Source organism: Streptomyces sp. NPDC058373 (assembly GCF_042723275.1).
Taxonomy (GTDB): Bacteria; Actinomycetota; Actinomycetes; order Streptomycetales; family Streptomycetaceae; genus Streptomyces.
In genome coordinates, this window is sequence record NZ_JBHXJE010000026.1 from 1 (window position 1) to 89055 (window position 89055).

The following is an 89055-nucleotide window of genomic DNA, read 5'->3' on the forward strand; positions in this document are numbered from 1 at the left end:
GTGGGCGGGGCCGGTTTTCGGGGACGGCGGAGCGCGTGGCGCCCGGCCTTCCCCGGCGAGCGCGCGCCCGAAGTGACGCCCCGTCGGCACCCTCGACCCGCGATGACGACCCGCCGCTGTGCGGAGCCACCGTCCGTTGACGTTCTCGTCAAACGTCCGTGGAGGCCCCGCTGGAAGACTCCAGCGGGGCCTCCATATTTCAATTCCTATCACCCTCGAAGGTGGGTTGGCTACTCCGGTGAGATTCGCTGAATAACCGGGTTTTCCGACAATCCAGGAATCTCCGCGACCAACCGCGAATGCGCTTCCCGAAGGAAACTAAGCACTTCACCCACGAGCTCTTCACGTTCCACGGCTCCGCGCATTGGATGCTTCGATGAACTCACCGCAACCAGATCGCCATCTTGGCACAGATGAATCACCTCTTCGCTTTCAGTGAAACCGAATGCGGCATCTTCACCTGACGAAATGCGCTTCACCGCACCAGAGAGAGACAAGGCCAGGTCGACGAGAGTCACAAATCTCTTCTTTGAGACGATCTCAACGTCGCCAACCATCAGTTCGAAAGTCACCCCAAAGCACTTGTAGCGGAGGTCCATTTCGCTGATTGCGGCCGGATCGCCCCGCTTGGCAGCGTCCCAGGTCTTGGTCCAGGCTGAACCCGACTCCGGGAGACAGAAGGAGAGTTGAATCACGCTTTTCCTCGCTTGCTAATCACTAGTACGGAAATGCCGTCACGACTTTTCCTTCGTTAACGATTACGCGGACACCCGTTAGCTCTCCTCCACCATTCGCCGGGCCCGCCCTCCCGACAGTATTGCCGAAATCCCACTCATAGATTTGACCAGGCCGCGCCTCGCCTGTAACAGGGTCCGGCGTATTAGGCTTCGGCGTTCCCCGGTTAATAGTGTCGGCTATTCGCTGGCGAACGTGCTTCGCCTTACCGGTGAAGATCCCAGCGGCATCGTCCACCAGTGCACCTCCAGGCCGGTGACGGTCCACGATGTGCTGCCAGTCCCCGTTTTCCAGCGCCGCGGTTCCACACAGGCCATCCGAATTGTGCACCAGGACCGGCGTCTCGCCCGCCAGCACATAGTACGTGTGGATGCCCTCAATAGTGAGGTTGTAGGTCGTCGCATTCTCGGTGTAGTGGCGCGTGCCGACCACGGATACGACGTCTCCGCTGTCCGTCCGCAGTTCCATGCCATGCTGGAGCTCGCCCGCTTCAATCCATTTTTTCTCTGTTTCCACCCAGAAGGGGTGTTCATGTGTTGCCGTGATCTCCTCTTCACCCTTGTGCGTGGAGAGGGTAATGGCAACGAAATGCTTATCATCCTCGGTGATGATAGTGGCGGTAACTTCGCGCGGTGAGCTCTCCCCCGTGAGCGGATCGGTTGCTAGTACCTTGTCACCGGTTTGCACATCCTCGATGGCCTTGGACGACCCGCCCGCCATCAGGATTAGAGTCCCCGCAAGGAAGCACTTTCTACATCTGGAGAATACTTCCTGGAGTTTCCCGAGTACCTTCTCCAGCGCCTTAGACGTACCCTTCGCCGTCTTGGCGCCGGGAAGATCGGCGAGGGCCCAACCGCACGAGGATAGCTTCTCTCCGTTCCAACATTCCTCCCAGGATTGACTATCCGGCATAGTGAACTCGTGGATTACCCCTTTACCTTGGTCAAGGAACCCCATGGTGTCTCGCTGGCAAGTGCCACCTACTGTGCAGAATTCCCTATCGGCAGCCGGCGTGAAGAACCATTTGACGAACCCTAGGATCTTGTCGCCGATACTTGGGATGTTTGACCCGACGGGTGAAGGGGGCGGGGCGGAGTCTTCCTTGGGCTTGGGCTTGGGCTTGGGCTTGGGCTTGCTTCCGCCGACGGGGTACCGGATGTTGCAGGCTTCGTCCGCGCACTGCTCCAGGAGACCTGAGGGGTCGGAGAAGGTGGTGGGATTGTTGCTGCTGTAGCTGTAGCCATTTATCTGTTGGGGGCTGGAGAGATCCATGATCGGGTCAGCGGAGATGAACCGGCCGATCGTCGGGTCGTATTCTCGGGCGCCTAGGTGGACAAGACCTGTGGTGTCGGTGTTGTCGGTGCCGCCGACGTAGCCCTTCGTTCCTGGCCAGGTGCCGGTCGCGTTGCCTCGAGGGCCGCCGAAGGGCAGGGTGCGACGCTCGGAGAGTTCCAAGGTGTCGGCGGTGATGGCCAGTTGGCCGGTGCCGAGGTGGTCGGCGACGGTGAAGGAGATCTTTCCGTTGTCGGTCTGGACGGCTTGGCTTCCATTGCCGAGGTCGAGGTATCGGGTGGCTGTCGGCTGACTGCCGTTCTTGGGCAGGACGAGCTCGGTGTTGCCGACGGTGAGCGTGGTGCGGTCCGGTCCGCGTTCGATCAGTCGGTTGCCTTCGGCGTCGTAGAGGTACTCGGTGATGTCGTCGGGTTTTCCTTCGACGGGTTGCGCGATCTTGCTCAGGTGTCCCTCGGGGTCCCAGGTCAGCTTCTGGCGATCGCCTCGTATGAGCCGCTCGGTGGTGTTTCCGTTGGCGTCGTAGGCGTAGCTGGTCCGGGATGTGCCGTGTGGGCCGGCCTCGTTGACTTCGGTGAGGGTGTGGGGCTGAGAGATGCCGGCCTGGGGGTAGGTGTAAACGCGCTTGGTGTCCTTGGTGCTTTCACCGCTCAGATCGTGCAGGGTCTCGGAGGTGCGGTTGCCGGTCTTGTCGTAGGCGTAGGAGTGCCAGTAGGGAGCGACACCACCAGTCACTTCCTGAGAGGCCTGGTCGGCACAGGTGGTGTCGGCCTCTGTCCATGCTTCACTCAAACGCCTCAGGTGGTCGTAGGTGAAGCATTGAGTGTCGGTGCCGGCTCGCGAGGTGCCGGCTACGGAGAGGACGTTGCCGGCTTGGTCGTAGCTGTAGGTGTTGCTGCGGTCGACCCCGACAGCGTTCTCGCGGTCGACGCGTGAGCTGGCCAGGCGTTGAGTCCCGCGCTCGTAGCTGTTGGTGATTTGGGCCTTTTGGGAGCCGGCGGCGGTGGAGGAGTAGGTGCTGATGAGCGGTTTGCCGAGGTGGCTGTAGGTGGTGTTGGTGCGGAAGCCATCACCTAGTAGGGCAATGGGCCGTTGCACCTCGTCGTAGGTGTAGGCGTAGGAACCGCCGGGCAGGGAGCCGGCGGCCGAGTAGGAAACGCCAGCGATGGCGCCGTTGGGCTTGTACTGCGTGCTGGCCGAGTAGGTCCCTTGAAGGGCTTTCTCGGATGCGGGAATGACGATGGCGGTGCGAAGCGGACGGTAGAGCGGGTCGTACTGCGTGATACGGCTGGTGTACGCGTTGCCGTCGACGTACCGAGTCGAGGAAGTGAGCTGGCCCTTGGCTCCGGCGATGGTGTCGTAGAGCCAGGAGACACGCAGGTTGCCGGTGGCGTCGCCGTCGCGCAGCTCGGTTTGTCGGCCGAGCTGGTCGTATACCCGGTAAAGGGTGTCCCCGTTGGCGTCCTTGGTGGTGAGCAGACGGTCGCGCGCGTCATAGGTGGAGGTGGTGGTTCCGGTGTCTGGGTCAGTTTTCTTCGTCTGGTTGCCGCGGAGGTCGTAGGTGTAGGTCCACTGATTGCCTGCGGGGTCGGTTACCTTGCTCAGTTCACCGGAGGGGGTGTGGGTGTAGGTGGTGGTGTCGTATTCGCCTGCGCTGGTGTTGCGGCTGTGGTGCTGGCGCAGTTCGGTGGTGCGGCCGCGTGCATCGGTGAGGGTGGTGGCGGCGTTTGCGCCGATCGGAGGGATGACCGTGGTGCGATCGCCTCCGTGGATGGTCTCGATGGTGCCGAGGACTTTGCCGGGTTCCGCGTTGCCGGCGATGTGGCGCGATTCGGTCTCGCGGTTGAGCCCGTCGTAGGTGTGGTGCATCTGCGATTCGACACTGCGAGCTTCGTCGGGCTTGAAGAGCTCACCATCGCTAGCTTCGACGGTGTAGTAGGGCTCGAATGTCGCTCTCTTCAGGCCGCGTTCGTCGTAGAAGGTGTCGCTCAGCAGGCGGCCGCCGTCGGGGCCGGGGGCCTGGGTCTGACGGGGGCGGAGCAGTCCGTCGTAGAGCTCATAGGTGGCAGCTTGTTTGCCGTCGGTGTCCAGGGTGCTGGTGCGGACGGTTGCGATCTTTCCCTCTTCGATCCGGTAGTCGAAGTCGTAGTGGGGGGCCTGTCCGGTCTTTCGGTCGGGCAGCCAGATCTTGTCGGCGCGGCCGAGGGCGTCATAGGTGAAGTTCTTGGTCTTGCCGTTGGTGTCCTTCTGGCTGGTCGGCTCGCCGCGTAGCGGGTCGAACGTGGTGGTGGTGGTCTGGGCGGAAGCTGCGTCTCCGGCGCGGGCAGGTGGGGTGGTGGTGGTGACTGTGGTGGCTATGCCGGTTGCGGGGGTGTAAAAGGTGGTCTTGGTCAGTCCGTCCTTGCGGATGGTGCGTGTGGGGGTGCCGCTCTCGGTGACAGCTACGTCCGCGCTGATGTCAGTGGCGGTGAGCTGGCGTCCGTGGGAGTCGTAGGTCGTTGCCGCCTCTTGGTAGGTGGCCGTGGTCCCGTTATGTCCGGCGATGGAGGCAACCGTCGTGGGGTCGCCCTTGGTAGGTGCTGCGCCGTAGCCGAGGCCGTCGTAGGCGGTTCGCGTGTCGGCCATGACGTGCTTGCTGCGGTCAGGAGTGGTTCCGCAGGCAACGGCGACGGTCTCCACGCGCGAGGGAAGCGTGAGGATGTTGCTCTCGGTGTTGGTGGCGTACGTTGTGCGGGTGCACTGGTCGTCGCTGGTGGTGGCGGTGTCGCCCTGGTCGTCGATCTTGGTGACGCGGCCGGCGACCGTGTCGTAGGTGGTGGCGGTCACCGTGGTGCGCCACTTCTGGCCGGCCCCGTTGTCGAGGGAGGTCCAGGACTTGGTGTGGGAGGTGCCGGTGAAGTTGGCGGTGATGGTTCCCCAGTCGCGCTTCTTCTTCGCCGTCTCGTGGTGCCAGGGTCGGTCCACCGTCTTGTGAAGGATCTTGCCGCCGGGGCCCGAGAAGGTCACGGTCTTGTAGGCGTGCCCGGCTGCCGACTCGTGGTCGGTGATGGGGTCTCCCTCGCCTTCGCCGAGGGAGACGGTCACTTTCTTGGTGTCGGTGCTCTCCTTGTCCTTACTGGTGCGGTCACCGTCCATGCCGCGCAGGAAGTAGGTGTCCTCCTGGGTCTTCACCGCGGAGGCGCCGCCCTCGCCGCCGGTCTTGGTGCGGACGTGGCCGTAGCCGCGCCACTGGGCCCAGGTCTTGTACTTCTCCTTGGTCAGGCCCTCGTCGTCGTCGAAGTGCCAGGCGGCGTCGCCGAGGTACTCGTAGGCGGTGACGGCGTCAGGGGCGCCGCCGGTGCGGTCGCGAGCGGTGACAGAGGTGACGACGTACTTGTTGAACCAGTGGGTTTCGACGGGTTCGGTGTCGGAGCCGCCGAGCATCTGGGGAAAGCAGCGGGTGGTGTTGGTCTGGGGCTTGGGGGTGGAGGTGTGCGAGCAGACGGGGGCGGAGTAACCGACGTCTGTCTGTCCGCCGTACTCGTCCGCGATGGTCGACAGGCGTGCCTTGACGTAAGGGGCGTAGCCATCGCCGGTCTTGTCGAGACGGTTTTCGAGCTGGGTGTAGGCGAAGGTGGTCTTCGGCAGGGTGACCGGGGTGTCGGCGGTATGGCCGGTGCGCTGGATGGAGTCCAGGAGGAGCTGGTAATCGATGTCGGCCTGGCCCCAGCGATGACCGAGCTTCCAGGAGTCGACCTTCTCGTAGCCGCTGCCGTTGAGGACCTGAGTCGTGACCTCGGTGAGGCGCTTCCGGGTCCAGAAGGTGGGTGCGAGGCGTCCCTTGTCACAGTCGCTCGCCTCCGGGCAGTTCATGTCCCAGGGCGTGTCGTACCAGTAGAAGGAGTCCTCCGATATGGAGGAGCAGTCGGTGCTGCTGTTCGGGATGCAGCGCTCGGAGCTGGTGAAGTCGACCTTGGCCAGCGCCTTGGTGCCGTATATCGAGTCGGACTTGAGGCCGTACTCGATGCGGTCGAGGTAGCCGCCGCGGACGTAGCGGGTGTTGTCCTTGGGCTCAAGGTTGCGGCCGTAGGAGTTCTTCTCCTGGTCGTAGTAGTAGGCGATGGCGTTGCCGTGGGTGTCGACGGCGTAATCGAGGTTCCAGCGCCAAGCTTGCTGGCACCAGGAGTCCTTGAACGTGGACTTGTGACATTCCTCGCCAGCGTCGTCGCCGTAGACGGGGACGGTCCAGGTCGAGTCGGTGGTTTCTTTGCCGTCGGCCCAGCCGGGGAGGCGGTTGTAGCCGAAGTAGAAGCGGTTGCCCGTCGGGTCGGTGACGCGCCAGTACTCGCCGTCGTTGTCGCCGTTGCCGCGGTTGGTGGACCGCAGTCGGGTGACGAGGGTGCCGTCGTCGTCCTGGAGTTTGAACTCGTCCTTGGTGCCTGTGGGGACGAGTTCGCCGCCCTTGCCGTTGAAGGTGATGAAGGCGTTGTCGTAGCCCCAGCACAGGTCGCCGGGCTTGTTGACGCCGTCGTCGGCTTTCTGGCCGTCGTCGGCGCACGCCTTGTAGCGGCGTTCGATGGAGCCGGGCCAGTATTCGAAGCCGTCGCCGGCCCAGGAGGACTGGTTGTTGCTGTTGCCTGTGCGGCCGTCGATCGTGCCTGAGGAGTAGGAGAGTCCCACCTGGGGGGTCATGTCGCCGGGGACCGAGGGCACAGGGAAGCCGTAGGACCAGCTGAAGTCACCGGTGTTGAGGTTGGTGCTCCAGGTGGAGGAGGCGGCCAGCGGGGTGGCCTTGTAATCGCCTGTCTCTCCCTCGTCGTCGGCGACAGCGGCGAGGATGGTGGGCGATCCCGCTCGGACGGTGACGGCTGGTGCGGTGAGGGTGCGTGTCTCGGTGTCGTTCTGCGTGCTAACGGGAGTCGGGTCCGGGCAGTCACTCTTGCCGGGTGCTTCCAGGACACAGGCGGGAAGCTCCACCAGGGTCAGGCGAGCCCCGTATCCACCGCCGTATCCCTCGGCGAACGAGGAGTAGTCCAGGGAGGCGCCGACGGTGCCGTCGCTCTTGGCGTCGGAGGCCTCGACGGTGAACAGGACACCGTCGACGCCGGCCTTTTCCGCGGCGGACCGGGAGAGCACCCGGGCTTCGAAGGAGCCTCCGGTGGCGGTCTTACTTGTCTGCTCGCTGGCCGTGTTCAGGCGCAGGGGCAAGCCCTTTGCCTTGACCGGTGCGCCGGCACTTTTGCTGGGCTGCTGGAGAGTGACCACTGCGGCGCCGGCCTGTGGCCATTCGGCTGCCGGAGCCTCGAAAGGTGTCTTGGGCCCCTTTTCGACCGTTCGGGCGAGGACCTTCTTGGCCGAGGTGCCGTCGACGGGCTTGTCCGGCTCCACCGCGCCGGGCAGTTTCTGGCCGGCCTCGGCCGGGGCGGCCACGATGGCTTGAAGGAGGGTCGCGGTCATGACCGCGGAGGTCACCAAGGCGACTCTTCGCCGCAGAGCTGATACGCGCCGTGAGCGCGTTCGGGCATGCATAAGACCTTCTCGATTCTCATCGGATGGTGAGCCGCGGAGAGGCGGACACCGGAAAGGGGCAGCAGATGCGGAAAGGTGACTGCCTTCCCCCTGTGCGACCGGATGGGTACCGGCCGCACAGGGGAAGCGGGTCAGGTGTTAGTCGCCGGGCACGACGGTCGGGATGTCGTAGATGCTGGCGGCGAGCTTGGCGACCTGGTCCTCGTCCAGTACTCCCTGGAAGAGCCAGGTGTCGTCGACCAGACCGGGGAAGCGGCCGGCGTCCGAGCCGTCGTGGGCGGAGCGTCCGATCTGGAGCGATGTCGCCTTGAAGGTGAGGGCGTTCTCCGCCCACGGCACCAGGTCCTCGCAGGAAGCGTTGTCCCCGTCGCCGTCCCCGTCGGCGTCCGCACAGGCGATCTCGGTCAGCAGGCCGTTGACGTACAGGCGGGCCTCACGCTTGAACCCGTCGTAGGTCAGGGTCAGGTGATTCCAGAGGCCGACGTCATAGAACTCACCCGCCTGCACCCTCACCACGGTCGCCTGGGTGGTGTCCTCCTCGCCGATCTTCAGTTCCCAGTGACCGGGACCGTTGTCGGGCGAGACGGGGTCAGGCACGTAGCCAACGGTGAAGGCTCCACGCTTGGTGCCGTCGGCGCTGGCCAGGGTGACGGGCTTCTCCGGCGTCGCCGAGGCCTGTGCCCAGGTAGCGAAGGTGAAGCTGCCTGTGGTGTCGACAGGGACGGCGTTGAGCGACGCGTAACCGCTCGTCCCGTCCAGGACCAGTGCCCCCAGCTCGCCGAGCGTCTCGGTCGCTCCCGCGAACTCGTCGAGACTCGCTCCTCCGTTGAGCGTCAGAGCGGCACCCTTGGCAACCTCGTTGGGCGTGGTGGCCGGGCTGGTGCTCGTGGCGGTGTCGTACTTCCAGCGGGCCTTGACCAGGGGCCGCTGCTTGTAGACCTGCTGCACTTCCTCCGCGGAGACGGTGCGGTCGAAGAGCCGGACGTCGTCGATGGTGCCCGGGAAGTGGTTGTCGACCGCGCCGCTGTACTGCCCGGCGCCGATGAACATCGACTGGTCGGCGTAGAAGGCCCCGTCGAGCGGAGTGCTGCCGGCCTTCGTGCCGTTGACGTAGAGCGTCAGCGTGTTGGCGACGACGTCGTGCACGCCGGCGAGATGCACCCAGGTGTCGTCCCGGTACTCGTACTCGTCGGGCTGCATGGCGCGGATGACCTTGGCATCGGCGGAGTCGGAAGAGTACTGGTTGAACGCCCAGCGCTTGTGGGCCTCGGAGTAGTAGAGCTCGAAACCGGGCCGCTCCCGCCCGGCCTGGGCTGCGATGATCGCCGCCTTGGTCGGCTTCTTGTCGAGTTTGGCCCAGGTCATCACCGCGAAGCTGCGGGAGGTGTTGACGTGGGGGCCGCTGGTCTTGCCGATGCGGCCGTACCCGTTTGTGCCGTTGAAGCGGGCGGCTGTACCGGCCACGCCCTCCACTCCCGTAGTCACGCCGCCGTGGAAGTCGGCCGGCAGCACCCCGCCCTGGCCCCGTAGGCCCTTGGCCAGAGCAGTGGACTCGACGGTGTCGTCCATCTCGAAGACAGCGGTGGCAGGACGTCCGGGATCACCGACCCGCTCGTGGCGGCCGAGCTTGCCCACCTCGTTGGCAGTGATCCGCTTGTCGAAGATCTGTACCTGGTCGATGGCGCCGGGGAAGAAACTGCCGGCCTTGCCGCCATGGGAGGCGGCCCCCAACACCAGGCCGCGACGCGCGTTCCAGGCCGAAGGGAGATCCGCCTGCCCGACCTGCTGTCCGTCGACGTACAGCTCGATGAAGCGCTCCGAGCCGTTGTAGGAGCCGACCAGGTGCTGCCATTCTCCCACCTTGACCCCGCCGGGCTGCGGAGCCATGGCACGAACGATCTTGGCATCCGGGGTGTCCGACTCGTACTGGTTGAAGATCCAGCGTTCGTAGGCGGACGAATAGTAGAGCTCGAAGCCCGGCCGGTTGTTGCCGGGTTGCATCGCCACCGTCGCGGTGCTGGTGGGCATCTTGGAGAGCTTCACCCATGCGGAGACGGTGAAGCCCCGGTCGGTGTCCACCACCGAGATGTCCGACTGCGCGTAATCGTCCACGCCGTCGAATTCGATCGCGGAGCCCTTGGCGCCCTGAAGGCCGTACTGCGGCTCACCCTGCACTTCCAGCACACGGTCGGGGGTCGACCCCTGTGCAGCCTGGACTCCCGCGCCTTCGTCCAGTTGCCAGGTTGCTCGCTCAGGCTGGCCGGCCTTCACCCGGAACAGGTAGGTGTATGTCTCGCTGGCGCGGCCGGAGGCGTCGATGGCCTTGGCGGTGAGTATGTTCGTGCCCGGGTCGGAAGGCAGCATCTTCACCACCTGGGCGGCGCCCTTCGACGTCGTCACGCTGTTCTTCGAGGAGGGATCGGCGTTGATGCCGTACCAGTACTTCACCACGTCGGTGTCGGCGCCCTTGATGGTGAAGTTCCCGTACTGGCCCACTCCGTCGAAGGGCGTGTCCAGAGGGTCCTGCGGATCGGAGGGCGGGTACTCGGGGGAGGTGATGGTGGGAGCCTTCGGCTCCTTGGTGTCGTGGACGAAGTAGCATCCCGTGGCATCTCCGGCGTGTGACCACGGTGAGTACTGCGCTCCGTCGTAGGCTCGCGCGTACCAGTGGATCTGCTTGTTCTCGGGGATGCTCTTGGGGAGGCCGATCGTGAAACTCGACCCTGACTTCGCCGACGACGTACGTGCGGGTGACCAGCGAGCGATCAGGCCTTTGCCGTCTCCCGCGTCCCACTTGGCCTGAAACTGCACGGAGACTGGGTCGCCGTCAGGGTCGGTAACGTTGTTGGCCCTAATGGTCCCCAGGGTGCGAACCCGGGCCGCGCTGGCCGGCTTCTTGCAGGTACCGCCGTACTCCATCACCAGCTGCGACATCTTCACCTGCGGCGGCGGGCGGTTGTACGTCACCCGCAGGTGGGCCTTGTCGGAGAACCGCTTCCAGGCATACGCGTCACTCTCGCTGGCCGCGCGCAGCCCGAACGTCATGGTTGAGTCCTTGCTGTTGGCCGCCGACTGAACGGCCGACTTCACATTGAACTCCGCGTCCTTGGCGCCACAGCCGCTGTAGCCGTAGGCGAACGACTCCGTGGCGAGCTTCTTGATCCAGAAACCTGATGCCTTCTGGGTGTTCCACGTCGTCGAGGAAGAGATGCCCTTCGTCTCCCACAGCTCGACGGCCTTCTTCGTGCAGGACGCCGAGTGCGTGTTACGCACGACGAACTCGGCCGAGAGGATCGACTTGCCGGCGAACTTCGAGACCGGCACGCGGTAGAAGAGCCGCTTCGTGTCTCCCGGATTGCAGGTCATCCAGTTGCAGTAGCCCATCCCGGCGTCGGAGGCTCCGTTGAACTTCCACTGCGGGCTGCTCGCCCAGTAGTCCGAGGCCATCGTCCAAGCGGTGGCCTGCGGCGAGGACCACTGCGGGTCGATGAAGACCGGATATGCGGTGTCCTCGCCCTTGAGGACGTCCTCGTCCGGCGTCAGCACAAGCTCGTCCTGATCCGCCCCGACCTCAACCGCCACCGGAGCCAGCTTGCCGGATTCTCCCGCGCCCGGCTCCTGCGAGGACGCCTCCGACGCTCTCGTCCTGGCGGCTCCCTCGAGGGGCGTACCGGGGCTGGAGTCCCACATCATCGGCTTCGGGGCTTCGAAGACCGCTCCCCCCGACCCCCGGTCGACGGCCGTGAGGCCGCCTTCCGCGGACTTCCTGAGCTCCAGTCCCTCCCCCGCCAGCTTCATCCTCAGCTCTTCCAGGGCTGGGCTATGCGCCGCCTCGGCTGACTTCACCACGAGCAACTGTGTGAAGCCGTCTTCCTGAGCCGTCATGCGCAGATCCACATCAGGCAGCACCGACGGATACGTCGCCACCGCACCGGAGAGAACAGGCTTGGGCAACGTTGTCGGCCACGACAGACTCATCGACCGCCCCGACCGCGTCATCCGCACCAACGGCGCCTCTTCGCCACCACCGGAGAAGACAAGCCCCACCGTCGACGCCTTCGGTGCCACACCACCGTCAGTAGTCCGCAGGCCGGTGTCCACGGCCTCCCAGCCTCCGTTGAGGCGAGTCCAGACCGGCCGCAGGTACTCGCGCGCCTCCAGATCCCCATCTGGAGTGACATACACCTCGCTGCTCTCACTGCGCAGCGCGACTACCTCCACCGGTTCACCGGAGGCCTTCGCGCGAGCGCGGGCCTCCTCTTCGGTAACCGGTGCTGCGCCGGACGCCGCCGCGGGCGCGGGCTCGCCCGACGGCGCGTCGGCAAGCGCCAGACCAGTGGTGGCAGGACTCAACCCCGCAACCAGCGAAACCCCCAGAGACAGGACGACCGCTCTCGCCCTCGCGGTCCGCCCCCACCTTCCACCCATGCTTCCCCCACAAGATGTTCATATTCTTCTCATGTAATGAACATCCCAAGGAGTTGCCAAGTCAACGATCACGAAACGGACCTCTCCCCCACAGCAGCCAAGATCCCGCTGTGACAATGGCCACCCAACGTCATCGTTGCCAACTCTAGGTTCTTTGCGATCCATCACCTCATCGATACCTTGCGCAAACGCGCGACCACCATCGCGCTTCTGCTCATACCGAGCGGCATGATCGGTGCTGTCGCCGCTCGGAACCGATCGTCCCGGGCATCGAGCTCGGGAGTGTGGCCCGAGAATGTGGTGCAGACCAGCCCCACCTCGCCACAGCTGTTAGGTCCTCTCGCTCTGCGAGCAGTGTCGGATCGCCGGTGGTGAGGCGGGCGCCGTGATGCTGAGCGTGTGCTGGAACCGCCGCTCTGTCCGATGGCCGCCGAAGCTCGTGCCACTCTGCCGCCCGAGGGCTGGCCCGGCTCGATGTTCTGGCAGCAGAAGCTGGACGGATACCGGGTCATCGTCTACGTCAGGCGCGGGAGGCTGTACCTCCAGTCCCGGAGCGGAGCGGACCTGACGTCCCACTTCCCCGAACTTCAGGCCGCTGCCGCCGACATCGGCGAGGACTTGGTCCTGGACGGTGAGCTGGTGGTGCTGTACGAAGGCCGCCTCGACTTCGCTGCCCTGCAGCAGCGTGCCCGGCTCGGCGGCTTCCGGGCACGCTCCGTCGCCCGGGTCCGGCCGGCGCACGTCGTGACGTTCGACCTGCTGGAGGCCGACGGCGAGGAACTGCTCGCGATGCCGTACCGGGATCGGTGGGCCCGCTTGGAGACCCTCTTCACCGGGCGAAAGCTGGCGGGCCGGTGGGCGCTGGCGGGCTCGACGCTCCACCGCCAGGAGGCGCTGGCCTGGATGGACCCGGCCTGGGGCCGTGTCGGTATCGAGGGCGTGGTCGCGAAACCGGCCGCCGGCCGCTACCGGCCCGGCAAAGGGGGCTGGTGGAAGGTCCGGTCCCGGCAGACGGCCGAAGCCATCGTCGGCGCCGCCACGGGGAAGGTGGCGGCGCCCGACACTCTGCTGCTGGGGCGGTACGACGCGGAGGGACAGCTGCGGATGGTCGCCCGCACGAAGCCGCTCTCGGCGACCGTCCGGCGGGAACTCGGCGAGCTCCTCGCCCCGGCAGGGCCCGACCACCCCTGGACCGGCGTCCAGTTCAGCTCAGCATGGGGAGCGAGGGCTCCGTTGGTACACGCCCCGGTCGAGCCGGTCTTCGTCGCGGAGTTCGCCGGCGACACCTCCGTGGACGATGCGGGCCGGTACCGGCATCCCGTCGACTACGTACGGCTGCGCGGGGACCTCGCCCCGGGTACGGTGCCGCCTCTGGCCTGACCGTCAACGGCCAAGCCGGTACCGGAGCACCCGGGAACGGGCCTGCTGGGCCGGAAGCCCCAGCCCCGCAGCGACGGCCTCGTCCTCCAGGCCGTCGGCCTGCAGGTTGTGGGCGGCAGCACGAGCGGTGCGGGCGGTGAGCCACTCCAGCGCGGCCACAGCCCGCAGAGCGGTAAGCGGTTCGGAATCGGTGAGGTCCGCGAGTCCCGCGCCGAACTGCTCGATCATCCCCAACAGCTCCGGGGGAACAACGGCAGCCGCAGCGTCGACCTCATCGATGTGCTGCTCCCAGTCCTCCAGCGGGCGGGACTCGTCCGTCAGCGCGGCCCCGTCGACCGCGACCTGGCCCCAGTCGATGGGGTGCACCCCGACCGCACGCCAGCCACACGAGCAGTACGCCCGCATCCCCTCCGCGAGCGGCCGCCGGCCCTTCCCGTCGTACGCCCACCACTCCCGTGTTGACGGCACGTGGCCGCTGGAGCCCGTGTCGAAGTACTGGGGCTTCGGCTCCGCCCCGCCGGGCAGCGCGGCTCCGGCGTACCCCTCGTGTGCGTCCCCGTACTGCTCGCTCTGCCATCCCATGCTGCTCCTCCGACCGCGATCGTGCCTATGAAAGGAGGATGGCCGCTCCAGAAGTACTACCCGGACGAATCAGTGAAAGATTGCCCGGATCAGGGACGGGTGACCGCTCCCGCTCACGGCCAACCTCCACGACCGGCTGCGGTACGTGCGGGACGTGGAAGGGCACGGCTGGCACATCGAACGCCTCGCGCCGTGAGCCGCGAGCGGGCGTCACCCGGCGCTGGGGCCGAAGGCGGCCCACGCTCCGAGCGCGAAACCTCCGCCCGCCCGGCGCACCTCCAGCGCGCCCGGGCCGCCGAAGTGCCCCGGGACGAGCAGTGCGCGTTCGTCGGCGGCGCGGGCGAGGACTCGGCGGCGGCTGCGGGCCGCCTGCCCGGGGTCCAGGCAGGAATTGCTGTGATGGCAAGGGGCGACGATCTGCACGGGGCTGTGCACCAGGTCCCCGACGAAGACGGCCCGGTCACCGCCGGACACCAGCCGCGCCACCGACGAGCCCGGCGTGTGCCCCGGAGCCGACTCCAGCGTGAGGAAGTCGTTGACGCGGTGGGTGCCCTCCCAGAGCAGGGACTGCCCGGCGCGGTGAACGGGCGCGATGCTGTCCTCGTAGACCAGGCGGTCGGCCGGCTGCCGACCGTGACCGTAACCCTGGTCGGGGCCGTAGTGGGCGTCGTTGGCGGCCGGGATGAGGTAGGTGGCGTGGGGGAAACTGGGCACCCACGTACCGCCCGCGTCGACCGTGTTCCAGCCCACGTGATCCACGTGCAGATGCGTGTTGACCACGAAATCGACACTGTCCGGAGGCACCCCCGCCTCGCCGAGCAGGGCGAGCAGCCTGCTGCTGCCCCGGTGGAACGGCCCCATGCCGGGTCGGTCACGGTCGTGACCCACCCCCGTGTCGATCACGATCGTCTGCCCGCCGCCCCGCAGCACCCAGGACTGCAACGCGACCACGGTCCGGTCCTCTCCCCGCCGCCAGTGATCGGGCACCAGCCACTCGGCGTGCTCCTCCCACAACCCGGCGGGAGCCGTGGGGAACATCTCGGCGGGCGGCAGGTACGCGCCCTGCCACTCCACCACCCGGATGACCTCGACCTCACCGAGCCGGATGCGCTCGATCCTCGTCGCTCATGCGGCCGACCCTACTGACGACACGGGGAGCGCCCCGCAGCAGGCCCACGCGGAACCCCGCCGCACGAGAAGGTCCGGGTGGGCTCCGACGGCGACATCCTCGCCCCGCCGCCATCTGGGCTGCGCCCGGTCACGCCGACGGCACAGATCCGGTCGCCGTGAGCGAGAGCGGGCCAGCGGCTTTCCAGGTCGACGAGCCGTGGCAGCGGGTCGGCGCCGGCAACGAACTCACGGCGCTGCCGCTCCGGCCGGACGACCTCCGGTTCTACTGCGACAACTGGGAGAACTACCACGATGCCGTCGCCGCCCTCCGCCCATGAGCGCCCCACCCTGTCCGCAGACACCCAGGCCCTCTTGGAGAGCCCGTTCCAAGGGCCCGGGGCGCAGGCCACCCTGATCTGGCCCGAGCAGCGTGTGCGCCGGGTGGTGCTCGCTCTGCCCGTCGAGAAGGGCGGCGGGCGCAAGTACGGCCACAGCCTCGCCGAGATCGGGCGGCTCCCGGCTCACCTGCGTGACGGGACCCTCTTCGCCGCACCGACGTTCAGCGAGTCGCCCTGGCTGGTCAACCACGCGACCCGGGCCGACTGCCAGCAGGACGACCACCTCGTCCGGGTGGTCGTGCCGACCGTCCTGGCCATGCTCGGCACGCAGGCGCGGCCTCCGGTGCACCTGCTGGGATTCAGCAAGGGCGGCTTCGCCGCTCTCAACCCTGCTGACCCGGCATCCCGGCCTCTTCGCCGTCGCGAGCGTCTGGGATGCCTCACTGCTCAGCGACCGGCCGCCGCACCCGCAACTCGTGGAGGTCACCGGCAGCCCGGCGCGGCTCGACGAGTACGACGTACGGCAGAACCTGCGCCGCCACGCCCGAGCCCTCCAAGGGGCCCGCCGCGTCGCGCTCGGCGGCATCGGCACCCTGGAGGCCGACTGGACCGCCGGCCGCCGGCTCCTCGAAGCGCTCGGTATCCCCCACGACGCCTATCGGGACGCCCCGGCAGACCACCGGTGGGACACGGCGTGGCTCGCTCCCGCCCTCCAGCATCTGCTCGCCCTCGAAGCTGGCTTCCTCCCGGAGCCCAGCGCCCGGGAGGAGTGAAGGCGGGAAGGACAGATCAGTCCTTCCACAGCCCGTCGCGTACCGGAATCCAGTCCAGGGCGGAGCGGATGCCGTCCTCCAGGGACAGCTTCGGCGTCCACCCCAGCAGCTCGGCCGCCCGCTGGCTCTTGGTGTAGCCGCCGGCCACGTCACCGGGCCGCGGGGCGGCGTCGATGGTGGCCAGGGGGGTGCTGACGACGTTGTTGAACGCGGCGCACAGCTCCCGGACCGTGGTGCCGGAGCCGGTGCCCAGGTTGATCGCGATCGAGCGCTTCGACCCCGTGAGGACGGAGTCGAAGCGCTCGATCGCCGCGATGTGGGCCGCGGCGAGGTCCCAGACGTGCACGTAGTCCCGGATACCGCTGCCGTCCCGGGTCGGGTAGTTCGTCCCCGTGATCGGGAACGGACGGCCTTCCTGGTGTGCCTGGATGAGCATGCCCAGGGCGTGGCTGGGCCGCTTGAGCTGGAGACCGGTACGCAGCTTCGGGTCGGCCCCGACCGGGTTGAAGTAGCGCAGGGACAGCACGAGCGGCCCCGCCGCGGCGATGTCCGCGAACATCTCCTCGCACACGGCCTTGGTCCGCGCGTAGGGGCTCTGCGGCGCCAGCGGCGAGTCCTCGTTGACGGGCGAGCCGTCCTCGGCCTGGTAGATGGAGGCCGAGCTGCTGAAGATGATGCGGTCGCAGCCGTTGCGGTGCAGGTGGCTGACGAAGGCCAGGCTCTTGGCCACGTTCGCCTCGTAGTAGCCGATCGGGTCCGCGACGGACTCGGGCACCACGATCAGAGCCCCGCAGTGCACCACGGCGGAGATGTCCGGGTGCTCCGAGAAGATCCGGTCGACCAGTGCGCCGTCCGCGATGTCGCCCTCGTAGAAGGTGTGGCCCTCGGTGAACTCGCGGCGGCCCCGGACGAGGTTGTCGAGGATCACGGGGGTGATGCCCGCGTCCAGGCAGGCCGAGGCGACGGTGCTGCCGATGTAACCGGCTCCCCCGGCGATAAGGACCTTCACCACGATGTCTCTCCCGGCTTCGTTCCAGCCCCAGTAGGCGACCGGGCAAGGTTATCGGACAAACCAGGCGGGCAAGGGCAACCTCTCGGCTGCCCGGCCGGTCCCGGTTTCACGGACGCGGGCGGCACCGGCGTCCCGTCCGGGCGCCCTTCTACCAGCTCGGGTCACCGTGCCGCGGCCGTTCCCGGATTTCCGCGCCCGGTGTACTGCGGCGCCTTCACCGCTCAGCCCGACACGTGATCACGGGGGTGTGCGGAAGGGGTCGAACAGTGGGGCGGGATCTGGGTCTGGACGGGGTGATGGACCACTTCACCCTGAACAGCGACGAGGCGGGCGCCCAGCCACCTGCGGGCTTCGCTCCCGAGGTGCGCCAGGTCCTGCTCGCCGCGCTGCTGTTCCAGCGGCAGCGGGAGATCACCGACACCCTGGTGGAGCTGCTGAACTCCACCGTGCACCGCATCAACGTGCGGGCGGAGAAGAAGGTGTTCGAGGCGTTCGTCGCCGAGTTCACCAAGGTCCGCGGCAAGTCCGGGCTGGGCACGTTGCAATCCTCGGTCGCCACGGCCGCCGTCGAGGAGGACCGGACCCAGATCAGGTGGCGATCCTCGGCCGCCCCCGGAGGGCGACCGCCACTCGACGCGCGCCTCGTGTCGCTCGTTCGCGTCCCTGTTGCGTTCCTCGGCCGCCTCGGAGGGCGACCGCCACGCTGCCCTCGTCCGGCGTCCAGAATCGACACGTGACGGTTGCGATCCTCGGCCGCCCCGGAGGGCGACCGCCACGCCGGGACGCGATCTCATCGGCCCGCAGGGCTCCGACGTTGCGATCCTCGGCCGCTCCGGAGGGCGACCGCCACGGCGCAGGGGTCGAGGGCGCCGGTGTGGGGGTCGGCGTTGCGATCCTCGGCCGCCCCGCAGGACGACCGCCACCGATCCTGCGGCTGACCACGAGGTTCCAGACCAGCGTGTTGTGATCCTCGGTCGCCCCGGAGGGCGACCGCCACCCGGCCGTGCCCGGCGGAGGGACGCTCAGCAGGTGGTTGCGATCCTCGGCTGCCCCGGAGGGCGACCGCCACAGCCGTTCAGCAGCTCTCGTCGTTCTTGACCGCGTAGTTGCGATCCTCGGCCGCCCCGGAGGGCGACCGCCACCCCGTCCGCCCGGCCCGGCCCCGAAAGGACCGATCGTGTTGCGATCCTCGGCCGCCCCGGAAGGCGACCGCCACGTCACCTCCTACAAGGCCCGTGCGCTCCTCGCGGCGTTGCGATCCTGGGCCGCCCCGGAAGGCGACCGCCACACGGTGACCGCGGGTGGCACGTCGGCTGGCTCCAGCGGTTGCGATCCTCGGCCGCCCCGGAAGGCGACCGCCACCCGGCCAGATCGACGGCTACGGCCTCGAGTCCCAGGAGTTGCGATCCTCGGCCGCCCCGGAAGGCGACCGCCACGCCCGTCACCGAGGACGTGAGCGACGAGGGTGTCGACGTTGCGATCCTCGGCCGCCCCGGAAGGCGACCGCCACCACCATGCCGACCCACCGCACAAGCCCGCCGAGTGGGTTGCGATCCTTGGCCGCCCCGGAGGGCGACCGCCACCCTGGTTGGCCAGGGGTTTGTCTGTCTGAGTGCTCTCGACCAGCAGTTAAGCGAGGCCCGATTGCGAGCAAATCTGACATTTTCCTTGGGTGTGATTGGCGTGTCGTGTGTGTGCTTCAGGTTCCGAAGCGGTCTGTCTGGTCGCTTCGGGGTGGTCTGGGTTGGTGGTGTCGGTGGTCCACTCTACGGTGGCTGCGTTCGGTGGGTGGTCGATCGGTGAGGGGGCCGGGATGTCGGGTCGTGAGTTGTTCGCGCACAGCCAGAATCCGTGGGGTGTGCGGCATCTGCTGGTGGATCACCTGCGGGGTTCGGCTGCTCTGGCGCGGGGGTTCGGTGAGGTGTTCGGGGCGGGGGAGGCGGCGGAGTTTCTGGGGTTGGTGCATGACGTGGGGAAGGGGTGTTGTGCCTGGCAGGAGCGGTTGGGGGTGGTTGAGGGGTCGGGTGGCAGGGTGGGGGTGCCGCACAAGGAGGCGGGGACGGTGCTGGCGGCTCGGGTGGCGGGCCGTCAGTTGGCCGCGGTGGTGCAGGGGCATCACGGGGGTCTGCCGGATCAGGTGAAGGTCAAGGATGTGGTGGCGGAGCTTCGGGGGAGCTCGGTGGTGGCTGAGCAGGCGCGGGAGGCGACGGCGGCTGTGGCGCGGTTGGTGCAGGAGGCGGTGAGGGCGGAGCGGATTGCCCCGCCGTCGTGGTTGGCGGGGATCGACTCGGCGGAGCGTCGGGCTGAGGCGTTGGATCTGTATACGCGGATGGTGTTCAGCTGTGTGGTGGACGCCGATTACCTGGATACGGCGGCGCACTTCGCCGGCGGGTTGCCGGGGGTGGCCGGGCCGGTGGACATGGGGGCGTTGTGGGAGCGGTTTCGGGCGCGGCGGGAGGGGGTGCTGGCGGCGCGGAGGGTGTCGCCGGTGGATGGGGTGCGGGGGCGGGTGTTCGAGGAGGCGGTGGCTTCGGGTGAGGGAGAGCGGGGGTGGCACGTGCTGCATGTGCCGACGGGTGGGGCGAAGACGATGGCGGGGGCGGGGTTCGCATTGCGGCACGCGGTGCGGCACGGGTTGCGGCGGGTGGTGGTGGCTGTTCCGTTCATCAGCGTGACCGAGCAGACGGCTCAGGTGTACCGGGACCTTCTCGACCCGGAGGAGGGGCCGGGGGTGGTGCTGGAGCATCACAGTGCGGTGCAGCTGGAGGGCGAGGGAGCCGAGGGGGCGTGGGGTCGGCTGGCGGCGGAGAACTGGGATGCGCCGGTGGTGGTGACGACGACGGTGCAGTTGTTCCAGTCGCTGTTCGGCCGGAAGCCGTCGGCGATGCGGAAGCTGCACCGGCTGGCGGGGTCGGTGATCGTGCTGGATGAGGTGCAGGCGCTGCCGGACCGGTTGCTGGTGCCGATCTTGAGTGTGTTGCGGGAGCTGGTGGAGCACTTCGGGGTGTCGGTGGTGCTGGCGTCGGCGACGCAGCCGGCGTTCTGGTCGTTGTCGCAGTTGGAGGGGGTGCCCCGGCGGATGGTGGTGGGGGATGTGTCGGGGTTGTTCGAGGAGCTGCGGCGGGTCGGGTACGAGTGGCGGATGGGGGAGGGGGTGGCGTGGGAGTCCGTGGCCCGCGAGATCGCGGAGGAGGGCGGGGAGCAGGTTCTGGCGGTGGTGAACACGACGCGGGATTCGGCGCGGCTGCACCGGTTGCTGACGGGTGAGGAGCCGGGCGTGGTGGGGGTGGGGGTGCCGGTGTGGCATCTGTCGACGCGGATGACGTCCGGGCACCGTCGTGAGGTGATCGAGCATGTGCGTGGGGAGCTGAAGGCGGGGCGGCCGGTTCATGTGGTGTCGACGTCGTTGATCGAGGCGGGGGTCGACGTGGACTTTCCGCGGGTGTACCGGGCGTGGGCTCCGGCGGAGTCGTTGCAGCAGGCGGCGGGCCGCTGCAACCGCGACGGCCGGCTAGGCGAGGGGCGTGTGGTGGTGTTCCGTCCGGCCGGCGGCGGCATGCCGAAGGATCTGTCCTACCGGGCGGCGATGGATGCCACCGCCGAGTTCTTCGGCCCAGGCCTGAAGTTCCCGGACGACCTGGAGGCGTTGGGGGCCTACTACCGGAAGCGGTGGGCTTTGCAGGGGGCCGGCAGCAGGGCGATGGGGGAGGAGATTCAGGAGATGCGGCGGCGGTGGGACTTCCCGGCGGTGGCGGACGCGTTCCAGATGATCGACAACGCGTACGCGGAGTCGGTCGTCGTGGTCCGCCCGGGCAGTCCGGAGGTCGAGGAGGCTGTCGAGGCGGACATCGCTGCGTTGCGGTCGCCGTTTCCGTGTGGGCCGGAGCCGTTGCGGCGGCTGCAGCCGCACATGGCGACGTTGCCGCGCCATGAGGTTGCCCGGGTGTTGGAGGCGGGTCTGGTCGAGCCGGTCGTGGGTGACCTGGTGGTGTGGCGGGGGTTCTACGACCCGGTGCGGGGCCTGGATGCGGACCGTCCGGAGGACCGTGGCGGCTTCGTGCTCTGAGCCGCCGCGGGAGCCTGTTCCAGGTGGCGGGGACCGGAGTTGGGGGTTCCGGGGGCTGATTGTCAGTGCCCCTGCCTACAGTGCGGGATCAGTAGGGGACAGTCGGTGACGACGTGTCTCGTGGTTCCGTGCTGCCTCGTGCGGGGGCCCGTCCTCGGGCGGCCCTGCGCGAGGTGGTGCTCGGCAGAGAGCGGTTGTGATGAGGGCGACGGTGCCGGCGAGGCGTAGAGCGGCTCGGGGCAATGAGGGGTGGGTGTTTCCGGATCGGGTGGTGGAGGTGTGGGGGGATGCTGCCTGCTTCACGCGGCCGGAGCTGAAGACGGAGCGGGTGAGTTATCCGTTGATGACGCCGTCGGCGGCTGGTGGGGTGCTGGAGGCGATCTTCTGGAAGCCGCAGTTCCACTATGTGGTGCGGAAGATCGAGGTGCTGCGTCCGGTGAGCTGGATGCGGGTGCGCCGCAACGAGGTGAAGTCGGTCATCAGCGCCCAGGAGGTGAAGAAGCTCCAGGCTGACCGGCGGCACCGGTACGACGTGGAGGCGGACCGGGATCAGCGCAGCACGCTGGCGTTGAGGGATGTCCGCTACCGGATTCACGCGCAGATCGTGGTGTCGCCCGAGGCGCTGGCGGGGTCGGCGAAGTTTCCGCCGGCATCGGAGGAGAAGTACCGCGAGCAGTTGCGGCGCCGGGTCGAGCGCGGGGCGTGTTTCTCGGAGCCGTTCCTGGGGTGCCGGGAGTTCTCCGCGTCGTTCGGGAAGCCTGACCCCGGGCGGCGGGCGGTGGACTTCAGCGACGAGCTCGGGGTGATGCTGCACTCCATCGAGTACGGGCCCGGCGGGGAGCGGTACCGGTGGTTCCGCGCCTCGGTCACCGACGGGGTGATGGACATTCCCCTGGAGCCGTTGCCCGAGGGGTCGGTCGCGATCGTCTCGCCCGGGTGGCGTGCGGACGGGGCGGAGGGCTGAGGTGCTGCTGCAACGGCTGACGGAGTACGGGGAGCGGATCGCCGGCAAGCTGCCGGCGGAGTTCTACCGGGAGAAGCAGATCCACTGGGTGCTGGACATCGGCGAGGACGGCCAGGGGGGAAGGCTCCTGCACCGCAAGGTGGCGGGCCGTCAGCGCGACCAGGTGGTGAGCAAGCCCGTCCCCTACGTGCAGCGTTCGGGGACGAAGGTGCAGCCCTTTCTGTTGGTGGACACGGCCGAGTTCGTCCTCGGTATCGCGAAGGCGGACAAGGACGGCGAGGTCACGGACAAGGCGAAGGACGAGGCGGAACGCCGTCACGAGGCGTACCGGGAACTCGTCCTGCGCTGGGCCGGCACCTCGGACGAGCCCGCAGCCGCGGCTGCGCAGCGGTTCTTCTCGGCCGGGCCGGTGACGTTCTCCTTGCCGGAGGGCGTCGAGGCCACGCAGGTCGAGGCGAAGGACACGGTCGCGGTCATGGCCGGCACGTGCTGGCTGCACGAGCTGGACTCGGCGCAGCGGCTGTGGGCCCAGGAGGTCCGCGCCCGTAAGGGAGGTGCCGAGGAGCGGTCCGGACTGTGCCTGGTGTGCGGCGAGCACCGTGCGCTGCTGGCGACGATCCCGGAGCCGGTCAAGAAGGGGGCCGTCCCGACAGCGGGCGGCAGCAACGAGGGCCAGCTCATCAGCATCAACGCCCCGGCCCAGGGCCGCGACGGCGCCACGCAGCTGGTGAACACCCCGGTGTGTCACCAGTGCGGCGGACGGTCCATGGCGGTCCTCAACCACCTGCTCGCCTCGGACCGGCACCGGCGCCGCTTCCGCGACGACGGCGTCCTGCTGTGGTGGACCCGCCACGGCCAGGACGACTCCGCGCTCGCCATGTTTTTCGACGACCAGCCCGACCCCGCCGAGGTCGAGCGCCTCCTCGACTCCGTCCACACACGCCCCGCGCCCACCGCCGGCGGCGGGCTGGACACGGACGCCTTCTACGCGCTGTCCCTGGGCCTGAACAACGCCCGCCTGGTCGTACGGGACTGGATCGACGTCCCCCTGCCGGCCGCCCGCCGGAACCTGGCGGCCTGGTACGAGGACCACGGCGTCTGGGACGGCTGGGAGGGCCGGACCCGCTACGTCCCGCTGTGGCAGATGGCCCTGTCCTGCGGCCGCTGGCTGGGCGAGCGCTACGCACCCAAAAGCGCCCCCCACGGCCTGGAGCCGGAGCTGCTCCGCAGCGCCCTGCACCAGATCCGGCCACCCGCCCGCGCCCTGCCTCTGCTGCTGCAGCGCGTCCACGCCGACCGCCGCATCGACCTGCCCCGCCTCGCCCTGCTGAGGCTGCTCCTCAACCGTTCCCCCAACCCCCAGGACCACCTGATGCCCCAGCTCGACAAGGACAGCACCGACCCCGCCTACCGCTGGGGCCGGCTCTTCGCCGTCCTGGAATCCGTGCAGCACGCGGCGCTTCCCGACATCAACACCACCCTGCGCGACAAGTTCTTCAGCGCCGCCTCCACCGCGCCCGCCAGCACCATGCCCCGGCTCTACAGGGACGCCGGAGCCCACCTCAAGCGGCTGCGCCGGGACAAGCCCGCCGCCGCCAACGCCCTGGAAGCCCGCCTGGACGAGATCTACGAGAAGGTCTGCGACGACCTTCCCGGCCACCTCGACGACGTCCGGCAGGGCCGCTTCGTCATCGGCTACTCCCACCAGCGCGCCGAGGACCGTGCCCGACGCCGGGCCGCCCAGGAAGCCAAGGAGGCCAAGGAGAAGGCCCAGCGGGAGACGAAGACGGCCGACGTGCCTGCCCAGGCCGACGCCCCGCAGCTGTCCGCCAGCTGACGCACCACACCCACAGACCGCGACATCACAACGGAAGCCACTTCATCATGACCATGAGCGACGCTCACCTGGACCCCACCCGCAAGCACGACTTCGTCTTCCTCATCGAGGCCATCGACTCCAACCCCAACGGCGACCCCGACAACGCCGGCATGCCCCGCACCGACCTGGTCAGCGGCCAGGGCCTGATCACCGACGTCGCCATCAAGCGCAAGATCCGCAACACCGTCGCCCTCATCAACACCCTCGAACCGCGCGAAGGCCGCGAGATCTACGTCGAAGCCGGCACCGCCCTCAACAGCCAGCACGAACGCGCCTACACCGACAGCAAGGTCACGGACCAGAAGTCCGCCCAGGAATGGATGTGCCGCAACTTCTTCGACGTGCGGATGTTCGGTGCCGTCATGACCACCGGCAAGCGCACCAAGCAGGCCGGCCGCGTCCAGGGCCCCGTCCAGATCGGCTTCTCCCGCACCATCGACCCCATCACCCCCCTCGACATCGGCATCACCCGCGTCACCCCCACCAAAGAAGAAGACGCCAAGGCATGGCGCGAACGCAGCGAAGCCGACGACAGCGACGCCAAGGGCAAAGAGACCGAGATGGGCTCCAAGTACGTCGTCCCCTACGCCCTCTACCGCGGCACCGGACACTTCAGCGCCCCCCTCGCCCACCGCACCGGCGTCACCAGCGACGACCTCGCCCTCTTCTGGCGCGCCTTCGAGATCATGCTCGAACACGACCGCGCCGCCGCCCGCGCCAACCTCGCCCTGCGCGGCCTGTACGTCTTCACCCACGACGACGCCTTCGGCCGCGCCCCCTCCCACGAACTCTTCGACCGCATCACCGTCAAAGCCCGCGGCGACGTCAACGCCCGAACCTTCACCGACTACGGAACCGTCGAAATCCGCGACACGGACCTCCCGCCCGGCATCACCCTTACCACCCTTCTCCCGCGCACCACCGGATGACCACCCTGCACACCAGCCCAGGCGGAGAGCGCGAACTCCCCCAGATCACGCTCTCCGCCCTGGAGCACCACGCCTACTGCCCACGCCAGTGCGGTCTCATCCTGTTCGAAGACGCCTTCACCGACGACGCCACCACGATCCGCGGCACCCACCTGCACCAACGCGTCGACACCCCAGGCAACAAAGGACGCGGCACCATCCGCATTTCCAAGTCAAGAAACCGGTGGCGGTCGTCCTGTAGGGCGGCCAAGGATCGCAACCAGTGCGGCAGGGCCACGACCGGGAGCGGGAGTCCGAGTGGCGGTCGCCCTTCGGGGCGGCCGAGGATCACAACCCGAAGCCGTGGAGCCAGCCGTCGATGAGGTCGCCGGTGGCGGTCGCCCTCCGGAGCGGCCGAGGATCGCAACCCCGCTGACGTGGCGTCGGCGGTGCTGCGGGACGGGGTGGCGGTCGCCCTTCGGGGCGGCCGAGGATCGCAACTTCGACGCCGTGATGCGCGCCATCGACAGCGTCCTGGTGGCGGTCGTCCTCCGGGGGCGGCCGAGGATCGCAACCTGCGGCAGGCCGGCCTGCCCGACGGCGAGAAGCTGCGTGGCGGTCGTCCTTCTCCGGGGCGGCCGAGAATCGTAACCAGGAGCTGGGCCACGTCGAGGACGGGCTCGGCGGCGTGGCGGTCGTCCTCCGGGGCGGCCGAGGATCGCAACGGCACGGGAAGCAGATGGGCCTCAGCGGGGCAGAGGTGGCGGTCGTCCTCCGGGGCGGCCGAGGATCGCAACTCCCACCGCAACCGCCGACCACCCACCGACCCCGTCAACGCCCTGCTCTCCTACACCTACGGACTACTCCGAGGACTCGTCCACGGAGCTGCCGAACAAGTCGGCCTTGACCCCTACATCGGCTTCCTTCACGGGATCCGCCCTGCCAAACCGGCTCTCGCCCTGGACCTCATGGAAGAGTTCCGCCCCGCACTCGCCGACCGATTCGCCCTGACCCTGCTTAGAAGTCATCTCATTTGGCTGCCGATGGCGGGGAATACTGCTGGTAGGAGCTTCTCGATCGCTGTTGAATGCCACGATGAACGACTACTGGACACCAACTCACCACGCGGTCGAGCACGAGGATGCGGAAACCCTGGCCCGACTGCTCGCCAACGGCGCCGACCCTGATGAGGTCTTCAGCAACATGACGCTGCTGACGCACGCGATCGACACCGAGGGGGATGGCGCCCTGCAGAGCGGCCAGCCGTTGACGGTGCACACCACAGCCGTGCTGCTGGCGTTCGGCGCGGATCCTGAACTAGCGGATCCAGACGGTCACACTCCCCTGGAGCTGGCCACCTCCTATGATCACGACCTGGCCATACAGCTGCTGCGTACCCACATCAGCAAGCGAGCCGGCGATAGCAGACGAGGACGCAGGCGATGGTGGTGAAGGCGAGGAAGTGCTCGGCCTTGCGTTCGTAGCGTCGATGGAGCCGGCGACAGCCGGCGAGCCAGGCCATGGTGCGTTCGATGGTCCAGCGATGGCGACCCAGTCGCTGCGATGACTCGACGCCCCTGCGGGCGATGCGGTGGGTGATACCTCGCTCGCGTAACCATCGCCGCAGGTGAGAGTAGTCGTAACCCTTGTCGCCGTGAAGCTTGCCGGGCTTTCGCCGCCGAGGGCCGCGGCGGGACCGGATCGGCGGTATGCCCTTGACCAATGGGATCAGGGCCTGACTGTCGTGCAGGTTGGCTGCCGAGATCCCGACAGAGATGGGCAGACCAGTGCGCTCGGTGATCAGATGGATCTTCGAGCCGTACTTGCCCCGGTCGACAGGATTCGGACCTGTCAGGTCCCCCTTTTCATCGCCCGCATGTTCACCGAGTCGATCGCGCAGCGGGACCAGTCCAGCTCGCCTCGCGAGCCGAGATCGTCGAGGACCAGGCGGTAGAGCTTGGCCCACACGCGGGCCTTCGTCCATTCCGAGAAACGCCGGTGGGCTGTAGCTCCCGACGGCCCGAAGGACGCGGACGGCAACTGCTGCCAGGTGCAGCCCGACGTGGCCACGAACACGATCGCGGCCAGCACCTCCCGGTCACCATGCCGACGCCGGCCACCGCCCTGGGGTCGCGATGGAGCCTCCGGAACCACTCGCTGGAACAGTTCCCACAACTCGTCGGGCACCAGCCGCTCAACAATCCCCACCACGAGCCCGCACCCTACCGGCTAGCCAAATGAGATGACCTCTTAGTCGGCCCAGACCGAAGGCCTCGCCCGGGTCGACCACGCAGGCCGCCGCCGTCTCCTCGGTCACCGCGAGCAGCCGCCGCGCCTCCAGGCCCCGGCCGCCCACCGCTTCGGTGATCCGCCCGGCGATCCGCTCCATCTCCCCGGCGTCCTTCAGCCACCGCTGCCCGCTGTCGAGCCGGGATGCGTCCCGGCCGTCGATCGGCACCAGCGAACGGGCGGAGTCCAGGATGTCGGCGACCTCGCCCTGATGCGGGTCGGCATACCGCACGGCGTTGCTCAGTACGGCCTCCACCTGCTGTTCGACGGCGAAGCCCGCCATCCGTGCGGCAAGGCGCAACGACCCCGGACCCGTGCCGGTCCGCCCGTGCCACGACACCTCAAGGCGCAACGACCGGCCGAACCGCTCACGCCACGGATCCAGCAGGGCAGTGGCCCGGTCGGGACGCCCCGACGCCAGCGCCTGCCCCACCTCGGAATCGGCTCCGAGCAGTACGAACACCTCGTCGTCCGGACAGGCCAGCTCCTCCCAGGTGACGCCCTGATCGGACGCCGTCGACACGAGACGGCACAGCTCGGCCCAGCCGCGCGCGGTCCGGGCCAGGAACACCGCGCGCAGTGGCGCCTCCGTCACGAACGCACCGCCCCTGGCGGGGGTCCGCTGCCGCGCCGCCGACGCCGCCCCGGACGGGGACGCACCAGGCACAGCCAGATCAACGCCGAAAAGGGGCCGGATCCCGGCTCCCGCGCATGCCTTGGCGAAGCGCACCGCGCCCGCGAGTGAGTCCCGGTCGGTCAGCGCCAGGGCATCGAGTCCCCGCTCTGCAGCCCGCTCTGCCAGTGCCCGCGGGTGGCTGGCCCCGTAACGCAGCGAATAGCCGCTCGCTGCACGGAGATGCGTAAACGACATACACACCTCCTGTTGCTCATAACCCCCCTTTGTGTCATCTGTTCCAGTCGACCGTGTGGGTCGCCCTAACTCCATCTTCGCACATTCGTTCGAAAAATGGAGTGGGTGATCATGCCTGCGGTCGGCACCGGCGATGAGAGGCGATCTGGCTGCCAGGCGGCCATTCGTCCCGATAGTCATCGGCGAACACGGTCAGTCGCTAAAGGTCGACGGACACCTCCGCATGCTGCATCAGCAACACCGATAAGGGGCACCGTGAGCCGCGCCCGCCGGCCAGCGCTCCATCTTCGATCGGGGGCGTTATGTGGTGTGGGCCGGATGCAAAACGAGCGGGCAGGTCCGTCGGATCTGGTGCGTAAATCACTCGTATCGGATCAAAGTGTCAGTGTTGTGCGCAGGGGGCGGACGGTAGGGTGAGAGCTATTCTGTAGCGGATTCCGCGGCGCCGCAGTGCAGGTAGGGAGGGTCGGCGTGGCTCTGGAGCCGAGCGTGCTCGAAAGCCGGTTCACGGCCCTGGCTGTCGCGTCAGCCAATTTCGGATTCCTGCTTCCCCACGAACCGCTTCTTGTTCTTCACGGCGCATCCTGTGAGGCCCGCGCGGCTACCGCGCCCGCCGAAGCACTGGCGGCGGCACGCCAGTTCGGTGAGGTTCTCGCCGCTGAGCTGGGCCGCCGGGCTGGGGTGCGCCTGCCCGCGGGCGATCAGCTGGCCCGTCTGGACCTCCTGTCCCGCGCCGGGATGCTTCCCGGGCCGGTTCTGGACGCGTTCAACGACCTTCACCGCTTCGACGGCGGTGCGCATGATGAGCGGGAGGTGGCGGCGCATCTGGTCGGGCGCTGCTTCGCGCTGGCCGTCTGGCTCTTCCGTGCCCTGACCGGCGACCCGGAGCCGATGGCCTTCGTCCACGCCTCAGCATCCGATCTGAGCGTTCTGGCGCAGCGGGTCGCTGTGCTGGAAGAGGACCTGCCCCGGCTGCGCCGCGCATTCGACCGGCGCGTCTCTCCGGCGCCCCCGGCGGTCGCCGAGCGTGAACAGCTGATCGTCAGCGCGCGCGATGCCGCCTATGAGCCGCTGCGCGAAGCCAACATTGCCGCGGAAGTGCAGCGCAGGCTCGCCAAGGCGGGATGGGACGTTCTGGGCGTCGGCGAGGAGACTCAGTTCAACCGGTCCCTGGGCTGCGTCCTGGTGCAGCCCCGCCTGGCCACAGGACTCCGCGTGGACATGCTGCTGACGGTCGGCGGACAGGTGGTCGGGATCGTCGAATGCAAGCGGGACGGCATCGATCTCGACGAGGCCATGGAGCAGGCGGGCACACTGGCGAAGGCCCCGGCGGGCTCCCTGCCGTGGCCTGTGTGGCGCTCACCGCTGCCGTACCGGTACGTGAGCGACGGCCTGCGCCTGCTGTTCTGCGACACCAATGACCCCGAATCCCACGCGCGCCTGATCAGCGGCTTCCATCAGCCCCGCACGCTGGCCCGCTGGCAGCGCGAGGCGGAGGCGGACGGTGCGGCGCCGACCTATCGGGCCCGCCAGGCCGCCTACCTGCAGCGGCAGGACGAGGGGTTCGACCAGCTGCGCCAGGCCCAGCGCAGGGCGGTGCGGGCCATCGAGCAGGCCCTCGCTGCCGGCCAGCGGCGCGCGCTGGTGCAGATGGCCACCGGCTCCGGGGCGAGCTTCACCGGGGTGTTCACCGCCTACCGACAGCTCCACTACGCGCGCGCGGGCCGGATCCTGTTCGTGACCGACCGCAAGGTCGCCGTGCATCAACTGATCCACCAGCTGCGCCAGTTCAGCATGCCGAACGCAGGGCGCCCTCTCGATGACGTGTACCCCGTCCATGAGCTGACCGCGCACGGGCTGGCCCCGTCGGCTTCCGTGGCCGTGGCCACGGTGCAACGTCTGTCGGCCATGCTCTCCGGCACGCAGGCACCCGAGGACGGATCCGAGAGCGTGTCGGCGTACGAGACCGCCGAACAGCAGGCGCATCCCGATGCCACCCCCCTGGAAGTGACCTACTGCGAGGCGCTGCCGCCCGACGCGTTCGATCTCGTCATCGTCGACGACTGCCACCGCGCGCTGTACGGACAGCGGCGTGCCCTTCTTGAATACTTCGATGCTCCCATCGTCGGCTTCAGCGCGACGCCGACCGCCACCGTGCTGGGATTCTTCAAGGGCAACCTGGTCAACTCCTACAGCTATGTACAGGCCGTCGCCGACGGCGTCGCTGTGGACTGCTCCGTCTACGAGATCCGGGTCGCCGGCGAGCGGCAGCCAGCGTCCGCCACCCCCGTCGGCGCGGTCGGTGTGCGAGACCGCAGCTCGCGCCGCGTCCGCTACGAGGACCTGGACGAAGAGCTGACCTCCACCACAGGGCAGGGTCCGGCCAGGGCTGTCCCGACCGAGCACCTGGCGGCGGTGGTGACGGCTTTCCGTGATGCGCTGCCGACCCTGTTCCCCGACCGGATGCTGCAGGGCGGCGGGCCCGGCGTGGTCCCCAAGACCGTGGTGCTGGCGCAGGACGGACAGCATGCGGACGAGGTCGTGGAGCGCATCCGCGACGTGTTCGGCGCCGGGGACGACTTCTGCCGGCGGATCATGCACCGCGACGCTCATGCGGAGCACCTGCTGCGGGATTTCCGCACGACACCACAGATCCGGATCGCGGTCGTGACGGATCTGATCTCCGGGATCAGTGACATGCGGGCGATCGAGTGCGTGCTGATCTTGCGCGAGGTGCACTCTGCCGCCTACTACGAGCAACTGCTGGCCATGGGAACGCAGACCATCTCGTCGGCGGCGCTACGCGCCGTCACCCCGGGGGCGACTGCCAAGACGCAGCTCGTGGTCGTCGACGCGGTGGGCGCCTCGCGTCACCTCCAGCAGCTGGTGAATGTGACGGATGCATCCGGGCAGGAAGGGAGGGCCGCCTTGGAGCGCCTGCTGGACCGTGCCGCCAGTGGGCTGGTGACGGCGCAGGAGACGGCCGAACTCGCCTTCAGGCTCGCCCGGCTCATCCCCATGCTCAGTGACGCCGACGGCGCCGAGATCCGTGAGCTGGCGGGCCAGTCTCTGCAGGAGCTGGTGACCCGTCTCCTAGGCTCGGTCGACTCGGATCACCTGGTATCTGTTCGCCGGGCAGGCGGCAAGAGAGCCGTCGATAAGGAGCGGCGCACGGCCCTTTACCCGCTCACCCAGGAGCCCGAACTCCAAGAGGCGCTGCTGAGCCTGTACGACGGGCCAGCCTCCGCGCGGGAAACGGCATCCGGCAGTCGGCGTCGTCGCCAAGCGGAGGCAGTGCGCCGGCGTCTGGCCGTATTCGTTGAGCGGTCCGGACCCTTTACCCCGGCCCAGTTGTGGTGGCTCGAGAAGATCGCGGACGTGGTGGCCGCCGAGACCCACTTCGCCCCCGTGTATCTCGACAGTCTCCCTCTCTCGGCGCGCGGCGGCACGGACGGCTTCCTCGACGCCTTCGGGCCTGACGCCGCGATCGATCTCCTGGACGAACTGAGCAGGGCCCTGGCGTGACGAATGAGGTGCCTGCCAGCTGGAGGATCGTCCGGCTGTCCGACGTGCTGAGCGAACCGCTGGTCAACGGCCGGTCCCCGCGCCCCGGCGAGGGCGGATTGCCCGTACTGCGCATGCCGGCGCTGCGAGCAGTCACCGTGGACTTCACCCAGTCCAAGAGCAGCGACCGCAGTGGCGACGGTCACGCGATACTCCTGGCCGAACACGGGGATGTGCTGGTCGGCCGGGTCAACGGCTCACACTCCCTGGTCGGCGAAGGCGCTCTGGTAGACGGCCCCCCGGCCCCGACGGCCATTCCCGACAGCATGATCCGCGTGCGCGTGCGCCCCGACGTCCTCGATTCGCGCTACCTCGCACACCTGTGGAAGTCGCCGATCATGCGGCGCCAGATCGGGGCACGCGCCCGCCAGGGTGGCGCAGCGATCTGGCGGATCAACCAACGCGATCTTGCCGACGTCCTGCTGCCGCTGCCCCCTATGGCGGAACAGCGCAGGATCGTCGGCCTGTTGGAGGACCACCTCGCCCGCATCGACGCCACCACGACCCGCACCTACAACGCCCTCGACCAGGCCGATGCCCTTAGCCGCGCCCTGACCGCGCGGGCAGGGCGCGGCGCTCTCGCCGGCACAACTCGGGTGCCCGCGGACCTGCCCCGGGCGGCGGGTGTAGAGGACGGGAGGCTGCCCGGCCTTCCCGAACGCTGGCGGTGGACCCGCTTGCACGATGTCGCGGAGGTCTCCCGCGGCATCACCCCGCCCGGCACGCAGGAGTGGAGTGCCTCCGACACGGACGTCTCCTGCCTGCGGGTCGCCAACGTGCAGCGCGGCCGCCTGGATCTGGACGACGTCCGCACGATCCGGCTGCCCCCATCACAGGCCGAGGCGGCCCGGCTGAGGGCGGGCGATGTGCTGCTGACCGGCGGCGGATCGATCGACAGCCTGGGCCGCGGCTGGCTCTGGGAGGAGCAGCTGCTCCACTGCGTTCCCCACAGCCACCTCTTCCGTGTCCGGATCACCGCCCATCAGCTCCACCCCGTACTGCTGGCCTGGCACGCCAACGGCTTCGGCCGTACGTGGTGCCACCGCAACGCCACCCACAGCGTGGGGCCGGCGTCCATCAGCCTGGCCAGGCTCCGGCTCATGCCGGTGCCGGTGGCGCCCGTAGACGAGCAGCACTATCTTGTCGCGGTCCTCCAGGCACACACCGCGTCCCTGAACGGGGCCTGCGCGGTCGCTGAACGTGCTCTCGAGCTGGCTGGGAGGCTGCGGCGTAACCTCCTGGAACGCGCCTTCACCGGCCACCTGTCCCCTCCGCTTTCCCCGTCTGGGCAACAGGAGTCTGTGCTGTGAACCCCACCGTCTCCTCCCGCCCCGGATACGACCAGGCCCTGGTGGCCCGGCTGTGGAACTACGCCAACGTGCTGCGCGACAACGGCACCTCGGGCCTGGAGTTCATCGAGCAGCTCGCCAGCCTGATCGTCCTCAAGCGCGCCCACGAACAACGCCAACGCCCCCTCAACGGGCAGGACGTCCTCGGGTTCGACGCCTGGACACAGCTCACCCGGACCGAGCGCGACCGCCTGATCCCGGCGTACCAGCAGATCCTGGATCTGCTCGCCGTCCGGCCCGGGACACTCGGGCTGCTCTTCCGGCGGGCACAAAACCGCATCCCGGACCCCGCCCTCCTGCACCGCTTGATCGTCGACGTGGTGGACCGCTACCAGTGGTCCGGCGGCGACACCGGCGCCGTTTTCGAGGCGCTGCTGGCCCGCATGAGCACGGACACCAAGACCGGTGCCGGCCAGTACTACACACCCCGGCCGCTGATCGAGGCGATCGTGCAGTGCATGCAGCCCGGCATCGACGACACCGTCATTGACCCGGCCTGCGGCACCGGCGGTTTCCTGATCAAAGCCTCCGACTACCTGGTCGACCACTTTCCTTCAGATGCCACCGCGGCCCAGCGCAAGCGGCTCGCCCAGGGGGCCTTCTTCGGCACCGATCTCGTCGACGTCACCGCGCGGCTGGCCACGACGAACCTCGTCCTGCACGGCGTCACCCGGGCCGACGAGACCAACCCGTGCATCACCGTCGGGGACGCGCTGGCCCGACCACCGGTCAGGCGGGCGACACTGGTGCTCACCAACCCTCCCTTCGGGCGCAGCTCCACCAGCGAGGAGACCTACCGGGAGGATTTCTGGACCCTCACCACCAGCCGGCAGCTCAACTTCCTCCAGCACATCCACAGCCTGCTGGAGACCGACGGCCGCGCCGCCGTCGTGGTGCCCGACAGCGTGCTGTTCGAAGGCGGGCCGGGTGAGCTGATCCGGCGGCGCCTGCTGTCCGCGTGCGACGTACACACCCTGCTGCGGCTTCCCGCCGGCATCTTCTATGCCGGCGGCCTCAAGGCCAGCGTGCTGTTCTTCGATAAGCCCGAACCGCGCCCCGACGGCAGCCCGTCCACGACCCGGCTGTGGGTGTACGACCTGCGCTCCCCGGACACGCCGACGGCCAAGCCCATGACACTGGCCGGCCCCGACTACAGCGACTTCGTGTCCGCCTACCGGCCCGGTCGGCCCCGCAGCGAACGAGTCGCAACCCCTCGCTTCCGGTCCTTCACCGTCGACGACCTACTCGCCCGCAGCGGTGTCGATCTGGACCTTCAGGTCGCCGAACCCCCGCCCGGGCCCTTCGCGTTGGAAGAGCCCGAGGCCGACCTGCACCGCATGGCGCAGGAGATCACCGCTGAACTGGGCGCCGCCCTGGCCGAGTTCGCGTCCCTGACCGAAGCGCTGCGCCCCTACGGCGTACACGCGGACGGCCCGGATCGTGAGGCGGAGCGGTGACGGCGATCAGAGGCACTATGACCGGGGGGATGCCGTGCGGCTGCTGCGCCTGAGCCTTTCCTCCTACCGGGGCCTGCGCCACTTCGAGCTGGACCTCACCGGCGCCCTCGACGGCGGTCATGCCATCGCCACTCTGATCGGCCCCAACGGCGGCGGCAAGTCCCGGGCCCTGCACGCGCTCGCTGAGATCTTCGGCGCCCTGTACCGGCCCGGGCGCCGTGCGGCCTTCGCCTTCGAACTCGACTACGAGGTCCGCGACCGGACGGTTCGGGTCGTTCAGACCTCCCCCGACACCTCGCCCGAGCTGACCGTGGACACCGCAACGGGCTGGCCGATCTCCGTGGCCCGTGCACTGTGGGCGCAGCATCTGCCCGATCACGTCTTCGGCTACCAGGCGCACGCCCAGGCCCCCTGGACCAGCGAGTTCGACCAGCACCGTCGCTTCGCCGCCCGCCGCGTCGGCGAATGGCGCCGGCAGTGGATGACGGACTTCGACCAGTGGCGCGCGCACCAGCCACCGGGCCAAGGGGAGCTGTGGACCGAGCGGTTCACGCTGCCCATCAGCTGCCCCCTATACACGCCGGTGTTCCTGTGTACGCCCGCGCACCTGCCGCTGCTGCTCCTCGCGCAGACCACCCACTGGTCCGACTCGTTCGGCACCTATCTGCGCAGCCACTCCTACCTGCAGCGGGTGACCTCCGCGGTCCTGCGGATCCGCGCGCCACGCGCGGCACGCGCCCCGCACCTGGCCGCCCTCCCGTACTGGGGCCTGGGCGGACCTGCCCGCACCCTGTTCGCGGCCGCCTCCGAATCGGGTCGGTTTGGTCTCATCCCCGACGCCGACCCAGTGGACGGAGCCGGCAGCCCCGCCGACGGGTTCCAGATCGACCTGGGCGCCGCGGAAGATGTCCGCGCCTTCCGTAACCTCTTCGACAGCGACCTGTCGATGTTCGGCCTGCTCGCCACCTTGCTGGACGCCGGCTACCTCACCGTCGACATCCGCCTGGACAAGTCCGGCGCGCTCACTGTCGGCCTGAACGACCTGAGCTCAGGGGAGCAGCAACTCCTCACGATTTTGGGTCTGCTGAGACTCCAGCGCGCACATGAGTCGCTGTTCCTGCTGGACGAACCCGACTCCCACTTCCACCCCGAGTGGAGCCGGCGCTGGTACTCCTCCGTACGCAGCGTGCTGGGACCGCATCAGCACTCGCAGTTCCTCACCGCCACCCACGAACCGCTCCTGGTATCCAACATGACCCGCGAGCAGATCCGCGTCGTCACCACCAACGTGGAGGGCCAGGCCACCGCGGTGATACCGCGGGCCAACCCGCGCGGACAAGGCGCCGGCGGCCTGCTGACCACTGACCTGTTCGGCCTACCCACCCAACTCGACGAGCACACCCAGGAACTGATCGACCGCCAGTACACGCTGCTCCCCGAGGCGGCCGGCGACCCGGTCAAACAGGCCGCGCTGCGCGACGTCACCGCCCAGCTGGAGACCATGGACTTTCCCAACTCCGACCGTGATCCGCTCGTGGCGGCCTTCCTCGCCGAGCTCCATCGCAGACGCCTCGCGCTCCTCGAGGCCGCCCACGGCCCCAACCCGCCCTCGCCCGAACGACTGCAGGCCCTGGTCGCCGAGCTGTTCCACGAGCGCTTCTCCTCGGTGATCTGACGCCGATGAGACACGTCAACATGCAAGGGCTCACCGCCCCGCTAGCCTGGGCAGCCAAGGCCAAACGCACCCTCGACGCGGTCAGGGCCGCCGTCGCCGCCGGCACCGAGCGAGAATTCAATTCGCACTGGACCGAGGACGCCGTACGCGACCTGCTCCTCGGCCTCGCCGGCGTCAAGTGCTGGTACTGCGAGACCCTCATCGTGCGCGCGGACATCACCGTCGACCACTACCGGCCGAAATCCGAAGTATTCGACGTGCCCGGCCACCCGGGCTACTGGTGGCTGGCCTACGAGGTGTCGAACTACCGCATCGCCTGCAAGCACTGCAACAGCGGCGGAGCCCGCTACAACGGTGTCCGGGAAGGCCGCGCCAAGGGCAGCCAGTTCCCACTCATAGGCGGAACCCGCGCGAGCACCTCAGCCGACGACCTGAACAGCGAACAGCCGCTGCTCCTGGACCCGGCCCACCCCAGCGACCCCGACCTGCTCGGCTTCGACTCCGGCGGCTACGCCCGGCGCAGCAACACCCCCTACTCGCCAGCCGAAACGAACCGCGGCCTGTGCCGCGCCGACGAAACCATACGGATCCTGGCGCTCAACGACTCCCACCTCGTCCCGCTCCGCGCCCGCCTCATACGGGAGGTCACCGTACTCGCCCGCCACGGGGACAAGACCGACATCCAGCAGCTGATCGACGACAAGGTGGGACCCGAGGCACCCTACAGTGCGGCAGCCGCCATGGCCCTGGCCTTGCATCGAGCCGTCGCTCAGCCGGCCGCCGCGCCCGCCCCGGTCGCAACGACGCCCACACCTGCCGTCGACCCGGCGCGCTCCCGAGTCGACCTGCACGACCTGCTGCAGCACCTGGACCCCGACGCCCTGAAGGCCGGCATCATCCTCACTGGCCGGCACGAGAAGAAGGTCTACGGGGCAGTTCTGAAACCCGAGGGCCACATCGAAGTCTGGGGCCGCCCCTGGGGTACCCCGACCACCGCCGCCCGAGCTGCCACTGGCAGCAACAAGATCGACGGCTGGGACTTCTGGTGTCTGACCATCGCCGGTGTGGAGCAGACCCTCGCCAAGTTCCGCGCCACGCACTTCCCGCCCAGCACACCGATGTAAGACAAGAGTACGAGCGGCACCTTCGTCCCCGGCTATGTTAACGGCCAGAGGCCTTCGACCTCGACCTGCGGCGATGTGGTCTGCGAAGGTCTGCGGCGAAGTGAACGCGGGGCGCCGCTCGGCAGGTTCTTGGAGGACGAACCCGAATCTGTGGTCTGCAGCCTGGGACGAATCGGCATCGCATAGATCCCCCTCCAATCGCATCAGCACTTACCTGATCTCCAGCGAATCACTCAGAGTCTCGTCAGCGGTCGTTAAGGTCGTCAGTGATCGCGCGGTCGATGTTGCGCTGTGCGCTGTCCGCGAGTGCCTTGTAGAAGAGGTCGACGGCAGAGCCGCGCGGCAGGTCGGCGCGGATGTGCTGGGCACGTTCGCTGATGTCGAGGTCTTCCGGGTATGGCTGGCCAGGAGTTCCGAACCGGAAACCGGAGAGGACTGCGGAGTGCAGGCTTCCCCCGGTACGACGGAACAAGTCTTCCGACAGTCGGGACGCTGTCTTCAACAACACGGTCACGAAGTCCACCTGGTCCCACACGATGTTCTTGGGCATCTTGCTCAGGAGCGGGGCGGCGGCATGCGCGAGATCGCTGTCCCCTTCCTGGTAAGGCTCAAGGAGGAGGCTGAGGACCAATTCGTCTGCAGGGCCGGCGATGGTCCAGAAAAGTTCCGGCGCGTGGAGTTCACGGCGCCATGCGTTCTCGCGGGGCTGTGCCAGCCAGTTCCGCACCGATCGCATCAGATCAAGCCGTGCAGGACTGTCAGACAAGGGGAGCGGAACACTCCACTGGTAAGGCAAAGGATCGAAGGACTTTCTGGTGGGGTCCTCCTCCCAGCGCTCGATCCGGGCGAGTAGGAGCCCGACTGCGGCTTGCGAGTCGGCCTTGGCGAGGTGAGCCACGAACTGCTGCACCGTGTGATCACTCAGTGTCGGAAGAGCGGTCAACTGGGCCAGGAAAAAAGCGCGTTGGGTTTCCGTGAGCTGTTCCCAGGACAAGACGCCGTCCATCGTGAATGCCCACCAGAGGCGATAGGGTACCGACCCCGTCTCGCCGAACGGCACAGACGTGAGCAGTTCCAGAGCCGTGTCCTTCGAGGTGTGCAGCATGGACACGGCCATGCCGAGGACTCCAGCGCGCACTACGGGGTCGGTGTGGTTGCTCAGAGCGCGGGCGAGTGCCAGTGCACCGGCCTCCTGCACCGAGGGGTCCGGGATGTGCTTTTGGAGAGCTTGGGCGACGGCCCGGACCCCCACGGCCCCACCGTCGGCAACGAGGCGCCGACATGTGTCCAGTGCGCGGGGCACGTTCTGTTCGAACGATGCGTGCAGCACTGAGGGCAGCATGACACGGGCGGCTTCGTTCTCAGCGCGGGCCAGTCGGTCGAGAAGAGCGGGGATGAGGTCAGGGAATCCCTCCAGAGTGTCTTCGAGTACTGCGGGAACTCCCTCTGAGTGAGTGGCCACGGCCCTTTGGCCTGCTTCCACCAGCGATACGAGTAGCTCGGCCACTTGGCCGGCGGGCTGCTTCCTCAACTCGTCGGCGGTCTCGTGGCGTAGTGCCGCCCAGTGGTCTTGGACGTTCTCCAGCCGTTTGGTGTCTTCGGAGCGGGGGACCAGGGATTCGTCGTAGGTCCCTGTGTGGAGGAGGAGCGCCAGATGGTGTTCCGTGTTGTCCGGCAATGCATCGAGCACTGTCTGCGCCGTTTCACGCATCTGAGCGGTGCCGTGCTTTGCGGCCCAGCTCAGCGAGCGCCGGGTCGCGAGCGACACCAGAGGACGTGGCTGCCTCGCGGCAACCCGGGTGGCCAGTTCACGGAGGAACTCGATAGCTTGCGGCTCGAATTCTTCGCACAGCCGCTGGTCCACGACGATCCGGTCGAGGAACGCGGTGTCGGGGCGGCCCAGCGCACGCCAGTATCGCAGCAGTGCCCAGTCGACGATGGAGAAGTACGAGGCGAAGTAGAGCAACCCCGCCCCGTTCAGATCCCGGGAGGGCTCCACCGCGTACTCGACCCGCTGTTCCTCGCCGAGCGGCACGAAGCCGTCCGGCTTGTCCGGTTCGAAGGAGCCCCGGGTGCGGGCCGTGTGACAGGCCAGCCGGGGCGAGTACGCCTCCGGCAGCGAGGGAAGGTGGACGTGCCGGAAGTCCGGTGGGGAGGAGCGCACGAGATTCTCGTTGCTCCGGGCGTCGCTGCGGGTGACCCAGCGGTTGAAGTTCTCCACGTACAGCGTTCCGTCGTCGTCGAACGCGTAGAACTCGTCCGGGTCGACGGGGGCCGCGTCCGGCGCGGCGGCGCCGAGCGCTGCCTCGCCGACCGGGGTCCGGGTGATGCGGTGCAGGGTCAGCACCGACTCGCTGCCGAAGCCGAAGACCCGCGACGCGATGTGCAGGCGGTCCCCGAACCCGGGTGTGCGCGGGTGGAACCGGCGGCTGCCGCGCAAGCGGTAGTAGTAGAAGGACAGATAGGTCGGCGCCCCCGAGGGGTCCCTCGCGCCCAGGACGTCGGTGTCGCACACCGTGGCGACGGCGTCCCAGGTCCAGTCGCCGATCTGGCCGACGAACAGCGAGTTGTGCCCGCACATCCCGGGCCTGACGAGCTCGGTGCGGTACAGCCCGCTGTCGCCGAGCCGTTGCGGACCGGACTGCGGGGCGGGGTGCCTGGGCATGGCGGCGGCCCGGGTCACCGTGCGGCCCCGCCGTGTTCGGCCCTGCTGTGTTCGTCCCCGCCGCGTTCGTCCCCGCCATGTTCGTCCAGGAACGCGAGGAACAGCGAGTGGACCTCCGCGGGCGAGGTGAGCCCCGGGAAGTGGCCCGCGTCGGGGATCTCCGCGTAGCGCGCGTCGGGTATGGCGCCGTGCAGCAGATGGGCGGTCTTGAGCGGGATGACCGTGTCATGGCTGCCCTGCACGATCAGTGTCGGCACGGCGATGTCCGGCAGCCGTTCCAGGAGCGTGGCCTGGGAGGCGAACACATCGAGGTAGCGCAGCCCGGTCTGGGCGTCCATGCTCTCGCACCGCAGCAGCAGCTTCTCCAGGTCCGCGCGCTCCCGCCGGATCCGCTCGGATCCGGCGTACCGCTCCAGCCGGTCGAAGTCCTCGGCCGCCACCGTGGCCAGCCGGTTCACCTCGCCGTTGCGGTTGCCCACCTTGTACGAGCTGCCGAGCAGCGTCAGCGAGCGGGTGCGCTCCGGATGCGCCAGCGCGAAGGTCTGGGCGACCAGACCGCCGAAGGAGGCCCCGACCAGATGCACCGGGCCGCCGACGCCCATCCGGTCCAGGACGGCCGTGTACCGGTCCGCGATGGCGTCCAGGGTGAGCTCGGAGCCGGTACTGGCGCCGACTCCCGGATGGTGCACGCTGATCAGCCGGAAGCGCCCGGGCAGCTCGGCGAACTGCCGGGCGAACACCCCGGCGCCGATGTTGAACGGGGGCATCAGCAGCACGACCGGGCCGGCACCGGCGCTGAACACCTCGGCGCGGCCGTCCGGCAGTTCCAGTACGGCGTGCTCGATCGCGGGGTTGGCCTCCAGCAGCACTTTGACGTTGCCGTCCTCGGGCACGTGGTGCTCGCGCATCGCCCGGCGCACGTCCTCCGGCACGCCCGCCGCCGGGTGGTACCGGCCGAGCGCGGCACGCACGGTGGCGTCGCCGCTGCCCACTCGGCCGGCCTGCCCCGCGTCCACGGCGAGCAGTTCGGGCACCTCACTCGGGGCGCGGAACAGCGCGACCAGCCGGGCCGCGGCCTCCTCGGCCTCGGCGACGGTGAACCCGCAGGGAACGGCCAGCCGGATCAGCGAGCCGGTTCCGTCCGGCCCGCCGGACTCCGCGAGGTGGGGGCCGCCGCGGATCCCCGTACGGTGGAAGATCCAGGCGAGACAGGACGCCACGGCGTGCTCGAACCCGTCGAACCACGGCATGCGCGCCACGTCGAGCAGGACGCAGTGGCCAGCCGCGGCCTCCCCGGCGACGGGCGCCCCGCCGTCGCGCAGGCCCTGCCACAGCGCGCGTACGGCCGCCATCCGCTCGGCCGTGCGTGCGGCGACGCCGTCCGTGTCGTGCAGGGCGGCGTCCACCAGCTTGCGCTGGGACAGGCCGAGTTCACGTCCGCGCAGGGCGACCTGCTCGCGCAGGTGCGCGCCGAGCGCGGCGTCCCGGGTGACCGCGAGCCCGCCGAAGTCCAGCCCGAAGTCCTTCGAGAGACTGAAGGTCGCGCTGTCCGCCAGTGACAGCAGGTCCCGCACCACCTCCCACAGCCCGCGGCCTTGTTCCGTGTCCTCGTGGGCGGCGACGAACGCGGCGTTCTCGACGATCCGCGTGGCGTCCAGCACCAGCGGGACGCCGTGCGCGGCCGTGGCCTCCCGGACCCGGCGCAGGTTGGCCAGCGACACCGGGTGGCCGCCGCCGGCGTTGCCGCTCAGCTCGACGCAGACGAACGAGACCCGGTCCCCCTTCTCGCGCAGTCGGCCGCGCAGCGCGGCCAGGTCCAGGTCGCCCGCGAACGAGGGGTGCCCGCCGCTGCCGCGCGTCGGGACGACAGCCGGGGTGAAGCCGTTGTCCAGCAGGCTGAAGAGCCAGGTCGGGAACAGCCCGTTGTGCGGTACGACACCGCGGCGGCCCGCCCAGGAGCGGCACAGCATCGCCTCGGCGGAACGGCCCGAGGAGGCCGTGACGACATGGTCGAACGGCAGCCAGGGCGGCGCCGTCTGCTCCGGAGCGTCACGGCGGGCGGCGGTGCCTTGGCGCGCCGCCGCGACGGCGGCGGTGACCGCGGGTGTCTCCAGTTCCGCCCAGGAGTCGGTGATCAGGTCGATGTCGACCTCGGCGTGCGGCAGGTTCACCGGATTGTGCCCGTGCGCGGCCAGCAGCGCGGCGCGGCGGGACAGGGCGTCGGGCGAGGCCGTCGAGATGGGTGAGGTGGGGGAGTCGGGCGCGGCGGGGGATTGGGGTGCGGGCCCGGTCCGCTGTGCGGGGGCGGGAGCCGGCGGCTGGGCGCGGACCGGTACGGGGGTCGCTGTCGCCGCCCGGTCGAGCTGTCCGGGGGCGTCGGCCGAGACGTCCGGGTCGGCGATCATCAGGATCACGTCGGAGACGCCGGCTTGCTCGACGTCCGCGGGCTGGCACAGATAGATCGGCCGGTTGGTGGGCCGGAACTTGTTCTTGAACCGGAAGTTGCCCTCGCCGAAGATGCCCGCTGAGCGCAGCTCCTCGAGTCCCGCCTCGATGGCCGGGTCGGCGTTGGGGGAGTCGCCCACCTTCACGCCGAAGCTCGCGCCGAAGCTGAACAGCTCCGAACCCTCCGCGGCCAGCGTGGTGATGATCTCGACGATCGCGAACTCCAGCCCGCCCAGCGGCATGTCCGCCGGGTAGAACTCCAGGTCGAGCAGATACCCGTTCTCTGAGGGGATCCTGGTGACGATGACCACGCTCGCCAGCTCGCCGTCCAGCCAGGTCAGGAACATGCGGTGCCGCTCGGCGAGCACGCCGGCCCGCAACTCCTCCCGGACGATCGCCACATACGGGTTGACCATCTGTTTCTGGTCGCCCCATCGGCTGATCATCCCGGCGATCCGCTCGTCGACGGCAGGATCGGAGCCGGAGCGGTACTCCTCGGTACGGCACTCCCCGGCCTTCTTGAACCGCTGCACCATGTAGCGCAGACGGGACATCCTGCCGCCGGACAGGGAGAAGTCCGCCAGGCTCTCCAGCCGCTGGACGGCACCGAACGGCGTGGCCGTGAACGCAATGCCGGACACCTCCGTCACCCGCAGCAGCGAGAGGAAGGTGACCCGCAGGCCGTGGCGGCGGCCGTACTCGGCGTAGGCGCGTACGAGGGTCGGGAAGTACTCCTCGGAGCCGACGTAGCTCCACGCGAAGACGTCGCTGTCACGCCGGGAGAAGTTGAAGTACCCCTCGCGCTCGGCACCGATGAAGGCGAGGGGGGCGATGTCCCGGCCCGCGAGGCCCCCCTCCTTGGCATGGGCGGCGTCCAGCCGGTCCAGCAGCGCGCGTACCTCGGGCAGTCCGTCGAGGTTCTTCTTGCGCACGATCAGCGGCTCGGTGCCCGGTGCGGCGCCGGTGGAGGCGGGTGCGGACGCCGGGGCGGGAGTCGCGGCGCCGTCCGCGAGGCGCACCGGGCCGTCCGGCCGGGCGCGTTCGTCCTCAGCCGGCTCCGCGCCGAGCGCCTCGGTCACCCGCTCGGCCCCGTGCACCTCGGTGAGGTGGGCGGCGAGCTCCGTGACCGTAGGCCGGTCGAACAGCAGCGTCTTGCGCAGACCGCCGAAGCGGCGCTCCAGGCAGCTGACGGACCGCAGCATGTCGAACGAGGTCAGACCGTTGTCGACGAAGGTCAGTTTCGGGTCGATCGGCCGGTCCAAGGTGTACTCGAGCAGCCGGGCGAGCAGCCGGGCGGTGTCGTCCCCGGTGTCCTGTGCCGCGGCATGCGGGCTCGTGGCCGTGGACGAGAGCGTGTCGTGCACGAAGGAGCTCAGCAGGGTGACCGTGTCCTGGTCGTAGATCTCGGCGATCTGGAGGGCGAGGCCGTAGCGGGCGTTGACCGCCCGGATGAGGTCCATGCGGAAGATCGAGTCCAGACCAAGTTCCGCGAAGGACTGGTCCGGGCCGATCTCCTCGGGCGCCATGGCTAGGATCTCCGCGACCTGCTCGCGTATCAGCGCGGCGATCTCCGTCACCGGGACGGGTTCATGGGGGGCGGGATCGGGGGCGGTGGGGGCGAAGGGTGCGGGTTCGGGGGTGGGTGCGGTTCCGGTGGACGGGCGTGGTGGCTGTGTGCTCGCCGTCAGGCCGGGCGGGGAGAGCCTCACCTTGGGGCCGCGCCGCCGGGCCGGGACAGAACTCAGGAGTTCTGGTGCTTCGGGCTGTTGTGACAAGGCGTTCTCCACGTCGGGTTCGGCGGTGACCTCGCGCTCGGTGGTGCGCGCGTCGAACCAGTGCGCGCGCCGGGAGAAGGGGGCACCGGGGAGAGGGAGACGGCGCGGACGCCCGTCCGGCCACAGCGGGCTCCAGTCGACGTCGTCGCCGCTGGCCCACCGGCCAGCCGACGTGCGGGACAAGGAGTCCCCGGTGCCGTCGATCTGCTCGGCGCTCAGCACCCCCGCCGCGCCGCGCTCGCCCGCGGCGGCCGCCCTGAGCAGCTCCACTGCCTGCTCGTGGCTTGCGGCGAGGACACAGAGCCGCTGGGCGAGAGGGGCGCGGCCGAACTGGAGGGTCGCGCTGATCCGGGCTGGTTCCAGGTCCGGGTGCGCGGCCAGGTGGGCGGCCAGCCGGTGCGCGTAGCCGCACAGCGCGGCCTCGTCCGGTGCGGACAGCGGCAGCAGGTACGGCTCACTCGTGGGGGCTGGGGTCGCGGTGACCGGCGGGGTGTACGACTCCACGACCACATGGGCGTTCGTCCCGCCGAAGCCGAACGAACTGACGCCCGCCCGGAGCAGCGGGCGCCCGTCCGGACCCGGCACGCCGTCCCACGTCCGGCGTCGGTCATTGATCCGGAACGGCGTGCCGTCCAGTCGCAGGTACGGGTTGACCTCGCGGAAGTGGATGGTCGGCGGCAGCTCGCCGTGGCGTAGGGACAGCAGGATCTTCAGCAGGCCCGCGATGCCCGAGGCGGCCTCCAGATGGCCGATGTTGGTCTTCACCGAGCCGATCGCGATGTGCGGTTCCTCCGGGGCGGCTAGGCCCCAGTCCTCGTACAGCCGCCGGAATGCCTTCTTCATTCCCTCGATCTCGATGGGATCGCCGAGCCGGGTGCCGGTGCCGTGCGCCTCGATGGCGGTGACGGTGTCGGGCGGGAACCCCGCCTCGCGATGGGCCTTCACCAGGACCTGGGCCTGGGCCTCGGGGTTGGGCGCGGTGAGGGACGGGGAACGCCCTCCGTGGTTGACGGCCGTGCCCCGGATCACGGCGTGGATGTGATCGCCGTCCGCCTCGGCCGCGGCGAGCGGCTTGAGGAGCACCGCGCCGACGCCCTCGCCCCGGACATAGCCGTCGGCGTCCTTGTCGAAGGTCTTGCAGGCGGCGTCCGGGCTGAGCATCCCGGACTTGGTGAACGCGGTGAACAGCCCGGGGCTCAGCAGGGCGTTCACGCCGCCGACGACGGCCGCCGTGCAGTCACCGGCGGCGATCGCCCGCACCGCCCGGTGCAGTGCGACCAGCGCGCTGGAGCAGGCGGTGTCCACGGCCTCGCTCGGTCCGCGCAGGTCCAGCACGTGCGAGACACGGTTGGCCAGGATAGAGTGCGCCACCCCGCTTGCCGTGTGGGCCTGGACCTCGGTGTCGGCGCCGCTGAGCAGATCGCCGTAGTCGGTCGTCGAGACACCGGCGAACAGTCCGGTGTCGGTGCCCGCCAGGTCCGAGGGCCGGTACCCGGCGTCCTCGACGGCCCGCCACACGGCCTGGAGGATGAGCCGTTGCTGCGGGTCCATCAGCGCCGCCTCCTTCGGGGAGATGGCGAACAGCCCGGTGTCGAAGGCGCCGATCTCCTCGACGAAGCCGCCGCACACGGAGGCGGTGTCGGGGTGCGCGTGCAGCTCGGCCCGGTCCGCGGGCGCGGGCCCGACGAGATCGGCGCCGGCCGCCAGGTGCTCCCAGAACGCGTCCAGGTCCGGGGAGCCGGGCAGCACGCCCGCCATGCCGATGACGGCGACGGCGGTCCGCCCGGGGGCCGTGTCGGGTTCGGGCTCCGTAAGTCCGACAGGCGAGGGTTCGACCGGTGAGGGTTCGGCCTCCGTCGGCCCCACCGTCGCGGACTCGGCGTCCACCGTCGCGGACTCTGCGCCCGCCGACCCGGCCTCCGCTGCTGGTGCCACACTGCCCGCGAGGTCGGCCGGGTGGTTCTCGACGAGGTAGTCGGCGAAGGCCAGCAGGTCGGGACACTCGAAGAGGACCGTGGGCAGCAGGTCCAGCGCGTACCGGGAGTTCACCTCATTGATCAGCTCGGTGAGCGAGATCGAGTCGAAGCCCAGCTCCATCAGGTCGGCGTCGAGCTCCACTTCCTCCTCGTCGACGAGGAGGAAGCCCGCGGCCATCGCCCGCAGGTCCGCCACGGCCCGCTCACGCAGGTGCTCCGCCGACAGGCCCATGTCCAGGCCCTGCTCCTGCTCCCGGCCCTGGTCCTGGCTCTCGGGCACGACCTCGCGGTCGCCGCCCGTCACATGGACGACGACGAAGCTGCTCTCGGCACCCGCGAGTCCCCGGTGGAAGGCCCGCAGACCCGCGTCCGTGGGCATCGGGGTCATACCCCACTTGTGGGCGAACAGCTCCCGCACGGGGCCGTCCACGGTCATGCCACCCGCCTCCCACAGTGGCCACCCGATGGCGACCGTACGGCCCCACCGCTCACCGCGTGCGCACCGGGCGGCGCGCTCCTCGGCGAACGTGTGCAGATACGCGTTGGCGGCGGCGTAGTCGCACTGGCCGGGATTTCCGGTCTCCGCGACGACGGAGGAGAAGAGCACGAAGAAGTCGAGGGCGTCGCCCGCGGTCGCCTCGTCGAGGTGCAGCGCGCCGAACACCTTGGGCGCCAGCACGGCGTCCAGCGCCGCCCCGTCCTTGTGCACGGCCCGCGCGTCACGGGTGACGCCGGCTGTGTGGAGCACGCCGTGCAGGGCGCCGTGGCGCTCGCGCACGGCCGCGCACAGCCGCTCGACGTCCGCGGGGTCGGAGACGTCCGCCTGGACGTACGAGGCCGAGCAGCCGGCCGCGTTGAGCTCGTCCAGTGCCTCGCCCAGGGTGGCCGAGGGCGCCGAACGCCCGGCGAGGACCAGGTTCACCGGGCCGTGCTCCGCCAGGTGCCGGGCGAAGACGAGACCCAGCGCGCCGGCACCGCCGGTGATCAGATAGGTGCCGTCCGGCCGGACGCCCACCGGGGCATCACCGGCGGGCGTCGGCGTGTAGTCCTCCAGCACCTTGACGAGGCGCACCCCGTCGCGGTGTCGCACCTCCGCGTCCCCGGCCGCTCCGAGCTCCACCTCGGCGAACAGCCGCTCGGCCCGATTGGCGGCGGACGACTGGGCCCCGGTGCCTTCGAAGGCCACCCGGGAGCCGGAGAACCAGCTGTGCTCCAGGTCGAGCGTGCGTAGGAGTCCGGCGACGGCCGCGTGCGAGGGCTGCGGGCCGCCGGACGGGGAGGTGTGGGTGTGCACGAGGCGCAGCGGACCCCCGCCGGTGTCGGAGAGGAGCGCGGTGGACAGCCGGAAGCAGGAGTGCAGTGCCCGTTCCAGCCGGTCGGCAGGGCGGTCGTCGGCGGTGTCCATGGGCGCGTGGACGACCGCGTCCGGCCGCAGGCCCCGGGCGGTCAGGCGCTCGGCCAGCAGCCGGTGGTGCCGGGGCACCCGGTGGTCGAAGGTGTATGAGGCCTCGTCCACCTGCGCGAACTCGCATCCGAATCCGGCGATCACGAGCCGCGTGTCCGTACCGGCGAGCTGCGCGGCGAAGGCTTCCCGCAGCTCCGGGTCCTCGCTGACGAGAAGCAGGACACCGGGCGGCGCGGAGGAGATGACGGCGGGCGGCGACTCCACCCAGACGGGCCGGCGGTACACACACCCCGCGTCGGCGTCCTCGGCGGGGACGGCCCCCGCGCCCGGGGCGCGCTCCACGGTCGTGTCCCGGGTCAGCCAGTAGCGCCTGCGCTCGAAGGGGTACGTGGGGAAAGCCGCGCGCCTGCGCGCCCGACCGGGGTGCAGCCACCGCCAGTCCACCCGCGCGCCCGCCGTCCACAGCCGGGCGGCCTCGGGCATCCGCCCGTCGCGCAGGAGGGCACCGATGTGTTCCTGGTCCACGTCCTGCCGGGCCGGGCCCGCCCGGCCCGTGAACACTCCGTCGCCGACGGCGTGCTCAGCGAACGACCGCAGCCGGTACGCCAGTTGGTCGTGGCCCTCCGCGAGTACGGCAAGTCGCTCGCGCATCTCGCGGCGGCCGGTGCGCGCGGTGGCGCACAGCTCGGCCAGCGTCCACTCCCGGGCGCCCGGGGTGGTCAGATAGTCGGCCACCTTGCGGGCGTACGCGGCGAGTTGGTCCTCGGTCCGCGCCGAGAGGACGAACAGGTCCTCGCCCGGTTTCTCGGCCGTCCCCAGCGGGGCGGGAGAGGTGTTCGTCATCCCTCGTACTCCTCGACGATCAGATGGACGTTGGCGCCACCGGCGCCGAAGGAACTGATCCCGGCGCGGCGCGGTCCGCCGCCCTCGGGAGCCGGCCACGGCGTCAGGCCCCGTGGTACGTACAGCGAGCCGCCCCCGAAGTCGATCTTCGGGTTGAGGGTCTCCAGGTTCGCGTTCGGCGCGATCCGCAGGTGCCGAAGTTGGAGCAGTACCTTGGTGAGCGCCGCTATGCCTGCGGCGCCTTCGAGGTGACCGATGTTGGACTTGACCGAGCCCACCGCACACGGCGCCGAGCCGCTGCCCGCCGTCCGCCCCAAAGCCCGGGCCAGGGCCGCCACCTCGATGGGGTCCCCCAGCTCCGTACCGGTGCCGTGCGCCTCGACGTAGCCGATGGTCCCGGGCTCGACGCCCGCGCGGCGCACCGCCTCGGATATCAGCGCGGCCTGCGCGTTCGGGTTGGGCACCGTGTAGCCGCCTGTCTTGCCGCCCGCACCGGCCAGGCTCGACCTGATGACGCCCAGGATCCGGTCGCCGTCGGCCTCCGCCCGGCCGAGCGGCTTGAGCAGGACCGCGGCCACGCCCTCGCCGGGGACGAAACCGTCGGCCCGCTCGTCGAAGACCTTGCAGCGTCCGTCGGCGGCCAGCATGTTCCTGGAGCTCAACGCCACGAAGTGGGCCGGGTGCAGGATGAGGTTGACGCCGCCGGCGATCGCCGTCCGGCACTCGCCGCGGCGGATGCTCTCGCACGCCAGGTGCACGGCCGTCAGCGAGGACGAACAGGCGGAGTCCACCGCGAAGCTCGGACCGTACAGGTCCAGGAAGTACGACACCCGGTTGGCCAGCGACCAGTACGCCGAGTGCGCCCCGGCCAGCCTGCCCTTCGGCCACCCTTCAGCGGCGGCGAGCTGCCCGTACGAGCCGTACATGGAGCCCACGAAGACACCAGTCTGCGGCTCCCGGGTGTGCTCGCCCAGGTGGCCGGTCTCCTCCAGCAGGTTCCAGGCGGTCTCCAGGAAGAGCCGCTCCTGCGGGTCGATGTTCTCCGCGTCCCTCGGCAGAACGCCGAAGAAGCCCGCGTCGAACCGGTCGATGTCCTCCAGGAAGCCGCCCCAGCGGCTGTTGGTGCGCTGCGGGATGCCGCGCCGGGTGTCGAAGTGCTCCCGCCAGTCCCAGCGGCCCGCAGGTACCTCTGTCACCCCGCTGCCCCCGGCCGAGAGCAGTTCCCAGAAGGAGTCGACGTCCGGGGCACCGGGAAAACGGCCGCTGACGCCGACGATGGCGATGTCGTCCGGCCTCCTCCGGTCCGCGCCGCCGACGCCCGCCGGATCGGGGCCGGTGGCGCGGAGTTCCTCTGGCGTCTCCGGCCGCTCCCGCGGTGTCTCGGACGCGAGTACAGCGGCCAGCGCGGCACCGCGTTCGGCGGTCAGGTACTCGGCGAGCCGGGCGATCGTCAACTGCTCGAACAGCAGGGTTGCCGGGAGGTCGCCGAGGTCCTCCTCGAACCGGCTGATGATGGTGAGGCTGACGAGCGAGTCGACGCCGTAGTTCTCGAAGGTGACCTCGTCCTCCAGATCCTCGGGAGGGAACCGCAGTACGTCGGCGAAGACACCGCGCACGTAGTGGCGTACGCGTGCCGGGTCGAGCGAGGGAGCCCCGTGCAGGGCCGGGGCCGCCGACCCGGTGGGAGCCTCGGCCACGAACAGGCACTGCTCCAGCTCCGTCACCGGCGTCCCGGGCAGGCCGAGCGTGCGCACCGCGCCGAATCCGGCGGCGCCCAGGGCCCGGTGCCAGCGCGCCGGATCGAGCAGTGGAGCATTCGGCAGCCGCAGCCCTGGGTCCTCGTACGCCCACCAGCCCGCCGTCAGGCCGAAGGTGAGGGTCAGGAAGTCGGAGCCGCGGGTCGCCTCGTTCACCAGGGCGACACCGCCCGGCCTGAGCAGCGTGCGCACATGGCCCAGGGCGCGAGCCAGGTCACGGGTGGCGTGCAGGACGTTGGTGGCGAGCACGACGTCGTAGGTGTGCGGCTCGAACCCCTGCTTTGTCGGGTCCCGTTCGATGTCCAGGGCCGCGAAGGTCGGATACGGCCGGGTCGCACCGAAGACCTTCTCACCGTGCCGGAGGAAGGCCGCCGAGATGTCCGTGTAGCAGTACTCGACGTCGAGGCCGTGTGCGGAGTCCGGGCCGGCGAGCTCGTCCAGGGCCGCCAGCACGAACGCGGTGCCCGCGCCGGTGCCCGCGCCGATCTCCAGCACCCGGACGGGACGCCGGTCCGATGCCACGCCGGCGCGGGTCACGACGTCGGCCGTCTCCCGGGCGGTGAGCCGGTGGTAGTGGTCGGACGCGGCCTGACCCCGGTAGACCCGCTCCACCAACTCCATGGACCCCTTGGGGAACAGCACCTCCATCGGATTGCGGCTGCCGTCCAGCACCTGCGGCAGGGCTTCCGTGCAGCGCCGGAGCAGGTCGGCGTGGGGGGACATGTCGGGGAAGCGGCCGACCAGCGCGGCCACGGCCACTTCCGGGTCCGCCGTGGCCGGGGCGCCGTACGGGGTCGGCGCGGACCGGTGGAGGATCTCGAGCAGTGCCGTCAGCAGCCGCTCCCCGGCGGGGCAGCAGCCGAGGCGTTCGCGCAGTTCGTCGAAGGACGGTACCGGGCCGTCCAGGGACAGGGCCCCGTGCCGGACGAGGGCGGCGCGCAGCAGTGCGCCGGCCGTCCGCTCCAGTTCCGCGAAGGCCGCACGGGACGCGCCGAAGTTTTCGCCCTGCGTGCTGACCATCCCGTGGGGCGCGCAGACCGTCCCGTCGGTTGTCTCATCGGCTATCTCCGTGGGCGTCTTGTCGGGTGCGTCGGAGACCGGTGTCCGCACCCCGAGCCTGGCCAGCCCCTCCGGCGTGGCCTTGATGACGAGGGACTGCGCGACCCCGCCGGCGAGCACCGCCTCCAGCGCCGCGATACCCTCCGCGGGTTCGAGGGAGCCGACGCCGAGCGCCGCAAACCGCTCGATGTGGGACTGCCCGGCGACTGCTCCCACGCTGCCCCAGAAACCCCAGTTCACGACGGAGACCGGGAAGGGCATCCGCCGGTCGAGATACGCGGCGCAGGCGTCCTCGAAGGTGCTGGCCGCCGCGTAGTTGGCCTGCCCGGGCGCGTCCGTGAACGAGATCGCCGAGGAGAAGTAGGCGAGGAAGTCGAGGGGTTCCTCGCGCAGCGCCTCCGCGAGCGCGAGCGCCCCGGCCGTCTTGGGCGCCAGCACGTCGAGGAACATCTCCTGGTCCATCTTGGCCAGGGTGCGGTCCCGCAGCACCAGAGCGCCATGGAAGGCGCCGTGGAGCGGTCCGAACCGGGCCCGGGCCGCCGCGACCGCCCGGCGCACCGCCGGACCGTCCGTGACGTCGGCCCGGAAGTACGCCGACGAACCGCCCAGCGCTTCGAGCTCCGCCAGCAGTGCCCGTATGCCGTCGTCCTCGGCACGCCGACCGACGAGCGCGACCTTGGCACGGTGGGTCTCCGCCAGATGCCGGGCGAGGACCCGGCCGATGCCGCCGGTGCCACCCACGAGCAGATAGCAGCCGCCCTCGCGGAAGGGCGTCGCACCGGCGGGAAGCGGGGGCGCCGGCTCCAAGACCTGGACCAGTCGGCGCTCGCCGCGCAGGACGACCACCTGCTCGGCGCACGGCTCCGCGAGGAGCCGCTCGGCGAGCACGTCCGCTTCGGAGGCATCCCGCACCGTACCCGGATCCGGCCCCGGATCGACGCAGCCGACCCGCCAGCGCGGGTACTCCGCCGCGACGGACCTGGCCAGCCCGATCAGACCAGCGGCGTGCGGCCGTACCTCCGTGCCGGGCCCGGTGCCGACGGAGCCGGGCACGATCACCTTCAGGGTGAGCTCACGGCGGCCCGCGCCCCGGGCGACCAGTTCCTTGACCAGCCGGAACAGTCCCGCCGCGGCACGGTCGTGCGCGGCGCCGGACGGCGGCCCGTCCCCCGACTCGCCGAACCAGTACACGGCGTCGGGGAGCGGTTCGAGCGTGATGGCGGGATCGGCGTCCGGCGGGACGGCCGTGACCCGGCCGCCGGAGCGCCGGACGGCCGCGGTCACGGCGTCCGCCACGGCACGCGCGCCCTCCGGCCGGACCACCAGCGTCCGGCCCGCGTCGGCCACCGCACCGTCCCTCCGGAGCGGCGGTGCGGTATGCAGCGCCGGGACGTGGACCAGCCCCTGGACGGAACACGCGTCCCCCGAAGGTCCGCCGAGGACGCGCAGGGCGACCCCGGTGAACCGCAGCAGGACCCGGCCGTCCGCGTCCGTCATCCGCACGTCGAACCGCTGCCCGTCACGGGTGGCCAGGGCGTACGCCGGCGCGGATTCCGCTCCGCCGCCGCACACCTCCAGCGCCTCAAGGGCGAACGGTACGGCGGGGCCCGTCCCGTCCGCCGTCACGAGCACGGACAGCGTCTGCAGCGCGCCGTCGAGCAAGGCCGGGTGCAGCGAGGGCGGCGCTGACGCCCAGTCGGCCTGCGGCGGAGTCCGGAGCACTCCGACGGCCTCCGTGCCGCCGTGACGCACCCCGTCGAGGACCTGGAACGCCGGCCCGTACGCGATCCCGGCGGCCGCGAAGTCCGCGTACAGCTTCTCGGCGCCGCGACGGCTCCCGCAGCGGTCCAGCACGGCACGCACGTCCACCCGCTCCGGCTCGCCCGACGGTCCCGAACCGTCCCATGTGCCCTGCACGAACGGCGGTTCACCGTCCGTGTCCGCCACGCCGCGCACCTCGAACCGCACGCCTCCCGCCGGCCGGGGGGAGGTCAGCAGCCGGAGTTCACGGGCCGCGGAGACCTCGATCGGCCGGATCCAGCGCACCCGGGAGAAGCGCGCGACGCCGGGCAGCCCGCGCCCGTCGGTCATCGCACCCGCCAGCAGGCCGAGGCTCGCTACGCCCGGAAGCACCGGACGGCCGTCCACCCGGTGGTCGGCGACGACCCACTCGTCCGGGGTCACCGACCAGCGCAGCATGCCGGGTTCGGAGGTAGCCGACGCGGCAGCGGGCGTCCGGGAGACCCTGTGGGGCGTCCGGTCGAAGGAGTAGCCGGGCAGCGGGACGCGCCGCACCGGGCCCGGAGCGCACCGTGCGGCCCAGTCGACGGTTTCGCCCCGCACGTACCGCGCGGCGACCCGCTTCGGCTCACCGTCCCCCTCGCCCGCGAAGGCGTCCGGGAAGACGCCCGTGAACCGCCCGGACGCGGCGGTCGCGCGCAGGACCCCGATCAGCTCGGCGAGATCGCGTACGACGAACGCGGCACGCACCGGGAAGTGCTCCCGGCCCGCGCCCAGGGTGAACGCCACATCGGGCAGGCGCACTGGGCCCGCACCGGCTCCGGGCCGGCCCGCCAGCGCCTCGACCGCCTCGGCGAGCGCACCCAGCCCGCGCCCCAGCGCCGCCTCCGAACGCGCCGAGACCGGCACGACGTACGAAGTCGCGGCGTCGGGTCCGTCGTGCGAGGGTCGGCTGTCGCCCGGCTGGCCCGCGTCCCGTGCCGCGCCCGCCCCCGCGCCGTACCCGACCGACTCGCGCGCCGGGGCTTCCGCGACGATCAGGTGGGCGTTGGTTCCGCTGAAGCCGAAGCTGCTGATCCCGGCGATCCTGGCCCCGGACCGGCCCGGCCGCCACGGCGTCGCGCTGTCCACGACCCGCAGCCCGCTCGGTCCGAAGTCGATCTCGGGGTTGGCCCGGCTGAAGTGCGGGGTGGGCGGCAGCTCGCCATGCCGCAGCGCCAGGAGCACCTTCAGGAGCCCGGCGATCCCGGCCGCCATGGTGGTGTGCCCGATGTTGGCCTTGACCGACCCGAGGCCGCAGGGCTCCGGGCGGTCGGATCCACCGCCGAACACCTGGGTGAGGGCCTTCACCTCGATCGGGTCGCCGAGCGGCGTTCCGGTGCCGTGCGCTTCGACGTACGTGACGTCCTCGGCGCTCACGCCGGCCCTGCGCTGCACTTCGGCCAGCAGCTCGGCCTGCGACACGGCGCTGGGCGCGGTGAGCCCGTTGGTGCGGCCGTCACCGTTGACCCCGCCGGCCTTGATGACACCGTGGATGTGGTCGCCGTCCGCGAGCGCCCGCTCCAGGCTCTTGAGCACCACCGCGCCGACGCCCTCGCCCAGCACGATCCCGTCGGCCGACGCGTCGAACGGCGCGCTCCGCCCGGTCGGCGAGAGCATGCCGGTCTTGCTGGTCATGATGTGCATCCGGGGCGTCGACAGCACCGCGACGCCGCCCGCGACGGCGGCCTCGCACTCGCCGCGCCGGATGCTCTCGCAGGCCAGGTGGACGGCTACCAGAGAGGACGAACAGGCGGTGTCCACGGCCATCGTGGGGCCGCTGAAGTTCAGCAGGTACGCGATCCGGGCCGCCAGGACGGAGCCCGAGTTGCCCAGGAAGGCGTAGCCGGAGGCGGGGTCCTCGCCCGCCGCGGCGAGGACGTCCGCATAGTCTCCCGCGCCGCAGCCGACGAACACGCCCCACTTCCTGCGCTCGGAGGACCGCACGGCGTACCCGGCGTCCTCCAGCGCGCGCCAGGCCGTCTCCAGGAAGAGCCGCTGCTGCGGATCCATCGCCTGTGCCTCCAGGGGCGAGACCTGGAAGAACCCGGCGTCGAACTCGTCGACCGAGGACAGCATGGCCGCCCACTTGCTGTACGTGCGGCCCGCGGCCAGCCGGTCGGTGTCGAACACCGGGCCGACGTCCCAGCGTTCCCGGGGCACCTCGCGGACGCTGTCGTGCCCGGTGACGAGGTTCTTCCAGAAGGTGTCCAGATCGGGCGCGTCGGGGAAGCGGCCCGCCATGCCGACGACGGCGATGTCCCGTCCGGTGACGCCCGCGGCCGGGGCCGGGACGGCATCATCACTGGCGTCGAGCACCGGAAGCGACACCACCGGTCCCTGCCGCGCGCCGGCCGCTGGGGCGGGCAGGGGCTCGGGCTCGGCAGGGGACTCGCCGACCGGCCTGAGCGCCACCTTGCCGGGTGGGACGGTGACGGGTGCGGGGACGGGGCGGGGCGCCGACGCAGCAATGGGTTCCGGCGTCGGTCCGGCAACGGGTACGGACACCGGTCCGCCGGCGGGTTGCGGCGCCGACGCGGCGACGGGCTCGGACGTCGGCCCGCCTACCGGATCGGCCGCCTGGCCGGCCAGCGGCTGGAGGGCCCGTTCGGGGTCCCGTTCGGCGGCGGTCGGTTCGTGGGTCGGCTCGACGGCCGTTCCCGGGATCGCCCGGGCCGTCGGCCCGGGCGGGTGGTGCGCCCCGCCCGGCACGGCGGTGAGTGCCGTGACCTGGGCGTTGAGTGCGTGCGTGACGGAGTGCAGGCTCAGGATGTGGTCGACCAGCCGGGGCACGGTCGGGTGGTCGTAGAGGGTGACCGAGTCCAGGTCGAGGCCGTGCACACGGTTGATCTCGCGTGTCATCTCGACGGCCCCGACGGAGTCGAGTCCCATGTCACTGAAGCTGAGCTCGTGGTCGATCTCGCTCCGGTCGAGGTAGAGGCTCGCGCACAGCGCGTCTTCGACCGTCCGGGTCACCCGCGCGTCGTCGAGCCCCGAGGAGGCGGGCGGCGCAGACACGGACACAGGCTCCTGCGGCGCAGGTGCGGGCGGTCCCTCCGGCACAGACACCGGTACAGGCCCAGGCACAGGGACAGGCAACGGCTCCGCGCGGATCGCCGCGATCTTGGCGAAGTGCTGCTGGATGAGCGCGACGGACTCGGGCCCGAAGACCCGGTCGTGCATCTCGCTCTCCCGCGCGATCACCGAGCCCAGTTGCCCCAGCACCCGGTCGGCGAGGTCGGCCTTCAGCACCCGGACGGCGTTCAGCGGCTTCTGCGCGATGGACCGGGCCAGCGCGAGCGCCGTCGGTAGCACGTCGTCGGGGTCGGCGAACGACAGGTCGGCGCCCCGCTGTTCCAGCGCGCGCCCGGTGTACGTGCCGCCGGTGAAGAACATCTCGGTGGCCAGGGCACGCCCGAGCCGCTGTTCGAGGATGTACGTCGCGCCCATACCGGGCGTGAAGCCGTACTTCATGAAGCTGGCGCTGAAACTCGCCTCGCGGGACATCACGACCATGTCCGCGTGCAGGGCGAACGCGAGACCGCCGCCGGACGCATGCCCCTGGACGGCCGCGATCACCGGGCGGTCGCAGCGCAGGAAACCCTCGTACACGAACGGTGCGTCGGTGAAGCGGCTGCCGCCGCCCGCCAGCGTCTCCAGCGCGTCCGGGGTGGCGCCCATGCTGAAGACGCCGCCGCTGCCGGTCAGCACGACGGCCTTGACGTCCGAGCGCCGGGCGATCTCCGCGAAGGCGGCGGTCAGCCCGTGCATCATGCCGTCCGTGAACATGTTCACCCCGGACGGGTCGCGCATCACGACGAGCGCGATGCCCGGGTCCACCACCTGGAAGTCGACCTCGTCGCCCTCGTACGGCCCGGTCGCCTCGGTAGGCGAGGGAGCGGGCGCGGTCAGGGGCGCCGGTGCCGGTGGAGCGAGCGGCGACGCGGCTGGGGCGTCCGGACGTGTCGAGCCCCCGTGCCAGCGGCCGATCCAGTGCCGCTCCTGCCGCAGCGGCGCGGTCGGCAGGGACAGCCTTCGCCGGCCGGCCGCGGGGCCGGCCCAGTCGACGTCGGCGCCGGCCGTCCACCGCTGGGCCGTCCCGTCCAGCGGGGTGGTGGTGCCCGCAGGATCGGCCACCAGGCCCGTCGTACCGTGGGCAGCCGCGTCCCGCAGGGCCCGCCGCAGCCCCCGCACGGACGAGGCGACCACCGCGAGCCGGGCGGCCATGGGGGTACGGCCCGACCGCAGTGTGTACGACACGTCGGCGAGCAGGGAGCGCTCGGCGTCCGGATCGGAGGCGTCCCGGCCGGTCTCCACCGGCGCGAGGGCCGCGAGCGTGGTCGTGGCGGTCGGCTCGACTGCGGGCACCAGCCCTACCGCGTGCATCCGGTCCGTCAGGGAGCGCAGCCCGCTCGCGTCGAGACCGAGGTCGCCGAGCGGTTCGTCGGGGTCGACGACATCGGCCGGCAGATGCAGCAAGTCGGCCACCCAGGCCGTGACGCGTTCCAGCGTCCCGGGGGAGGCCGTCGCCGTGCTCGCAGCCGGACCCGGGCCGGGCAGCGCGTCCGCGAGCGCCCGGGCGTAGGCGGCCAGGGTCACACCGTCCGGCGCGGACAGCGCGAACACCCACGGACCCCGGTCGGCCGCGCCGGCCGGAACCGGTACGCGGGCGGGGGCCTCGGACACCAGGACATGCGCCCCCGCGCCGCCCGCGCCGAAGGCGCTGACCCCGGCCCGGCGAGGCACTCCGTCGTTCCGGCGGGGCCACGGCGCCCGCTCCCGCTGCACTCGGAATCCCGCGCCCGCGAGATCCGCGTGCGGGTTGGTCCGCTCGGCGTGCAGGGACGGCACGAGCTCGCCGTGACGCAGCTGGAGCAGCACCTTGGTGAGCCCCGCGATGCCCGCGGCGCTCTCCAGGTGCCCGATGTTCGACTTCACCGAGCCCAGCGCGCAACCTCCCGGCGCCGTCGTGGTGAAGCCCAGTCCCAGACCCGCCACCTCGATGGGGTCGCCGAGCGAGGTGCCGGTGCCGTGCGCCTCCACGTAGTCCACCGTTTCCGGGTCCCAGCCCGCCGCGGCCAGCGCGGCGCCGATCAGCCGGCCCTGGGACGTCTGGCTGGGCACGGTGAACCCGCTGGTGCGGCCGGTGTGGTTGAGGGCGGTGCCGTGGATGACGCCGTGGATGTGGTCGCCTTCGGCCAGCGCCCGGTCCAGCGGCTTCAGCAGGACCGCGCCGACGCCCTCGCCCGGCACGTAGCCGTCGCCGTCCGCGCCGAAGCTGCGGCAGCGACCGTCCGTGGACAGGAACTGCCCCTGGGCGAGCTGGAGGTACTTCTGCGGATGGACCGTCACGTTGACGCCGCCCGCCAGGGCCAGTGAGGACTCGCCGCGCCGGATGCTCTCCACCGCGAGGTGCAGCGCCGTCAGCGAGGACGAGCAGGCGGTGTCCACGGCCAGGCTGGGGCCGTGCAGGTCAAGGGTGTACGACACCCGGTTGGCGATGGCCGCGTGCATGGCGGTCGGCGCCACGTCGGAGCGGCTGTCGGTGAACAGCTGGTAGTGGTTCCACATGGCGCCGACGAAGACGCCCACCCGCTCGCCGCGCAGGGCGGCGGACGGATATCCGGCGTCCTCCAGCGTGCGCCAGGCCGTCGTCAGGAACAGCCGCTCCTGCGGGTCCATGCGCTCGGCCTCCTTGCGGGAGATCCCGAAGAACGCCGCATCGAAGACGTCGACCCCGTCCAGGAAGCCGCCCCACTTGCTGTAGGTGCGGCCCGGGGCGGTCCGGTCGCCGCTGAAGTACGCCGAGTGGTCCCAGCGTTCGGCCGGAACCTCGGTGACGCAGTCGCGGCCCTCGGCCAGGTTGCGCCAGAACGCTTCGAGGTCGGCGGCCTCCGGATATTGGCCCGCCAGGCCGATCACGGCGACGGGGCAGTTGCGCCGGTCGTCGTCCCGGGCGCCTGTCCCGGTCCGCGCGGCCTCCTGCCGTGTCCTGTGGGCCCGGTCCGGCCAGGGCGTCTCTGCGGCGGCCTCCTCGGCGCCGTCCTCCAGCGGCTGGACGGTGGCCAGTTGCTCCGTCACGCGGCCGGGGTCGCCGTACAGCACCACGACCCGGCTGTCGTCCCGGGCCAGGCAGTCGGCCAGGATGTCGAAGGCGGTCTCGGTGGGCAGCGGCGCGTTGCCCGCCGAGGCCCGCGAGCGGTCCAGGACGTCCGGCGCGAGCCGCATGCCGCCCTCGGCCCAGTAGGGCCAGCCGATCGCCAGGGAGCGCCCCGACCGGTCCGCGCGCCGGGACCGGGCGCGGGCGAAGTGCTCCAGGAAGGCGTTGGCGTACGCGTAGGCCGCCTGACCCGGATTGGGGACGGTCGCCGAGACCGAGGAGAACAGCACGAAGAAGTCCAGGGCGTCGTCGCGCGTCGCTTCGTCCAGGTGGACGGCGCCGTCGGTCTTGGCGGCCAGGACCGGGGCCAGATCGGCCGGGGCCGTGCGGAAGTACAGCCCGTCGCGGGTCGCGCCGGCGCAGTGGAAGACGCCGTCCAGCCGCCCGAACAGTTCCCGGGTCCGGCGCACCGCGCCCGCCGCCTCGCTGGGGCGGGAGACGTCGGCGCGCACGTACTCCACCCGCGCGCCGAGCCGGTGCCAGGCGTCGAGGCGCTCCCGCAGCCCCTCGTCGAGCGGGCGGCGGCCCACCAGGACCAGCCGGGCCCGGTACTCCCGGGCCAGCCGGTCCGCCAGCAGCCCGCCGATCCCGCCGGAACCCCCGGTGAGGAGATAGACGCCGCCCTCCTTCAGGGCCGTGCCGGAGTTGTCGTTCCCGGCGGCCGGGCCGACCGTGTGGTGCCGCACCTGGCGCAGCCCGTCCCGGTAGCGGGCCTCCCGCCCGCCGGCCGCAGGGGCCGGCGGGTTCGGGTCCGCCACCGCGTCGGCGCATTCGGCGAGCACCCGGTCGGCGACGAACCCGGACCGCGGCCGGAGCCCGAACTCGACCACCCGGCACCGCAGGACCGGAGTCTCGGCGGAGACCGTCGCGGCGAAGGCACCCAGCGCCGCGTTGCGGGGCTCGGGCGCGCTGGGCGGACCCGAGTGCACGAACACCAGGGCGTGCGGGGCGCCGGGACGGTGTGCCGTCAGCGCGGACGCGACCGTCCAGTACGCCGTCAAGGGGTCGGCTCCCCGGTCCCGGGCGTGCGCGGACGTGCCGTCGGCGACGGGTGCCACGACGACGACATCGCGGGGCAGTCCCCGCGCGGCGGACAGGGTGTCCAGCAGCCGGTCCACCTGGGCACGATCGCCGGCGTCGAGCCGGAAGACATCGGAGGCCAGAGTCTGGAACGCGGTGCCGTGCAGCGCGTGGACGACGCGGCCCGAGTGGCGGCGCCGCAGGCAGTCGGCCAGTTCGTCGGAGGCGCCGAACACGAGGAGGTCGTGGTCGGCCGCCGGGCCGTCGGCGGGCTCGGCGCCCCCGATGGCCCGGGGCACCCAGACCTCGCGCAGCAGGACCGCCGCCTCGTCGGGCGGGGCCGGGTGCGCCTCCGGGGACGTGCTGGGTGCCGGGCCTACGTCGGCTCGGGAGGCCTGCGGCGAGGTGCCGTCGGCGAGGTCGTCGCCAACGCCGAGCGCATCGCCGTCGGTCAGGTGCGCTGGTCCGGCGCCCCGCAGCCCGTACGCCGTCACCAGGTGCCGGGCCAGGCTGTCGATGTCGCTGTACTCGAACAGGAGCGTCGGATAGAGCCGACTGCCCACCCGCTGTTCCAGCGCCTCGCTGAGCGAGAGCAGGGCGACCGAGTCCAGGCCGAGCTCGTAGAAACCTGCCCCGGTCCGCACGGAGGCCGGGTCGGTGTTCGAGGCGGCACCGACCATCTCCCGCAGCATGGCCGTCACTTCGTCGAGCTCGCGGGCGTCGCCGGACGGGGACGCGGGCGTAGGAGCGGGCCCGCCCTGCGGGGTACCGGTGTCCGTCTCCGCCCCCCCGGCCGGCTCGCTGTCGGCCCGAGCGTCGGCCTCGGCCACCAGCTTGGTGATCAGCCCCTCGTGCCGGATGCGCTTGCACGCGATGCCGCGGAACTCCGCGAGGAACTCGCCCTTCTCGTCGTACAGCGCGTAGTCGTTGGTCAGCATGTCGCCGGACTCGGCACAGCGCTCCGGGCGGGGCGCGTACACGTGGAAGACGCGGGACAGCGGGCGCGGCGCGCGGAAGTAGTCGATGTAGATCGGGATGAACGGGTCCTCGCCCGACACGGCCGTCTGCCCGAAGCCCGCCAGGGTTGAAGCGTCCATCTTGGCCGGATGGAGGTGGAAGAGATCCTCGTCCGCGGCCGCCGACGGGTCGAGCCGCAGCTCGGCGAGGAGGTGGCCGTCGCCCTGGTACAGGGGGCCGAAGCACTGCATCGGCGTCCGGTGCCGGATCTCCTCGGCCCGGGCCCGCGCGTACAGCTCCGCCATGTCTCGGCGGCGCACCCCGCCCGAGGTGAGCGCCGGCAGGTCCAGGGCGGGCAGCGGCGGCTCGTCGGTGGTGACGAGTTCGGCCCGCGCGTTGTCCCGCCAGGGGGCGCACGGTTCGCCGTCGCGCAGCCAGCGGCTCTCCACGGTGACGGGGCGCGGAGCGTCCTGCGGCGCCGCGCCGACGGTGACCCGGATCTCCCGCTCGTAGCCCTCGCGGACAGTCACCGCCTCGGTGAAAAGCACCTTCCGTAGGGCGCAGTGCCGGTGGTCGACGCCCTTGGCGATCAGGACACGGTAGACGAGGTCGAGGAAGGTGACGCCGGGCATCACCGAGACGCCGTGCACCCGGTGGTTGTCCATCACGAAGTCGGCCTGCGTCACGAGGACGGAACACTCGATACCGGGTTCGTTGCGCATGGCTGAGGCTCTCCTTGGGTGTGCCTCGGGCAGAGCCGGGCTGCGGTCGCCCCCGCGGGAGGGGTGGCGGGTCGGGTCGGTCACGAGAACTTCAGGTCCAGGAGGGAACTGACCAGGCCGTTGCCGGATCGGGCCGTGAAGGCCGGCGGTCCGGGGGCGGGGGCCGAGGACGAGGCGGGCGGTGTGTCCGGACGCTCCAGCCACAGCCGCCGGCGCCGGAACACGGGCGGCGGCAGCGGTTGCCGTACCGTTGGCCGGCCGTCGCGCTCGGCCTCGTCGAAGGAGGTCGCCAGGGCATGGGCGTTGGTGCCGCCCAGTCCGAAGGCGCTGACTCCGGCCGTACGGCGCCCGGTCCACTCGCGCGTTCGGGTGTTGGGGTAGAAGGGCGATCCGGCGAAGTCGAAGCGCGGATTGGGCTCCGCACAGTGCAAGGTGGCCGGGATTGCGCCGTGCTCCAGCGCCAGCAGGACCTTCAGCAGCCCGGCCATGCCGGCCGCGCTCAGCAGGTGCCCCATCGTCGACTTCACGCTGCCGATGGCGCAGAACCCGGTACGGTCCGTGGTCCTGCGGAACACGTCGGTCAGGGCCCGCAGTTCGATCGGGTCGCCGATCGCCGTACCGGTGCCGTGGGCCTCGACCATGCCGATCTCGTCGGCGCTCACCCCCGCCGCATCAAGGGCGCGGCGCACCACGTCGGCCTGGGCGACGGGGTTCGGGGTGGTCAGGCCCATGGTCCGGCCGTCGTTGCCGACCGCCACGCCGTTGATGACCGCGTGCACCCGGTCGCCGTCGCGGACCGCCGCGGCCAGTGGCTTCAGCAGCAGCACCCCGCAGCCCTCGCCCGGTACGAAACCGTCGGCCTCCTGCGCGAAGGCAGCGCACCGCCCCCGCGGGGAGAGCGCCCCCGCCGAGCTGAACTCCAGGTACGGCTCCTCGTCCAGCAGCACCTCGGCGCCGCCGGCCAGCGCGAGCTCCGACTCGCCGGCGAGCAGGCTGCGGCACGCCAGCTGTACGGCGACGAGGGCGGACGAACAGGCGCTGTCCACCACCATGTTGGGGCCGCGGAAGTCGTACTGCTGGGCGAGCCTGGCCGCGATGAAGTTCTGGTCGCCGCCCAGTCCGGACGCCGCCGTGCGCGGTCCCAGCCGGAGCCGGTACGCGGACATCCGCGCGCCGACGAACACCCCGACGTCACGGCCCGCCAGCTCGGGGTCCCGGTAGCCCGCGTCCCGCAGACAGGCCGCGGAGGTCTCCATCATCATCCTGATCGCCGGGTCGAGGCAGATCGCCTCCTCCTCCGACATCCCGAAGAAGTCCGGGTCGAAGCCCTCCACGTCGTCGACGAAGCCGCCCCACTTGCTCACGCTGCGGCCCTCCGCGCGCAGCGGGGCGTAGAGCCGGGAGACGTCCCAGCGCGACGGCGGCACTTCCCGGACCGTGCTGCGGCCCTCCAGCAGGACCTGCCACAGCGCCGCCGGGTCGGGAGCGCCGGGCAGCCGGCATCCCGTGCCGATGACGGCGATCCGCTGGTCCTGCCGGTTGCCGCCCGGAACTCCGTACCGCACCGAGGAACCGGCCGACACGCCTGCCGGTTCCCGGGGCCGGGGTTCGGCGGGCGGTTCCTCGGCCCGGGGTTCGGCGTGCGTCTCGGGCCTGTCTTCGGCGGGGCTCCCGGTCTCGTCCCCGGCCGGCTTTTCGGCCCATTCCCGGGCCTGCCTCTCGGCCCCGTCCCCGCGCTGCTCCTCGGCCCCGCCCCCGGCCGGCCCGGGCCACCGGGCGGCGACGTGGGCGCTGAGCGCGGTGAGTGTCGGGTGGTCGAGCAGCAGGCTCGGCTCGACGTTCTGGCCGAGGTGTGCCTCGATCCGCTCCACCAACTCGGCCAGCAGGACGGACTCCACCCCCAGGTCGCCGAACCCGGCGGTCGGGTCGAGCTGGTCCTCGGGGATGCCGAGGCTGTGGGAGAAGATCCGCACCAGCCAGGACAGCGGCCGCGTCGGACCGGGGGCGGGGACCGAAGTGGCCGGCACCGCGGCGACCGGCGCCGGGGCGGCCACAGCCCCGGCGGACGGCTGCAGCCGGTTGGCCCTCAGCAGTGCCTGGGGGTCGAAGCCGTCGGCCCGCTCGGGCACCACGGGACACACGAGGACGTTGCCCAGCGGCTCGGCGAGCACACGGTCCAGCACCGCCAGACCCTCCGTGTCGGACAGCGATCCGAGACCGAGGCGCGCGGGCGCGTCCGTGTGACCGGCGCCGGCCCCGGACTCCCGCCACACCGGCCAGTTCACGACCCGGAACGTCCCGTGCCCCGCCTCGGCGAGCCGCCCGAGTGACGCGTCGAGGTAGGCATTGGCGGCCGCGTAGTCGGCCACGCCCACGCCCAGCGCTGGGACGGCGGAGGAGATGGACGAGAAGGCCACGAAGTAGTCGAGCCGGTCCCCCGCGCACAGGGCGAGCAGGGCGTCCAGCCCGTTCGCCTTGGGTTCCAGGACGGCGCGGATCTGGTCCGTCGTCTTCCGCAGCAGCGCCGGGCCGCCCCGGCTGCCGAGGCCGGCGCAGTGCACCACGCCACCGATCGGGCCGAGCCGGTCCCGTACGGAGTCCAGGAACGCGGCCGGCGCCGCGTCGTCCGCGTCGAGCGGACCGGCGTGCACCAGCACCAGCGCGCCGAGCCCCTCCAGGGCGCGGATGTTCGCCACGGCCTCGGCGGTCTCGGGGGCCAGGTCGGGGCGGTTCCACTCGTGCCGCGGCGGCAGCGGCCGCCGGCACAGCAGCGCGATCCGCCGGGCACCCCGGGACACCAGGTGACGGGCCGTCAGTGCGCCGAGACCTCGGGTGCCACCGGTGACGACATGGGCCCGCCCGGGATCCAGGGGCTCGGGCCGCGTCGCGGGGGACGGGCCGGGCAGGGCGACGAGCCGGGGACGCAGCCGTGTCCCGGACCGGCGCCGGACCTCGCCCGAGCTGTCGGCGATCTGCCATTCGGCGTCGATCTCCGCGGCCGTCGCGTCGAGGCCCCCGGCCGGGCCCGGGTCGAGGACGGTGGCGTGCACCCAGGGATGCTCGGCGCCGAGCATCCGCACCACCCCGGCCAGCCGCGCCCCGGCGGGCTCCGGTCCGTCGCCGTCGGCGGAGTACAGCCCGGGCACGACCTGGAGGACCCGCAGTCCCGTGGCGGGCCGCTGTGCGGGCTGCGCGCTCAGCAGCGGGCGGAGCGCGGCGAGCCGCGGCGCCCAGGCGTCCCGGTCGGCGGACGGGGCCACTGCGCACAGGTCGAGCCAGCCGACGACCGGGCCGTGCCGGTCGAGAAGCGCGGCCACGGCGGCCTCGGCCGAGCGTTCGTCCGCCAGTTCGGCCTCGCCCAGCAGGACGACCCGTTCCCGGCCGTGCCGCCGTGCCCATGCCTCGGCCAGGTCACGGCTGCCGTCCCGGTGGGCGCAGAGCACGACCCCCTTTCCGGGCACGTCCCAGGCCTCCGCGCCGTCCGCGACGGCCCACTCACGTCCGTACAGACGAACTGTCCCGGGGTCGGCGGTCGTGGCCGGTCCGGTGGGGATCGCCGGGCGGGCGGCCCCCTCGGGGGCCCAGCAGCGCATGCGGGCGAACGGGTAGCCCGGCAGACCGATCAGCGGCCGGCGGGCGTCCGGGTCGCCGCTGTCGAGGCGGATCTCGCCGCCGCGGGCCCAGTGCCGGGCGAGCTCGTCGTGACGGCCGCGGTCCAGCGGGAGAGTCTTCGGGTCGTAGGTGCCGGGTGAAGGAGTCCGGTGGTGGAGCAGCCGCGCCTCGGCGGCGGAGCCACCGAGGCCGAACCGCTCCAGCAGACCGGCCAGTTCGGCCGGATCACCGGTGACCACGGCGAGCCGCTCGCGCAGTGCCTCCCGGCCGACCAGCAGGGTGCGGGCCACGTCCCGGAGGACGACCGGCCGGCCCGCCGCGGCCTCGTCGCGCAGGAAGCCGGCCAGGCGGGTGGCCGAGTTCCGCAGCCGTTCCTCGTCGGTGGCGGAGAGCACCACCAGTTCCGGCCCCTGCGGCGCCGGACCGGACCCGACGGCCGCCTCGGGGGCGTACGCCTCCACGACCACGTGCGCGTTGCTGCCCCCGGCGCCGAACGAACTGACGCCCGCCCGCCGGGGCGTTCCGGAGCCGGTGCGGCCCGGCCACGCGGCGGCCTCGCGCTGCAACCGGAAGGGGGTGCCGCTCCAGTCGATGTGCGGGTTGAGACGGTCGGCGTGCAGGGAGGGGACGAGCGTGTCGTGGCGCAGCTGGAGGATCACCTTGGTCAGTCCGGCGATGCCCGCGGCGCCCTCCAGGTGCCCGATGTTCGACTTCACCGAGCCGAGGGCGCAGCTGCCGGGGGTGAGGCCCGCGTCGGCGAAGGCCCGGCCGAGGCCGTTGATCTCGATGGGGTCGCCCAGTTCCGTGCCGGTGCCGTGGGCCTCCAGACACCCGATCGTGCCCGGGTCCACCCCCGCGTCCCGCAACGCCCCGGCGATCAGCTCGCCCTGCGCGACCGGGTTGGGAACCATGTAGCCGTGGGTGCGCCCGCCGTGGTTGACGGCCGTGCCGCGCAGCACCGCGTGGATGCGGTCGCCGTCGGCCAGCGCCGCCTCCAGCGGTTTGAGCAGGACCGCCCCGACCCCTTCGCCGGGTACGAATCCGTCGCCGCCCGCGCCGAAGCTGCGGCACCGGTGGTCGCTCGAGTCCATGCCCAGCTGCCGTTGCTGCACGAATTTGTTGGGGTGCAGGGACAGGTTGACGCCACCGGCGAGCGCGAGCTCGCACTCGCCCCGGCGCAGGCTCTGCACCGCCAGGTGCACGGCGGTCAGGGACGCCGAGCACATCGTGTCGACGGTCATGCTGGGGCCGTTGAGGTCGAGGAAGTACGAGACGCGGTTGGCGACGCCGGCGAGTGCGGAGCCCGTGGCGGGACCGTCCGGCCGGCCCGTCGTGGCGGGCAGCCCGAACAGGGGGTACTCGTTGTACATCGCGCCGACGAAGACCCCGGCGCGGGAACCGTGGACCTCACGGAGCCGCCGTCGCGGATAGCCGGCGTCCTCCAGCGTCTCCCACGCCACTTCAAGGAAGAGCCGTTCCTGCGGGTCCATCAGAGCAGCGTCCCGGGGTGTGATACCGAAGAACAGCGGGTCGAACCGGTCGACGTCGTCGAGGAACGAACCCCACATCAGTTCGGAGGGCCAGCCGGGCTGCCGCCGTTCCTCGGGGAACTCCCTGATCGAGTCCCGGCCCGCGAGCAGGTTCCGCCAGAAGGTGTCCAGGTCGGGGGCGTCCGGGTAGCGTCCGGCGATGCCGATGACGGCGATCCGCCCGTCGCCGGCCTGCGGTGACGGCTCTGCGCCGGTCCGGACCGGGAGCCCGGCCGTGGCGGGGAGTCCGGCCGTGGCGACCTCGCCGCTCGGGCCGCTCCAGGGCGCTCCCGGCAGCCGGGTCAACTCGCCCGCCACACCCGCGAGATCACGGTGCTCGAAGAAGACGGTGCGGGACAGCCCGGGGCCCAGGTCGTCCTCCAGTCGGGCGTTGAGCCGGGCGACCAGGTACGAGGTGAGCCCGTAGTGCTCCAGCGGCGTTCGTGCGCCGATCCGCTCCACCGGGATTCCCGACACCTCGGCGTACAGCTCGGTCAAATAGGCGAGGGCCCGGTCGAGCTCCAACCCGGTGTCGCGGCCGACCGCAGCCGCGGGCGCCGGTGCGGGGGCGGGTTCCGGCGCGGCGATCCGGTGCCGGTCGGCGGCGAACGGGTAAGCGGGCAGGGCGACTCGGCGAGCCCGCCCGGCCGGCCGGTGCCGGGACCAGTCCACGTCCTCGCCCGCGGTCCAGGCGGCGGCCGCGGAGCGGAGGGGAACAGCCGGGGCCTCGCCCCGGCAGAACGCGTCGAGCCGCGCGACCAGCTCCGGCACGTCCGAGCACACCAGCGCGACGCGCTCGGCCAGCGGGACCCGGCCGGACTGGAGGGTGAAGGAGATGTCCCGCAGGGAGGGCGTGGTGCCGGCCCGCAGCGCCGCGACGAGATGGTCGCGCAGCCGCGCCGCCACGGCCGTCAACTGCGGCTTCGTCGCGGCGGACAGCGGCACGGTGTACGGGCCCGGGTCGTACGGTTCCGGTTCGGCCACCGCGGCCGGCACCGTGCCGCCCCGGGGCGCGTCCCCGGCGCCGTGGGCGGACCGCAGCAGTACATGGGCGTACGAGCCTGTGGCGCCCATCGCGTTGACCATGGCGCGCACCGGGCCGGTCCCGCCGGCCGCCGCCCACTCGCGGCCGTGCGTCACCGGGCACAGCGCCGACGCCTCCCAGCCGACCAGGGTGCTGCGGTTGCCGGCGAGCATGGTCGGGGCGAGTCGGCGGTGCCTCATCTGCAGCAGCACCTTGGTGAGCTGGGAGAGGCCGGAGGCGGCCTCGAGGTGTCCGATGTTCGGCTTGACCGTCCCGATCGGCAGCGGTCCCGGCCGGTCGGCCGACGCGAAGACGGCGTCCAGAGCCTCCGTCTCCGCGGCGTCGGCGAGCACCGCGCCGGCCGAGGCGCACTCCACGTAGCCGACGTCGGCCGGATCGCGCCCGGCCGAGGCGAGCAGCGCCGCGACCGAGCCGGCGAGCGCGGTGGCGTCCGGGGTGCCGAAGCGTCCCGCCCCGCCCATGTGGCCGCTGCGGGTGGCCTCGACGACGGCGTGTACGACGTCCCCGTCCTCCTCGGCAGCCGCTCGCGGACGCAGCAGCACCGCACCGACACCCTCGCCGGGGATCCAGCCGGCGCGGTCACCGTCGAAGGCGCCGTCGTTGCCGGCCGGCGCCAGCAGGTCGAAGTCCGAGAGCAGTTCGAGGTGGTAGGGGTGCGTCAGCAGACTGGCCGAGGCGACGACGGCGGCACCGCACTCGCCCCGGCGCAGGGACTCCACCGCCAGATGCAGCGCGGTCAGCGAGGAGGCGCACGAGGTGTCCACGGCGACGCTCGGCCCGTCGAAGCCGAAGAAGTGCGAGATCCGGTTGGCCGCGTCCGAGGCGGTCGCCGAGACGAGCGCGTCCTCGCCGCCGCGCCAGGCGTCGGCCCCTGTGTGCTGGTGGTCCTGCCACATCGCGCCCAGGAACACCCCGACGCGGCCCGCCGCGCCGGTCAGCGAACCGGCGGTGTGACCTGCGGCCTCCAGGCATTCCCAGACCGTGTGCAGCAGCAGCCGCGACTGGGGGTCCAGCAGACGGGCCTCGTGCGGCGACACGTGGAAGAGCAGGCTGTCGAACCGGTCGACGTCGGGAAGGAATCCGCCGAGCACATCCGCGCCGTCCGCGCGGCGGGCGACGACCTGGCCGTGCCGCGCCTCGGGCACCGGGCCGAGGGCCCGTCCGCCGGTGTTCAGCAGCCGCCAGTACGCGTCGAGACCGTCCGCGCCCGGGTAGTGCCCGGCGATCCCGGTCACGGCGATCTCGGCGCTGCCCACGGGCTCCGGGGAAGCGGCCCGCGCCGGGTCCTCGGCGGGGACCGCGAGGAACGGACGCTCACCGGTGGACTCGGCGCGCTCCGGATGGAGAGCGGGGCCGCCGAGGAGGCCCTGGAGGAAGACGTGGCCGTCGTTCAGCGCGAGGTGCGCGGCGAGCCGCTCGGTGGCCATGCCCCCGACCGGAGTGAGCCCCACGCCGCAGGCGGCCTGGCCCAGCATCAGGAGCTGGCTCAGATGGCCCGCCTCCAGGGCGAGATAGCGGTCGCTGTCGTCCTCGTACAGAGGGGCGATGCCGTCGCGCTGTCCGAAGAGCAGGATCTCGAAGCCCGCGCGGTCGTAGACGGGCCGGTTGTGGACGAAGTGCGCCGCACGGCCCCGGCCCGCCGCGGAGTCCGGGGCGACGAGGTGCAGCGCGTGGTCGACCGGGTGGTGGTAGTAGAGGCCGGGGGCGAGGCCCTCCACGCCGTCGGGCCGGACGCGCACGTAGACCTGGACGGCGTAGGTCGAGCCCGCCGACGGGTACAGCCGCCGGGCCCGACCGTCCACCTCGGTCTCGGCCAGCAGCCCGAGCAGCCTGCAGAACGAGGCGTGCGGCAGCGGCCCGTCGGCGAAGTCCTGGCGGCTGGCCCGCCAGCGGTAGTGCTCCGCGGCGACGGCGGCGCGGGCGAGGGGGACGACCCGCTCGCCGGCGCGGGAGCGCCGCAGGTTCCAGGCGGCGTCCTTGAAGGCGTCGCGCTCCTCCTGCGAGAAGAAGTCCACGGTCCCCGGACGCTCCCGGTCGATCGTCCCCGGGCGCTCCCGGTCGGCCGTCCCGGCCGCCCCCGCGCCGCTCTCCCGCGCGACCTCGTGCTGCTCGCTGACGGTCACCGCGACGGACGCTTGTGCCCCGGTCGGAGTGAGTGACCGCACCGCTTCGGCCTCGGGTGTGGAGGCCGGTGTCGGGGCGGCGGCGGGCACGGGCGCCTGTGCCGCCTCGGCGGCAGGTACGGCCTCCTGTGCCGGCGCGTCTGTGGGCTGTTGCCTCGGCGTGGACGCGGGGCCGATTTCCGCGGCCACCCTGCGGGCCACGCCCGTCACCGTGGGCTCGTCGAGCAGGACCGAGACGGGGACCCGTTTGCCGTACAGCCGCTGGAGCGCGGCGGAGACCTGCACCATGGTGAAGGAGGTCGCGCCCTGGTCCCAGAGGTCCTCCTCCGGGTCGACCGAGGCCGTGCCGAGATGCTCGGCGAAGATCGCCGCGATCCGTTCGACGAGGTCGACGAGGGTGACGAGGTCGGCGAACTCGGCGGGCGCACCGTCCCCGTCGGCCGGTGCCGGCGCGTCCGCCGCCGACGCCCGCGGCGCCCCGTCCGCTCCGGGCAGCAGGCGGAGCCGGTCGCCCGGAGCGACCGGCCAGGGCAGGGCCTTGCGGTCCAGTTTGCCGTTGGCCGTGGACGGGAAGCCGTCGACGAACGCCACCACGTTCGGCACCATGTAGTCCGGCAGCGCCTCCGCGGTGTGCCGCCGCAGCGCCCCCACGCCGGGGACGGCGCCGCCGGGCACGACGTACGCGACGAGCCTGCGGGTGCCGGACGGGTCGGGCTGCGCCAGGACGACGGCGTCCTTCACCTCGGCGTGTTCCCGCAGCCGGAACTCGATCTCGCCCAACTCGACCCGGAAGCCCCGGATCTTCACCTGGTCGTCGGCGCGGCCCAGGAAGTTCAGGTTGCCGTCGGGGTAGTAGCAGGCCCGGTCTCCGGTCCGGTAGAGCCGGGCAGCGGGATCGTCGCTGAAGGGGTCCCGGACGAAACGCTCGGCGGTCAGCTCGGGCTGCCCGAAGTAGCCCAGGCTGAGGCACTCCCCGCCGATGTACAGATCGCCCTCCACCCCGACCGGGCACGGCTCCATGGCCTCGTCGAGGACGTGGTAGCGGGCGTTGTCGATGGGTCTGCCGTAGGGGATGCTCCGCCAGCTCGGATCGATCTTCCCGATCGGGAACCAGTTGGACCACACGGTGGCCTCGGTGGCGCCGCCCAGGCTGACCATGCGGGCGTTCGGAAAGAAGCCCCGGATCTCGTCCGGCAGCGGCAGCGGCGTGTAGTCGCCGCTCAGGTACACCAGCCGCAGCCGGTCCCCGCCCGTCTCCCCGGCGCGGCCCGGCAGCAGCGGGGCGAGCTGGTTGAGCGTCGTCGGCGCGGAGTTCCAGAAGGTGACCGGCTCCGTGAGGAGCACGTCGAGCAGCAGCTCGGGGTCCTTCTGCTGCGTCTCGTCGGCGAGGTACACGGCCGCGCCCAGACCCAGCAGCCCCAGCAGGTCGAAGACGGAGAGGTCGAAGCCGAGGGACGTCACGCACAGTCCGAGGTCGCCGGGGCCGAACCCGTGCGTCCGGCGGCACCAGTTGAGCAGGTTGAGCACCGGCCGGTGGGCGACGGCCACGCCCTTCGGCTTCCCCGTGCTGCCCGAAGTGAAGATGACGTAGGCGGTGTTGGCCGAGGTGGCGGCGGTCTCCGGATCGGCGTCCGGGTCTTCGGTGGTGTCGGCGGTGTCGTCCGGGTCCACACACGTCACTCCGGTCGGCACCGCCCAGTCGCGTCCGGCGCCGGTGACGAGCAGCCCGAGTCCGGCCTCCTGGATGACGGTGTGCGCCCGCGCCGGGGGCAGCGACGGCTCCAGCGGCACGTAGAAGCCGCCCGCCTTGAGGACGCCGAAGACCGCGGCGACCATGTCGGGGCCGCGCCGCAGCGCGATGCCGACGCCCGTCTCGGGGCCGGCTCCGAGGGCCAGCAGCCGCCGGGCGATGCGGTTGGCCCTGCGGTTCAGCTCGCGGTAGGTCAGTGAACCGCCCGCCCACCGCACGGCCACGGCGTCCGGGCGCAGCCGCACCTGCCGTTCGAACAGCAGGTGCACGGGCCCCGGGTCGGGGAACTCACGCGAGGTGTCGTTCCACTCGTACAGGATCGTGTGGCGCTCCACGGGCCCCGACGGGCCGGCCGACAGGCGGGCTGCGGAGGTGTCCGTCCGCGCGGTCAGCAGGTCCTGGAAGTCCTGGAACAGCCGCTGCGGCAGCCCCTCGGGGAAGTGCTCGGCCACCACGTCCCAGTGCACGCGCAGCTCGTCGCCCTCCTCGATGCACACACAGTCGGCGGAGACATCGGGTGTGCAGGTCAGCCAGCGGCCGGAGCGGACCCCGGTCGGCAGCGGCTGGTCGCCGAGCGCCAGCAGCCCCGTGTACACGACCGGCAGGTCGAACGCCCCGGAGCGGCGCTCCTTCAGCACCCGGCGGCGCAGTGGGGTCAGCCCGCTCACCGCGTCGGCGGCGACATCGGCGTCGATGATGAGCCGGTAGGCCGCGGCACGTTCGAGCAGCGTCAGCTCGGACACGTCCCGGGTGACCCAGCTCAGCCTGGTGAACTCACCGGGCCGGTAGCGGCTGGTGGCGTCCGTCCAGCGCACCACGGGCAGCGCGAAGGGCGGCGCGCAGTGCAGGGCGAGGGCCTCGCCGAAGGCGGCCAGCAGGAGGTCGTCCGGACGTACGCCGGCGGCCTCCGCGACCGCGCGCAGGGCGGGCCAGTCGGGCAGCCGGGTCTCCAGCCGGGTGCGGCGCGGGTTCTCGCCGCGGCGACCGGTGTCCGGTCCTGGCGGCAGCGCGGCGATCCGGTCGCGCCAGTGGGCGGTCCACCGCGGCGCCTGCGCCGACCGCGCGAGCCGGCGCTGCTCCTTGGTCCACGCGGAGTACGGCGCCGCTGCCCGGGGGGCCGCCTCCGGGTCGGCGTACAGACGGAACAGCTCCCGGTAGAGGAAGTGGATGCTGCGGCCGTCGACGATGGTCAGGTCGATGACGCAGTGCACCGTGGCCGGGCCGCCCTCGCGGGTGGTGACACGCAGATCGGACTGAGGGCCGCGGCCCAGCGGGAACGCCCGGCTGACCAGGGCCTCGGGCAGAGCGTCCAGGAAGGCGTCGGGGTTGGCGCAGGCGGACAGGTCCACGACGGGGACGTACCAGTGCTCGGGGGCCTCGGGCCGTACTGACAGCCGTCCGTCCGTGGTGACGACGGTGCGCAGGACGTCGTACGCGGACACCAGGCGCAGCCACGCCGTTTCCAGCCGTTCCACGTCGACCTCGTCGAGGTGGAAGGCGTGGTAGACCTGGCAGCCGTCCCAGGGGGCGGGGCCGCTGACGGCGCGCGGTACGGCGTACGCCTGCTGCAGTTCGTTCAGCGCTCGCAGCTCGGGCTCGCCGCAGCCCAGCGCGTGCAGCGAGTTGGTGAACACCGCGAACAGCGTGTCGAGCGCCCCGACCGGGAAGCGGGACTCGACGGCGTCCCACCGGAAGCGCAGTTCGCCGTCCTGCTCCCACATCTGGTGGTCGAGGGCCACCCCGGTGGTCTGGCTGGTGGCGTAGGAGGTGCGGGCGGCCAGGCCGTCGGTGCGGCGGCCGGCGGGGACGGCATCCAGCAGGCTGGTGAAGACGACGGGCAGGGCGGGCAGGGGCGCGCCCCGGTGCCGGGAGCGCAGCTCCCGCAGCGCGGCGATGCCGGAGACGCCCGTGTGTCCGAGCCCTTCCCACAGTCGGCTGTGCAGGGCCGCCGCGGCGTCCCGGAGGCTCTCGCCGAGGGTGTCCGGCACCGGCAGGACGGCGGTCGAGGTGAACGGGCCGACGAGGTCCTCCGCCTCGCGGGGCAGCCGCGCGCGCTGATTGGTCGTCAGAACCAGGGCGAAGGGCCGGTCGGCTCCCTGGCGGGCGAACGCCTCGGCGAAGAGCGTGAGGACGAGCGCGGTGGGGGAGACCCCCCACTCCTCGGCGGTGTCCCGCACCGCCCGCCACGTACGGCTGCTCAGCCGGCCGTTGAGGGAGCGGCGGGGCAGACAGCCGCCGTTCGCGCCCCCATCGGCGGGGCCCGGGTCCCGCCGCGGGGCGCCGTGCAGGGAGGCGAGGTCGGGCCCGCCGGGCAGATCGGCGAGCAGCTCGGCCCAGTAGTCGAGGGACGCGCGGTGGGCGTCCGTGCCCTCCTCCTCGCGCAGCAGGCGCAGACACTCCCGCACGGTGGTCCGGGGCGCCGTAACGGCGTGCTCCAAATCCTCGTACCACCGCCACCAGTGGTCGAGCAGCAGCTCCAGGCCGTGACCGTCGGTCAGCAGGGCGTCCAGACCGAGGTGCACCCTGCCCGCTCCGCCGGGCAGCCGGGTGAGCTCCACGCCGAACAGCGGCCCCCCGTCGAGCGGGTGGCTGTGGTGGGACATCCGGCCGCGCACCTCGGCGAGGTGCGCGGCGACGTCCTCGGGAGCGGCGTCGGTGAGGTCGTGGACGGTCGTCAGGTGTTCCGGCGGGGTGGGACGGATGCGCTGGCTGCCGTCCGTCGAGATCTCGGCCCGCAGCATCGCGTGGTGGGCGACGACCCGGTCCCAGGCGGCGCGCATCCGCGCGGCGTCCAGATCCGCGACTTCGAACTCGCGGTAGAGGTGACAGCCCACGGCGTCGTCACCGAGCAGGGGCTCCTTGCCGATGACGTAGGACTGTTGGAGATCGGTGAGGGGAAACGGTTCACCGTCGTCGTCGGGTGCCACCGGGGCGGCGGCCGGTCCTGTCCCGGTCCGGGTCGGCACCCCGTCGAGTTCCCGGGTGATCCAGGACACCAGCTCCGCGGTGTCCTGGCAGTCCCCCAGCCGCCGCACGGGAATGTCCACGCCGAATTCCCGGCGCAGCTCGAACCAGAGCCGGGTGGTCATCAGGGAGGTCATTCCGAGTGCGCGCAGCGGAACTCCCGCCCGTGGAACGGAATCGTCGGAGAGGATTTCCGCGAGTATTCGATCGACCTCTTCCGACACGGTGCCGGAAGGCTGCCGTTGACTGGAAGCGGAACTCCTGACCACGAGTTTCCTCCCCCTCATGGATTCCCGCGGAAATCCATGAGTTCGCTCGCTGCCTAGTGGTGAGCCACTCTGCGTGAACCGTAAACAAGGGGCGTGCGGAAGGCTGCTCAACGTTGCGCAGCGGGTGGCGTACGGCTTTTCCCGGTTCTCTTTCCGGGCCCGGAAGTGCGCCCGGGCGGGGTCAGCTCCGCACGGTGTGCCGGGCCAGGAAGTCCGCCGCCAGCCCTTCCAGCCGCGCGCCCGCGCCGAACAGGGACAGATGGTCGCCGTGTGGCTCGACACGCAGCCTCGCGTCGCTGAGCCGGGCGGCCACCACCCGGGAGCCCTCCGGGTGCGCCGTGTGGTCGTCCTCGCTGGTGACCACCAGCGTCGGCTGCTTCACCGCGTCGAGCAGCGCGAAGACATCGGCGGTCATGATGGCGCCGTTGAGCACGCAGTAGCGGTAGAAGAGTTCGGCGTCCGCGTACGGCAGCAGGACCAGGTGGGCCAGCCCGGGCGGGGTGGTGGCCGGCGCGGACTGGCACAGCGCCGAGTTGATCGACGCGGCGCTCAGCCGGTCCTCGGCCGCCATGCCCATCAGCGCCTGCAGATTCAGCTGGTGGTCGGTCTTCGGGGCCTCCCGGCCCAGCTCGTAGTCGCCGTGCCACAGGCTCAGCGAGCCGACCCGGCCCGGATGGTCGGCCGCCGCCCGCAGCGCGAGAACCGCGCCTCCGCACAGGCCCATCACGTGCGCGCTCTCCACGCCGTGGTAGTCCATGACCGTGACCAGGTCGGCGGCCTGGTCACGGACCGAGTGCCCCAGCCGGTCGAAGTCGTCCGGCCCGCCGGACGCGCCGAACAGTCCCCGGCTCTCCCAGGTCACCACATGGTGGTCCCGCGACAGGAACCGCATCCATGGCTCGCAGATCTCGGCGGGCATTCCGCACGCCGAGACCAGCACCACCGTGGGCGCGGACCGGTCGCCCGCCGCGTAGGTGCGCAGCAGGGCACCGTCGGCGGCGAGGGCGTCCGTCTCCGCGCGCCACCGGGCGACCCCGGTGTCCCTGGCCGCGGTGGCCGCGGCCTCCACGGCCCGCGCACCCTCCTCCGGTCCCGACGCGGCCGAGGCCAGCGCGGCCAGGGCCGGGCGCAGCCGGTCGGCCACGATCTGGACGAACACCTCGGTGTCGGCCGCGGCACCGGCCGCGGGGGCGGGCGCCGTCCCGTCCTCCGGTACGAAGGCCAGTCCGGTCACCTTCAGCCGCCGCGTGAGGGCGACAGCCGGCTCCAGCGCCCGCCGCGGAGTACGGACGGGCAGGGGAGGCCGGCTGCCCAGCGCCTCCAGCAGCGGCCCGACGCTCACGACCGCCCGCGCGAACGAGGCAGCCGCCTCGGTGAACTCCCCTGCCGGTGCCATACCCGCCCCCGTTCCGGAACCTGTCCGTGCCGTTGTCCGTGTGCCGCACACCTGAGGTGACGCCACGTCAGAGACCCGTCACCGGGTGGTGAAGGCGTGTCCGCGGGTCGTGTGGGTGGCGATCCTGTTGTGGGTGTAGGTGTTCTCGCCGGCGACCAGCACGGCACCGTACTGCTCCAGGCTCACCCGGCCGCCGTACTCCTCGATCTCCTCGGTGCCGGGGTAGACCTGCACCGAGGTGGGCACGTACCGCGAGGCGAAGCCCAGTCGCATCTCGTCGCTGGCCCCGCTGTGCGGATGCGAGGCGTGCATCAGCGTCGACCAGAACATGATGGCCTCGCCCGGGCGCATGACCATCGAGACCGCCTTCGACTCGTCCGGCGTCCAGTCCGGGTCGATCTGCAGCTCCCGGTAGTCGTAGCCGAAGAAGCCGCGCTTGACGTCGCCCTTCTCCTGCCGGTTGATCCGGTCCGGGTCGTAGTGCATCCGCTTGGTCTCGTCGTAGAACATCGACTGGTGCGTGCCCGGGATGAACTGGAGGCAGCCGGTGTCCTCGTTCGCCTCGGTGAAGGCCGTCCACACCGTGATCGTGCCGCCGAACTCCACGGCCTCGCCCGGCCAGAGGATCTGCGGCTGCCCGGAGGCGTTGGCGAAGGTGTCGGCCTGGTGCCAGTCCGTGCCCTCGTCCCCCGGGTACTTGGGGAAGAACTCGGTGCGCCAGCTCAGCACGTCCGGTCCGAGCACGCTGCGCACCCGGTCGACGATCTCCGGCCGGCAGATGTGGTCGGCCAGGAACGTGGAGTCGAGATGGCGGTCGTAGTTGGAGATGTTGGTGTTGCCGGACTCGGCCGCCTCGTCCCCGTAGACCGCCATGGAGCGGTCCATCAGCGCGAGCCGCTCGCTCCGCCAGGCCCGCTTCATCTCCTCGATCTCGTACACTTTGAACGGGCCGAAGAAGCCCTGCGCGCGGAACTGCGCCAGTTCCTCGGGGCTCAGCGCGAACGTGCGGTCCGCGCCCGACGTGATCTGCTCGGTGGTCATGTGAATCAGGCTCCAATGCTCTGAGATGTGGCGGAGTCGACACAACTGCCGAGGCGTCGCACGCTCGCGACGCCTCCCAGATCCGTGACGTTCACGGTGATGCCGAAGTGCTGGTTGACGGCGTGCAGGATGCGGACGAACGCCAGCGACGTGGCGCCGATGTCGAACAGGTCGGAGTCGGGACCGGGCACCTCGCGCCCCAGCACCTGCTCGGTGATCCCCAGCACGACCTGCTCGGACCCGGTCAGCTCCGAGCCGGCGGCGCCGGCCGCCCCGTCCTGGGGCAGGGCCAGACCGGCCACCGCGGCCCGGTCCGTCTTGCCCTCGGGGGTCAGCGGGATGTGCGGCACCAGCCGGTAGGCGGACGGACGCAGATGTGTCGGCAGAGCCCGGCGGGCCAGCGCGGCGACCTCGGCCGCGAGCGCGGCGGCCTCGGCGGGACCGACCTCCGGTGCCGTGCCCGCCGCCAGCAGGTAGGCCTCGAGCCGCACATCACCCTCGCCGTGGTCCCGGGCCACGACGACGGCCCGCGCCACATCCGGGTGGGCGGTCAGGGCGGCCTCGACCTCGCCCGGCTCGACGCGGAAGCCGCGCACCTTCAGCTGGGCGTCGAGGCGTCCCAGGTACACCAGCTCCCCCTCCGGGGAGCGGAGGGCGAGGTCGCCGGTCCGGTAGACCCGCTCGCCGTCCACCTCCAGGAAGCGCTCCGCGGTCAGCTCCGGACGGTTGAGGTAGCCGCGGGCCACGCCGGGACCCGAGACGTGGATCTCACCGGGCTGCCCGTCGGGCACCTCGGCGCCCGAGGCGTCCAGCAGACGGACGGTGAGATCACCCAGCGGTACGCCGATGGGGCTGACGTCCGTGTCCGCGTCCGCCGCGGTGAGGGTGCGGTGCGTGACATGCACGGTGGTCTCGGTGATGCCGTACATGTTGACCAGGCGCGGGCCCCGTTCGCCGTGACGTGCGAACCACGGCTTCAGCAGCGCAGGGTCCAGCCGCTCGCCGCCGAACACCACCAGCCGCAGGCCGCCGAGCCCGCCGTCGGCCTCCTCGTCGACGGCCGCCAACTGGCGGAACGCCGACGGGGTCTGGCTGAGGACGGTCACGCCCTCGCTCGCCAGCAGGCCCCGGAACTCCCGGGGCGAACGCGCCACCTCGGCGGGGACGACGACGAGCCGCCCGCCGTGCAGCAGCGCACCCCAGATCTCCCACACGGAGAAGTCGAAGCTCACCGAGTGGAAGAGTGTCCACACATCGTCGGGGCCGAAACCGTACGGGCCCGCGGTCTGCTCGAACAGCCGCACCACATTGCGGTGTTCGACGGCTACTCCCTTGGGCGTCCCCGACGAGCCCGAGGTGTGGATGACGTAGGCGAGGTCACTGCCCGCGGACACGGCCGGTGCCTCCGCGTCGGCCCCGGCGGTGCCCGGTGCCCCGGCCACCACCACCGGGCAGTCCACGGCCGGCAGCCGGTCCGCCGCCTTGGCGGCCGTGACCACCACTCGGGCGCCGCTCTCGCGCAGCAGCAACTCGATTCGTTCCGCCGGGTAGTCCGGGTCGACGGGAACATAGCCGCCGCCGGCCTTCAGGATGCCCAGCAGGCCGACCAGCAGTTCGGTGGACCGGTCCGCGAACAGGACGACGGGCACCTCCGGCCCGACGCCGAGCGTCCTCAGCCGGGCGGCCAGCGCGTCCGCCCGGGCGTTCAGCTCGGCATAGCTGAGGCGGCCGTCCGGGGCGGTCACGGCGACCCGGTCGGGACCCTTGCGCACCGTCTGTTCGAACAGGCGGTGCAGAGATGTGCTTGACGACGTCACGACGGTTTCCTCCAGAGTCGTTCTGCGCGGGAGACGGGCGGGAACGGAAGCGGGCGACGGGGCGCGGCTCAGCCCGCCGCCGACCAGCGCGGCAGGGCCGTGCCGAGCACCTCGGCGGCCCCTCGCATCAGCCGGTCCGCGATCACCTCGACGTGCCGGTTGCGCCAGTCGGCCAGTTCGGTCCCGGCGGCCCACCGGTTGAACGCGCCGAGCGCGGGACCGCAGTGGATCTGGTAGTTGACCCGTTCGTCCGGAGAACCGGCCAGCGCCATCCGGTTCGCATGGACGAAGTACCAGCGGAACACCAGCGCCATACGGTGCTTGGGACTGGCCTCCGCCCGCGCCAGCTCCTGCGGACGCTCGGCCGCGAGACGGGCCCGGGTCTCCGCCCACACCTCGTCGAAGCTCCGGCGGAAGTACCGCCGCTCGATGGTCGTACGGGTCTCGGCGTCGATCTCCTCCAGCGCTCCGTACTGCCGGTACACCTGGTACAGCTTGTTGGCACGGGCCGCGAAGAGCGTGCCCTTGCGGACCACCTGCACCCGCGCACCCAGCTCGAACATGTCCCCGGCGGGCGCGTACGCCGTGTCCTGCACGTCCACTCCCGCCAGCAGGTCCTTCACCGCGTCCGAGGTGCCGGCCTCGGGCGAGCACTGGTTGACCGAGCCGGTGACGACGAAGTCCGCTCCCAGGACGAAGGCCGCGGCGACGGCCGCAGGGCTGCCGAGGCCCCCGGCGGCCCCGACCCGGATGCGCTTGGCGTACCCGTGCGCGCGCATCGCTTCGTCCCGCAGCTGCACCATCGCGGGGATCAACGCGTAAGGGTTGCCCGCGTCCGTGTGGCCTCCCGAGTCGGCCTCCACGCAGAGGTCGCCGGACACCGGCAGCAGCCGGGCGGCGGCGGCCTCCCGCGGGGTCAGCTCGCCGGCCGCGACCAGCTCGTCCAGCAGCGCCCGCGGCGGCGGGGCGGCGAATGCCGCGGCCACCTCGGGACGGGACACCTTGGCCACGACATGCCGGTGGGCGACCGGGGTGCCGTCCTCGGCGATCCGCGCCCCGCTGAACCGGAAGTGCACCACGGCCCTGGTCACCTGAGTGAAGGCCGCGGCTTCCACATGGCGTACGTCCCGGTCCAGACAGCGGCGGACGAGCTCCGCCTCGCGCGCCGGATCGTCCGGAGTCGACAGCAGGTTGACGCCGAACGGGGCCGACGGGCCGAGCTCGCCGCGGATGGTGTCCAGCGCCTTGTCGATCTCCTCCAGCCGCAGCCCGCCGGAGCCGAAGAAGCCCATCAGCCCGGCCCGCGCCATCCGGATCACCAGCTCGGCGGAAGCGATGCCCTTGAACATGGAGCCCGCGAGGTACGCCTGCCGCAGCCGGTAGTCCCGGCGGAACTCCGCGCAGCCCAGCCGGCCGGCCGACACCGCGGGGTGCGTGACCGGTGCCGCCTGCGGATCTGAGGGCAGCCGCGCGGACCGCGGGGTCCTGGCCACAGGCGGTACGGACTCCGGAACCGGGGCGGGCTGCTTGCGCGCGGCTTCCCACAAACCCGTCAGAGTGCGTCCCGGACCGACTTCCACCGCCTCCCGCGCCCCCTGGGCCAGCAGCAGGCTCATGCTCTCCCACCAGCGCACCGGCCGCCGTATCTGCTCGGCCAGCGTGGCCCGCAGCTCACGGGGGTCCGTGTTGTACGGCCGGGCCGTGACGTTGGCGACGACGGGCACCTGGGGGGCTTGGAGGTCGACCTCCCCCAGGAAGGCGGCGAATTCGCCCGCAGCCTGCGCCATGTAGCGGGAGTGGAAGGCGGCGCTGACCTTCAACGGCACGCAGCGACCGGAGCCCGCGCGGCGGACCGCCTCGTCGGCCTTGCGTAACGCGTCGACGGGCCCGGACAGCACAAGCTGCACGGCCGAGTTGTGGTTCGCGATGTCGAGTTCCGTGATGCCCTCGCGCTCCAGGAGCGCCTCCAGGGCGTCGGCGTCGGCGCCGAGCACCGCGGTCATCCCGCCGCCGTTGGCGCGGCCCATCAGCGTCCCGCGCTCGCGGACCAGCCGTATCCCGGTCGCGAAGTCGAAGCACCCGGCCGCGAACAGCGCGTTGTACTCGCCGAGGCTGTGACCGGCCAGCGCGTCGGGCCGCGGCTCGCCCCGCCGTTCCCTCGCCAGCCCGCCGAGCGCGTTGACGGCGAACAGCGCGGGCTGGGCGTAGCGGGTGTCCCGCAGGCGTCCTCCGGTGTCCTGCTCGCACAGCTCACGCAGCGAGTAGCCGAGGATCTCGTCGGCCTGCCGCACCAGGTCCGGGAAGAGGCCGAACAGCTCGGCACCCATGCCCCGGGTCTGCGCACCCTGCCCGGGGAAGAGCCAGACGGTCCTCATGCCTGCCGCTCCCCGCCGCCCGCGTGCTGCGGACTCTCCCAGGGGAAGCGCTGATGGGCGGCGAAGTCGCCGATGCGTCCGCGCACCAGGGGCGAGGACATCATCCGGCTGAACTCCGCTACGGCGGTGCGCTCGGTGTCCTCGTTGAGGATCCACAGCCGCCGGAAGTAGTCCTTCATGTCCCGGATCACCGAGACGTCCAGCTTCGCGACCCGGTTGCCGAGCCGCCGCACCGCGCGCTGTGGCTCGTCCGTCAGCTCGTCGACGAGCCGGACCCGGGCCGCCTCGGCGGCCGACACCGGCAGGGTGCTCAGGGTCATGGCGTACGCGGGCTGGAAGCCGACCCTGCGGATCAGGAACGGCAGGACGCAGGCGGGCAGCAGGCCCCACAGCGCCTCCGGCAGGCTGAAGGAGCTGCGTTCGGTGGCGAGGACGAAGTCGCCGGCCGCCGCGAGACCGACGCCGCCGCCCACCGCGCGCCCGTCGACGACGGACACGATCACCCGAGGACAGGTGGTGAACCGTTTGAGCAGCCCGTAGAACAACTCGCCCCCCTGAGCGGCGACTTCGTCGGGTCCGCCACCGTCACGGGACGCCTCGGCGAAGTCCATACCGGTACTGAAGACCCCACCGGCGCCTTCCAGGACCACCAGGCGGCAGTCGGGGCTGCGTTCGGCGCGGTCCAGGGCCTCGTGCACCGCGGCGAGCAGTTCGCCGGTGATGCCGTTGTGCTGCTCGGGCCGGTTGAGGGTCACCCGCAGCACATGGCGCTCCTCGCTGACCAGTACCGCGCCGCGGTCGTCGAATCCGGTCATGTCAGCTCCAGCGGTAGCGGCGGTGGAAGTTCTCGACCCGGTCCAGGACGAGCAGGCCACGCCCCTCGAACTGCCGCGCGTAGAGCTGTGCGTACGGTGCCACGTCGTACTGGTGGTCCTGGATCCCGGCCATGCGGTGCAGGCCCAGATCGCTCAGCAGCTCGTACTCGTCCATCGTCAGCGGGTGTCGCTCGGCGATCGCGGCGGCAGTGCGCCGCTCGGCCAGCCGCTGCTTCGTGACCGGGGTGATCACTCCGCTGTAGAACTCGGAGGCGCAGCCCGAGCCGTAGGAGAACATGCCGATCCGTTCCGGGCGCGGAATCTCGATGTGGTCGACGAGGGAACACAGCGCCAGATACAGGGCCGCGCCGTAGATGTTGCCGATCTCGGAGCAGTACGCCAGAGAGGGCGCGACCCGCTCCTCGAAGTCCTTGGCGATGGCGTCGGGGGCGGCGCGTCGCTGCTTGCGCAGCAGACCGCGGTGGGCGCCCTTGACCATGCCGGCGAACGGGGTGTGCAGCACCAGGTGCTGGAACGAGTCGACGATGTCGGCCCCGGCCACCCGGTCCCGGTACGCCTGGAAGCTCATCTCCAGGCAGTGCATATACGAGAGCAGGGAGAGGTCGGAGTCACCGGTCTCCAGATCCGCGCGCGGACGCAGGGTGTCCATGACCTCGTAGCTGTGGAATCCGTTGGCGCCCGTGTCGAGTTCCAGGATCGCGGGATCATGGCCGACCAGCATCGCCACCGCACCGGCGCCCTGGGAGGGTTCCCAGTAGGTGCCGCGTGCGGCCACGCTGGCCGCGTCGGTCGCGACGACCAGGGCCTTCGCCCCCGGGAGCGGGCTGGTGGCGATCAGGGCCGCCGCCGTCTGGAGCGCGGCCGTGCCGCCGTAGCAGGCGTGCTTGACCTCGAAGGAGCGGCAGCGCCGATCCAGGCCGAGGCAGTCCTGGAGGTAGGTGCTGAGGGGCTTCCCGAAGTCGAGGCCCGATTCGGTACCGACCACGACCAGTTCGATGCGCTCCCGCTCGTCCGGGGCCAACGCGTCGACGAGCGGCTTCGCGGCGTTCACCCCGTTGGTGACGGGGTCCTCGCACGGGAAGTTCACCGACTTGCGGTTCATCAGCAGATTCTCGAACCGCTGCAGATCCAGGCCGCGGGCTTCGAAGAGTTGACGCACGCTCAGGGAAGCTCGTCCGGCGTAGACGTTGATGGCCTCGATACCGACGGACATGACTCGCCTCTCCGTTCTGGACCCTCCTACCGGGAAAGCGGTCAGTCGGCGTCGTGCACGTAGGGCACCAGGACGGTGTCGTTGATGCTGCCCGGCACGAACAACGCGCCCCAGGCACCGCCGCCCTTGTAGTCGGGCACCCGCTGCTTGGCGAAGAGATCCTGGTAGCCGGCGTCCGTGCGGCTCAGTTCCGTGACCTTCGCGTAGTCGTTGAGGGTGCGCAGATGAATCAGCCAGTGAATCCGGTCCTGTTTGCCGAAGGTCTCTTCATAGAGGAAGGAGGTGACATGGCCGGGCAGGGTTTGAAGATGTCGGTCAGGCCGTCGCAGGACATGAGGATCAGTACTGCTGTGATCCATCGTCTCCTGCGTTCGGGGCCTGCCTGCGGTCCGGCCGAGACGACAGCTGCCAGGTGCGACCGGGCCTGGAGATGGCCGCGCCGGGCCAGGACGTCCAGTACGTCGCCCTGCGGTTCAGAGGGGTGTCCCGGCGTGCTGGCCCAGAGGTACATGGCGTCCGTGGCGTCGTGCAGCGATGCTGATGCCAGGGTTTCGGTGAGTTCACCGAGACGGTGGGGCGTGTGGTACAGGCGGTCCTCGACAGCCGTCACGAACGCCGGCCCCGCCCGGTCTGCGCAGTGCTGCAACAGGGTGTACCGGAGTGCGGAGTCCTCGCCGGGGTCCAGCAGCGCGGCCAGGGCCAGGGCCCAGCCCGCCCAGCGGGCGGCGTCTGTCTGCGCAACCGTGGTGTCCTGCGTGGCTGTGAGGAGGAAGCCCAGGGCGCCGAGTTCGGGTATCTGGTGGTATCCCGTTCTCCAGGCAGGGATGTCCTGGGCTGTCACCACGGGGGCTGTCACCAGGACATGGCGTGCAGCTGCGACCAGGGCCTGGTACAGGTCGCTTCCCGTCGGCGGGTGCGATGGAGCCGCCATGACTGCGTCGAGGGTGGATTGTGCTGTGGCGCGGGTACCGTCCGCAGTTCGGTACAAGTGTTCGATCGCGGTGGTCCATGCCTGGCGCACTGTGTGCGGTTCGGCGCTGCACACCGCCTCCAGCGCGGCGGTGAACTGGTTCTCGTTGAAGGTGAGGCGGCGGCGTTCATAGCGTTCGTGGGCGCGCCGGCGTATCAGCCATGGGGGGTCGGGGGCGTCCCACCAGTCCGTGGCCTGTCTCAGTGCCGGGTCCGTCTGGCGGACGCGTTCGGCGGTTTCCCTCAGTTGGGGGTCGTCGGGGCGGGGGCGGCTGCCGATGAGCGAGCGAATTGTGTGGCGGGCCTGGTCGGACAGGTCCGGCCAGCGGGTGAGCCAGTGCAGAAGATCGGTGTCGGGGAAGAGGCACTGCTGCGGTGTGGAGCGGGTGAACCGCAGGATGTTCTGGGGAGTGCTGTGGTGCAGCAGGTAGCGGCGCAGGGCGGGGGCGGCACCGAGGGCGGGGGCGAGTTCTGCGAAGGCCTCCTGTATGCGGTTCTGTGTGTGAGTTTGCGGTGAGCCATCAGCGCCGCCAGCGCTTGGCCTGCTTGCTCCTCGAGTGGGCTCGGTGGGGCGGTCTGCTTGAGCCAGGTGGGTGATGGCCTGGATCATCAGATGAGCGGCCAAGGCTGATTTGGGTCCTTGGGCCGCGAGGGTGCGCGTGGACCAGTCGAGCAGGTTCGCCACCTGCTCGGGAATCAGCAGTGGTGCCGTTGCTTCGAAGAGGCTGCGGGCGGTCTGGGGGCGGGGGTCCGGAAGCAGGTCCAGGTACTCGGTGGTCGACAGGCGGTGCGGCCACAGGCGGGCAAGGGCCTCCCCGGCGATGCGGGGCGCCGGATCGCCGGCCAGCAGCACGAGACGGTCGGCTGTCGTGTCGTCCACCTGGTCCAAGGCGCGCAGGGCCAGTGATCGGACGGGTACGGGTTGGGCTTGGTCCTCGGCGACGGTGAGGAGGGCTGGTGCCAGACCTGCGGGCCGGCAGGCGGCGACGATCTGCAGTGCCAGATGCTGTTGGCCCGGGTCGGCGTCGAGTGACAGGAAGGGCTGCAGCTGTGCGGCGAGGCCGGGGTGGTCGACGCGGTTGAGCCCGTTCCACGGGATGCGGCCGAAGTCTGTTTCCGGCGCGCCTTCGAGGAGGGCCTGGGTCACCTGGGCGCGGTGCCGGGCCGTAAGGGCCTGCAGGTCGGCGAGGAGCAGAACCGGCAGATCGTGCGCCAGCAGGTCTTCGAAGAGCTGGGGGTCGGCGACCGCGAGCCGGGCTGCTATCTCCTCGTGCGTCGGCACGATGTGGCGGGCCCGCCCGCTGCCCGTCCACAGCAGTTCCTTGAGCACCGTGGGGCTGATCCGGCTGGTGCTGAGGAATTCGGCTGCCAGATACTCCTGGAAGCTGCGGTGGGCGAAGACCCAGCGGCGCCGACCCACCGGGGTCAGCAGTCCGGACTCTGTCAGGTACAGCAGTTCGCGACGGCGGCACTGCTGTTGGGGGGCGAGGCCCGGGACGCCGGCACCGGCCAGGGCGTCCAGGTCCAGTTCGCCTTCCCCCGCCGGGGGTCCGTCGACCAGCGCCGCGCAGCGGCTGAACTGCATGGCGGCTGCGGCCCAGCGGGCGATGGCGAGGAGATGGTCCACCGGGGGACGGCCCTGGCGGCGGGTGAAGTCTTCCTCCCGGGTCTCCGTGCACAGCGTGCGGCAGGCCTGCGCGTACGCATCTGCGACGGTGGCCGGCAGGGCGACGCCGTGCGCGTGAGCCTCGATCAGGGGGACCAGAGTGACCGGCTGCTGGGTCAGGGCCTCCAGATTCCGGCTGCCTACCTCTGTGACGAAGTCGGTGGGGTCAAGGCCGTGTTGCTCGGTTGCCGTCTGCAGGTCTGCGCGGGTCAGCGGAGCGAGTGTCGCCACCGCGACCTGGCCGGCTGACGGCCACAGGCTGCACAGGCTCTCCTCCAGCACGGCGGGCCACCGGGTGGTGCGGCAAGTGATCCGCAGCCTCAGGCCGCGGCGCTCTTTCTCGCTCAGCTCCTGCAGCTGGTGCAGGAGTGCCTTGTCCAGGCCGGGGATGTCGCTCAGTCCCTCGTCCAGGCCGTCGAGCAGGACGAACCGCTCGCCCTTCTCCAGGCCGTTGTGCAGGTGTTGGTGCAGTCGCGCGCCGGCGGATGCCAGGTCGAAGACGTCCTTGCCGAGGTCCAGGAACGCGACAGGCAGCCCGGCTTCGAGGATTCGGGTGTGTTCCTGGGCCAGCGCGAAGGACTTGCCGCATCCTCGCTCCCCCAGGACCACGATGGCGGGCGTGTGCCGCATGTCGTCCAGGTGGGGCAGGCGGGTTGGGTGCGGCCTGCCTTCGAAACGCTCGCGGATCTGCGTGCTGTCGGCGGCTACCGGCAGCAGGGACCGTCTCCAGGCGTATCGCACCATCTCATTCTCGCCCGTCGGTTGAGGATGCCCACGATGCCCTGCTTCGGATGATGGTGAACAAGGAAACCACCGCTGCATCTTGCTGTGGAACCGCAGAGGGCACGCCGCGGGCAGCCCCATGTGGCCCATGTGGGAGGAAGATTTCAGTGACCTCGTCATGGGCCTGCTCAAGATCCACCTCAGCACGCGGCGCGTCGTCATCAACCGGGAGGTCCAGGTCAACCGCCCGGGCGCGGGAGGAGGGCGTACCGACATCCACATCCAGGCAGCGACAGATGCCGAAGACCCCGAGCCCTTCACCGTGATCATCGAATGCAAGGGATGCTGGAACCCAGGCCTGGACACCGCTCTGGCCGACCAGTTGGTGGCCCGCTACCTGCGCCGTCCGCGAACCGCAGGGATCTTCCTGGTCGGCTTCTTCGACTGCGACCTCTGGGACGACCGCCACCGGCCACGATGTACCCCAGGCCACACCAGGCAGCTGATCGAGCAGCGCCAGCACGTGCTGGCGGCCCAGTGCAATGCCACTGTCCGGGCCAAAGTCCTCGACTGTAGGCCTCCAGGGATGCAGACGAACTAGGCGCCTGAAGCGGGAGAGCTCTCTGGAAGGCTGCTGCACCAGCGACAGCACTCCTCCACCCAGGCGCATACCCTCTCTGGCTCCGGGCCAGCAACTGCCCCAGAGACGGTCACCCTCCGGGCAGTAGTCCCAGCCGACGCCCGCTCACAGTGTCTGCTCAGCCACCAGGTGCCCGATCTGCCATGTATAGAATCCGCCGCGGTCACCCTGCTCGGCATGCAGCTCCTCGACCGCACCCACGAGGACATCAAGATCCCCAGCACCCACCCCGCCCTGCTGCCGCCAGGCATCAGCCGCGTCGGTGACCGTCCTGGCGGCGCTACGCAGCCAGGGAAGTCCGCACCCGCGATGCTGAGAACACTGACCAGCGCACCGTGCAGACACGACTGCGCCACCTCATGAGGCGCCCAGAACTCCGCATGACGGCTCAGGACATGGGCCGCATCCAGCAACAGGCTCAACGCCCGCTGCCCGTACCGCCCTGAGCCTGCAACGCCGAGACGAGCTCCGCACGCCTCCCCCCACATACGGCTGGCGACGCCTCGGCCTGTTCCCCGTGCGGGAGAGCATCGGACACAGGCCCTCCGTAGCCGCCCAGTTCTCCCGAGTCCCCCAGCCGCGACAGCGGCAGACACGGCTGCCGACACCACGCCCATGCGCTGCCCCCGTTACCGCCCGGAGGCAAGACACACCAGCGGTCACCTCAGCACACGACATCCCGCAACTAAACAACGACCGGCCCGCACAGTCCCCAACTCAGGAAAAGACAGGCCACCTTCGATATCCCGATCCATCGCAAGCCCAACCAGCGCCGCCAAGCGCCAACAACCCACACCTACCCCTCGGGCGCACATGACACCGCCCAACCACGGGCACCAACCAAGCCCCCCCAGCGGGCCACCAGGCCCGCGACACCCCGCACCTCAACTCCCAGTCACACCAACCGGCATGACACCACTTCATACCTAACAGTCAGTCAACAAACCGGAGCGCACCAGCGCTCCGACAATCCACAACACCAAAAACCAAAACCCAAGAAAAGGCCGCGCCAGCGGCCCAACAAAAATAAAAAACAAGAATTTTGCCGCCAGGCAAAATACAGAACCCCCCCCCACACAACCCGGAATTTGCCGCCAGGCAAATTCACACGCCAAACCAAGGGCCGCGTCAGCGGCCCGGCATAAACCCACAGAGAATTCGCCGCCAGGCGAATTTCCGGGGCGAGGAATTCCGCCAGGAATTCCCAAAGGGGCTTATGCCC

At 71.0% G+C, this 89055-nt stretch carries 37 protein-coding genes and 2 pseudogenes; 18 read left to right on the top strand and 21 right to left on the bottom strand.

Annotated elements, in window-relative coordinates; translation table 11 throughout:
* Nucleotides 1-230: 230 nt before the first annotated feature.
* From ACFWMZ_RS16580 to ACFWMZ_RS16590, 3 genes are all read right to left on the bottom strand, one after another.
* On the bottom strand, nt 231-695 hold the full coding sequence (locus ACFWMZ_RS16580) for a hypothetical protein (protein WP_383184194.1): 465 nt from the start codon (nt 693-695) through the stop codon (nt 231-233).
* A gap of 22 nt (nt 696-717) precedes the next feature.
* The gene (locus ACFWMZ_RS16585; protein WP_383202216.1) at nt 718-7461 is read right to left on the bottom strand and encodes a polymorphic toxin-type HINT domain-containing protein; all 6744 of its coding nucleotides are present in this window, start codon (nt 7459-7461) and stop codon (nt 718-720) included.
* Between the two features lie 210 nt (nt 7462-7671).
* A complete protein-coding gene (locus tag ACFWMZ_RS16590; protein ID WP_383202291.1) occupies nt 7672-11718 on the bottom strand; it encodes a LamG-like jellyroll fold domain-containing protein in 4047 nt (1348 codons plus the stop codon).
* Between the two features lie 666 nt (nt 11719-12384).
* Between ACFWMZ_RS16590 and ACFWMZ_RS16595 the strand changes: the two genes are divergently transcribed.
* Nucleotides 12385-13341 (top strand): ATP-dependent DNA ligase, encoded by a 957-nt coding sequence (locus ACFWMZ_RS16595; protein ID WP_383202220.1) that lies wholly within the window; start codon nt 12385-12387, stop codon nt 13339-13341.
* 3 nt (nt 13342-13344) lie between these two features.
* Here the strand turns inward: ACFWMZ_RS16595 and ACFWMZ_RS16600 are convergent, their stop codons facing one another.
* Complete coding sequence (locus tag ACFWMZ_RS16600; protein WP_383202223.1) at nt 13345-13923, bottom strand: hypothetical protein; 579 nt, start codon at nt 13921-13923, stop codon at nt 13345-13347.
* A gap of 127 nt (nt 13924-14050) precedes the next feature.
* Here ACFWMZ_RS16600 and ACFWMZ_RS16605 point away from each other — a divergent pair.
* A pseudogene (locus ACFWMZ_RS16605) lies at nt 14051-14119 on the top strand (pyridoxine 5'-phosphate oxidase C-terminal domain-containing protein); the annotation flags it as partial.
* A 14-nt stretch (nt 14120-14133) separates the two neighbouring features.
* Here ACFWMZ_RS16605 and ACFWMZ_RS16610 read toward each other — a convergent pair.
* Nucleotides 14134-15000, bottom strand: coding sequence for an MBL fold metallo-hydrolase (locus ACFWMZ_RS16610; protein WP_383202226.1), 867 nt, complete (start codon nt 14998-15000; stop codon nt 14134-14136).
* Between the two features lie 209 nt (nt 15001-15209).
* Here ACFWMZ_RS16610 and ACFWMZ_RS16615 point away from each other — a divergent pair, with 209 nt between their 5' ends.
* Entirely contained in the window at nt 15210-15371 is a 162-nt protein-coding gene (locus ACFWMZ_RS16615) for a hypothetical protein (RefSeq protein ID WP_383202230.1), read from the top strand.
* Nucleotides 15372-15847: 476 nt separating this feature from the next.
* On the top strand, nt 15848-16144 hold the full coding sequence (locus tag ACFWMZ_RS16620) for a hypothetical protein (protein ID WP_383202233.1): 297 nt from the start codon (nt 15848-15850) through the stop codon (nt 16142-16144).
* A gap of 16 nt (nt 16145-16160) precedes the next feature.
* Here the strand turns inward: ACFWMZ_RS16620 and galE are convergent, their stop codons facing one another.
* Nucleotides 16161-17156, bottom strand: coding sequence for a UDP-glucose 4-epimerase GalE (gene galE, locus ACFWMZ_RS16625; protein WP_383202236.1), 996 nt, complete (start codon nt 17154-17156; stop codon nt 16161-16163).
* Nucleotides 17157-17422: 266 nt separating this feature from the next.
* On the opposite strand from galE, the gene ACFWMZ_RS16630 reads away from it, so the two are divergent.
* From ACFWMZ_RS16630 to ACFWMZ_RS16660, 7 genes are all read left to right on the top strand, one after another.
* Nucleotides 17423-17893 carry a hypothetical protein gene (locus ACFWMZ_RS16630; protein ID WP_383202238.1) on the top strand — a complete coding sequence of 157 codons (471 nt, stop codon included), beginning with the start codon at nt 17423-17425 and terminating at the stop codon, nt 17891-17893.
* A 1076-nt stretch (nt 17894-18969) separates the two neighbouring features.
* Nucleotides 18970-21222 carry a CRISPR-associated endonuclease Cas3'' gene (locus tag ACFWMZ_RS16635; protein ID WP_383202241.1) on the top strand — a complete coding sequence of 751 codons (2253 nt, stop codon included), beginning with the start codon at nt 18970-18972 and terminating at the stop codon, nt 21220-21222.
* 199 nt (nt 21223-21421) lie between these two features.
* Nucleotides 21422-22186: a type I-C CRISPR-associated protein Cas5c gene (gene cas5c, locus ACFWMZ_RS16640; RefSeq protein ID WP_383202244.1), complete on the top strand. Its 765-nt coding sequence runs from the start codon at nt 21422-21424 to the stop codon at nt 22184-22186.
* 1 nt (nt 22187) lies between these two features.
* Nucleotides 22188-24023 carry a type I-C CRISPR-associated protein Cas8c/Csd1 gene (cas8c, locus tag ACFWMZ_RS16645; protein ID WP_383202247.1) on the top strand — a complete coding sequence of 612 codons (1836 nt, stop codon included), beginning with the start codon at nt 22188-22190 and terminating at the stop codon, nt 24021-24023.
* A 53-nt stretch (nt 24024-24076) separates the two neighbouring features.
* Nucleotides 24077-24994: a type I-C CRISPR-associated protein Cas7/Csd2 gene (gene cas7c, locus ACFWMZ_RS16650; protein WP_383202250.1), complete on the top strand. Its 918-nt coding sequence runs from the start codon at nt 24077-24079 to the stop codon at nt 24992-24994.
* 443 nt (nt 24995-25437) lie between these two features.
* Nucleotides 25438-26160: a CRISPR-associated endonuclease Cas1 gene (cas1, locus tag ACFWMZ_RS16655; RefSeq protein ID WP_383202293.1), complete on the top strand. Its 723-nt coding sequence runs from the start codon at nt 25438-25440 to the stop codon at nt 26158-26160.
* Nucleotides 26069-26425 carry an ankyrin repeat domain-containing protein gene (locus ACFWMZ_RS16660; RefSeq protein ID WP_383202252.1) on the top strand — a complete coding sequence of 119 codons (357 nt, stop codon included), beginning with the start codon at nt 26069-26071 and terminating at the stop codon, nt 26423-26425. The genes cas1 and ACFWMZ_RS16660 overlap by 92 nt, the downstream gene beginning before the upstream one ends.
* On the opposite strand, the gene ACFWMZ_RS16665 is transcribed toward ACFWMZ_RS16660, so the two are convergent.
* Both ACFWMZ_RS16665 and ACFWMZ_RS16670 read right to left on the bottom strand, forming a co-directional pair.
* Nucleotides 26376-27175 (bottom strand): IS5 family transposase gene (locus ACFWMZ_RS16665; RefSeq protein ID WP_383202296.1). Its coding sequence is split into 2 segments (ribosomal slippage): nt 26376-26836 and nt 26836-27175, totalling 801 coding nucleotides; the frame shifts between segments, so codons are not numbered across the junction. The genes ACFWMZ_RS16660 and ACFWMZ_RS16665 overlap by 50 nt on opposite strands.
* A gap of 34 nt (nt 27176-27209) precedes the next feature.
* Nucleotides 27210-28133: pseudogene (locus ACFWMZ_RS16670) on the bottom strand (PHP domain-containing protein); the annotation flags it as partial.
* Between the two features lie 471 nt (nt 28134-28604).
* On the opposite strand from ACFWMZ_RS16670, the gene ACFWMZ_RS16675 reads away from it, so the two are divergent.
* From ACFWMZ_RS16675 to ACFWMZ_RS16695, 5 genes are read left to right on the top strand one after another with little or no spacing between them, the layout of a single operon-like run.
* Nucleotides 28605-31658, top strand: coding sequence for a DEAD/DEAH box helicase family protein (locus ACFWMZ_RS16675; protein WP_383202256.1), 3054 nt, complete (start codon nt 28605-28607; stop codon nt 31656-31658).
* Complete coding sequence (locus tag ACFWMZ_RS16680) at nt 31655-33007, top strand: restriction endonuclease subunit S (protein ID WP_383202259.1); 1353 nt, start codon at nt 31655-31657, stop codon at nt 33005-33007. Before ACFWMZ_RS16675 ends, ACFWMZ_RS16680 begins: the two co-directional genes overlap by 4 nt.
* Nucleotides 33004-34503: an N-6 DNA methylase gene (locus ACFWMZ_RS16685; protein ID WP_383202262.1), complete on the top strand. Its 1500-nt coding sequence runs from the start codon at nt 33004-33006 to the stop codon at nt 34501-34503. Before ACFWMZ_RS16680 ends, ACFWMZ_RS16685 begins: the two co-directional genes overlap by 4 nt.
* Nucleotides 34504-34537: 34 nt before the next feature.
* The gene (locus tag ACFWMZ_RS16690; protein ID WP_383202265.1) at nt 34538-36178 is read left to right on the top strand and encodes an AAA family ATPase; all 1641 of its coding nucleotides are present in this window, start codon (nt 34538-34540) and stop codon (nt 36176-36178) included.
* 5 nt (nt 36179-36183) lie between these two features.
* Entirely contained in the window at nt 36184-37302 is a 1119-nt protein-coding gene (locus tag ACFWMZ_RS16695) for an HNH endonuclease (RefSeq protein ID WP_383202268.1), read from the top strand.
* Between the two features lie 244 nt (nt 37303-37546).
* Here the strand turns inward: ACFWMZ_RS16695 and ACFWMZ_RS16700 are convergent, their stop codons facing one another.
* The 12 genes from ACFWMZ_RS16700 to ACFWMZ_RS16755 all read right to left on the bottom strand — a co-directional run bounded on the left by ACFWMZ_RS16700 (nt 37547) and on the right by ACFWMZ_RS16755 (nt 87214).
* The gene (locus tag ACFWMZ_RS16700; RefSeq protein WP_383202270.1) at nt 37547-39985 is read right to left on the bottom strand and encodes an LnmK family bifunctional acyltransferase/decarboxylase; all 2439 of its coding nucleotides are present in this window, start codon (nt 39983-39985) and stop codon (nt 37547-37549) included.
* Nucleotides 39982-48411, bottom strand: coding sequence for an alpha/beta fold hydrolase (locus ACFWMZ_RS16705; RefSeq protein WP_383202273.1), 8430 nt, complete (start codon nt 48409-48411; stop codon nt 39982-39984). Before ACFWMZ_RS16705 ends, ACFWMZ_RS16700 begins: the two co-directional genes overlap by 4 nt.
* Nucleotides 48408-61865 carry an SDR family NAD(P)-dependent oxidoreductase gene (locus ACFWMZ_RS16710; RefSeq protein ID WP_383202275.1) on the bottom strand — a complete coding sequence of 4486 codons (13458 nt, stop codon included), beginning with the start codon at nt 61863-61865 and terminating at the stop codon, nt 48408-48410. The genes ACFWMZ_RS16705 and ACFWMZ_RS16710 overlap by 4 nt, the downstream gene beginning before the upstream one ends.
* A gap of 80 nt (nt 61866-61945) precedes the next feature.
* On the bottom strand, nt 61946-75175 hold the full coding sequence (locus tag ACFWMZ_RS16715) for an amino acid adenylation domain-containing protein (RefSeq protein ID WP_383202278.1): 13230 nt from the start codon (nt 75173-75175) through the stop codon (nt 61946-61948).
* 163 nt (nt 75176-75338) lie between these two features.
* On the bottom strand, nt 75339-76553 hold the full coding sequence (locus ACFWMZ_RS16720; RefSeq protein ID WP_383176892.1) for an alpha/beta fold hydrolase: 1215 nt from the start codon (nt 76551-76553) through the stop codon (nt 75339-75341).
* Nucleotides 76554-76631: 78 nt separating this feature from the next.
* A complete protein-coding gene (locus ACFWMZ_RS16725; protein ID WP_383176889.1) occupies nt 76632-77594 on the bottom strand; it encodes a chlorinating enzyme in 963 nt (320 codons plus the stop codon).
* A gap of 5 nt (nt 77595-77599) precedes the next feature.
* Nucleotides 77600-79411, bottom strand: a complete 1812-nt coding sequence (locus ACFWMZ_RS16730; RefSeq protein WP_383176886.1) for an amino acid adenylation domain-containing protein — start codon at nt 79409-79411, stop codon at nt 77600-77602.
* Between the two features lie 68 nt (nt 79412-79479).
* Nucleotides 79480-81786 carry an ACP S-malonyltransferase gene (gene fabD, locus ACFWMZ_RS16735; RefSeq protein WP_383176883.1) on the bottom strand — a complete coding sequence of 769 codons (2307 nt, stop codon included), beginning with the start codon at nt 81784-81786 and terminating at the stop codon, nt 79480-79482.
* Nucleotides 81783-82601: an enoyl-CoA hydratase-related protein gene (locus tag ACFWMZ_RS16740; RefSeq protein WP_383176880.1), complete on the bottom strand. Its 819-nt coding sequence runs from the start codon at nt 82599-82601 to the stop codon at nt 81783-81785. The genes fabD and ACFWMZ_RS16740 overlap by 4 nt, the downstream gene beginning before the upstream one ends.
* A gap of 1 nt (nt 82602) precedes the next feature.
* Entirely contained in the window at nt 82603-83835 is a 1233-nt protein-coding gene (locus ACFWMZ_RS16745; protein WP_383176878.1) for a hydroxymethylglutaryl-CoA synthase family protein, read from the bottom strand.
* Between the two features lie 41 nt (nt 83836-83876).
* Nucleotides 83877-84164 (bottom strand): DUF6039 family protein, encoded by a 288-nt coding sequence (locus tag ACFWMZ_RS16750; RefSeq protein ID WP_383202299.1) that lies wholly within the window; start codon nt 84162-84164, stop codon nt 83877-83879.
* Nucleotides 84065-87214, bottom strand: a complete 3150-nt coding sequence (locus ACFWMZ_RS16755; RefSeq protein WP_383202282.1) for an NACHT domain-containing protein — start codon at nt 87212-87214, stop codon at nt 84065-84067. Before ACFWMZ_RS16755 ends, ACFWMZ_RS16750 begins: the two co-directional genes overlap by 100 nt.
* A 127-nt stretch (nt 87215-87341) precedes the next feature.
* Here ACFWMZ_RS16755 and ACFWMZ_RS16760 point away from each other — a divergent pair, with 127 nt between their 5' ends.
* Together ACFWMZ_RS16760 and ACFWMZ_RS16765 are read left to right on the top strand one after the other, a co-directional pair.
* Entirely contained in the window at nt 87342-87794 is a 453-nt protein-coding gene (locus tag ACFWMZ_RS16760) for a hypothetical protein (protein WP_383202285.1), read from the top strand.
* Between the two features lie 168 nt (nt 87795-87962).
* Nucleotides 87963-88196: a hypothetical protein gene (locus tag ACFWMZ_RS16765; RefSeq protein ID WP_383183156.1), complete on the top strand. Its 234-nt coding sequence runs from the start codon at nt 87963-87965 to the stop codon at nt 88194-88196.
* Nucleotides 88197-88770: 574 nt separating this feature from the next.
* On the opposite strand, the gene ACFWMZ_RS16770 is transcribed toward ACFWMZ_RS16765, so the two are convergent.
* Nucleotides 88771-89055 (bottom strand): hypothetical protein (locus ACFWMZ_RS16770; protein WP_383202288.1); only part of this gene is annotated, 285 nt, incomplete at its 5' end.

Coding starts and splice junctions, on each gene's coding strand:
- ACFWMZ_RS16755 (WP_383202282.1), bottom strand. CDS start 87,214: ATGGTGCGATACGCCTGGAGACGGTCCCTGCTGCCGGTAGCCGCCGAC.
- ACFWMZ_RS16635 (WP_383202241.1), top strand. CDS start 18,970: ATGTCGGGTCGTGAGTTGTTCGCGCACAGCCAGAATCCGTGGGGTGTG.
- ACFWMZ_RS16710 (WP_383202275.1), bottom strand. CDS start 61,865: ATGCGCAACGAACCCGGTATCGAGTGTTCCGTCCTCGTGACGCAGGCC.
- ACFWMZ_RS16695 (WP_383202268.1), top strand. CDS start 36,184: ATGAGACACGTCAACATGCAAGGGCTCACCGCCCCGCTAGCCTGGGCA.
- cas5c (WP_383202244.1), top strand. CDS start 21,422: ATGAGGGCGACGGTGCCGGCGAGGCGTAGAGCGGCTCGGGGCAATGAG.
- ACFWMZ_RS16720 (WP_383176892.1), bottom strand. CDS start 76,553: ATGGCACCGGCAGGGGAGTTCACCGAGGCGGCTGCCTCGTTCGCGCGG.
- ACFWMZ_RS16585 (WP_383202216.1), bottom strand. CDS start 7,461: ATGACCGCGACCCTCCTTCAAGCCATCGTGGCCGCCCCGGCCGAGGCC.
- ACFWMZ_RS16740 (WP_383176880.1), bottom strand. CDS start 82,601: ATGACCGGATTCGACGACCGCGGCGCGGTACTGGTCAGCGAGGAGCGC.
- ACFWMZ_RS16600 (WP_383202223.1), bottom strand. CDS start 13,923: ATGGGATGGCAGAGCGAGCAGTACGGGGACGCACACGAGGGGTACGCC.
- ACFWMZ_RS16705 (WP_383202273.1), bottom strand. CDS start 48,411: ATGACGAACACCTCTCCCGCCCCGCTGGGGACGGCCGAGAAACCGGGC.
- ACFWMZ_RS16725 (WP_383176889.1), bottom strand. CDS start 77,594: ATGACCACCGAGCAGATCACGTCGGGCGCGGACCGCACGTTCGCGCTG.
- ACFWMZ_RS16660 (WP_383202252.1), top strand. CDS start 26,069: ATGAACGACTACTGGACACCAACTCACCACGCGGTCGAGCACGAGGAT.
- fabD (WP_383176883.1), bottom strand. CDS start 81,786: ATGAGGACCGTCTGGCTCTTCCCCGGGCAGGGTGCGCAGACCCGGGGC.
- ACFWMZ_RS16715 (WP_383202278.1), bottom strand. CDS start 75,175: ATGAGGGGGAGGAAACTCGTGGTCAGGAGTTCCGCTTCCAGTCAACGG.
- ACFWMZ_RS16595 (WP_383202220.1), top strand. CDS start 12,385: ATGGCCGCCGAAGCTCGTGCCACTCTGCCGCCCGAGGGCTGGCCCGGC.
- ACFWMZ_RS16760 (WP_383202285.1), top strand. CDS start 87,342: ATGTGGGAGGAAGATTTCAGTGACCTCGTCATGGGCCTGCTCAAGATC.
- ACFWMZ_RS16745 (WP_383176878.1), bottom strand. CDS start 83,835: ATGTCCGTCGGTATCGAGGCCATCAACGTCTACGCCGGACGAGCTTCC.
- cas7c (WP_383202250.1), top strand. CDS start 24,077: ATGAGCGACGCTCACCTGGACCCCACCCGCAAGCACGACTTCGTCTTC.